We start from the raw sequence: 110,089 nt of genomic DNA on the forward strand, positions 1-110,089 counted from the left end.
CGCACGCTACGTGCGTGTGAAGCCCGGGGGGCGCATGCTCGTCGGGCCAGTGGCTCCACGCCGCGGGGGCGGGAAGCGCCGGACCGGCGCCTACACCGCCAATCTTCTGCGCCACCATTACGGCGCTCGGGTGGAGGTGGTCAAGGCAGACGGCGCCGTGAACGTCCCACCGATGCGGGCGTGGCTCTACACGCTGAGCAAACGGTATCCGCTGGCATAAGTCGCGGGGCGGCTCGCGGAACGGATGGGGTCGCACGCCGAGACGTGTGGCGGCTGGGTCTACGTCACGTTCATCGCCGCGCCAACACGACCGCCCACGCTGAGTGCCAAGCAGGAGACCGCTCGGCTGGCATGGGTGCCTCTGGGGGACGTGAAGACGTTGGACCTGCACCCGGCGTTCGCTCACGCATGGCCCGCCTTGTGCGAGCGAACAGTTCACGTGGACTGTTGGCGTGGAGACAATGTCGGCGGCTGCCCCTAGCGTCCTCTGAAGCAGGAAACGCACACCTAGGAGGAGAGCATCCGTGCAGCAATCATTCGCGAACTACAGCTTCAGTGATGAGAGCTTGAGACACAAGGCTATGTCTGCCCTTATTGCGTCGGGGTACCAGGCCGAATGGGACCCGGGGTACCGAACCTCTCGTCTGAAGGTCGTGGTGCGGGACGGCTCGAGGGACGCGGCCGACGTCGCACGGATCATCAGCAGGATCGACCCGGCTGCAAAGCTGAAGCCGCCTTCTGTTTCCAGCAGGTACCTGGTCGGCTACAGGGACGGTCGTCCCTGATGAGGGCCGGCTTGCCTTCGGGCGTCCAGCGGTCGGGCGGGTGCCGCTCACTCCCATCTCTCCTAGGAATGGGAGAAGTGGACAAACAGTAGGTTTGAACCTATGAGCGACGACAGTTCAAGCGGAGACTCTCCGCAGTACACCCCTGGATGCCCCTAGCTGCGCTGACACGTGTTAGGGCCAACCGCCTCCTCGCGCGCTCGCCAAAGACACCCGCTGGGAGGCGTCCAGGGGTGTGAACGGCGGCGCCGCCAATCCCACACTGAACCGTCGATACGCTCCCGTACTAACCAAGACGGGGTATTCGGCGCAGGAGGTTCTCCGCCAAGAGGTGTCCGCCGGATAGTTTCGGGCGCATGAGCGAATCTCCTTGGTACACAGCCGGAACCGTCATCGAAAGCCAGGTCTACGTCGTGCCTCCGGCCCCGGTGCTGGCGACCCTTCTTGAGTTCACCACGGCAGCACCCGATTTGCTCGTCGCAATGGTGGACTGGGCAGAAGGCGAAACCACGTGGAAGCTGATCGCCAGCGCACCACTCGGCCTTGTGGAAGTCGTGGGATACAAGACGGTTGATGAGTGGCGTGGCGACAGCAAGCAGGACGACCAGGACGGCGAGTCGGTCTCGGCCTTCGTTCAGCCTTGGCGATCGTTGCAGGGAATCAAGTTCTCGCACACGAACTCCACACGTGACTACGAGCATGGGACTATCACGGTTCAAGGGGTCTGGGAGCTCCAATTCGACAACGGCCGAGTCGTTACGCTCGATACGTCGAAGTTGAAGAACGCTCGTTCTCGTGTGGAGATGGATGGCATTCTGAGGATTGCTCGCGACGTTCTAGTGGGCGACTAGTCGGGCATGCAAAGCACCCCCACCGATTCGCCCGGTGGGGGTGCTTTTCTGCATTCCAGGGCTCAGACCAAGCGGAGTTGGGGTCGCCCGCCGCTCCGCCTCGTCGGCTCAGCGCAACCGGAGAGGTTGAGACGACCTGCTGAGAACACAGAACCGCCCCGGTCGATGTGACCGGGGCGTTTCTTGTCGTTTCGGGGCGTCAGCGGTACGTCTCGGCCGCTTCGAGGAGGGCTCGACCGACCCGCCGAGCCTCTGCCTGCGTCAACTCCCAGCCGTCTGCCCCCTTCTCCCCAAGCCTCACCAGGGCAACCGGCCGTCCCGCGGATACGTACTCCTCGGGCTGGACAACCAGGGTGAGTGGAAGCTCGACAACCCTGCCTGCGAGCGGAAGCAGCGCCTTGCTGGTGCAAGTCACCTCCGTCGCCTGGCCCTCGTGGTACCCAACCGCGAACGCGCGGTCTTCCGCGTGAGTGCTTTCGACTTCGTGGGCGCTGACGCACCACGCGGGGCAGTTAGCCACGGCGCTCATGCCGGCACCTCCGCGTTGATGCGGTCCATCGTGTCCGCGGCCGCCAGTAGCAGGCGTGCGAGCGCGCGTGCCTCCTCTGCCGAACTCACGGCCAGTTCGCGGCTGTCCACGACCTCGGGCTGATTCAACTCGATCCCCAGTCGTTCGAGCGTCTCGCCCTTCCCGGTCCAGTACCCGAACCCGGTTACGTCGGCGACCCAGTCGCCCTCGCGGGCGGCGATCGTGCCGTGGATTCGAGCGTCTGAGTCTTGGGGGCCTACGAGTTCGTATCCATGTCCCGACTCTTCGTCACACCAAGACGGGCAGGGCACGGCAACAGGCACGGCGCTCATGCCTTGGTGCCGTTCTTCTCGAGCCACTCGGCGGCAGCGAAGGCGTCGGCGGCGAGGGTATGCAACTCGGCGGCGATCATGTCGGTGCTGTCGTCGACCCCTCCGCGCAGAGTGGCTGTGATGGGCTCGCCCTCGGATTGCCAGTACTCGAACATGCCCTCCACGGGTCCGGAGCGGTGCAGCGGAGGCGTGTTGGTTGCGTGCTCTTCTGGTGTGGCTACGCACCAAGTCGGGCACGGGACGGTCGGGACGGTGCTCGTTGCGTTCATGGGGAACTCCTCTGCTGGGACCATCGGTGGCGTGGGCCGGGCGATTGCTATGCTGCTTGTCAATCGTCAAGGCGTGTCATCAGAGTGACCCATGCACTTGACGATCGTCAAGGGATTTGGAGAAATCAATGCCAGAAAATCTGGTTGGGGTGGCAGAGGTCGCGGACATGCTCGCCGTGAGTCGGCAACGAGTGCACCAGCTCGCCGCCGCAGAGGGGTTCCCGGAACCCGTTGCCGTGCTCAAGGCTGGGAAGATCTGGGAGCGAGCCGACGTGGAGGGATGGGCGCGGTCCCAGGGGCGCCTACGGTCCGCAGCCAGTCCGCAATAGACTCACCAAGCACCACGAACCACCATCGACCCCCAGGGCATATCCGCAGGTCACCTGCCATCTTCCATCAGTTACCACCAGTTGTAGTTATGGTGGGACTAGTGGGAGACCAAGAAGGCCTGAGGCCTCCACGCCGGACGGGGTGGCTGCGCCCTGCGCAGCTCACCCCGTCCGGCGTCTCGCCTCGGGCCCGGCCCGGGAGCACCCCTGCACCTCTCCGCTACACCCCTCTGCACCACCCACCAGCGCAGCTGCTCCTGGCTGCCCCTCGCAGGACGGAAGTGACGACCTTGGACGACCGCTCCCCCGCCGCCACCTCGACAGGACAGGTGCGGCTGAGCGTCCCCGCCGACAGGGCGTTCGTGTACGTCCTGCGCACCACCGCGGCGAGCATGGCCGCCCGGCTCGACTTCACCGTCGACGACATCGAGGACCTGCGCATCGCCGTGGGCGAGGCCGCCGCACTCCTGGTCGCCACGGCGACCCCCGGCTCCGACCTCGAGTGCACCTTCACCGTCGCCCCGGGCGAGGTCCGGGCCACTCTCTCCACGCCGAGCGAAGCCCCCGTGGCCGTCGTGACCGACTCGTTCGCCTGGCAGGTGCTCACCACGCTGACGACCTCCTGCACCAGCACGCACGAGGACGGGGTCGCCGCCGTGACCCTCCAGGTCAACTCCCTGCTCGACGCTCCTGACCTGCAGGGGACCGAGGTCTGACATGACTCCGACCGCCCAGGGCACAGCACCCGGGGAAGAGGCCGAGACCCACTTCGAAGCTCTCCGGCGACGCAGCCACGAACTCTTCGACGTCTTCGTCGCAGCCGAGCCGGACTCCGGCGAGGCACGCTCCACCCGCGACGAGCTGGTCGCCCTCCACCTTCCCCTCGTCGAGCACTGCGCTCGTCGTTTCCGCAACCGCGGGGAGCCGTTGGAGGACCTCGTCCAGGTAGGAACGATCGGCCTGATCAAGTCGATCGACCGCTTCGACGTCGAACGCGGGGTCGAGTTCACGACGTACGCCACCCCGACGATCATCGGCGAGATCAAGCGCCACTTCCGCGACAAGGGATGGGCCATCCGGGTCCCCCGACGTCTGCAGGAGCTGCGCATGCAGATCTCCACGGCCACCGGGGAGCTCTCGCAGAAGCTGGGGCGCTCCCCCACACCGCGCGAGATCGCCGAGGCGCTCGGCGTCACGCTCGACGAGGTCGTCGAGGGCATGGCGTCCTCCAACGCCTACTCCACCCTGTCGCTGGACGCCGGGGACGACGACGACGACCGCGCCCCCTCACTGGCCGACTCGCTCGGCTCGGTGGACGCCAACATCGAGCACGTCGAGATCCGCGAGTCGCTCAAGCCGCTCCTCGACCAGCTCGAACCACGCGAGAAGAAGATCCTGCTGCTCCGCTTCTTCAAGAACATGACCCAGTCGCAGATCGCGGCCGAGGTCGGCATCTCCCAGATGCACGTCTCGCGGTTGCTCACCCGCACCCTCGAGCAGCTGCGTCAGTCGCTCGAGACGGACTGACTCAGGCGGACACCTGACCCCAGGTCGGCAGCGTGGGCGCCGGCCCGGTGGGCTTTCGGCGCCCACCCACGTCGTACGTGGGCGTCAGCGGTCGAGTGCCTTGAGGCTGGCGGGATGGAAGATCCCGACCAGGACGACGAGTGCCGTGACGGCCGCAGCCGCTGCCAGGCCGGGGCTGGCGTCCCGGTTGCTCCACGCCGTGCCGAGGTGGATCAGCTGGGCCATCACCACGATGCTGCGCGCCCAGGTCTCACGCAACCACAGGGCGCGGGCACAGAAGGCCAGGAGGACGCCGTAGGCGACGAAGAACGCCGCCGTGCTGAGTCCCATCGCCAACCGCTTGGAGTCCAGCGCGACCAACTCGGCAATCCCCAGGCCGATGAAGACCACGGCCTCCAGCGCGACGGCGGCAGCGGCCATCGCCAACGCCCACGGAACGCGGCCGGGCGAGTCGGGACCGAGCGTCCCGGCGGGCTCGGAACCGGGGGTAGGCACAGAAGTCGGGGTCACGTCAGCCACTTTAGTTGTGACGGATGTGACGCCCCAAAGGGGTTGTGCAAAACCCCATCTGTTGGAAGATTGGGATGCGCCTGACCGCGGACTCCTCGGAAGTCCCTCTGCGCATTGCCCCACCTCTCTGCCACAGGGTCCACAGACCCTCATGCAGTCACACACTCCCCCCACCCAGGAAGAGGACTCCTCCCCCATGGATTGGCGCCACCGTTCAGCGTGCCTCGACGAAGACCCTGAACTCTTCTTCCCGATCGGCAACACCGGACCTGCGATCCTGCAGATCGAAGAGGCCAAGCAGGTCTGTCGTCGCTGCGACGTCCGCGAGCTCTGCCTGCAGTGGGCCCTCGAGGCCGGCCAGGACCACGGAGTGTGGGGCGGCCTCAGCGAGGACGAGCGCCGCGCGCTCAAGCGCCGCAACGCCCGAGCCCGGGTCCGCACCGCCTGACCCCGTCCCGCGCTGGACTGGGGGGAGATCAGTCGAGCGGGACGTCGATGGCGACGCGGGTCCCCCGCCCAGTGGGGGCGGCGCCCATGGTGATGCTTCCGCCGAGCTCCGACTCGACGAGGGTGCGCACGATCGACAGGCCGAGGTTGGTCGAACCGACCAGGTCGAAGCCCTCGGGCAGACCGGCGCCGTCGTCGATCACCTCGACCTCGAGCCGTCCCCGACGTTGGTGGACACGCAGCACGATGAGGCCGGGCTCCAGGGAAGGTGACCCCTCCTGGGGCTGGTCCTCGAGCGTGGGATAGCCGTGCTCGACCGCGTTCTGGAGCACCTCGGTCACCACCATGGCCAACGCGGTGGCGACCTCCGACGAGAGGTCGCCGAAGGAGCCTTCGCGACGGATCTCCACCCGGTGACCGGTCGCGCTGACGTCGCTGACCATGCGGCCCAGGCGATCGGCGATCTCGTCGAACTCCACGTGCTCGGCGACCGCTTGGCTCAGCGTCTCGTGCACGATCGCGATGGAGCCGACACGGCGTACGGCCTCCTCCAGCGCCCACTTGGCCTCCGGGACGTCGATGCGGCGTGCCTGGAGGCGTAGCAGGGCAGCCACGGTCTGGAGGTTGTTCTTCACCCGGTGGTGGATCTCCCGGATGGTGGCGTCCTTCGTCATGAGCTCGCGCTCGCGACGTCGCAGGTCGGTGACGTCGCGCAGCAGGATGAGTGCGCCGATCCGCTCGCCCTTCGGCAGCAACGGGATGGAGCGGACGATCACCGACGCCTCGTCGGTCGTCACCTCGGCCGCCCGGGGCGCTCGTCCGCCGAGGACCGCGCTCAGCGTCTCCTCGTCAGGACGTCGGCGCGGCGGGACGAGCTCGCGGGTGAGGTCCCCCAGCACGAGGCCGGTGAGGTCGCCCCGGTGGCCGAGCCGGCGGTAGACCGACAAGGCGTTGGGGCTGGCGTACGTCACGCGTCCCGCGGCGTCGACGCGCATGAAGCCGTCGCCCACCCGGGGAGCGTCGGCCTCCTCGCTGCGCTGTCCCTCCGGGGGGAAGTGGCCCTGGGAGATCATCTGCGCGAGGTCGGAGGCGGTCTGGACGTAGGCGAGCTCGAGGCGGCTCGGGGTCCGGATGCCGAGCAGGTTGGTGTTGCGCATGATCAGCGCGATCACCCGGTCGCCTCGGCGCACGGGGATCACCTCGACCCGCACCGGGACGTCGTCGCTCCACTCGGGGTCACCCTCCCTGACGAGGCGCTTCTGCTCCCACGACACGTCGAGCATCCGCCGGCGCCCGGCCGGGACGAAGGTGCCCACCACGTCGTCGACCAGGGCGGTCGGCCCCGTGGTCGGTCGCATCTGGCCGCCGGCCCAGAAGCCGCGTCCGTCCGCGTCCCGCAGCCACAGCACCAGGTCGGCGAAGGAGAGGTCGGCGATGATCTGCCAGTCGGCCATCAGCCGCGTCAGCCAGTCGACGTCCGCGTCGTCGAGGTCGGTGTGGGCACGCACCAGTTCAGTCAGGGAGGGCACGAGGGCCACCCTAGGACGTCCTGCAGCCTCTCCTGCCGGGGGCCGTCGTGGTCGGGCCGCGACCCGTGTCGTTGCGATCACGGAGTGGTCGTACCCTCCCCATCACGGGTGTTCGGCTGGCAGGATGAACGTCATGGGAGTTGGCTACTGGCGCGGGGTGGTGCGCGACGGTGCGCACGTGCCCCACGACCGCAGCTTGGGCGACCTCACCGCCGAGCTCACCACCATGCTCGGATCACCCGACCCGGAGATTCGTGACGGCCTCGCACTGCAGGTGATGACCGTGTGGATCGGACGTGGCGTCTACGACGACCTCCTGGTGGGGCTCGGCGACGGCATGGTCGCCGGCCTGCGCGTGGGGATCGGCGAGACCGGCACCCCCACCGTCTTCCGACGCAGCTGGTCGGCCCGCGTCATCGCCCACGTCCTGCGCCGTGACAACGACGAGCACCTGCTCCGGCGACGACGTGCTTGCGGTGGGGCGACCTGCTCACCACGTGGCTGCTGCGCGAGCAGGACCTCCGCGGCTGGATCCCCGAGCAGGGCACCGCGCGCGCCGTGGCCCACGGCGCCGACGCGCTCGCCGCGCTGGCCGGGTCGCGCCACCTGGGGGCGATGGAGCTCACGGTGCTCCTCGACGTCATCGGCGACCGCTTGGTGCGCCCCACCCCCCTCGACCACGGCGAGACCGACCACCTGGCCGCCGCCACGATGCAGGTCCTGATGCGCGAGCGCGTCCCGTTCGACGTCCTCGAGCGCTGGGTCGCCCGGGTGGGCGCTGCGGCCGACCCCGACGACGTACCTCCGTCGGCCGATCCGTGGCTGCGCACCCGCAACGCCCAGGAGTTCCTGAGGGCCCTTCAACTGCAGCTGCTGCTCGGGCCGCACCGCCCGGCCACCCGCGCCGACCTCCTCCTGGCCCTCCACGACGCCCTGCGCACCAGCAACGGACAGCACCTCCCCAGAATGGTGACCGGCAAGTAACCTGCGTCACATGACCGACGAGACGACCACCGGCCACGCCGGCGAGCTGGCGGTGACCGCGGCCCGGGCCCATGGCGTGACCACGATGTTCACCCTCTCGGGTGCCCACGTCTTTCCCATGTACGACGGCGCGGTGAAGGCCGATCCGCCGATGCGCCTGGTCGACGTCCGGCACGAGCAGACCGCTGCCTTCGCCGCCGAAGCCACGGGCAAGCTGACGCGCGTCCCGGGGCTGGCCGTGCTCACCGCCGGCCCCGGCGTCACCAACGGCATCAGCGCGATCGCGCAGGCACAGTTCAACGGCTCGCCCATGGTGGTCGTCGGTGGCCGCGCGCCGCAGAACCGGTGGGGCACCGGCAGCCTCCAGGAGCTGGACCAGCCGCCCCTGGTCGCACCGGTCGCGAAGGACGCGCGCACGCTCCCCCTCGCGGCCGACGTCCTGGACGGCGTCGACACAGCCTTCCGCACCGCCGGCAGCTCACACCGCGGACCGGTCTTCGTCGACGTGCCCATGGACGAGTTCTTCACCAGCGCCAGCGGCCCCACCCCGACGGGCGAGCGGGTCACCCCGATCGAGCCGGACCAGGACGCCCTCGCCAAGATCGCCTCGCTGCTGGCCGGCGCCCGCCGCCCTGTCCTGGTGCTCGGCACCGACGTGTGGGCCGACCACGCCGAGGAGGCCGCGCTGCGCCTCACCGAGTCACTCGGCATCCCGACCCTGACCAACGGCATGGGCCGCGGCGTCCTGCCCGGGGGGCATCCCCTCCTCGTGACGAAGGCCCGCGGTCAGGCCCTCGGCACGGCAGACCTGGTCGTCGTCGTCGGCACGCCGCTGGACTTCCGACTCGGCTACGGCGCCTTCGGTGGCAAGGACGGCGCGCCGCCCGCCGAGGTCGTGCACGTGGCCGACTCCCCGGGTCAGGTCTCCGGGCACGCCACGCTGGCCGGGTCGGTCGCGGGCGACCTGACGCTGGCCCTGGACGGCATCGCCGACGAGTTCGAACGTGGCGGACGGCGTCCGGACTGGTCCGCGTGGACGCAGAGCCTGCAGGACACTGTCGCGGCGGCCACGGCGCGCGACCACACCCTGCTGACCGCCGAGGCCGACCCCATCCACCCGGCGCGCATTTACGGCGAGCTCGTCCCCCGGCTGGCTGACGACGCCGTGGTGGTGGGAGACGGCGGCGACTTCGTCAGCTTTGCCGGCAAGTTCGTGGAGCCGAAGCGGCCCGGTGGCTGGCTCGACCCCGGCCCGTACGGCTGCCTGGGCGCCGGCCTGGGTGCTGCGATCGCCGCGCGCATCGCCCGCCCCTCGGCCCAGGTCACCCTCCTGCTGGGCGACGGCGCCGCCGGCTTCTCCCTGATGGACGTGGACACGCTCGTGCGCCACGACCTCCCCGTCGTCATGGTGATGGGCAACAACTCCGCCTGGGGCCTGGAGAAGGGCCCGATGCAGATGCTGTACGGCTACGACGTCGCCGCCGACCTCGCCCCCCGTACCCGTTACGACGACGTGGTGAAGGCGCTCGGAGGCGCCGGCGAGACCGTGAGCGACCCCCAGCAGATCGGCCCCGCCCTCGACCGCGCGTACGCCTCGGGGGTGCCCTACCTGGTCAACGTCATCACCGACGTCGACGCCGCCTACCCCCGCGCCACGTTCGGCATCTGACCCGGCCACCGGCCGCCAGCACAGGAGAAGAGATGGACGCCCCCACCACCCACACCCGACGCTTCACCGTTGCGGAGGAAGACACGGCCGTGGCCGTGGGCAGCGGCACCCTGCGCGTCCTGGGCAGCCCCACGCTCATCGCGTGGCTGGAGATGGTGACCTGCGAGGCGGTGGCGCCGTCGCTGCCCGAGGGAGGCACCAGCGTCGGCACCCGGATCGACGTGCAGCACCTCGCCCCCAGCGCCGTGGGGCAGGTGGTCGAGGTGCAGGTCTCGACGGCGTACGTCGACGGGCGCCTGCACCGGTTCGCCGTGGGCGCGCGCAACGTGGGCCCCCAGGGTCCCGCCAAGGTGGTGGCCTCCGGCGAGATCACTCGCGTGGTGGTCGACGCCGAGAGGTTCATGGCCAGACTGGGCTGACGGCGCTGGCCGGGCTGGCCAAGGGACGGGGCCAAATGACGAGGACCCCCGGCGCCGTGAGGCTCGGGGGTCCTGGTGCTTGGTACGCGCTCAGGCGTTGGGGCGCTTGCCGTGGTTCGCGCCCTTCTTCTTACGAGCGCGGCGCTTGCGACCGGTCTTGCCCATGGTGTTCCTCCTGGATGTCAGTGAGGGTCATCTTCTCAAACTCCGGGGCGCAGAGGCGAATCGCCCTCCCCCGACGACACCCGGTGCGGCTCGTAGGAGGCCTCAGACCTCGGTGATGCGGACCTGCACCTCGCGCAGCTGGACGAGCACGCGCTCACGCAGACCCTCGGGTGCGGACTCGCTGCACGAGCGCGCGACGACCGTCTTCACCGTGCGCTGCAGGTCGTACTTCCGCAGGCAGGGACCACACTCGTCGAGGTGGCGCTTCACGGCGTCGCAGTCGGCACCGTCGAGCTCGTTGTCCAGGAAGTAGACGATGCGCTCGAGGTAGTCCGCACAGTCGTCTGAATGGTCGTGACTCATTTGTCCCCGCCCTTCGTGCTGGCGCCCCTGGGGAGCAGGTCGTTCTCGTGGACGTAGTCACTCAGCAGGTCACGCAGCTGGCGACGGCCACGGTGCAGTCGAGACATCACGGTGCCGATCGGCGTCTCCATGATCTCGGCGATCTCCTTGTAGGCGAAGCCCTCCACGTCGGCCAGGTAGACCGCCAGCCGGAACTCCTCCGGCAACTTCTGCAGCGCTGCCTTGACCTCGGAGTCGGGCAGGCGCTCGAGCGCCTCGGTCTCGGCCGACTTGAGGCCGGAGGAGGTGTGGGACTCCGCACGTGCGAGCTGCCAGTCCTCGACGTCCTCGGCCATCGACTGCTGCGGCTGCCGCTGCTTCTTCCGGTACACGTTGATGAACGTGTTGGTCAGGATGCGGTAGAGCCACGCCTTGAGGTTGGTGCCGGGCTTGAACTGGTGGAAGGAGGCGAAGGCCTTCGCGTACGTCTCCTGGACCAGGTCCTCAGCGTCGGCGGGGTTGCGGGTCATCCGCATCGCGGCCGAGTAGAGCTGGTCGAGGTACTGCATCGCGTCGCGCTCGAAGCGCTCGACGCGCTGCGCGTCAGTTTCGGCGGTGAGGGAGTCAGTCATCGAGTCCCACACTACCGTCGTGTCGTCGGTCGTCAGGGTTGCCAGCACGCCGGGCACAACACGACCTCACGCCGTTTGATTCCCCAGCGCGTCACCGGCTGCTTCACGCACCACCCACTCGAGGGTGGCCTGTACGACGATGGCGAGCGCCTCGTCCTGCTCGACGGGCGCGCGCTTGGGCACCTTGAGCGAGTGGTCGGCGTACGGGACGACGCAGAGGTCGATGTCGTCGGGGAACTCCGACGGCGCCCCCATCGTGTCGCGCTCCCCCTGCACGACCAGCGTGGTGATCTCGCTGCCGTGCAGCTCCCCGAGTCGGGACTTCTCGGGCCTGCCGGGCGGGTGGAGCGGGAAGGAGAGAGCGAGGCATCCGCTCGCCCCGATCCGGAGTGCGGTGCGCGCGGCCGAGCGAGCACCGGCCGAACGGCCCCCCACGATGAGTGGCAGTCCCTGCGGGACGTGCCCTGCCGCGGCCACGAAGGCCTCGTCCAGCGTCGAAGGGGCCGTGGCGATCTTGCGCCCGGACCGGCGCCAGGGCTGCTCGAACAGCGCCACGGTCACGCCCTGAAGGGGAAGTGCCTCGGCCAGGGCAACGAGGTCATGGGCCTCGATCCCGCCGCCGGCGCCATGACTCAGCAGGAGGACGGCGACCGGGTCATCGGCGTGGTGCACCACCAGGCGCCCCTCACCGACGGGCGTCGTGACCAGCTGTTCCTCGATCTTCATGCGCTTCCCCTCACCTCGGACCAACCTCGTCGACGTCGAACAGGGCCCCATCCTCGCCCGACCCTGCGTCGCCCGCGTCAGTGAGGGGCAGCGGCTCGACCAGCTCCGGCCCGTTGTTGCGGTGGTTGCCCACCGCGCGGGAGACCGGGTAGGCCTCGAGAAGGCCGGGAGCGGCCGGAACCAGGAGCCCTTGGACCGGCTCCACCTCGGTCAGCAACGGGTCGAGCCAGTCGTCCCAGCGCTCGCGCTCGACCATGAGGGGCATGCGGTCGTGGATGTGTCCGAGGTCGTCGGCCGCGTCAGTCGTCAGCACGGTGCACGTCCAGCGGAACCGGTCGGGGTCGTCGTCGGGCCGGTCAGGGTCACGCCAGATCTCGAAGAGGCCGGCCATGGCCAGGACGCCGCCGTCACGAGGGCGGATGAAGTAGGGCTGCTTGACCGGCTTGCCGCTCTTCGTCACCTGCGACGTCTCGTACCACTCGTAGTAGCCGTCGGCCGGCAGGAGGCAGCGTCGCTGGCGGAACGCCTTGCGGAAGGCCGGTTTCTCGGCGGCGGTCTCCATCCGGGCGTTGATCATGCGGCTGGCGATCGAGGGGTCCTTCGCCCACGACGGCACCAGGCCCCAGGTCAGCGTGCGCAGCTGGCGCTGCGGCGCGACCTCGTCACCGTCGGCACCGGTGCCGGTGCCGGTTCGGGGAGGGCGCTCCAGGACCGCGTACACCTCCTTGGTGGGGGCGACGTTGTAGTCGGCCTCCAAGGGCGCGGGCACCCGGTTGTCGACGACCTCGAACTCCTCGACGAGGTCCTCCGGGCGCCGACTCGACGCGTAGCGACCACACATGCACCCACCCTAGTGGTCGCGACGGTGCTGGCGACGGACCTCAGGAACGCGCCAGCTCGTCGAGCAGCAGGCCACTCGCGAGGTCACTCGCGGGGAGGCCCTCGATCCACACCCGGGCGTCGTACCCACTGGTGTCGACGCCCTCCACGAAGCGGCGCAGCAGTCGCGCCCTGACGCCCAACCGTGCGTCGCGCTCGGCCAGGACGGCGACGCGGTTGGCGCTGACCCGGCCGATCACCTCCTGCCCCGCGAAGACGGTGCGGACGGCCTCGCCCAGCGTCGCCATCCGCATCGCGCGGCCGATGGGGTCGCCGCTGCTCTCCCCGCCGTGCCGGTCCTGGGGAAGGTCGACGACCACCAGGGCATGGCTGTCACGCGGGTGCGGGGCGCCCTGGCGGTGGCCCCGGTAGAGCAGGGCCAGGCTGCTGCGCATGTGCGCCACGCTGGACAGCCCTGTCATCGGGTCCTCGCAGCTGATGTGGCTGACCACCGAGAGGGTGGCCTCGCTCCAGGCGCCGACCAACGTCGCGACGGCGTCGTAGGGCGGGTCGTCGCGCAGGACCGCCTGCCACGCCTGGCGCAACCCGGCGAGCGCTTCGTCCACCGAGGCGCCGTCCAGGGCGGCCTCCCGGCCCACCGCCTCGCAGGCAGCGAGCGGGCAGCGAGCCTCCGCGATCGCCTCTCCGACCGCCTCGAACCCCACGGGGAGCCCCATGGTCCCCCCGCGGGCCGAGGTCGGTGATTCACGTCCGTGCGAGGGAGCCGTGGCGCTCTGGCGCCCCCATGCGGCGAAGATCCCCATGACTCCCTCCCCTCTGACTCGAACGGCTTGCCGAAGAGACGTTCAGCACGGCGCCGCATGACGCCAAATGAGAAGTTTTCCTCGGACGAGCGCGTCGGCGCCGGGAAATCGCTACGCTGAGCGAGTCCCATCGTCCTCGGATGCGAGTGCCGTGACCTCAGCGCTGCCCTTGATCGACGAGCCCGGAGACGCCGAACTCATCTCGGCGGTCCGCGGCGGAGATCTTGATGCCTACGGACTGCTGTACGCACGACACGTCGAGGCGGCCCGGCGGCTGGCTCGTCAGCTGGCGCAACGCGCCGATGCCGAGGACCTGGTGGCCGAGGCGTTCGCGAAGGTGCTCGGCGTGCTCCAACGTGGCGGTGGCCCCGACGTCGCCTTCCGTGCCTACCTGCTGACTGCCCTGCGCAGCCTGCGGGTCGACAAGGCCCGCGCCTCCTCGAAGGTGCAGCCGACCGACGACCTAGAGCCCTTCGACCCCGGCGTGCCCTTCCGCGACACCGCCGTCGAGGGGTTCGAGAGCGCCGCCGCAGCGCGCGCGTTCGCATCGCTGCCCGAGCGCTGGCAGCTGGTGCTGTGGCACACGGAGGTCGAGGGGCAGAAGCCCGCAGACGTCGCTCCGTTGCTCGGCATGACGCCCAACTCCGTCTCAGCCCTCGCCTACCGGGCCCGGGAAGGCCTGCGACAGGCGTTCCTCAACGAGCACGCCAACGAGATCGAGGGCGACACCTGTCGCTGGGTGCACCAGACCATGGGCGCCTACATCCGCAACGGCACGTCGCGGCGCGACTCGGCCAAGGTGGAGTCGCACCTCGACGAGTGCCGCGGATGCATGGCGATCTACCTCGAGCTGACCGAGGTCAACAACAACCTGGCGGGCATCCTCGCGCCGTTGCTGCTGGGCGGGCTCGCCACGGCGTACGTCGGCTCGGCCGCCGCGGGTGGCGCCGGCGCGGCGAGCTCCTTCTCCAGCGCGGCCGGTCGCGTCCGCGACGCGGTCATGGGAAACACCGTCGCCACCGTGGCCGCCGGAGCCGCTGGGCTGGCCCTCGCCGGCGCGGCGGCTGCCGCCGTGATCATGGCGATGAATCCCACGGAGCCACCCCTCGTCGCGTCCGACCCACATAGCGCTGCCTCCGTCCTGCCCACGCCACTGCCCGGGATGCCGGAGGGGCGCGGCGGGCCGAACGGCGAGGTGCCGCTGGGAGCGGGCGGCCTGCCGTTCGGCGTGCCCTTCCCGCCCGGGGACGTCCCCGCGCCCGGAGACCAACCGCCCGGCGCGGGTGGCGTCCCCACCGACGCGCCGAATCCCGACGGCGACCCCCCGAACGACGGCCCCGGCGGGCCTGACGGCCCCGGTGGGCCTGACGGCCCCGGTGGGCCTGACGGACCCGACGGGCCCGTCCCGCCGCCGGACGAGCCCGCGCCGACTGACGGACCGTCCCAGACTGACGGGCCGGCCCCCACCACTGGCCCTTCGCCCAGCCCTTCCGACCCTGCTCCGACGCCGGGCCCGGGCACCTCACCCACGCCCGAGCCCAGCCCGACGTCCGAGCCGTCGTCACCGACGCCGACGCCTGGCCCCAGCCCCACGCCCCAGCCGAGCCCGTCGCCGGAACCCAGCCCTTCGCCGTCGCCGGAGCCCTCACCGTCTCCGTCGCCGTCCCCTTCTCCGGACCCCTCACCGTCGCCTTCTCCGGAGCCCAGCCCCACGCCGACGCCTTCCCCCAGCCCTCAGCCCAGTCCCAGCCCCACGCCGGAGCCCAGCCCGACGCCCGAGCCCAGCCCCACGCCCACGCCGACGCCGACGCCGACGCCCGAGCCAACCCCGACGCCCACGCCGACGCCTGAGCCCAGCCCGACCCCTTCACCGGACCCGTCCCCGAGCCCATCGCCAGAGCCCTCCCCGAGCCCGTCGCCTGAGCCGTCGCCCACCCCGACGCCCGAGCCCACGCCGGACCCCACCCCGACGCCCGAGCCCACGCCGGACCCCACCCCGACGCCCGAGCCCACGCCGGACCCCACCCCGACACCCGAGCCCACGCCGGACCCCACCCCGACGCCGACGCCGACGCCTGACCCCAGCCCGACACCCACGCCGACGCCCAGCCCCACCCCCGAGCCCCAGCCGGACGTGAAGCTCTCGGCGACCTCCAGCCGCGGGTTCCTCAACCACGAGGTCACCGCGACGGTCTCGGGCCTGCCCAAGGGAGCCACCGCGACGTTCACCGTGCGGGACCACGGCCTCCACCTCTACTCGACGAGCACGCCGGGTTGCTCGTCCTTCCTCGGTGGCCCGGTGCGCTGCACCCTGACCGGGACCGGAACCGACCAGGTCATCACCTTCTCGGTGGTCCGACTGGCCGGCTCCCCCGTGCTCACCCTGACCGTGGCGAGCGACGACGTCGAGGACGTCGATCTCTCCAACAACAGCCTCGACCTGCACCTGCACCGAGACTCACGCGATGACTAGGCTGGTCCGGTGAGCCTGCTCCCCGAGACCCTCGATCCCTGGCCCGCGCCGCATGCCTCGTCGCCGGTCGACCTCGTCGTCGACCTCCCCGGCAGCAAGTCACTCACCAACCGCGCCCTGATCCTGGCAGCGCTGGCCGACGGGCCCTCGGTGGTCCGCAAGGCCCTGCGTTCGCGCGACACCCTGCTCATGGCCGCAGCCTTGCGAAGCCTCGGCGCCCACGTCGACACCGAGGGTCCCGACTGGCACGTCACGCCCGCCGCCTTCAGCGGCCAGGCGAAGGACGGGGAGCGTGCCGTCGACTGCGGGTTGGCCGGCACGGTCATGCGGTTCGTGCCGCCCGTCGCGGCGCTGGCCCCGGGTTCCACGTCCTTCGACGGCGACCCGCACATGCGCAACCGCCCCGTCGGCGAGATGCTGACGGCGCTGCGAGCGCTCGGCGTACGCGTCGAGGACGGTGACCGGGGCGGGCTGCCGTTCGAGGTCCACGGCACCGGTCGGGTCCGGGGCGGCCGGGTCGTCCTGGATGCCTCCGCGTCGAGCCAGTTCGTCTCCGCGCTGCTGCTGGTCGGGGCCAGGTTCGACGAAGGGGTCGAGGTCGTCCACCAGGGCGCTCCCGTCCCCTCACTCCCCCACATCGACATGACGGTCCAGCTCCTGCGCCAGCACGGCGTCCAGGTCGACGACTCGGTCCCCGACCGGTGGGCGGTCGCCCCCGGCCCGATCCGTGCCCGCGACCACCTCGTGGAGCCCGACCTCTCCAACGCTGCTCCGTTCCTCGCCCTGGCTGCGGTCTCGCAGGGACGCGTCGTGGTGCGCGACTGGCCCCGCGCCACCACCCAGGCGGGGGCGGCCATGGCGCAGATCCTCGAACGGATGGGCTGCGAGGTCGGGTTCGTCGAGGAGGGCCTGGCGGTCACGGGTCCCGCGCGGTTGCGTGGCATCGACGAGGACCTGCACGACGTGGGTGAGCTGACGCCGGCCGTCGCCGCCCTGTGCGCCCTCGCGGAGACTCCTTCCCGGTTGACGGGGATCGCGCACATCCGCGGACACGAGACCGACCGCCTGACCGCTCTCGCCACCGAGATCAACGGTCTCGGCGGCCGGGTCACCGAGCTCCCCGACGGGATCGAGATCCACCCCTCCCCCCTCCGCCCCGGCATCTTCCACACCTACGCCGACCACCGCATGGCCCACGCCGGCGTGATCCTGGCGGCAGCGGTCGAGGGCGTCGAGGTGGAGGACATCGCGACCACGTCGAAGACGTTCCCCGACTTCGCCTCCGTCTGGTCCGGCCTCTGGGCCGCTCGGGTCTGAGGGCGGGTCCACGAGACGATGAGCCACCGCTACGACGAGACCGACCACGAGAGCTACGAGCGACCCCGTCGGCGTACGCGCCCGCGCACCAAGGACCGTCCGAGCTACGACGACGCGGTGGACGCCAGGGTCATCACCGTCGACCGCGGTCGCTTCACCCTGGACGTCGACGGCCATCGGGTGATGGCGATGAAGTCACGCCCGATCGGCCGCAAGGGGGTCGTGGTCGGCGACCGCGTGCGCGTCGTCGGAGACGTGTCGGGCCGCGACGGCAGCCTCGCCCGCATCGTCGAGGTGACCGAGCGCACGACCGTGCTGCGCCGCACCGCCGACGACGACGACCCGGTCGAGCGCGTGATCGTCTCCAACGCCGACCAGCTGGTCGTCGTGACCGCACTCGCCGACCCGGAGCCCCGCCCCCGACTCATCGACCGCGCGCTCGTCGCGGCGTACGACGCCGGCATGGCGCCGCTGCTCTGCCTGACGAAGGCGGACCTGGCCGATCCCGAGCCGTTGCTGCGGACCTACCGCTCCCTCGGCGTGCCGTGGGTGGTCACGCAGCGTGGCGACGACCTGTCGGAGGTCCGTGCTGCCCTGCAGGGGCACACCAGCGTGCTCGTGGGTCACAGCGGCGTGGGCAAGTCGACCTTGGTCAACGCCCTGGTGCCCGACGCCCACCGCGAGGTCGGACACGTCAACGCGGTCACCGGACGAGGGCGCCACACCTCCACCTCGGCCTACCTCCTCGCGCTGCCCGACCACGCCGGGTGGATCATCGACACCCCCGGCATCCGCTCGTTCGGCCTGGCCCACGTGCAGCCCGAGCGACTCATCGAGGCCTTTCCCGACCTCGACGAGATGACCGAGGAGTGCCCCCGAGGGTGCACCCACGGGGAGGGCGAGCCGGAGTGCGAGCTCGACGAGGCGCTCGCCGCCGGCACCGCCGACCCGGACCGCGTCGAGTCCTTCCGCCGCCTCCTCGCCGCGCGCGAGGGCGGGCAGGAGTACTGAGAGCCAGCCGCAGCATCTAGCCTTGCCCCATGTCGATCTCCGGCTCCGGCTCCTCTGACTACACCGACGACCTGCGACTCGCCCACGTGCTGGCCGACGACGCGGACTCCCTGACGACGTCGCGCTTCAAGGCGATCGACCTCCACGTCATGAGCAAGCCCGACCTGACGCCCGTCACCGACGCCGACCGCGACGTGGAGGAGGGCATCCGCCGCACGCTGTCGAAGACCCGCTCCCGCGACGCGATCCTCGGCGAGGAGCAGGGCTCGACCGGCCACAGCCAACGCCAGTGGATCATCGACCCCATCGACGGCACCAAGAACTTCGTGCGGGGCGTCCCGGTCTGGGCCACCCTGATCGCGCTGGTGGTCGACGGCGAGGTCGTCGTCGGCGTCGTCTCGGCCCCCCAGCTGCAGCGTCGGTGGTGGGCCTCGAAGGGCGGCGGCGCCTGGACCGGCAAGAACCTGCTCAAGGGCCAGCGGATCGAGGTCTCCGACGTACGTCGCCTCGAGGACGCCTCCTTCTCCTACAGCTCGCTGTCGGGCTGGGAGGAGCGCGAGCAGCTCGACGCCTTCATCCAGCTCTCCCGTCGGGTGTGGCGCACCCGCGCCTACGGCGACTTCTGGTCCTACATGCTGCTGGCCGAGGGCGCCGTCGACATCGCCGCCGAGCCGGAGCTCGAGCTCTACGACATGGCCGCGCTGGACATCATCGTGCGCGAGGCAGGTGGCCGCTTCACCTCCCTCGCCGGCGACGACGGCCCCTGGGGAGGCAACGCGGTGGCCACCAACGGCCACCTGCACGACGCGGCGCTGGCCTTCCTGGGCAGCTCCGAGCACGACGGCAGTGACCCCGACCAGCAGTCCCGTGGGGCCGGCTCGGTGACTGAGCTCCGTCGACGCCCCACCTCCTGACCCGAGGCGGCACGCACGCTCACGGCCACACCGGCCACCACCGGATCGTTGCCACCCCTGTTCAGGACCGCCGCGGGGCACTACGGTGACCGCAAAGGTTCCTGGACAGGAGGAGAGCCATGAGAGTCAACGACGTGCTCAAGGGCAAGCAGATCCAGGAGATCGTGACGATCACGCCCGACGCCACGGTCGCCGACCTGGTCGCGCTGATGGCGCAGCACAACGTCGGTGCCGTCATCGTGAGCAGCGACGGCGCGGCCCTGGACGGGATCGTCAGTGAGCGCGACGTCGTCCGCCACCTGGGCGACGACAGCGGCATCCTGGATCGGACCGTCTCCACGATCATGACCGCCGAGGTCCACACGTGCGAGGGCACCGACGACGTCACCGAGCTCATGCAGCTGATGACCGACCGGCGCATCCGGCACGTCCCGGCGCTCACCGACGGCGCACTGACCGGCGTGGTCAGCATCGGTGACGTGGTGAAGAGCCGCATCGGGGAGCTGGAGTTCGAGCGCGACCAGCTCAGCCAGTACGTCCACACGTCCTGAAGGCCCACCCGCAAGCCACGACGCACGAGGCCCTCGCGCCGCGCGGGAGGGCCCCGTGGTCGATCAGGGTCAGGCGTGGATCTGCGACTCGTCCACCTGCGGCAGGGTGGCCAGCGACGCCTCGAGCTCGGCGTCCGAGAGCAGTGAGTCGCCGCTCAGGTTGCCCTTGAGGTAGGAGTCGAAGGCGCCCAGCTCGAGCAACCCGTAGCCGGACAGGCCGACGACGATCACCGGCTCGGTGCCCGCCTCGTCGGCGGCCAGCGCCTCCCGGCGGGCCTGGGCCAGCGCGTGCGACGACTCCGGTGCGGCGACGATGCCCTGCGTACGTGCGAACTCGACCGCGGCGGCGAAGCACTCGTCCTGGTCGAGGGCGACCGCTTCGACGAGCCCTTCGTGCACCACGTGGCTGACCAGCGGAGCCATGCCGTGGTAGCGCAGGCCGCCGGCGTGGATCGGGGACGGCACGAAGTCGTGGCCCAGGGTGTACATCTTCATCAGGGGCGTCAGGCCGGCCGTGTCACCGAAGTCGTAGGCGTAGGTCCCCCGCGTCATCGTCGGGCAGGACGACGGCTCGACCGCCACCAGGCGCGCAGTCTTGCCCTCGGTCAGGTTGCCCCGCAGGAAGGGGAAGACCAGCCCCGCCAGGTTGGAGCCGCCGCCGGCGCAGCCGATCACGACGTCGGCGCCGGACTCGCCGGCCTTCTCCAGCTGCAGGACAGCCTCCTGCCCGATCACGGTCTGGTGCAGCAGCACGTGGTTGAGCACCGAGCCCAGCGCGTACTTCGCCGACTCGTCCTGGGCTGCCAGCTCGACGGCTTCGGAGATCGCGATGCCCAGCGAGCCGGGGTGGCCCTCCTCGAAGGCCCGGCCCGACTCCGTCATCTGCGACGGCGAACGGTGGACGGTGCCCCCGAAGACCTCGATCAGGGTGCGTCGCTGCGGCTTGGTGTCGAAGGAGTGGCCGACCTGCCACACCTCGCAGGTCATGTCGTAGAGCGAGCAGGCGTACGCGAGCGCGGTGCCCCACTGCCCCGCGCCGGTCTCCGTGGTGAGCCGGTCGATGCCGTTGAGCTTGTTGTAGTAGGCCTGCGGCACGGCGGTGTTGACCTTGTGCGAGCCGGCCGGCGAACCGCCCTCGTACTTGACGTAGATGCGTGCCTTCGTGCCGAGCTTCTCCTCCCACTTGCGGGCTCGGATGAGCGGCGCGGGACGGTACTGGGCGTAGACCTCCTGCACCGCCTCGGGGATCTCGACGTAGCGCTCGGTGGTCACCTCCTGGGCGATCAGCTCCGGGGGGAAGAGCGCAGCCAGGTCGTCCGGACCCACGGGCTGGTGGGTGCCCGGGTGCAGCGGCGGCGGAGGGGGCGTCGGAAGGTCGGCGACGACGTTGTACCAAGAGGTCGGGCGCTCGTCGTCGGAGAGGGTGAAGGTCATGGGCAACGTCATCGGACATCTCCTGCGGTCGTGAGGGCCGGGCACGGCCCCGGCGCAGCCTACGTGGGGGCCGGCGGCGCCGTGGCCGCTGCTTAGGATGAACGTGGCGAGCACACGAGTGCCCGCACCCGCACCAACGAGAGGCAGCCATGGAGAAGCCCGAAGTCGACCCGCACATGGGTGACGCCCCCGCAGACCTGGAGATCACCGACCTCATCGAGGGCGACGGCGACGAGGCCACCTCCGGCAGCACCGTCTCCGTCCACTACGTCGGCGTGGCCCACTCCACCGGCGAGGAGTTCGACGCCAGCTACAACCGCGGCACCCCGCTCCAGTTCCGCCTCGGCATCGGCCAGGTCATCCAGGGCTGGGACACCGGCGTGCAGGGCATGAAGGTCGGCGGTCGTCGTCGCCTCGTGATCCCGCCGCACCTGGGCTACGGCCAGCGTGGCGCACCGGGCGCGATCGCCCCGAACGAGACCCTGATCTTCGTGGTGGACCTGCTCGCCGTGAAGTGAGGCGTACGTGAGCCGCCGTGCCCCACGTGGGGTGCGGCGGCTCTGTCGTCTCCGGAGGCGCCCGGCGATCACCAGGGCAGGTTGTCGACGACCTCACCGTGCACGACGCGAGCGGCCTGGCCGCCGAGCGTCACGACGTCGCCGTCGTGCAGCTGGCGACCTCGACGGGTCTCCACCTCGCCGTTGACGGCCACGGCGCCCTGCGCCACGAGCTCCTTCGCCTCTCCCCCGTGCTCGACCAGGCTCGCGAGCTTGAGGAACTGGCCGAGCCTGATGGACTCGTCGCGGATGCCCACGTCCATGGGCTCGGCTCCGGAGTCGGGGGGTGTCGTCATGGCACCAGTCTCCCACCGGGTGCCGGCGGCGCGGCTCAGTGGCCGAGCGCTTGGCTGACGGCGTGGATCAGCAGGCCGACCACTCCCCCGACGACCGTGCCGTTGATCCGGATGAACTGCAGGTCGCGGCCGACGTGCAGCTCGATCTTCTCCGCCGCCTCACGGCCGTCCCACCGCTCGATGGTGTGGGTGATCACCGCCGTCACCTCGGCGCCGTACCGCGCCACCACGAAGACCGCGGCGTCGGCCGCCATCCGGTCGAGGCGCCCGCGCAGCCCCGCGTCCGACCTCAGCAGGGTGCCGAAGTCGAGCAGCTCCACCACCGCCCGCTCCCGCAGGGCGCCGGAGGGATCACGCAACGACGTCAGGGTGGCGCGACGCAACGCGTTCCACAGGGAGACGACCGTGGAGGTGACCTGCGGGTGCTCGAGCAGTCGGTTCTTGAGGCCCTCGGCACGCGCCTGGGTGGCCGGGTCGTCCAGAAGGTCCCTGGCGAGCTGCTCCAGCATCGAGTCCAGCGCCTCGCGGGCATGGTGGCGCGGGTCGTCGCGGATGTCCTCGAGCCACTTCAGCGCCTCGGTGTGCAGCTTGGCGGTGACCACCTCGTTGAGACGCGGCGGCGTCCACCACGGCGCGCGCTCCAGCAGCACCTGGGTGAAGGTCTCGGGGTTCTCCACCAGCCACCGGTGCAGCTCGACGATCCCGAGGTCAACGAGGCCGTGGTGCACCCGGTCGTGGACGACCTCGGTCAGCAGGCTGCCGGCCAGCGGCGCGATCGGTTCGTCGCGGAACCGCGGGATCAGGGCCTGGGTGACGAAGTCGACGACGTGGTCGTCGCGCACCTTGCCCAACCCGATCGCCGCGACCTCGGACGCCTCGTCGACCACGCGCCGGGCGTGCTCCTCCTCCGCGAGCCACTCGCCGATGCGCAGCGAGATCGTGGAGGCCTCGACACGGTCGCGGATGACCTCCTCCTGCAGGAAGTTCTCCCCCACGAACTCCTCCAGCCCGCGCCCCAGGTCGTCCTTGCGCTTCGGCACCAGTGCCGTGTGCGGGATCGGCAGGCCGAGCGGGTGACGGAAGAGCGCAGTGACCGCGAACCAGTCCGCGATCGCGCCGACCATGGAGGCCTCGGCGCCGGCGTTCACGTAGCCCCACACCCCGTCGCGGCCCAACGTGGCGACGTAGACGATGGCGGCCAGGACGAGCAGGCCGACGGCGAGCGTACGCATGGTGCGCAGGCCGCGGCGTCGAGCGGCGTCGGCCTCCGGTTCCGGGGTCACGATGGAGATCGGCTTCCCCGACGAAGGCGTGGTGGTGTCAGTCATCGCCTCCATCCTGCCCTGCTCGTGAAAGGATGACGCCCATGCCACGCACCGTCCTCACGTTCGGCACCTTCGACGTCTTCCACGTCGGTCACCTGCGGATCCTCGAGCGAGCCGCCTCGCTGGGTGACCGCCTCGTGGTGGGGGTCTCCGCCGACGAGCTCAACCTGCGCAAGAAGGGGCGTACGCCGGTCTTCAGCGAGGCCGAACGCCTGGCGATCGTCAACGCCCTCAAGGTCGTCGACGACGTCTTCGTGGAGGAGAGCCTCGAGCAGAAGCGCGACTACATCCTCGAGCACCAGGCCGACGTGCTCGTGATGGGCGACGACTGGGCCGGCAAGTTCGACGAGTTCAACGACATCTGCGAGGTCGTCTACCTCGCCCGCACCCCCGCGATCTCCACGACCGCGATCATCGAACACATCGCCGAGCTGTGACGCCGGGCCCGCGGCCGGCCAGCGGCCCCGGGCGGGGACGCCCGGTCGTCGCGCGCAAGCACCCGGTCGCACTGGTCATCGGCCTGGTGGCCGCGCTCCTCGCTGCCCTCGTCGTTGCTCCGCTCGGCCCCCTCGGCGCGACTTCCGCGCTGGCCGACGCGGCGACCGACGCCCCCCGCGACGCAGCCGACGCTTCGACCGCACTCACCACGGCACGTGAGCAGGTCGCCGGCGTGGCTGCGGATCCCGACCCGGGTGCCCCCGGGACCGACCTGACCCTGACGCTGCGCGACCTCTGGCTCGCGCGCGGCGACCTCGACCGCGCCGGGCGCGCGGCCGCCTCCCGCCTCCTCTCCCGACCGACGGCCGCGACCGCTCCCGGCCAGTGGCGCTACCCCACGGGAACCACCCCGGAGCGCGTCTGCGGAGCCGACGTCTGCGTCACCCGGGTGACCACGTCACGGCACGCCGCCACCGACGCGTGGACGGCCCGCACTCTGGCGCTCGTCGAGACCACGTGGCGGCGCGTGGTGGACGACCTGGGCTACCGCGCCCCGGCCAGCGGCAGCGAGGCGGCTGCCGACGGCGAGGAGAGCACCGACGGTCGGCTCGACGTCTACCTCGCCGACCTGTCCCCGCAGGGCTACTACGGCTTCTGCGCGCCGGAGGACCTGGTGGCCGGGGAGCACGCCCGCGCCACGTCGTACTGCGTCCTGGACAACGACATGCTGGGTCTCGGCGGGCGCCCGAACGACGCCCTGGCTGCGACGGTGGCCCACGAGTTCTTCCACGCGGTGCAGTTCAACTACGACCTCTCCGAGGACACGTGGTTCATGGAGGCCTCCGCCACCTGGATGGAGGAGGTCGTCTTCGACGGCGTCAACGACAACCGGCAGTTCCTCGCCAAGGGACAGCTCGGCTCCCCCACCACGCCGCTCGACGCCGAGTCGGGGCACTACGGCAACTGGATCTTCGTGCAGTTCCTCGCCCAGCGGTTCGGTGCCCCCGCGGTCCGCCGCGTCTGGGAACGCCTCGACGCCTCCCGCGGCGCCCCTGACGAGTGGTCGCTGAAGGGCGTGCGGTCGGTGCTCGCCAGCCGCGGGGCGGCCTGGCCAGCGTTCTACTCCGACTTCACCCGCGCCAACCTCCGACCAGGACGCCACTACCGCGAGGGTGGGGCCTACCGCAGCGCGCCGGTGACCGACCGCCTCCGCCTCGGTCGGGCCCAGCGGACCGCCTCGCGCGCAGCGAGGCTGCCACACCTGTCCTCACGCACCACGCAGGTCACGGTCGGAGCACTGCCGCGTGGGCGTCGTACGTTGCGCCTCGAGGTACGGGCCACCCGCGCGACGTACGCCCGGGTCTCGGTGCTCGTGCACCGGGCCGACGGGTCGGTACGCCTGCGGCGCCTCAAGCTGGACGGTGCGGGGCGGGCCAGGGCGCGGTTCCCCGCCTCCTCCACGAAGGTGCGGCGCCTGGTCGTGCTCACCACCCACACGGCCGCCGACCACCGCCGCTGCGGCCGAAACTCCGGCTGGGCGTGCGGTGGCGACCCCGTGGGCGAGCTCGCCGTGCGCGTCACGGCACGTCTCGTGCGCTGACGCAGCCAGGACGTCTCGCCCCGCAGCTCACTGCTGCAGCAGGTCGACGACCTCGCGTCGCAGCACCTTGCCCATCTGGTTGGTGGGCAGCGTCTCCACCACCACGATGCGGCGCGGCACCTTGTAGCGCGTGAGCTCGGCCCGGGCGAACGAGCGGACGTCCTCGGGATCCACGGTCTCGCCCTCGGCGGCGACCACCGCGGCGACGACCTCCTCCAAGTCCTCAATGGTGCGTACGCCCACGACGGCGGCGTCGGCCACGCTCGGGTGGCGACGCAGCACGGCCTCCACCTCGGAGGGGTAGACGTTGAACCCCCCGGTGATGACGACCTCCTTGATACGGTCGACCACCGTGATGAAGCCGTCGGGCGCCATCGTGACGATGTCACCGGTGCGGAACCAACCGTCGTGGAAGGCGGCGGCGGTCTCCTCGGGAAGGCCGCGGTAGCCGTCGAAGACCTGGGGACCCTTGACCAGGAGCTCACCGCGCTCGCCGAGCTCCACCTCGCGGTCGAGGTTCTCGGGGTCGACGATGCGCACCTGCGTGTCGGGGAACGGAACCCCGATCGAACCCGGCCGCCGGCCCTTCGACATCGGGTTGCCGACGATCACCGGCGAGGTCTCGGTGAGCCCGTACCCCTCGACGAGGAGCCCACCGGTGGCGGCCTCCCACCGGTCGACCAGCGGGGCGTGGAGCGGCATCGCCCCGGAGAGGGCCCACTTGATGCCGCGGATGGAGACGCCGCTGCGCTCGGCCTCGTCGACGATCCGCTGGTAGAGCGGCGGGACGGCCGGCACGAAGGACGGCACGTCGCGCTTGATCGCCTCCATCACCAGCGGGATCTCCGGCTTCGGCAGCAGCACCAGCTTGGCCGCCACCGAGAGGCCGAGCAGGACGCTGACGGTGATGCCGTAGGCGTGGAAGAGCGGCAGCGCGACCAGGACCGACTCCTGGCCCGGCACCATGCCCGAGACCCACTTCTGCCCCTGGAGGACGTTGGCCACCAGGTTGCGGTGACGCAGCGGCACGCCCTTGGGAGCGCCGGTGGTGCCGGAGGTGTAGAGCGTCAGCGCCACGTCGTCGGCGACCGGGCGGGGATGGTCGTCGGGCAGGGGCTCGTGGGCCAGCAGCTCGCGCCACGGCGTCGTCCCGGGCGCAGGCGCGTGGAGCTGGTCGCGGGCGGCGCGAGCCTTGGCGATCGGGAGCTTGAGAGCGAGGCGCTTGGTCAGTGGCAGCTCACTCGTGAGGTCGACGGCGACGACGTGCTCCAGCGCGCAGTCGTCCTTCAGCGAGCCGACGACGCCAGCGACCTTGTCCCACACGACGGCGACGCGGGCGCCGTGGTCGAGGAAGGGCCCTCGCAGCTCGGAGGCGGTGTAGAGCGGGTTGTGCTCGACGACGGTCGCGCCCAGCCGCAGCACGGCCAGGAACGCGATCACGTTCTGCGGGCAGTTGGGCATCACCAGCGCCACGTTGTCGCCCGCCCGGACCCCGAGGTCACGCAGACCCGAGGCCGCGCGGAGGACCGCGTCGTGCGTCGCGGCGTACGAGGTGATGCGTCCCATGAAGTCGAGCGCGGGGCGGTCGCCGTACGCCTCAGCCGCTGACTCGAAGAGGTCCAGCACCGTGGTGTCGCCGTACTCCAGCGTCAACGGCACGCCGGGGGCGTAGGACTGGGCCCACAGGGGGGACTCGGCACTCATCGATACCTTCCTGGCGCCGGCGACTCGGGGGGCCGCGCCAGAGCAAACCTACAACTGCGCCCCGATGGCTAGCATGGGGCCATGACCACCGGGAAGCGCATCGCACTGGCCCTCGGCGGCGGTGGCGCGCGTGGCTACGCCCACATCGGGGTCGTGCGGGTGCTGGAGGAGCGTGGCTACGAGGTGGTCGGCATCGCCGGCACCTCGATGGGCTCGCTCGTCGGCGCCCTGCACGCCAAGGGGGTGCTGGGCGAGTACGAACACTGGGTCAGCCGTCTCACCCAGCGCGACGTGATCCGGCTGCTCGACCCCACCCTGCGCTCCCCCGGCGCGATCAAGGGCGACCGGGTCATGGCCCGGGTCAGCGAGCTCCTGGCGGGGGCACGCGTCGAGGACCTGCCCATGCCCTTCACCGCTGTCGCCACCGACCTGCTGGGGCGCAAGGAAGTCTGGTTCCAGGAAGGGCCGGTCGACATGGCCGTACGCGCCTCGATCGCGCTTCCGAGCTTCTTCACGCCGGTCATGCTCAACGGGCGGCTGCTGGCCGACGGCGGCCTGATGAACCCGGTGCCGATCGCACCGCTCTCCGGCCTCGACGTCGACCTCGTCGTGGCGGTCAACGTCAACGGCACGCCGGTCGGTGCGGAGCGGGTGCGTGAGTCCGCCGATCCCCGGACCGAGAGCGAGTGGCAGGAGCGTCTGCGACGCACCGCCTCCCAGGTCTTCGACAGCGAGACCGGACGCCGCATCACCTCGTGGCTGGCGGCCCGGCGGGCCGAGACGACGCACCCCGAGATCGAGGGCGACGACGCGACGGGCCTGCCCGCCCACGAGGAGGCCGGGGGCAGCTTCGAGGGGTTGCCCGCCGACCTGGGGATGCTGAGCGTGATGGAGCTGTCGCTCGACGCCCTGCAGAGCGTCGTCACCCGTTACCGACTCGCCAGCTATCCGCCGGACGTGATGATCACGATGCCCAAGGACATCTGCAAGACCCTCGACTTCCACCGTGCGGCCGAGATGGTGGAGGTGGGCCGGACGTACGCCGAGCGTGCGTTGGAGGCTCACGCCCAGCTCAGGGACGTACAGCCCGACCAGTACTAGACCGACCAGTACCGGGCTCGGGCGTTGGTCCCCGGGCGCTCCGGACGCCCGGCTAGGCCCTGTGGACCGGCGAAGGCAGTCTCAGGACGGCCCGCAGCCCGTTCGGCTCGTTGTCGTGCAGCTCCAGACCGCCACCGTGGGCCTCGGCCACGCTGCGTGCCACGGCGAGCCCCAACCCCCTCCCGGGACGAGCGGTCAGTCCCTCGACGCCTCGTTCGAAGGGCATCACGAGGCGCTCACGCTCAGCGCGGGAGATGCCGGCGCCCCGGTCCTCCACGGTGACCTCGATCCCCGCGTTCGTCTGTCTGGCCGTGAGGTGCACCGGCGCGCCGGGCGGACCGTGCTGGAGCGCGTTGACCAGCAGGGCGTTGAGCGAGCGCGCGAGAAGGCGCTCGTCGACCATGGCCATGAGGGTGGGCGGTGCCGTGACGACCACGCCGTGGCACGGCCGCTTCGCGGTGGCGTCGTCCACGCACCGCTTCAGGAGCGGGACCAGGTCGTGCTCCGCGGGATGGACGTGGCCCACCTCCTCGAGGTCGACGAGGGCGGAGACCGACCTCACGAGGTCACTCAACCGTTCGCCCGCCTCCAGGACCCGGTCGAGCGAGGTCGCCGCCCACCCCGGGAGCTGGGGAACCAGGTCCTCCAGCATCTCGGCGTGGCCGAGCAACGCCGTCAGCGGCGTGCGCAGCTCGTGGTTGACCGTCTCCACCAGCCGGTCGCGCAGTGCGTTCTGGCGCTCCACCTGCGCACGCTGCGCCGTGATGTCGTCGAAGAGGACGAACCCGCCCTGCACGGCCCCGTCCTCACCGAGCAACGGAGCACCGCGCGCCCGCAGGACGACGTGGCTGCCGTCGAGCAGCTCGACGGCCATCACCTGGTCCTGGAAGGTCTCCCCCAGTCGGGCACGGTTGAGCGGCTCCTCGTCGCTGCGCAGCAGGCGGGAACCGTCCTCGGTGTAGACCCGGAAGTAGCGCGGAATGTCCTCGACCGGCACCGGTGAGAAGCGGTTCTGGATCAGCTCCTGCAGCCCCGGGCTCATCAGCCGCACCCGGCCCTGCGTGTCCCCCACGGCGATGGCCAGGGACGTACCGCGAAGCAGGGCCTCGAGCAGGACCCCCCTCAGGGGGTCCCGGGGCGTAGGCGTCTCCGGGGCGTCCGGCACACGACCTCCCTACCACGCATCGAGGATGCGTTCACTCGGCGACGCAGGCGCGCGGGTGGCGCCCGCGCCTCACTTCTCCTGCAGCGACCGGTGGTTGCGGATGACCTGCTCGATGATCAGGCCGAGGATCTTCTCCGCGAACTGCGGGTCGAGCCCGGAGCTCTCCGCCAGGCCGCGCAGGCGCTTGATCTGGTACTCCTCACGCGCCGGGTCAGCCGGCGGCATCGCGGCCGAGGCCTTGAGCTCACCGACCCGCTGGGTGCACTTGAAGCGCTCCGCGAGGAGGTGGACCAGTGCTGCGTCCAGGTTGTCGATGCTCGCGCGCAGGCGACCCAGTTCGGCGAGGGCTTTCTCGTCGGTCATGGGGCAATGCAAACAGGGGTCCGGTGACGGTTCGGCACCGGGGCCACGTCGCGGACGCCCGGGCGCGACGCCCTGACCCGGGGGTCAGGGCGTCGCCGCCTCGCGGGACCGTGCGGTCAGCGCGGGACGAGGGCCCAGAGGTCGAGGTCGAGCAGGACGTCGGGGGCGTACTTGCCGTCCTCGCCCCGCAGGGTCATCGACTCGTCCCGACCGCGGGTCGCGACCAGGCGCAGACGCAGCGCGCCGACGCCCGGCGCGGACGTCTCGGCCTTGTCGAGGACCTCGGACCAGGCGTACACGGTGTCACCGGCAAAGGCGGGGGACGCGTGGGCGCCGGCGTTGATGGCGGCGATCAGCTGGGCGTTGGCCAGACCGTTGAAGGAGAGCGCACGGGCCATCGAGATGATGTGGCCCCCGTAGATGAGGCGCTTGCCGTCAGGGCGTGCCTCGGTGTTGAAGTGCACCTTGGCCGTGTTCTGCCACAACCGGGTGGCCATCATGTGCTCGGCGTCGGTGAGCGTCACGCCGTCGACGTGGTCGATCTTCTCGCCCACCTCGTAGTCGTCGAAGCGGTGGGGCTCGCCGGCCGCGGTGAAGTCGTAGTCGCGGAAGTCCAGCCCTTCCGGGACAACCAGGTCGGCGACGTCGACGACCTGGGCCAGCTCCGGCACCACCGTCTCGGGAGCCGGGGCGGAGGCGTCGCGCTTGTGGACCATGACCCAGCGGACCCACTCGACAGCGACCTCGTCCCGCTGGTTGGTCGCGGTGGAGCGCACGTGGACGACGCCCGTCCTGCCGTTGGAGTTCTGCTTGAGGCCGATCACCTCGGACTTCGTGGTCAGGGTGTCACCGGCGACCACGGGCTCGAGGAAACGGCACTCCGCGTAGCCCAGGTTGGCCACCGCGTTGAGCGAGATGTCCGGCACCGTCTTGCCGAAGCCGATGTGGAAGGCGATCAGCTCCTCCACGGGGGCGCCGCGCAGCCCGACGGACGCTGCGAACTCGGCGGACGACGGGAGCGCGAACCGGGTCGGGTAGAGGGCGCCGTAGAGCGCGCGGTCCCCCTCGGTGACGGTCCGCGGAGTCGCGTGCTCGATCACCTGACCGACGGTGAAGTCCTCGAAGAAGTTGCCTGCATTGGTCTTGGCCATGGCCGACATTGTGCCGAAGCGCCCCGGCCCGCCATGCGGGTGTGCCTGACGTCCCACTCCGCGGGCAGCTCGCCGACGCCGGGAGCCGTGGCCGCGCTGCGTATGCTGGCGCGCATGAGTTGGGTCCTGTCGACGCCTGCAGCATCGCTCGTCCTCGAGGTCCTGGAACCGACCGTCGACGGGGCCGTCATCGCGCTGCCCTACCGGATCGTCCACCGTGAGACCGACGAGTCGGTCGAGTTCACCGAACGCGTCACCCTCCCGGGTGACTCCACGGTGACGCCCTCCGTCCGGCTGCTCCGCCTGCTGGCCCTCGCCGCGGCGCCGAGCTACTACAAGACCTGCATCCCCGCCACCGTGCGCGTGCCGAGCGGGCTGACCCAGGTCGAGCGCGACTTCCTGGTCGAGGTGGTGGCCCACGGCCTGGGCGAGTTCGCCTACCGCAACCAGGTGCCGCAGGCCCTGCGGCCAGGCGTCGAGGCCCCGCCACTCCCCGAGCCCGAGCCGCACGCGTCCGTCGCCCACGACCCGGTCCGTCCGCTCGTCGCCGTCGGTGGCGGCAAGGACTCCATCGTCACCATCGAGTCGCTGCGGGGCATGGGCGTCACCCCGACCCTCTTCTCGGTCAACTCGTACGCCCCGATCGAGGCGACCGCCCGGACGGCCGAGCTTCCTTTGGTGGTGGCCCGCCGCGCGCTGGACCCGCTGCTCTTCGAGCTCAACGCTGCTGGCGCGCTCAACGGCCACGTGCCCGTCACGGCCGTCAACTCGGTGATCGGGCTGCTGACGGCCGAGCGGCTCGGACTGGACGCCGTGGTCTTCTCCAACGAGGCGTCGTCGTCCTTCGGCAACATCACGTGGGAGGGCATCGAGGTCAACCACCAGTGGTCGAAGGGCATCGACTTCGAGCGCCTCCTCGCCCACGCCTCGGCCGGTGCCGGCGTGCGCTACTTCTCGTTCCTGCGCCCGCTGACCGAGCTCGCGATCATGCGCCGCTTCGGTGCCCTCACCGGCTACCACTCGGTCTTCACCAGCTGCAACCGCGCCTTCCACCTCGACGAGTCCCGGCGTCGGCTGTGGTGCGGCGAGTGCCCGAAGTGCCACTTCGTCTTCCTGTGCCTCTCGCCCTTCATGGGCCGCGAGGCGCTCCAGGGCATCTTCGGGGGACGTGACCTCTTCGCCGACCCGGACCAGCGCGAAGGCTTCCTGGAGCTGCTCAACGCCGACGGTCGGATGAAGCCGTTCGAGTGCGTGGGCGAGCCTGACGAGTGCCGCGCAGCGTTGACCCTGGTCAGCCGGCACCCCGAGTGGGAGGGCCACCCGTTCTTCACCGACCCGGCCGTCGCTGCCTGCCTCGTCGACGAGGCAGGCGTCGAGTCGGCCTTCGGCTTCAGCGACGACCACCTGCTGCCCGCCTCCTACGAGAAGGCAGCACGTGAGGTTCTCTGACCTCTCAGGGCGTCGCGTCGTCGTCTGGGGCTTCGGACGCGAGGGCGCCTCCGTCACCGAGCACCTGCGCGACCTCGGGGTCGACGTCGGCGTCGCCGAGCCCGACCGGGTCCAGGGTCCGCACCCCGACCTGGCCTACGGCGAGGAGGGGCGTACGCGTCTGCTCGCCGCCGACGTGGTGGTGAAGTCGCCCGGCGTCCCCGTCGTGCACCCCCTCCACCGTGAGCTGGTCGCGGCAGGCACCCCGGTCACCAGCCTCACCGACCTCTGGCTCAACGACAACGCCGAGCGCGTGGTCGCGGTGACCGGCACCAAGGGCAAGTCGACCACCGCCAGCCTCCTGCACCACCTCCTCGCTGCGGCCGGACTGCGCTCCTCGCTGCGCGGCAACATCGGCACCAGCGTGCTGGCCGAGACCGACCCGCCCGCCGAGGTCGTGGTCATGGAGCTCTCCAGCTACCAGGCCCAGTCGCTGACCCGCTCGCCGCGCGTCGTCGCGGTGACCTCGCTCTTCCCTGAGCACCTCACCTGGCACGGATCCCTCGAGGCGTACTTCCACGACAAGCTCAACGCGGTGGCTCACGGGCCCGAGGTCGTGGTGGTGCCGGCGGAGGCTCCCGAGGTCGTACGCCGCGTGCGCGAGCGCGTCTCGCCCGGCACCGAGGTGCTGCTCACCGACGCCGATGGCGTCCACGTCGACGAGGCCGGCGACGTGGTGTGGCCCGACGGCACCCGGGTGGCCGCCCCCGACCTCCCGCTGCCGGGTCGTCACCACGCCGCCAACATCGCGGTGGCCCTGCGGCTCGCCGGTCTCTTCGACATCGCACCCACCACCCTCGCGGCCGCGTTGCGCACCTTCGCCCCGCTGCCGCACCGCATGGAGCCGGTGCCGTCCGGCGACGAGCGGCGCTGGATCGACGACAGCCTGGCCACCGCCCCGGAGGCCGTCGTGGCCTCGCTCGCATCGTTGCCGGGCGAGCGGATCTCCGTCGTCGTCGGCGGTGAGGACCGCGGCCTGGACTTCTCACCGCTGCTCTCGCACCTGCGCTCCCACCCCGAGCTGGTGGTGCTGCTGGTGGGGCCGGCCGGAGCCCGGATCTCTGCGGAGGCCCCGGACCTGGGCGCCCACCTCTTCGACTCCTTCGGCGAGGCGGTGACCTGGGCCGGCTCGGCGGCCAACCCGGCCCGCGTCGTGCTGCTCTCCCCCGGGGCCCCGAGCTACGACGAGTTCGCCGACTACACCGAGCGCTCCGCCGCGTTCCGCGCTGCGGCGCTGGCCGCGGACGGACGCTGAGCCTCCGACCGTGAACGCCGCGACCCCGTCTCCCGGGGCGGCACGCACCTGGGTCGACGGGGTCGAGGTGACGTGCGACGCGGACGCCTGGGACCGTCGGGTGGCGAGTTTCCTCGGCTTCGGTTTCCGGCTGGTGCTGCCGGGTGGACCGGTGCGTCCCCGGGCCGCCGCGCACGCACGGGCGCAGGTCACCCGGCTCGCCGCGCTGCTCGACGCCGAGGTCGACGAGCAGCCGTGGCCGACCCTGCTCGAGGAGGAGCGGGAGTCGTCAGGCGCTGTGGAGGTCGTGGGCGGGTGGGAGCACCGGTTCCGACAGCCTCCCGGGGCTTGCAGCACCCGCGTCACCGAGCTGAGTGGGCCGACGGGCGCGGCACGGCTGCCGGGCGTTCGGACTGCTCGCGGTGTCGAGCTGCCGTGGTCGGTCAACGAGCACTCGCCCACGGTGGGGCTGCCGATGGTCTCCTCCCACGGCGCCGCGCGCGCCCGCCGCACGCTGGCCGACGGAGAGGTGGGCCTGTGGCGCAACACCGCAGGCCAGCTGGTCGACACCACCGCCGGGACGCCCCTGGTGCTGACCGCGGCAGGGTGGACGACCCCCGGGAAGCGCTCCGGTGCCGTGTGGCACCACGTCGCTGACCGCGTACGCCTCGGGCTGGGCGCCCAGGACCGTCACCCGACGCCGGACGAGGTGCTGGCGGTGGTGTGCGTCGACCCCGTGGGCTCGACCACGAGGCTCCTCGACCCCGGTCAGCGCGCCGATGACCGGGCAGCCGACGACCCGGCAGCCGACGACCAGGCAGCCGACGCCGTCGCCGAGCTCTCGGCGCAGGTGTCGAAGGTGCTCCGGGGCTGACCCGCGTCAGTCTCGGGCCAGGCGGCCCGCCACCACGGCCGCCAGGGCGGTCGTCAGCGGCACGGCGGCGACCAGCCCGATCGTGGCGACGGCGCTGCGCACGATCTCCTGCGCCAGCACCTGGTCGCTCACGACGTCACCGAGCGAGGGGTTGCTGGCCACGATCAGCACGAGCAACGGGAGCGTCGAGCCCGCGTAGGCGAGGATGATGGTGTTGATCACCGAGGCGATGTGGGCGCGGCCGACCCGCGCGGCTGCACGGTAGAGGTGGCCGACCCCGTAGTCAGGGTTCGCCCGCGCCAGCTCGGCCACGGTCGCGGACTGGGTCACGGTGACGTCGTCGAGGACGCCCAGCGAGCCGATCACGATGCCGGCCAGGAGCAGTCCACGCATGTCCACCCCGAGGTCCATCCCGACCGTGGTGGAGATGTCGTCGGTGACGCCGCTCAGGTGCAGTCCCCAGACGGCCAACCACGCCAGGACGCCGGTCAGGGCCAGGCTGGCGATCGTGCCGAGCATCGCGACGGTGGTGACCAGGCTGAAGCCGTGGGTCAGGTACATCACGCTCAGCACGATGAACGCCGATCCCACCAGCGCCATCACGACCGGCGACTCACCGCCCAGGATCCCCGGGACGACGAAGTGGAGCAGCACGAAGAAGGTCAGGGCGAGGCCGGCCAGGGAGGTCACTCCACGCCACCGGCCGAAGGCGACCACGGCGAGCACGAACGCTGCGGCGAGCACCCACATCTGCGAACCGCGTCGGTGGTCGACGACGTCGAAGGTCTGACCGTCCGGAGTCGCCATGTGGAGCATCAGCACGTCGTCACCGACGTCGAGACGTGGGGCCCCGGGTCCGTTGGGGAGCGAGACCTCGACCTCCTCCCCGACCTCGGCGGGCGGCTCGCCCTCCGTCTCGGTGGCCTCGGCGACGTCGGTGACCTTGACCGTCGCCGTGCCGCACCCGTTGACCTCGTCGGCCACCTCCTCGGCGCAGGTCTCCTTGTCGATGGAGACCACCTCGCCACCGAGCTGGCCGGCGCCCGGCGTCTGGTCCTCCCGCTGCACCTCTCCCGGCCACAACAGCACCATGGCGACCACGGTGAGGAGGGCGAACGGCACCAGGACCATCAACGCCCAACGCCGCATCCTGACGCTCTCGGGATGCGCCTCGTGCGCGTGGCTTCCGCCCACTTCCCCACTCCTCCTCGATGATCTCTGCACGTTCCGGTCGGGGGCCGAACCCACCTTCAGGATCTCAGAAGCCCGGAAGCGCCTTGACCGCGCCTGCCTTCGCCACGGATCCTCCGTTCGTGTCGATGATCCGATCTGCCGGGCTGCACGGCTTCCGCGCCACCGTGCAGGAGCTGGGCGGTGACGCCGACGACATCGCCCGGCGCTCCGGCATGTCGGTCACCGCCCTCGACTCCACCAACGAGCTGGTCTCCGACGTGGCTGTGGCGACCGCGCTCGAGACGGCAGCCGACGAGCTGGGCTGCCCCGACTTCGGCCTGCGCATGGCCAGGCGCCAGGACCTCTCCCTCCTGGGGCCACTGGGCCTGGCGGTCAAGCACTCGGAGTCCCTGGCCACGGCGCTGGACTACGTCAGCGACTTCCTCTTCGTGCACGCCGAAGGATTGCGCCTGCAGGCGGTGCCGGACCCGTTGGGCTCCCCCGGCGTGGCCGGTGTGCAGTTCGACGCAGGGCCCGACCGGACCCCGAGCCCCCAGAGCACCGGGCTGGTCCTCGGGTTCGCACACCGCGCCGCGGTGGAGCTGGTGGGCGGTCCCTACGGGTTGCGCAGCGTCGAGCTCCCCCACGTACCCTCACCCGGCGAGGCGGAGGCCTACCGGCGCCACTTCCGTGGCCCGGTGCGCGGCGGGCGCCCAGCGGCCGTCGTACGGATCACCGGCAACCTGGCCAGCCTCCTGCTGCGCGAGCACGACGAGGAGCTGCACCGGTTGGCGATCGCCATGCTCGCGCGTCACCGACGCAACCCGGCCGACGACGTCGTCCACGTCGTACGCACCGCGCTCTCGCACGCGATGGGCAAGACGCCCCTCACGCTCACCGCGGTGGCCAGGCAGGTGAGCGTGCACCCCCGCACGTTGCAACGTCTGCTGGAGGCCCACGGGACGTCGTTCGGCGAGGTGCTCGACGACCTGCGCCGCCACACGGCTCGGCAGCTGCTCACCGGCACCGACCTGCCGATCGCCCAGGTCGCCCAGCGGATCGGCTACGCGGAGGCCGCCACCTTCTCGCGACGGGCGCGAGCATGGTGGGGCGCCACGGCCGCAGCTGTGCGGCAAAGCGCCCACTTGTCGTCATCCGACAAGACGTTGTCGTGATCTGACAACCAGCCGTCCGGGCTTTCCGCCACCGTTGTCGCCAAGGGAGACAGCCGTGTCGTCGGTGCGCTCGCGCGCGCCGGCTCACGGGAGATCAGTGTGAGGGAGCCTGGAATGATCCGATCAACCCGCGTCGCTGCCGCTGTCGGCGTCGTGCTGCTCAGCCTGCTGAGCCCCACCACCCCCGCCTCCGCCGCAGAGGGTGACTTCTACACGCCGCCGGCAGAGCTGCCGGCGGCCAACGGCGCACTCGTCAAGGCCGAGCCCATGAAGCTCGGCATCTCGTTCCCGCTGGGCGGCCGGGAGACCCGCCTGCCCGGGACGGCCACGCGGATCATGTACCGCACCACCACCGAGGGTGGCACCGCTGCCGCCGTCTCCGGCGTCTACATCGAGCCCTCCAAGCGGTGGTCCGGCACCGGCGACCGTCCCTTGGTGTCGTTCTCCGTCGGCACCCAGGGCGTCGCCGACGCCTGCGCTCCGTCGAAGACCCTCGAGAGGTTCGTCAACGTCGAGAACGACAAGTTCATGGTCGGCTACGAGGTGCCCTCCATCTACGGCTTCCTCAACGACGGCGTGGCCGTCGTGGTCACCGACTACGTCGGCCTGGGCACCCCCGGCGTGCACACGTACATGAACCGCATCGACCAGGGCAACGCCGTGCTCGACGCCGCCCGGGCCGCTCTGGCCCTGCCCGGCACGTCACTGACGAAGCGCTCCGGCATCGGCCTGTACGGCTACTCCCAGGGTGGCGGCGCCGCCGGGGCAGCTGCAGAGCTGGCCCCCACCTACGCCCCCGAGCTCAACCTCAAGGGCGCCTACGTGGGAGGCCCGCCGGCCAACCTCTTCGAGGTCATGAAGTCGGTCGACGGCTCGCTGCTCACCGGGGCCATCCCGTGGTCGATCAACGCGCTGCACGCCTACCGCCCCGAGCTCACGCCCTACCTCGACAAGCTCGTCAACGCCGAGGGCCGGGCGGCGATCGAGAAGTCGAAGGAGCAGTGCGTGGCCGACGCGATCCTCGCCTTCGGGCTCCAGAAGACGTCGCGCTGGACCCGCAGCGGCAACCTCGCCGCGGCCGACGTGGCGAAGGAGCCCACGCTGCTCAAGGCCGTCGACGACCAGCGGATCGGCCGCCTCAAGCCGACCATCCCGGTGCAGGTCCTGACCGGCACCAAGGACGACATCGTCGCCCACGGACAGGCCAAGCAGCTCGCCCTCGACTGGTGCGCCAAGGGGGCCAACGTCACCTACCGACCGGTGATCCAGCTCGCCAGCAGCGGAGGGCTCATGCTCACCCACCTCGGCCCGCTGCTGACCCAGCAGGGATCGGCCCGCGACTGGGTGGTCGACCGCCTCAACGGCCGACCGGCGTCGTCGAACTGCAGCACGGCGCGTCTGTTGCCGTGACTCCCTGACCTCCGCCACTGCCCCACCCCCGACCCCCCGAGAAGAGCGAACGGCCGGCCCGGCCTCACCCCCGGGCCGGCCCTTCGTGCGCCTGCTGGGGCAGGTGCAGGGGCAGCGCGAGGCAGCAGGCTCAGGCGACCTCGCCGTCGGTCCTCACGGCGAGGTCGTGACGGGTGTCGGCCATGGCCATCAGGAAGACGTCGAGCATCCCGGCCAGGTGCACCTCGGCGAAGGGCATCGCGGGCACCATCAGGCTCTGCCACACCGAGCGGCTGTGCAGCGTCCACTTCACCCACGGGTGGTCACGGTTGAGCAGCCCGAGCTCGACCGCTGCGCCCCGGCGTGACCGTACGCCGTGGACCACGCGGGTGAAGACCTGCACGGCGGGCTGGTCGGACAGCACCCGGACGAACACGGGCTGCCCCTGGTGGAGCACCACGAAGTCGCCGTCGTCCTCCAACGTCACCCGGTCGAACTTGAGGCGCAGCACGCCGCCGACGAGCGCCAGCAGGTCGTCACGACTCGCTGGCTCGTGCACCTCCCCCTCGGGGAACGACTCCGTCGTACGACCTCGCTGGTCGACCGTGTCGATGGGCACCGCTGCGCTCTGGCAGAGCCCCAGGTCGTCGGCGATCCGGGCCGCGGGCCCCCAGGACCGGTAGGTGAGCAGCTCCGGGTGGACGACCCCGAACTGGGTGCGCAGCGCCTCCACGACCCCGGCAGCGACCTCGGGCGCCCGGGACACCGGGTCCTCGCGGAACCAGTTCTTCTCGTGCCCGTCGGCCCCCGCCCACCCGGCCTGCCGCGTCCGGGCGCTGGAGGCCTCGTCGAGCCTGAAGGGGGACCCGAGGTGGGCGTTGCCCGCCACCTCCGTGTGGAGCGCCTCTCCCCCGTCGCAGGCGGAGAACTGGGCGTACGGCGCGGTGCCCGGCTCGTCGTCGTCGAAACCGGGCACCTCGAGGATGAGCAGGTCGGCCTCGTCGGGGTCGACCATCCGGGCCAGGTGGCGCGAGAGAGCACGCTCGAACTCGCTCCACCGGGCGTCGAGCGCGTCCCAGTCACATCCCGTCGGGCCCTCACCGCGCGTTGCCTCGCTCATCGCACTCTCCCTTCGACGCCTGTTTCCGACACTAGACCGGTCAGCACGCCGTGTGCGGGAGACGCGAGCGAGGGCGCGTCAGCGAGGCGTCAGTGCTCCTCGAGCAGGCGCCCGTAGCCGGTGATCCGGTCGGCGATGCCGTTGGTGCGGAAGGCGTGCCAGGCGGTCGCGATGTTGATCGCGATGACCGGCTTGCCGATCTCCTTCTCCAGGGCAGCAGCGGTGGCGGCGCACTCGAGGTTCGTGCCGCACTGGATCAGTGCGTCGACGTCGTCGCCGTCGACCGAGAGGAAGGCCTCGCGCAGCTTCTCGGGCGACTCGGTGGCGATCGAGGTGGCCGACTCCGAGCAGAGGCCGGTGATCCCCGCGACCTCGAAGCCCAGCTCGGTGAAGTAGGCGACGACCTGCTCGTCGCCCACCGGCTGGTAGGGGGTCACGATGCCGATCCGCTTCGCGCCGAACGCCTTCAGCGCCTCACCCGCGGCGGTGGCGCCCGTGGTCACCTCGCGGCCGGTCAGGTCACGCACCCGCTGCTCGAACTCGGCGTTGCCGGCGACACCGCCCCAGAAGGTCTCCGCGCTCATGCCCATGACGATGTAGTCGGGGTTGCACGTCATCACGATCTCGAGCGCCGACGGCATCGCCTCGTTGAGGCCCTCACGGAAGAGGCCGAACGCCTCGGCCGAGTCCAGGGCAGGGGCGTTGATCATGATCCGGCCCGTGTGCCAGGAGCAGTCCTGGGGGCGCAGGTCGTGGAGCTCACGCTCGACAGAGGTGTTGGTGGAGGGCAGGACGAGGGCGAACTTGGTGCCCTTCTTCTCCTGCGGGGTGATGACGGCTCCGGTACCGACGGGCATGGGATGTCTCCTTCTCGAGGTGCTGACGGGTCAGGGCTGAGGCTGAGGGGGGCGGGTGAGGCTGGGTGGGGAGTGTCAGGCGTCGTCGGCTGCGAGACGCGCGGCGCGCTCGAGCTGCTCGTCCTGCCCGAGCACGGTGGTGAAGGCCTTCCAGTCCTGCTGCCCCTTGCCGGACGTGCCGGTGGAGAGCAGGCGACGGTAGGTCTCGGCGATGCCCTCGGCCGCGGCGAGGACCGCCGAGACCGGGTGGATCAGCAGGCCGACACCGGCCTCGTGGGCGATCTCGATCGGCGGCAGGTCAGAGCTGTCGCCGGCCTCCGAGAGGTTGACCATCAGCGGGCGTCCCTGGACGACCGCCCGCAGGGCGGTGAGCTCCTCGCGGGAGGTGACGCCCTCGGCGAAGACCAGGTCGGCGCCGGCACGGGCGTACGCCGCGGCGCGCTCCAGGACGGCGTCGAAGCCGTCGACGCCCTTCGCGTCGGTGCGGGCGATGATCAGGGCGGAGGTGCGCTCGGCGACGGCGATGCGGATCTTGGCCACCATCTCCTCGGTCTCGACCAGCTCCTTGCCACCCAGGTGCCCGCAGCGCTTCGGCGCCAGCTGGTCCTCGAACTGGACCGCGGCGGCACCGACCTGCTCGAGGCGGCGCACGGCCTCCCCGGTCTGGAGCACCCCGCCGTAGCCGGTGTCGCCGTCGACGATCACCGGCAGCGTGGTGGCGGAGGTGATCCGACGGACCGCCTCAGCCATCTCGGCCAGGCCGAGGTAGCCCAGGTCGGGCTGACCCATCACCGCGGCGGAGACCGCAGAGCCCGGCACGTAGACGGCCTTGAAGCCGGAGCTCTCGACCAGCTTCGCGGAGACGCCGTCGTAGGCCCCGGCCGCGGTGACCGGACCCAGGCTGAGCAGCCGTGAGAGCTCCTGACCGCCGGAGCGGTTCGGCGCCTTGACGGCGTGGAGCTCGCGCTTGAGGCGACCGAGCGTGATGCGCAGGGAGGTGAACATCGCCGCGGTGCGCTGGTGCTCGCGCTTCTCGAAGAGGTCGCGGTCCAGGGCGGAGAGCTCGTCAGCCTGTTCCGCGCGGGCGGCGTCGTCGTCCTGGCGCATGCTGTCGTAGTTCTTCTGCGCGCGCGCCTGGACGTGGTTGATGGCAGCGTCGCGGCGCAGCTCCGAGTAGAGCTGGGCGGCGTGCGTCGCGTCGACGCCGTCGGCCAGCACGGCGTGGATGCACTCGACGGCCGTCCACGCGTCGTGGATGCCGGAGTTCATGCCCATGCCACCGAGCGGGTTGTTGCAGTGGGCCGCGTCGCCGGCGAGGAGCACCTGGCCCGAGGCGTACGTCGACGCGGAGCGCATGTTCACCGCGTACACGTTGCGGTGCACGATGTCGTACGGCGTCTCCTTGGGGTTGAGGCGCTGCATGCGCGCCTCCATGTTGTCGGGGCTCATCACCTCCTCGTCGGTCTCCGCGTCGGTCACCGGGAAGAGGGCACGCCAGTGGTTCGGCGTGCGGAGCAGGACGCCCCACTCCTTCGGGTCGTAGATGTAGGAGACGTAGGCGAGGTCGGGGAAGTCGTCACGGAACTCGTGCGTGGTGGAGATGACCAGGAAGCGCTCGTCGTAGGTGGTGCCCTCGAAAGCGATGCCCAGCGACTTGCGGACCGGGGAGGAGGCGCCGTCGCAGGCGATCATCCAGCGCGCCAGGACCGGCTCGTCGCGGTGACCGCCCTCGAGGTGGATGCGCACGTGGCGGTCGCCGCGCTCGACCCGCACCACCGGCGAGCTGAACCGCAGGGTCACGTTGGGCATCTGCTCGAGCTTGCGCAGGATGATCTGGGTGAGGTTGTTCTGCTCGCTCTGGAGGCGGTAGGGGTACTTCGTCTCCCCCTCGAGCAGGGTCATGTCCATCTGGGACAGCACGGCCCCACTGCGCTCGCGGTACTGGTAGATCGGCGCCTTGAGGCCGACCGCGTGGAGCTCGTCCACGACGCCCAGCTGCTCCAGCAGCTCGAGCGAGGAGGGGTGGAAGGTGGAGGCTCGCGCCTCCTCCGACAGCTCGGGCAACGCCTCGAAGACGATGACGTCATGGCCCAGCAGGGCCAGCCGCAGGGCAGCCACCATGCCCACGGGACCCATGCCCGAGATGGCGACGGTGTGCATCGTCTCGAACGGCGGGTTGTCCCTCTGCGCCAGGAGCGTGGGGATGTCGGTCTCGGTCATGCAGTCTTCCTCCATCGAGGCTTTTCCTATAATATGGAAACCGCGCTTCCACATAACGGTTTAAGGCTAAGTGAGCAGTGCGAGCGCCGCAAGCGAAACGCCCCCTTTCGAGACCGCCCGCCCGAGATCGACCCGTCCGAGATCCACCGAGGAGTCCCATGCCAACCTCCGACCACACGCCGCGCGTCAGCGGCGCCAGCAGCAGCCGCAAGCTGCTCCACACCTTGCTCTGCTTCACCGAGCAGCGACCGACCTGGACCGTCGCAGACCTGGCGAACGAGCTGGGCCTGGCGACCACCTCGGCCTACCGTTACGTGGGCCTGCTGCGCGAGGTCGGCCTGCTCGACAGCGCCCCGGGCACGGGCAACACCTACCGTGTCACCGACCTCGTCCTGGGGCTCGCGCGGGCGTGCGAGGCCGCCCAACCACCGCTGGCCGAGGTGGCGCTGCCCGTGATGACCCGCCTGCGCGACGAGATCGGCGAGACCGTCCTGGTCGCGCGCCGCGGTGGCACCTCGGCCTACTGCGTCGAACGCGTGGAGTCCATGCACCCCGTGCGCCTCCAGTTCGACCCCGGCCAGGCCATGGACCTGCACGCGGGCTCGCTGTCGCGAGTGCTGCTCTCGGCCGTGCCGCGTGCCGAGCGGCGGCGCTACGTCGAGGGCGTACGACCTGGCTTGCCCCCCGAGCGCCTCGCCCTGCTCAGCGACGAGGCACTCGACGCGACGCTGGACGCCGGGTGGACCCAGAGCTTCGAGGAGATCGACGAGGGCATCTGGGGGTGCGCGGCCGCGATCCGGCTCGGCGACGGCGTGGTGGCGGCGATCGGCACTGCGGCCCCGGTCTTCCGCACCGACGACGCGCGGCGCGACGAGATCATCGCCTTGATTCGCGCCGCCGCGGACGAGATCGCCGCCGCCCTGGGGTGAACCCGCCCGGGCTCCGGCCGGACGCAGACCGTATATTGCGGCGCGATCGCGACGCGTCAGGAGCTCGGCATGACAGGCAGGACGACGGCGACGGCGGCCCGCCCTGCCGACGTGCTGATGCTCTTCCTCGACGACGCCGACTCGTTGGGCATCTCAGAGATCGCCCGGCGGCTCCAGGTCTCCAAGGCGGTCGTGCACCGCATCGTCACCACGTTCGTCGAACGCGGCCTCCTGACTCCCTGCCCCCTGGGTCAGGGCTACTCCCTCGGAGCGGCGGCCGTGGCCCTGGGCGCGCGGGCCAGCCGTTCCTCCGCCCTGCGCGCGGCCGCCCGCCCAGAGCTCAGCCGCCTGCAGGCGACCACCGGCGAGAGCGCCGTGCTCTCGGCGGTCGCCGGTGACCAGTACGTGGTCATCGCCCAGGAGGAGAGCGCCAACGAGGTGCGACGCACCGTCGAGGTGGGTCGCCGCTTCCCGTTGCACACGGGCAGCACCGGCCGCTGCATCCTCGCCTTCCAGCCCGAGGACCGCTCCGCCCGCCTGCTCGACGAGGTCGCACCTGACGACGACTGCCTGCGGGCCGAGATCGACGGCGTACGCGTGCGTGGATGGACGCAGTCGCCCGCCCACCCGATCCACGGGACCGTCTCGGTCGCCGCCCCGGTGCTGGACGGCGACGGGACCGCCGTCGGCGCGCTGTCGGTCTGCGGACCGGCACAGCGCATGGGGGAGGCCGTACGCCCCGAGCACGCCCGCGCGGTGGTCACGGCTGCCCACCGCGCCTCACAGCTGTTGGGGTGGCGCGGCGGGCTTCCCGCCGCCCTGTCGGGCTGACCCGGCTGGCCTGACCCCGGGTGTCCGCGCCGGTTGCACCGCCCGGCGAGGCGGCCCGGCCGACTCAGGACGCCTCGCTGAAGACCTCGACGTCGAAGGTCACTCCGCGACGCCGCAGCTCGTCGAGGTCGCGGGACAGGTCCGGAGCCTGTTCGGGCGCGCTGACGCCCTCGGGCACGGGCTCACGCGACGGGTCGAGCAGCCGGCAGACCTGCGTCGCCGCACTCGCCCCCACCAGGTGGGCACGCCCGAGGGGGTCATGCACCCGGACCCGCACCGCGGAGCGCTCGGCCAGGCGGGTCACCCATATCTCGTGAGGGGCGGGGGGCTCGGCGCGAGCCGGCTCCAGGACGGCACGCCGCCACGAGGCGGGCAGGAAACGCCACGCCCCCGAGCCCACCAGCACCGCCAGCCACAGGTCGGTCGATCGGCGGGCGAAGGCCACGCGCAGGGCGACCGATCCGGCATGCCCACCCTCGACCAGAGTCTCCTGCTCCGGGCTCGCGATGCGGCGGGCACGACGCATGCCCGCCGTGAAGGGCACCGGCTTGGGCTCCCCCAGCCCGCGTACGAGCCGACGCTGGCCGCGGTCGTAGACGGCGAAGCTGCGGTGCAGGCCAACGAAGCGGTCCCACCAGGAGTCGGGCGCTCGGTCACCGGCGTCGAGCAGCACGTCGATGTCCACGTGCTCCTGCTCGCGGCTCCCCCCGTCGTCGGGCAGGGCCAGGCCGACCGCCGCCATGGCCGCGACGTCACCGGCCCAGCCGTCGGCCGCCACCAGGCGGGCGCCGGGTCGTGCTTCCAGCAGGTCGCGCGCGCGGTCGAGGGAGGCGATGGAGCGATGGACGTCCACGACCGGGACCCCACGCTCCGCGCAGGCCCGCAGGACCTGGTCGCCGGGGTCGGCCTCGGTCACCACCACGACCGCGGGCGAGCGCTCCTCCAGCACGGCGGCGAAGGCGTCGCTGGCGACGGCGACCGCACTGGAGACCGCGACCGCGCCTGCGCCGTCCGTCCGCCTCTCGTCAAGGGCAGCCAGCGTGGCCTCGGCCCAGGGCCCAGCGCCGACCACCAGGACGCGCGGCGCCTCGGCGGGGCTCATCCGTGCCTCTCGACGAGCAGGGTCCACTCCAGGGCGATGACGGGATCGGCGTGACGCACCTCGTCGTGGGTGGGTTGGGTCGCCAGGCGCCAGGCCGCGGCCGACGCCGCGGCGCGCCATTCCCCGAAGGGGTCCCGTGCCTCGGCGCCGTCCTCGGTCCTCAGCACGGCGTACAGGCCGTCACCGCCGGCTGCGTGGTCGGTCATGGCGCTCTCCTTCCGGGCTCCTGGGACGAGCCACCGGGAATCCTGCCAGCCATCGGGCGTACGCGCCCCAGAGCCCCGTCGGCGGCGGATCAGCGCAGCGGGTCGTCCGGGCGGAAGGTCTCCCCCCGCACCTGGGGCGCCTCCTGGGCGAGCGACTGGACCTCGGAGCGCAGCGCACCCATCTCCATGTCGAGGGCCGCCGCGATCCGGGCCACCTCGGTCAGGGTGAGGTTGAGGTGCGGCGGCACCTGGCCTGCGTACTTGTAGTAGATCTGGTGCTCGACGCTGGCCCAGAAGTCCATCGCGATGGTGCGGATCTGCACCTCCACGGGCACCTCCACCGTGCGGTCGGAGAGGAAGACCGGCACCGAGACCACCAGGTGCAGGCTCTGGTAGCCGTTCTCCTTCGGCTCCGCGATGTAGTCCTTGCGGGCCAGCACCGTCAGGTCGCGCTGCCGGGTCAGCATGTCGGCGATCAGGTAGGTGTCCTCGACGAAGGCGGTGGTGACCCGGATGCCGGCGATGTCACGGATCTCCTCGCGGATGGACGCCAGGTCGCTCGGGACGTTCATCCGGGCCACCTTCTCGGCCAGGCTCTCGAGCGACTTCAGCCGCGACTTCACGTGCTCGATGGGGCTGTAGTCGTTGGCGAGCTCGAACTCCTCGCGCAAGATGTTCGTCTTCGTCTCGACCTCGTCGAGGGCGAACTTGTACTCCATCATGAAGGTCGCCAGGTGTGCGCGGACGTCGCGCAGGACGTCGCGCGGGTCCTCGCCGGGCGCGACCCCAGCCAGCGACCGCAGTGGCTCGACCGCGTCGGCCTTGACGGCCGCCTCAGCCTTCAGCACAGCCGTGGGGTCCACCACCTCCGGGGCACCCGCTGCGGACTTCTCGGGCTGCGCTTCGTACGAGCTCACCCCTCTATAGATACCCCACTCGGGCATGACCACGCTCACGCCGCGCTGCGCCCACCTCGCGGACCGGCGACAGGCGCGGACGCGGACCCACCCGGACGCCCCCGAGATGGACCAGACCACCTGGCCTTTTCCGGGACGTTTTTCGCCAACCCACTCCCGTGCGTCGTCTCGATCCTGCACACTTTTCCTGACCCCGCTGGCGACCCGAGACGCCGGCGGGGTCATTCAATTTCCTGGCGGCTGCCCTTCCGAGCTCCCCAGCGAGGCTCCCCAGCGACGGCTCGGCGAGGGCCCAGTGAGGCACGGCGACGGCTCGTCGCGCAGCTCTCCGCGAGGGACACTGCACCCGTCGGCGCCGCAGTTTTCTGCGGTACTGACTGTTGGCAGAGTCTCTCGGTAAGGTTAGCCTTACCTCATGACCACGACCTTGGCCGGACACGACCTGGTGCTCGGCTACCCCCGCACCACCGTCGTCCACGGAGTCTCGGTCGACATCCGCCCCGGCGTCGTCACCGCCCTCGTCGGCCCCAACGGGTCGGGCAAGTCGACGGTGCTCCGCTCGTTGGCTCGCCTCCACCCCGTCACCTCGGGGTCGGTCGAGCTCGACGGTGTCGACAGCGCTCCCCTCAACGCACGCGCGTTCGCCCGCCGCGTCACCCTCCTCTCCCAGTCACGGCCCCACCCGTCGGGCGTGACGGTGCAGGACGTGGTCACCTTCGGGCGTCACCCGCACCGTCACCGCTTCTCCGCGCTGTCGGCGGACGACCACCGCGCCATCGACGACGCGATGACGTTGACGGGCGTGACCGCGATGGCAGACCGCCCCGTCGACCAGCTCTCCGGGGGCGAGCTGCAGCGCGTCTGGCTGGCCAGCTGCCTGGCGCAGGACACGGGCGTGATCCTTCTCGACGAACCCACCAACCACCTCGACCTGCGCTACCAGGTGGAGACGCTGGACCTGGTCCGCGACCTGGCCGACCACCACGGGACCGCCGTCGGCGTCGTCCTGCACGACCTCAACCAGACCGCCGCCGTGGCGGACCGGGTCGTCCTGCTGCACCACGGGCGCGTGATCGCTGCTGGCGACCCTGCCGACGTGCTCACGTCCGACCACCTCTCCGAGGTGTACGGACTCCTGATCGACACGACCGTCGACCCCGAGACCGGGCGCCTGCGGATCGACCCTCGCAGCAGGCACCTCCGGCGCTGAGCCGGCGCCAACGACACAGCTGGCGCTGAGCCGGCACCCACGACACACAGAAGGAAGACATGCTCAAGCACACCATCGCCGCCGCCCTGGCGGGCGTCACGGCCCTCGCCCTGACCGCCTGTGGCCAGACCACCGACGACTCCAGCGCCAAGGACGAGGCCCCCCGGGCCTCCGCCGAGTGCGACGGCGTGAAGACCTCCACCGACCCGGTGAGCATGACCGACGCCTACGGCCGCACGATCGAGCTCGACAAGCCCGCCGAGCGGGTCGCCGTCCTGGAGTGGCAGCAGACCGAGGACCTGCTCACCCTGTGCGTCGCGCCGGTCGCGGTCGCCGACGCCAAGGGCTTCAGCACCTGGGTCACCTCCGAGGAGCTGCCCGCCGAGACCAAGGACGTCGGCACCCGCGGCGAGCCGAACCTCGAGGCCCTCTTCGCGACCGACCCCGACCTCATCGTGGTCGAGGCCTACACGGCGAAGGACGACATCCTCAAGCAGCTGGCCAAGTACGACGTGCCCGTGCTCGCCACGAAGGGAGCCGACGCGAAGGACCCGATCGCCCAGATGAAGTCGACCTTCGAGCTCATCGCCGAGGCCACCGGTCGCGAAGAGCATGCCGAGGACGTCCTCGACGACTTCGACTCCGCGCTGGAGGAGGCCAAGGAGACGATCGCCGACAGCGACGCCGCCGGCACCGAGTTCGTCTACTTCGACGGCTACGTCGACGGAGCCAACGTGGCCATCCGCCCCTACGGGCAGGGCTCCCTGGTCGGTGAGCTCGGCGAGGAGCTCGGGCTGAAGAACGTCTGGACCGGCCAGGTCGACCCGGCCTACGGGCTCGGCCAGACCGACATCGAAGGCATGACCAAGGTCGGCGACGCGACGTTCTTCTACACCGGCACCAGCGACCCCGCCAACCCCGACTCCGACGTCGACGCCGAGCTGGCGCAGAGCAAGGTCTGGACGTCGATCCCCGCCGTCTCCGAGGACCGGACGTACGCCTTCCCCGGCGGCATCTGGACCTTCGGCGGCCCGCGCTCGGCCACCCAGATGGTCGACGCGTACGTGTCGTTCCTGACCAAGTGATCGACGAACGGCACGAGTGACCCCCTGATGATCGAGGCGCCCCCGGCACCGCCGTCGTCCTCCGCTCCCGCGGAGGTCCGTGGCGACGCCCGACGTCCCCGCGCCGGGGCTGCCGCGATCGTCCTCGCCGGGCTGCTCGTCGCCCTCGTCCTGGCCGGGGCCTGGCACCTCACCCAGGGGACGTCGGCCGTCGGCGTACGCGACCTGGTCGACCTCGTGCTCGGTCGCGCGCCCTCGCACGACTCCACCGCCACCACGCGGGAGATCCTCACCGGCTCCCGGCTCCCACGCCTGGCCGCCGGCATCGCCGTCGGCTTCGCCCTGGGCGTCGGCGGGGCGCTCCTCCAGTCCCTCGCGCGCAACGCCATGGCCTCGCCCGACACGCTCGCGGTCACGGGTGGTGCCTACTTCGCGGTCACCCTGGTGGCGGCCCTTGGCCTCTCGGTGCCGCTGTGGGCCTCGGGGTTGACGGCCTTCGCGGGCGGCGTGGTCGCCGCGGGCGTCGTGCTCGCGCTGGCGGGCGGCGCCGGTACGTCCACCACCCGGCTCATCCTCGCCGGCTCGGCCGTCGCCCTCGCGCTCCAGGCCGGCACCTCGACGCTGTTGATCCTCTTCCAGGAGGAGACCACGAGCCTCTTCGCCTGGGGCAGCGGCTCGCTCAGCCAGCTGGGCCTGCGCGCCTTCACCCAGGCCGCCCCCGTCGTGCTGGTCGCAACCCTGGCGGGCCTCCTCCTGGCCCGCCGTCTGGACCTGCTGGCGATGGGCGACGACTCCGCCGCCGTCCTCGGCGTCCCGGTCCGCTCCACCCGTGCGATCGGCACCGTCCTCGCGGTGCTCCTGGTCGCCTCGTCGGTGACGCTGGCCGGACCCATCGGCTTCGTCGGGCTCTGCGCCCCGGTGATCGCCCGGTTGTTGGGCAAGGTCGTGCCGGCGATGCTGCGTCACGCCGTGCTCCTGCCCGCCGCCGGCCTCCTCGGCGCGTTGATCGTGATCGTCGCCGACGTCGCCGTCCGGGCCGCGGTCGGCGCGGACGCGGCGATGTCGGTGCCCACCGGCGTCACGACGACCATCTTCGGCGCCGTCGTGATGGTGCTCCTGGCACGCGGCAGCCGCGACGCCGGTCCGAGCCGCCAGCCTCCCGCGGCAGCCGTCGCCGCCCGGGGACGGACGCGGTTCGTCGTGGTCCTGCTGGTCGTGGCGACCATGACCGCCGGCGTCGTGGTCCTGGGCCTGCTGGCCGGGCACCAGTGGCTCTACCTCGGTGACGTCAGCGCCTGGTTGCGCGGCGAGGGGCTCCCCCTCGTCCGGTTCGCGCTGGACGAGCGGGCCCCCCGGGTCGCGGCGGCACTGCTCGCAGGTGGCGCCCTGGCCCTCGCCGGCGCGATCGTCCAGGCCACCTGCCGCAACCCGCTGGCCGAGCCGGGGATCCTCGGCATCACCGGCGGGGCAGGCCTGGGCGCCGTGGTCGTGGTGACCGGCCTGGGCAGCGGATTCAGCAGCGGAACCAGCGCGGGAGCCTCCGCCACCACGATGCTGATGGCGGCGACGGTCGGCTCACTCGTCGCCTTTTCCCTCGTCTACGGACTGGCCTGGCGGGGCGGCCTCGACGCCGACCGCCTCGTGCTCATCGGCATCGGCGTCTGGTACGCGACGATGTCGCTCAGCACCTTCCTGCTGGTGCGCTCGAACCCGTGGGACACCCCGCGCATCTACACCTGGCTGTCGGGGTCGACGTACGGGCGGAGCTGGGAACAGGTGGTCCCCGTCGCGATCGCCCTCGCGGTGGCGCTGCCCCTCACCTTCGTGGTCCGCCGTGAGCTCGACCTGCTCGCCCTCGACGAGGACACCCCGCGCCTCGTGGGCGTCTCCCTGGAGAAGGTCCGCCTACTCGTCCTGGCGACCGCCGCGGTGCTCACCGCCATGGCGGTCTCGGCGGTCGGCGTGGTGGGCTTCGTCGGCCTGGTGGCACCACACATCGCCCGGGCCCTGGTGGGCGGGCGCAGCGCACGCGTCGTGCCAGTCGCCGTCCTGGTGGGCGCCCTGCTCCTCGTGGTCGCCGACACCATCGGTCGTACGGTGATCAGCCCGGCGCAGGTGCCGGCAGGACTGGTCGTCGCGCTGATCGGCGCGCCGTACTTCGTCTACCTCCTGGCACGTTCGCGCGCCTGAGCGGTCGCCTACCCCGGGCCCTCCCCGGTGACGACCTGCTGGGCCAGGTAGCCCTGGACCCCGATCCGCGCGATCGCGTCGAGCTGGCTCTCGAACCAGTCGGCGTGCTTCTCCTCGTCGCGCACCATCTCCTCGAAGACCGCAGCCGTCCCGTGGTCGCCGAAGTCGTGGCACTCGCGGGCCGCGGCGTTGAACTGCGCGACGGCTGCCCGCTCGCTCTCCGCGGCGAGGGTGAGCATCTCCTCGGCGGTCTCCCCCACCACGATCGCGCCGAGGCGTTGCAGGTTGGGGTGCCCGTCGAAGAGCAGGATCCGGTTGATCAGGTCGTCGGCGTCGCGCATCTCGTCGATGGAGAGGTCGTAGAAGACCTTGCCCAGCCTGCCCAGACCCCAGTTCTCGAGCATGCGCGCATGCAGGAAGTACGTGTTGGTGACGGTGAGCTCGAACGTCAACGCGTCGTTGAGGAGCTCGACCACTCGCGGGTTGACGGGTTGCACGGCCCACCTCCGAGATCGGTACTGACCCAGATCTCGACTCTGGCACATGCCCCACGGGGTGAGGACAGGCTTAGTTCGCAGGAGCCGTCAGCTCGCTGCACCGTCCGCAGCGAGGTGAGCGCACTCCTGGGCGTGGTGGCGGGCGACGACGTTCTTCACCGAGAAGATGCAGGAGCCACAGTCCTGGGCCGCCCCGGTGGAGCGGCAGGCCGCTGCGACCGTACGCGCCCCGTCGGCGAGTGCAGCATCGATGTCCCGGTCGCTGACGACGCGGCACTGGCAGACGATCACGCGTCGCTCCTCGAATTAGGTTGCCCTAACTAAGGCTAACCTCACTTGGAGGCGCACTCAAACCCGGCCACAAACGTCGCGCCCTGCCGAGAGGGAGGCGCTGCCCAGAAAATGACCTCAGGCCCGGATCCAGAGGATCCGGGCCTGAGTCGTGGTAGCGGGGACAGGATTTGAACCTGCGACCTCTGGGTTATGAGCCCAGCGAGCTACCGAACTGCTCCACCCCGCGTCGCTGAGAAGAACCGTACCCGAACCGCCCAACGGTGGTCACATCGGGGCGGCCAGACGGCGGGCCCACCCCGCCGACGACCCGCGCCTAGGCTGGGGACATGGCCGACACGCTCCCGCCCTGCCCGCACTGCTCCAGCGAGTACACGTACGAGATGGGCGAGCTGCTCGTCTGCCCCGAGTGCGCGCACGAGTGGTCCCCCGCCGAGCAGGCCGAGGCGGAGGCCGCCGCGGTCGTCCGGGACGCCGTCGGCAACGAGCTCGCCGACGGTGACACCGTCACCATCGCCAAGGACCTCAAGGTCAAGGGAGCCGCCGGCACCATCAAGGTCGGCACCAAGGTGCGCGGCATCCGCATCGCCCAAGGCGTGGGCGACCACGACCTCGAGGGCAAGGTCGACGGGTTCGGCCCGCTCCAGCTCAAGTCGAGCGTCGTCAAGAAGGTCTGATCAGGCGCTGGTCAGCCGGGTGACCATCAGGTAGTCCTTGCGCGGCCCGCTGACCCGCCAGGTCACCTGCCAACGACGGCCCGCTCCCCCGGCGGGCTCGCCGAGTCCGGTGGCCTCGACCAGGCCGGCGTACGTGTCCTCACCGCACAGGTGCACGACCTCGGCACCCGGCGACCAGGGGTGGAAGTCGCGCCCGTCGTCGAACGTGACCAGCCACCCGTCCTCGCGCTCGACGACGAAGAGCGTCCGGAAGACCTCCAGCTGCGCGCTGCCGCGTCGCATGACACCGGCCTCGGCCCATCGGACCCGGCCGCCCTGTTCCTCGCTGAGCGTCAGCGTGCCGCTCACCTCGATGACCTCGTCGGCCAGCCGGTCGGTGATGACGCGTTCGAACACCCAGGGGCCCAGCAGCGTACGCGGGTCGCGGAGGGCGTCCACGAGGGTCATCGCGCGCTCCGGGCCGCCAACGCCACGAGGTCGCGCGCCGGACCCTCCGGTGGCTGCGGGCCCCCGAGCCACACGGCGTGCAGCACCCTGGTCAGGTCGAGCCCGGAGACCTTGACGGCGACGAGACGCCGGCTGGCGAGGTCGTCGCGGACCGCGTGACGCCCCAGGGCGGCCGGTCCGGCGCCGGCGGCGACCGCAGAGCGTACGGCTGTGGTGCTGGAGAGCTCGAGGGCCGGCGGCACCATCCGGTGGCGGGCCAGGGCGCGCTCCAGGACCGTGCGGGTGCCCGAGCCCTGCTCGCGCACCACGAGCGGGGTGGCGGCCAGCTGCTCGGCACTCACGGACCGGCGCCCGAGCTTGGCCCACGGGTGGCCGGGTCCGACCACGACCACCAGCTCGTCGACCCCCACCTTGCGGTGGTGCAACCCCTTGGGGGCTTCAGGCCCCTCGACGAAGCCGAGGTCGACGGTTCCGGACTGCACCAGCTTGACGACGTTGGCGGAGTTGGTCGCCGTCATGGTGATCTCGGACGCCTCGCGTCCACCGCGCACCTGCTCGGCGCGCAGCGCCACCATCCACCCCGGCAGCAGGTGCTCGGCGATGGTCAGGCTGGCCGCCACCGCCAGGTGACCGCGCCGGTCCACCTTGAGGGAGGCGATGCCGGTGTCGAGCTCCTCAGCAGCCTCGACCACGCGCGCGGCCCACTGCGAGACCAGCTCGCCGATCTGCGTCAGCTCCGAGCCCCGCTTGCTGCGGACCAGCAGCGGCTCGCCGACGAGGCTCTCCATCGTCTGGATCCGCGAGCTCGCCGCCTGCTGGCTGATGCCCAGCTGGATGGCCGCCGCTCCCAGGCTCCTCGTCCGTCCGACGACCAGCAGGAGCTCGAGCGCACGCAGGTCGGGAACGTGGGGTGACAGCACTCTCACAACATTATCTTGTGAGGACCCAAGCGAACCCTCGTTGCGACAGGTTGGACCGATCACGCACGCTTGTCCCATGACTCTTCGTGTTGCCGTCGTGGGCGCTGGCCCCGCCGGGATCTATGCCGCCGACATCCTCACCAAGTCCGAGGTCGACGTCTCCGTCGACCTCTTCGAGCGCCTGCCGGCGCCGTTCGGCCTGGTGCGCTACGGCGTCGCCCCCGACCACCCCCGCATCAAGGAGATCATCAAGGCTCTCCAGCGCGTCCTCGCCAAGCCCGAGGTCCGCTTCATCGGCAACGTCGACTACGGCACCGACATCAAGCTCGAGGAGCTCCGCGAGTTCTACGACGCCGTCATCTTCTCGACCGGCGCCATGGCCGACCGCGACCTCCGCATCCCGGGCGAGGACCTGAAGCGCTCCTACGGTGCGGCCGACTTCGTCTCCTGGTACGACTCGCACCCCGACGTCCCCCAGACCTGGGACTTCGGCAACGGCACCCACGCCGCCGTGATCGGCGTCGGCAACGTCGCCCTCGACGTGGCCCGCGTGCTCGCCAAGACCGCCGACGAGATGCTGGTCACCGACATCCCCGAGCAGGTGTACGCCGGGTTGAAGTCGAAGAAGATCACCGACGTCCACGTCTTCGCCCGCCGCGGTCCGGCGTACGCGAAGTTCTCGCCGATGGAGCTGCGCGAGCTCAACCACTCCCCCAACGTCGAGGTCATCGTCCACCCCGAGGGCTTCGAGGTCGACGACCACTCGATGGAGCACATCGCCAAGCACAAGACCCACAAGCTCGTGCTCGACATCCTGGCCAACTGGGTCGGCCGCGACATCGAGGGCAAGCCGCACCGCATCCACCTCCACTTCATGGAGGCGCCCACCGAGATCCTCGGTGAGGACGGCGAGGTCGTCGGCCTGCGCACCGAGCGCACCGAGCTCGTCGGCGACGGCTCCGTACGGGGCACCGGCGAGTTCACCGACTGGCCCGTCCAGTCGGTCTACCGCGCCGTCGGCTACGCCTCCTCCCCGCTGCTGGGCCTGCCCTTCGACGAGCGCGACCTCGTCATCCCCAACGAGGGCGGCCGCGTGCTCGGCCTCGACGGCGACCACGTGCCGAACACGTTCGTCACCGGATGGGTGAAGCGTGGACCGGTCGGCCTCATCGGCCACACCAAGTCCGACGCCGCCGAGACCGTGGGCCACGTCCTCGAGACCACCTCGGAGACCGCCCCGTCGCGCGAGGCCGCTGACGTCGACGCCTTCCTGCGTGACCGCGGGATCGACTTCGTCACCATCGAGCACTGGGAGCAGATCGACGCGACCGAGATCGCCCTGGGTGAGGCCCAGGACCGCCTGCGGGTCAAGCTGCCGACCCGTGAGGACATGCTCGGCGCCCGCGAGTCCTGACCGCTCCCCCCAGCACCTCACGCAGCACCGAACGCAGCACAGGGCCCCGTCCACGGACGGGGCCCTGTGTCGTTCCCTGACCCTGTGCCGCCACCGGCGGGGCGTTCCTCCCAGGACGGGGTGACCTTCGACCCTGACGAAGCGACCTGAGGTCATGGAGGCTGGAGGTTCGACGGCCCGAAAGCGCGGGCCATGGAGGAAGGTGAAGGACATGACCCCTGTGGTGAGGCGACGGACAAGCCCTCTGGCTGACCTGAGGTCGTGGTTGGAGTCCGACTTCAGCGCTGGCTTCCCCGGGCCCGTGAACCTGCCCCTCGTACGGATCGAGGACTTCGTCGACGAGGGCACCTACGTGCTGCGTGCCGAGCTGCCGGGCATCGATCCCGACAAGGACGTCGAGATCACCGTCGACGACGGCGTCCTCACGATCCAGGGCGAACGCAGCGAGGAGAGCAAGGACCGCGACCACAGTGAGTTCCGCTACGGCTCCTTCTCCCGCAGCGTGACGCTGCCCAAGGACAGCAGGGTCGACGAGATCACGGCCGAGTACCGAGGGGGCGTGCTCGAGCTCCGCGTCCCGATGGACCAGACGACCTCGGAACCGAAGAAGATCCAGGTCACGCGTCCCGAGGGCTGACCAGCACCCGGTGGAGCCGGGCACGCGCCGAGGCGGCCGTCGGCTGGATGCCGACGGCCGCCTCGAACGACGTGGCTGATTGCGTCAGATGTCGAGCGGGCGCAGCACCAGGAAGATGCCGTGCGCGATCTGCTTGTTGCCCTTGTTGATGTCGAGCTTGCCGGGCACCAGCAGCGGGTCGAAGTCGTTGCGGTCCTGGTCGCGCAGCTGCACGATGCCGAACCGCTTGGAGATGACGTCGACGGTGAACTTTCCGCCCTGCGCGGTGGTGAGGGCGGCGTTGTCGGACCTCAGCGCGGTGGCGGAGTCAATGGTTGCGCCGGGCACCACGTGGTAGAGGAGGACCTGCTCGATGGTGTCGACACCGACGGCGTCGACCAGCGACTGGAAGGTCGCCTTCTCGGACCACCGGTACTTGCCCGTGAGGTCCTTGGCCAGCAGCTTGAAGGAGAAGTCGTTGGGTAGGAAGGCCGTCAGCGCGACGTTGCCGTCGGTGAGCACGGAGACCGCACTGTCGGGCTTGGCCTTGAGGACTGCCAGAACGGCCTCGGTGAGGATGTCGTAGTCCGAGGAGTTGCGGTCGAACTGGTTGCCGTCGGCCGTCAGCACGGCCGCGAGGCTCTTGGTGCCGGTCGGCTCGGCAGCCGTCGCCGAGCTCGGAGCGAGCACGCCGGCGCTGAGCAGGGCCGTGCTGGCCAGGGTGGCTGCGATGGTGCGGATCTTCATTGTTCCTCCCGAAAGGGACAGGGGCGCGGGGTGCGGCCCTCGAAGGTGGTTCGCCGCTGGCTCCGTCCCCGGATTGGTCCCAGCCCTCAGATCCCCAACCAGGGGTACGGCCCCTCGCTGGACCCCACTCTCTGGGCACCCACCCATTTCGGGTGCCTGACTACTCTCAAACGGATGCAGACGTTCCTTCCGTACGCCGACTTCGAGGCCTCGGCTCGCGCCCTGGATCCCAAGCGGCTGGGCAAGCAACGGGTCGAGACGATCCAGATCGTCCGCGCGCTCACCCGCCCGGGCTACGGCTGGGCCCACCACCCGGCGGTGCTGATGTGGACGGGCTTCGAGGAGGCGCTGGGGCGTTACGGGTTCGTCTGCTGCGACGTGTGGACCGAGCAGGGCTTCGGCGACACCTGCGCCGCCACCCTCGCTGGCGACCTCGCGGCGGCCGGGGTCGACCGCGTACGCACCCAGAGCGAGCTGGCCAGCGCCGGGGCGCTGCCGCCGTGGCTGGGCGACGAGGAGGTCCACCGCAGCCACCGTTCCTCGCTGCTGCGCAAGGATCCCGACCACTACGGCGAGCACTTCACCGACGTGCCCGACGACCTGCCGTACGTGTGGCCCGTGCGCTCCGAGAAGGCGCTGGAGGCCGAACGCCGCCGCGCGGAGAACGCGGTACGCCGTGCCGAGCGCGCCGCCGAGCGCCAGGTGCTCGACGCCGAGCGGGAGCACCGGCGACGCAGCCGTGCCGCCCGGCGCGCGTGGGAGACGCGGCGACGCAACACCCAGGGCTGATCCGCTCCACCGCCGTACGCCGGAGCCCCGGCCGCCGCGGGTGGCGGCGACCGGGGCTCCGGATCAGCGTCAGAGTCAAGCAGTCTGCGTCCTCGCAGTCACGCTCAGGACAGGGCGCGGTGCAGGTCGAAGCGGTCCAGCTCCATGACCTTGGTCCAGGCCGCGACGAAGTCCTCGACGAACCGCTCGCGGGCGTCGTCACTGGCGTAGGCCTCCGCCAGCGCACGCAGCTCGGAGTGGTGGCCGAAGACCAGGTCGACCAGCGTGGCGGTGCGCACGACCTCTCCGCTCTCACGGTCGCGACCCTCGTAGACGCCGTCGGTGTCGGTCGGCGCCCACTCGATGCCCATGTCGAGCAGGGTCGAGAAGAAGTCGTTGCTGAGCACCCCGACCCGGTCGGTGAAGACGCCGTGCTGGCTGTCGCCGTGGTTGGCGCCCAGCACCCGCATACCGCCCAGGAGGACGGTCATCTCCGGGGGCGTGAGGTCGAGCATGTAGGCCTTCTCGACCATCAGCACGTCGGCCGGCACCCGGTCGCCCTCGCGGACGTAGCTGCGGAACGCATCGGCGCGCGGCTCCATCACCTCGAAGGACTCGACGTCGGTCTGCTCCTGGCTGGCGTCGGTACGTCCCGGGTGGAACGGCACGCTCGCCTCGACGCCGGCGTCGCGCGTCGCCTTCTCGATCGCCGCGTTGCCCGCCAGCACGATGAGGTCGGCCAACGAGATGGCCTTGCCCTGCGCGGAGAAGTCGTCGCGGATGCCCTCGAGCACGTCGATCACGCGGGTGATCTCTGCTGGGTCGTTGACCTCCCAGCTGCGCTGGGGCTCCAGGCGGATGCGGGCGCCGTTGGCACCGCCCCGGAAGTCGGACTTGCGGAAGGTCGAGGCAGCGGCCCACGCCGTGCGTACGAGCTCGGGGACGCTGAGGCCCGACTCGAGCACCTTGCCCTTGAGGGCCTCCACGTCAGTGCCGCTGACGAGCTCGTGGTCCACCTCCGGCACGGGGTCCTGCCACAGCTGCGGCTCGGGCACCCACGGACCGAGGTAGCGGTTGGCCGGTCCCATGTCGCGGTGCAGCAGCTTGTACCAAGCCTTGGCGAAGGCCTCGGCGAACTCGTCGGCGTTCTCGAGGAAGCGACGCGAGATCTTCTCGTACTCCGGGTCGAAGCGCAGCGCGAGGTCGGAGGTCAGCATCCGGGGCTCGCGGTGACGCGAGGGGTCGTGGGCCATCGGGACGAGGTCGGAGCCGGCACCGTTCTTCGGACGCCACTGCTTCGCGCCCGCGGGCGACTCGAAGAGCTCCCAGTCATAGCTGAAGAGGATGTGGAAGAACTCGTTGTCCCACCGGGTCGGGTGGTAGGTCCACGTGACCTCGAGGCCCGAGGTGATGGTGTCGTCACCCTTGCCCGTGCCGAAGGAGTTCTTCCAGCCCAGGCCCTGCTGCTCGACCGGGGCCGCCTCGGGCTCGGCGCCCACGTTGTCGGCTGGGCCGGCACCGTGGGTCTTGCCGAAGGTGTGGCCACCGGCGATGAGCGCGACGGTCTCCTCGTCGTTCATGCCCATGCGCTTGAAGGTGTCGCGGATGTCGCGTGCCGAGGCGCGCGGGTCGGGGTTGCCGTTGGGGCCCTCGGGGTTGACGTAGATGAGGCCCATCTGGACTGCGCCGAGCGGCTCCGCGAGCTGACGCTCGCCGCTGTAGCGCTCGTCGCCCAGCCACGAGTCCTCAGGGCCCCAGAAGATCTCCTCGGCCTCCCACGCGTCGTCGCGCCCGAAGCCGAAGCCGAAGGTCTGGAAGCCCATGTCCTCCAGGGCCACGTTGCCGGCGAAGACGATGAGGTCGGCCCACGAGACCTTCTGCCCGTACTTCTTCTTCACGGGCCACAGGAGGCGGCGCGCCTTGTCGAGGCTGACGTTGTCCGGCCAGCTGTTGAGCGGGGCGAAGCGCTGCTGGCCGGTGCCGCCACCGCCTCGGCCGTCGTAGATGCGGTAGGTGCCGGCCGAGTGCCAGCTCATCCGGATGAAGAGTCCGCCGTAGTGACCGAAGTCGGCAGGCCACCAGTCCTTCGAGTCACGCATGACGTCGACGATGTCGGCCTTGAGCTGCTCGACGTCGACCTTCGCGAACTCCTCGGCGTAGTCGAACTCCGGCCTCAACGGCTTGGAGGCCGGCTGGTTGGTCCGGAGCACCGACAGGTCGACCTGGTTGGGCCACCAGTCGCGGTTGCCCCGCGGACGGGCCACCTTCGGCTGCGGCGACGGGATCGCCGGGTTCTCGCTCTCGCTGCCCCCCTCGCCGCGTGCGGAGTCGTGCATGACGGGGCATCCGGCCTCGGCCTTCTGCTGCGTGCCCTGCGGGTCGGTGGGGGTGTCGTTCCGGTTCTCGGTCATGGTTCCTTCCGGATCTACTTCTCGATGGCTGGACGGTTCAGGAGGCGCGGGGTTCGCTGCTCGCCGCGTGGGCCGGGGTGCGCGACGCGCAGGACGGGCAGGTGCCCCACCACACGACCTCGGCCTCGTCGACGGAGAAGCCGTGGTCGTCGGAGGCCACGAGGCAGGGGGCCTCGCCGACCGCGCAGTCGACGTCCTCGATCGCCCCGCAGGTGCGGCACACCACGTGGTGGTGGTTGTCGCCGGTGCGGGCCTCGTAGCGCGCGGTGGCGCCAGCGGGCTGGATGCGGCGCAGCAGGCCCGCCTCGGTCAGGGCCCTCAGCACGTCGTACACGGCCTGGTGGGACACGGTGCCCAGCTCGGTGCGCACCCGCTGGATCACGGCATCGGTGTCGAGGTGGGGCTCCGCGTCCACGGCCGCGAGCACCGCCAGGCGCGGGCGGGTGACCCGCAGCGACGCAGCGCGCAGCAGGGAGCCGTAGTCCGAGGTGCCCTCGACCGGGGCGCCGCTGGTCTCACCCATGTCTCCAACCTCTCGCCTTTCCTTGAACGAGTCAAGGCTTGGTGCTGACGGCCGTCGAGCGCCGTCCCCCATTCGGGGGATCTCGGGGTTCGGAGCGCCGGTTCACCCAATCGCGAGCGCGCCGATCCGTTGACCCAGGCGTCCGGTTCCCTACGGTCGGGACCGGCACCGGCTGTCCGGTCGGTCCCTACCCATCTCGGAAGGCAAGAACGCATGCACATGCTCAAGAAGGCTGCCCTCGGCGCCAGCGCGACCCTCATGACCGTCGGCGGCTCGCTCATTGCGCTGCCCACGGCTCACGCCGCTGTCGCCCCGGTGAACTCGATCACCGCCACCCGCACCGCGGCCGGCACCTGCACGGTCAAGTGGACCGACGGCCGCACCAACGTCTTCTTCGTGATCAAGGAGACCGACCTCGCCACCGGAGCGGTGCGCGACGCGGTGTACGACGGCAGCGTCCGCAAGACCTCGTTCACGTTCCGCAACGGCACCCACCGCTTCCGCTACGCGATCCGTGTGAGCCAGGGTGGCGTGGAGAGCGCCGCGAAGAGCGACATCTGCGAGAAGGCCTGACCCAGGCAGACGCGTACGCCCGGCCGGAGTCTCCCGGCCGGGCGTACGTGCGTCCGGGCCACAGAGCCGGAAATGCGAAGAATCCGAACCCCGAAGGGTTCGGATTCTTCATGTGGTAGCGGGGACAGGATTTGAACCTGCGACCTCTGGGTTATGAGCCCAGCGAGCTACCGAACTGCTCCACCCCGCGTCGATGAACCACACGTTACCGGACGGGGCCAAGCAGTACCTAATCGGGCTGGATCACTTGTCCTCGGAGAGCTCGACGGCCTCGTTGATCAGTTCCTTGGCCTTCTCGATGGCCTCGGCCCACGCGACGGTGTCACCCGCGCGCTGGGCCTTGTCGGCCGCCGCGAACTGCTCCTCGGCGTCCGCCAGCAACGCCTTGATGCGCTGGTTGACGGTGCCCGTGGTGGGCGACTGCTCGCCCTTGCCGCCGCCGGAACCCTTGCCGCCGGACCCACCCGTGCTGGGTGCGGAGTCGTCGACCCCGAGCACGTCCGCGATCGCACCGCGCAACGTCGGGGCCACGCCCACGTTGCCGCCGTACGAGACCAGGACGAAGCTCAGGATCGGATAGCTCGACTCCGAGGCGTCACGTGCGGCGTAGAGGGGCTGCACGTACATCAACCCGTCGCCCACCGGGAGCGTCAGCAGGTTGCCGTAACGGGGGTTGATGCCACCTTGGTCGAACGAGAACAGCTCGTCGCGGACGTCCTCGTCGGAGGCGATCTCGTTGGCCACCTGGACCGGACCGTTGGTCCGTTCGTCGGAGAGCTCCAGGACCTTGATCTTGCCGTAGTCGGGACTCGTCGCATCCGAGTTCACCGAGACGAAGGCGGCGAGGTTGTTCTTCTCGCGCGGCACGTAGACCGACGTCAGGGACCAGATCTGCTCCGCGTTGGGGTCCTCGTCACCCTGGGGGTTGGCGAAGAGCCGGTAAGGCGGCTGCTGGCTGTTCTTGACGTTCGGGTCGTTCGGGACCTCCCAGCGGTCGTTGCCGGCGTACCAGTCCTTGGGGTCGGTGACGTGGTAGCGGGCGAACTGGTAGCGCTGGGCCTTGAACATGTCCTCGGGGTAGCGCAGGTGGGAGACCAGCGCCTCGGGGATCTCGTCCTTGTCGAGCACGGTGTCGGGGAAGACGTTGCGCCAGACCTTGAGGATCGGGTCGGCCTCGTCCCAGGCGTACAGCTTGACCGTGCCGTCGTAGGCGTCGACCGTGGCCTTGACCGCGTTGCGGACGTAGTTGATCTCGTCCGTGGGCAGCGTCTGGAAGCCGAGGTCGTCCTGGAGGGAGTCGTCGATCATGTCCTCGAACGACTCCTTCTGCGACAACGGGTACTTGTCGGTGACCGTGTAGCCGTCGAGCACCCACTGGATGCGTCCGTCGACGACGACCGGGTAGGGGTCGGAGTCGACCGTCAGCCACGGCGCCACCTTCTCGACCATCCGGCGCGGGTTGCGCTCGTAGAGGATCTTGGAGTCCTCGTGGATGCGGCCCGAGAGCAGGAAGTTCGGCTCGCCGTACTTCACCGCGTACAGGAGTCGGTTGAAGGGGCTGCCGACCGGCACGCCGCCCTTGCCGTCGTAGGTGGAGGTCGGGCTGGACCCCTCCTCGCCGCGCGGCAGGTCGAGCTCGACGTCCTTGCCGTCCTCCTTGGCCTTGCCGACCACGGAGTAGACGGGGCTGGTCTCGCCGAAGTAGACCCGCTGCTCGAACGGCTCGTCGGACAGGGAGCTGAGCGCCTTCTGCGTCTCCTCCTGGCCCTCGGCCCACTGGATGGCGTCGGCCTGGCTCCCGTTGTCCCCGGGTCGCTGGTTGGCGTAGGCCGCGATCATGCCGGAGCCGTGGGTGTAGACGGTGTGCAGGTTGGCCCAGTTGCGGTCGGACTCGGCGAGGCCCGCCTGGTCGAGCTCACGCACACCCAGGACGAGGGCACGCTCCTCGCCGTCGAGGGTGTAGCGGTCGACGTCCAGCACGTCGGCGACGGTGTAGTAGGCACGCACCTGCTGCTGCTGCTCGAAGGTGGGGCTGACCAGCTTGGGGTCGACCAGCGGCACCGACGAGGTGCCGGTCTCGAGCTGCGTCAGCGCCGAGCCGAGGTCGGGGGCGCTGTTGTAGCGGGTGACCTCGACGTCGTCGAGGTTGTACGCCGCTCGCGTCGCCTCGATGTTCTTCTCGATGTAGGCCGACTCCTTGTCGGGCTGGTTGGGCGCGACCTGGAAGCGCTGCACGATGCCCGGCCAGAGCATGCCGAGCAGGATCGCGGAGAGCGCCAGGAGGGCGATGCCCACCGACGGCAGCATCCACGTACGACGCCACACGTTGAGGAAGAAGAGGACGGCACAGATGATGGCGATGCCGACGAGGATGTTCTTCGCCGGAAGGACGGCGTTGTCGTCGGTGAAGTTCATGCCGGTGATCAACGACCCGGAGGTGTTGAGCAGGTCGTAGCGGTCGAGCCAGTAGTCGGCGGCCTTCGCGAGCACCGCGAGCCCGAGCAGCACCGAGACCTGGATCTGCGCGGCGGGGCTGAACTTGTCACGCGGGGCCTGCAGCCGGATCCCGCCGTAGAGGTAGTGCACGAGCACGGAGGCGAGCAGTCCCACGATGGCTGCGGCGAGCAGGAAGTCGACGACGTAGTGCAGCCAGCCCAGCTCGAAGACGTAGAAGCTGACGTCCCGATCGAAGTAGGGGTCCGCGGTGCCGAACGTCTCGCTGTGACGCCACGTCGTGAACTCGCGCCACTTGCCCGAGGCCGAGGCTCCGGCGAAGAGGCCGATGAGCACGGCGGCGCCCGCCAGCACCCATCCCTTGACCGGGTTGATCGCCTCGCGGTAGCGCTCGAGGTTCTCCTGCTCCAGCGAGCTCGGCCGGAAGAACGGCCGGAACCGGTAGGCGAGGTGCATGTTGAGCGCCACGGTGAGGGCCATCAGCAGTCCGAAGACCGTGAAGAGGCCGACCCGGGTCAGCACCAGGGTCGTGAAGACGCCCGAGAAGTCGACGGACCTGAACCACAGGCGCTCGGTCCAGAAGGCCGAGAAGGCGGTCAGGAGCAGGAAGCCGACCAGCAGCACCACAGCCGTGATGACCAGCGCACGGGAACGCCGCTGCGGCGGACCGGGCGTCGGAGCCGGAGCTGCCGCGGGGGGACCGAAGAGACTCATGCCTGCACCTCGTCGGCGTCACGCAGGGTGGCGAGCACCAGCTCGACCAGGCCGGGGACCAGGTCCGTGCCGTCGACCACCGACTCCTCGTTGTCGTGCGCCTTGAGGCGCAGGGCGCAGTAGGTCGAGCCGGCGCGCGTCGCGCCGGCGACCATCCGGACCTCCTGGCGCAGCGGGTGCTCACGAGCGAAGGCAGCAGCCTCCTCTGCGTCCTCGGGGATCTCCGGGTCCACCTCGGGCGGGAGCACCAGACGCTCGATGACCACGCAGCAGCCGTCGACGGCGGGCGGCCACACGATGGCCTCCAGCGCCTGCTCGATCGGGTTCTCGCTGGAGTACTGCTCCTGCTCGATCGCGGTCAGCGAACCGGGGACGGCGGTGTCGGCCAGTCCCATCGCCGCCGCCATCCGGGGCTCAGCCTCCAGGAAGCGCATGGTGTCGACCAAGGCGTAGAGGCGGGCCGGTTGGTCCCACCCCTCGCGTCCGACGTGCGCCTCCACCTCGAGCACCGCCGAGGCGAGTGCGGGGTCGGGCAGCGTGGATTCCATCGGCTCCTCGGTCACTTCTGCTTCCTCTCACAACTGGGCAGATCAGCATCTGGGTCGTCGACCCACGTCTCGATCGACGTCAATGCGTCGTTGAACTTGTCGGCGCGCACGAGGCGCATGTCGTCGGGGCTGGCACCGAGCGCCTCCTCACAGTTGGCGGCCGGGACCATGAAGAGCTCCGCGCCCTGGTCGCGCGCGGAGGCGATCTTCTGGGCGACTCCCCCGATCGGACCGACCGAGCCGTCAGCAGCCATGGTGCCCGTGCCGGCGATGATGTCTCCCCCGGTCAGTGAGCCGGGGGTGAGGGTGTCGTAGACGCCGAGGGAGAACATCAGCCCCGCGCTCGAGCCTCCGATGTCGGGGTCGACGTTGAGCTGCACCTCGAACGGGAACTCGAAGCCCTGGGCGGGCGTGATGCCGATGCGCAGGTCGCCGTCCACCTTGCGCGGCGTGACCTTGACGGTCTTCTCGACGCCTCCGCGGCGGATACGGAAGGTCAGCGCCTCGCCCTCCTTGGCGGAGTCGACGGCGCTCACGACGTCCTGCGGTGTCGAGATGCGCTTGCCGTTGATCGCCAGGATCACGTCTCCACGCTGGAGCACCCCGTCGGCGGGCATCCCCTCGCTGACCAGGAGCACCTCCACGGCCGAGGGCACGTCGTAGCCGAGGCGTCGCAGCGCCACCGCGATGGCGACGTCCTGGGAGGAGGCCATCTGCACCGCACCCTCGAACTCGACCTCCTCGCGCGACTGGTCGGGCGAGTAGACCGCCTCGTACGGCACGACGGCCTTGTCGGGGTCGAACCAGGCCGACATCACCTCGAAGAGGTTGATCCGCGTGTTGGGTCGCGTCACGTAGACGGTGGTCAGCAGCAGCTCGCCGGAGTCGCGGTAGACCTTGTCGCCGGAGACCTCGATGACCTCCTTGCCGTCCTCCTTGCCGAGCACGTCGACGGTGAGGCCGGGCGAGTAGGTGACGTAGGGAAGGGGCACGAACACAGCAACCAACCACAGCCCCACCACGAGGGGCAGTGCCAAGATGCCCGCAAGGGTCCGCTGACTCATGGCGCCAAGCCTCTCAGACGGCGGCAACTAGCCGGCGCTGCGGGGCCGAGGGCGCTCCGGGGCGCGTCCAGGGCGCTCCGGGGGCCCTGCTTCACGCGGTGGCCGCACCGCGATCCCGGTGCTGCGGTCGCGGAGCCGGACCGGGGGCGTACGCGGGACCTCGCGCTCGCGTTCCAGCGCCTTGGCCAGACGCGCGACGGCGACCTCACGGTCGACCTCGCCGCGGCCCTCACGCCCCAGCCACCCGACCCACGCCATGGCCAGCATCGTGACCACCAGGCTCGGCGCCAGCCACCACAGGATCTCCACGCGACCACGGTAGGCGGCCGGCCCTGCGCGAAGGCGGTCCCACGCCGGGCGGGCGCGATCCCGGGGCGGAGCACGCCGCGCCGGGCTCGGATCAGGGAGTGCCGACCCACTCGTCGGAGCCGTCGTCGAAGCGCTGGTGCTTCCACACCGGCACCTCGGCCTTGAGGGTGTCGATGAGGGCCCGTGAGGCACGGAAGGACTCGTCCCGATGGGCCGAGGTGGTCGCCACCACGACCGCGACGTCGCCGATCCGCAGGGTCCCGACCCGGTGCACGGCTGCGACGCCGAGCACGTCGAAGTCGGCGGCGACGCGGTCGGCGACCTGCTGGAGGCGCTCGAGCGCGCTGGGGTGCGCGGAGTAGTCCAGCCCCTCGACCCCGCGTCCGCCGTCGTGGTCGCGCACCTGGCCCACGAAGAGGGTCAGCGCGCCGGCGGCGTCGTGGCCCAGGGCCGCCACCACCTCGCCCACGTCGAGGGGGCTGTCGCGCAGGGCCACCAGGCGTACGACCTCGGGAGTGCTCACCGCCGTGAGTCTAGGCGGGAGCGACAGGACCCGTGCGACCGTCCGGCCAGTAGGCTCGGGGCATGAGTGAGATCCCCGGCGGCCCCGGTTCCGGCGACGACGACAGCGGCCAGAACCCGTTCAAGGGCACCCCCTTCGAGCAGATGTTCTCGGCCCTCGGGGGCGCGATGGGGGGCGGCGGCGCCCAGATGCCCGACCTCAACGCGATCATGGCCCAGTTCCAGCGGATGATGGCGCCTCACGACGGCGCCCTCAACTGGGACCTGGCCATCGACACCGCGCGCAAGACCGTCGCCCAGGGCGCGGACCCCTCCCCCAGCCAGCGTCAGAAGGACGCCGCGTCCGACGCGCTGCGGCTGGCCGACCTCTGGCTCGACCCGACCACCGACTTCCCCTCCGGCGTGGTCAGCGCGACCGCGTGGAGCCGGGCGGAGTGGATCGTGGAGACCACCGAGGTGTGGAAGAAGCTCGTGGAGCCGATGGCCGGCTCGGCCGGTGACGCACTCGCCCAGGCCCTCCCCGAGGAGATGCGGGCGATGGCCGGCCCCCTGCTCGGCATGCTGCGCCAGGCCTCCGGGGTGATGCTGGCCAACCAGGTCGGCTCGGCCCTCGGCGGCCTCGCGGGCGAGGTCTGGAGCTCCACCGACGTCGGCCTCCCTCTGGCTGCCCCGGGGCGTGCCGCGATCGTGCCCGCCAACGTCAGTGCCTTCGCCGATGGTCTCGACGTCAGCGAGGAGGACGTGCTGCTGTACGTCGCGCTGCGCGAGGCCGCCCACCACCGGCTCTTCGCCCACGTGCCGTGGCTCTCGGCGCACCTGCTCGGCGCGGTCTCCGACTACGCCGCCGGCATCGAGATCGACACCAGCAGCATCGAGGAGCAGATGCGCGACCTCGACATGAACGACCTCGCCTCGATGCAGCAGGCCCTCGAGGGGGGTCTCTTCGACCTGAAGCCCTCCCCCGCGCAGCGCGCCGCCCTCGAGCGCCTCGAGGTGACCCTCGCCCTGGTGGAGGGGTGGGTCGACGAGGTCGTCGGCCAGGCGGTCGGCGAGCGGATGCCCTCGGCCGGCAAGCTCCAGGAGGCCGTACGCCGTCGCCGCGCCGCCGGTGGCCCTGCCGAGCAGACCTTCGCCAACCTCGTCGGCCTCGAGCTGCGTCCCCGTCGCCTGCGCGACGCCTCGACGCTGTGGGGCTCGCTGCGCACCCGGCAGGGCACCGAGGCCCGGGACGGGGTGTGGATGCATCCCGACCTCCTCCCCTCGGCTGCCGACCTCGACGACCCGCTGGGCTTCCGCGAGGGCGCCGAGGCCACCTCACTGAGCGACGAGGAGTTCGAGGCGGGTCTGCGCGACCTGCTCGGCGGCCCGGACGCCGACGGGACGGACACGGACGACGGGACGGACACGGAGGACGGGACCGACGCCGGCCCGGGCACGGGCACGGACCGGTCGTGACCGGAGCACTGCACGCGGACGCCCTGGCCCGACTGGTGGAGTGGGACCCCGTGGCCGGACGACAGTCACGGTTGCGCGACCGCTTCGTCGACCACCTGACCTCGCAGCCCGACGGCATGTCCCGCTCGTGCTTCCCCGACCACGTCACCGCGGGCGTGCTGGTCCTCTCCTCCGACCTCGACCACGTCCTCCTCAACCTCCACCGCAAGGCACAACGGTGGTTCGCCTTCGGAGGCCACTGCGAGCCCGGCGACGCCAGCCTGGCCGACGCCGCCCTGCGTGAAGGGCTCGAGGAGTCGGGTCTGGAGACCCTCCGGCTCGACCCGGTCCCCGTGCACCTCGACGAGCACGAGGTCGACTTCTGCGACCCGCGCGGGACGGTGCGTCACCTGGACGTACGGTTCACCGCCCTGGCGCCCGACGGCGCGCTGCACCGGGTGAGCGAGGAGTCGCTCGACGTGCGGTGGTGGCCCGTCTCGGCCCTTCCGGACGACCTGGAGGACGAGATGCACGAGCTGGTCGCGACCGCGCGCGGACGCTGGGCGACCCGCCCCGAACCCACCACCGGCCCCGAACTCACCACCCGGCAGGGACTCACCCACCAGGGCTGAGCCGACCGACTCAGTCGACGTACTCGCTGCCCGGCGGGTCGACGTCGGCCGCGTCGGACCACCCGAGCAGGTAGCCCCGTGCCCGTTCGGTCCGGGGGTAGCGGTTGACCCATCCCCAGAACTCGTCGTCGTGGCCCGGCACGAGCAGGTGCGCCAGCTCGTGCACGAGGACGTAGTCGATCACCCAGGTCGGCATGCCCTGGAGTCGCGACGAGAGCCGGATCGACCGGTCACCGGGAGTGCACGAGCCCCAGCGGGCACGCTGGTTGTCGACCCACCGCACCGAGGCAGCGGCGGCCAGGCCGCCGAAGATCTCGTCGTTGAGCTGCCCGGCGCGCACCAGCAGCTGCTCGTCGGAAGGACGCTTGCGCGCCTCGGAGCGCTCGAGACGGCGCACCATCTCCGCGATCCACTTCTGCTCCTCGCGCTTGCTCATCCATGCCGGCATGAGCACGACGACCTTGTCGCCCTCGCGATAGGCGGACACGGTGCGGCGCCGACGCGCACTGCGCCTGACCTCGACCGTCCCGTCCGCCTCCATGGCGACTCAGGCTACGGGTTCGCCCAGGCCAACAAGCGCTCTTCGGGCCAGGTGTTGACTATTCGATCGCTCTCGATGCCCGCCGCCTCCGCGCGGGCGCAGCCGTGGGCGAGCAGGTCGAGCTGTCCCGGAGCGTGGGCGTCGGAGTCGATCGAGAAGAGGCAACCGATGTCGCGCGCCAGCTCGATCAGGTCAGTGGGAGGGTCCCGGCGCTCGGGTCGGGAGTTGATCTCGACGGCCACGTCGTTGGCGGCGCACGCCTCGAAGACGGCCCGTGCGTCGAACTGGCTCGGGCCGCGGGTGCCACGGCTCCCGGTGACCAGACGACCGGTGCAGTGGCCGAGCACGTTCATCCGGGGGTGGGCCGTGGCGGCCACCATCCTGCGCGTCATCGCCGCGGGCTCCATGCCCAGCTTGGAGTGGACGCTGGCGACACGGACGTCCAGGCGGGCTAGCATCTCGTCGCTCTGGTCGAGCGAGCCGTCGTCGAGGATGTCGACCTCGATCCCCTTCAGGAGGGTGAAGCCGCTGCCCGTGAGGTGGCTGTTCACTGCGTCCACGACCTCCAGCTGGCGAGCCAGGCGCTCGGCGGAGAGGCCGCGAGCCACCTTGAGCCGGGGCGAGTGGTCGGTCAGCACGAGGTACTCGAGGCCCAGCTCGATCGCCGTGAAGGCCATTTCCTCGATCGGCGAGCCGCCGTCGGACCAGTCCGAGTGGGAGTGCAGGTCGCCCCGCAGGGCAGCACGGACGGCCTCGCCGCCGGTGACGCCGCGGTCCCCGTGCTCGCGCTCTGCCCGGGCCAGACGCTGCGGCACCACCCCGGCGAGCGCCTCGGTGATGACCGAGGCCGTGCTCGAGCCGATCCCGGGCAACGAGGTGAGTGTCCCGGCGTCGGCGTGAGCGCGCAGCTCCTCGTCCGCAAGGGGAAGGATCGTGGCGACGGCGGCGCGGTAGGCCTTGACCTTGTAGGTGTCCTCGCGGGCCCGTTCCAGGAGGAACGCGATGCGCCTCAGGGCCGCGACCGGGCCCTCGTCGTACGCCGTGTCAACCACCAGTGCTCCTCCACAGGTCCGCTACAGGAGTCGTCGCAGGTCAGGGCGTCGCGCCCGTGACGTGCCGGGCGTGTCCTGCACACGCCGCTCCCCAGTTCGTACGCCGTTCTCCACCGTAGTGCCCCCGCGATCAACAGGGTTGTCCCCAGTGTTTTCCACAGGTTGTGGGTTCTATTCACGCTCAGTGGTTGACCGAGCCCCGATCCCCCTCATACCGTGTGCGCAGATGAGGCCCCCGGCCATCATCCACGGGCGTTCGCAAGGGGAAGGCTGGCGGCCGTGGACGGCAGGGGGCCTCTTCATGTCCAGCCGGCCTCTGGGCCGTTCTCCTGCTCGCTCTTCAGCGGGCTCCTCAGCGCCCCTCGAAGCGCGGCGCCCGCTTCTCCCGGGCCGCACGAATCCCTTCCTGCAGGTCGTCGGTGGCCAAGGTGATCGGCTGGGCCATCGCCTCCCACTGCACCGCGCGCTCCAGCGAGGCGGGGCCGCCGTCGCGCAGCGCCAGGTTCGTGAGCCTGGTGGCGATCGGAGCGTGGCCAGCGATCTCGGCGGCCGTGGCCAGCACGTCGGTCAGGAAGGTCTCGCGCGGGAGCACCCGTGAGACCAGCCCCAGGCCCACGGCCTCGTCGCCCTGCACGAGGCGTCCGGTGAGGAACAGGTCGCGGGCCGCGGCGGCCCCGACCACGTCGGTGAGCAGGAAAGTCCCCGCCATCCCGGGGTGCAGGCCCAGACGGGTGAACGGCACCCCCATCTTGGCTCCCTGGGCGGCGAAGCGGAGGTCGCAGGCCAGCGCCATGCACAGGCCCGCCCCGATGGCAGGCCCGTTGACGGCCGCGATGGTCGGCACCTCGAGGCGGCGGATCGAGAGCCAGGCACGGTAGAACGGCAGCATGCGCTCCCGCAGCGCGTCGACGCTCGCGTCGGGCTCGCTGGCCAGCCAGTCGAGCTGGCCGCCCGAGGTGAAGGCACTGCCCTCTCCGGTCACGACCACGACCCGCAGCGACCGGTCGGCGGCAAGGTGGTCGACCGCTCGCACCCACGAGTCGGTCATCTCGTCGGACATCGCGTTGCGCTGCTCGGGGTTGTCCAGCGTGAGGAGGGCGACGCCCTCGCTGGGACGTTCGAGACGCAGATGGGTCAGTTCTGGGGTCACGTCAGTCATGCACGGCAGCGTACGCACGCCTGAGGCCATCCGCGGCGCGCCGGTGTGCCGTGCTTGCGTGAGCGTGAGCGTGTCGTAGTGTTTCCAAGGTCCAAGGGCATCAGCCCGGACTCCGGCGGGCTTCCCCCGAATCCCCGTCGCGACGACCGAGAACCACAACAAGCAAGGAGGCCGTCATGGCGGAGACCTGGAGCGGCGAGTTCTACTGCGTCAAGTGCAAGGAGAAGCGCGAGGCGTCGGGCGAGGTCAAGGTCAACGAGAAGGGCACCCGGATGGCGAAGGCCGTCTGCCCGACCTGTGGGACCAACCTCAACCGCATCCTCGGCAAGGCGTGACACACGCCCCCTAGCGGTTTCGGACGGCGTCGCCCCTGTGGGGCGGCGCCGTCCTGCATTTCAGCCCTGCGCTGTCAGCCCTGTGGAGGACCACCTCTGGCGGCCCCGGCGCGCTGCCAAGGTGGAGCCATGGCGTCCCCCACTCCCCTCCTCCGACTGCGACGTGGCGTCCCGGTGCTCCCGCGTGGCGACGGACTCGTCCTCGTCGGCACCGACCCGGAGCACCACGTCGTCCTGCCCGACACAGCTTCGGTGGCGCGGCTGCTGGCGCAGCTGCGCCTCGGCCTCCCCTCCGCGACCTCGCGCCAGACTCCCGACGATCCGACCGCCACCGTCCTGGCTGCACTGCGCCGGGCGGGGCTCGTGGTCGAGGTCGACGAGCAGGCGCTCCTCAGCGACGCGCGCGCCGCCACCCGGGTGTCCGTGCAGGCGCCCGACCCGTGGCTGCCCGCCGTCCAGGAGTGCGTGCGGCTCGCCGGTCTGGCGCTGGCCACAGGTCAGGGTGACGTGACGTGGGTGGTCTCCGCCGGCCCGCCCGACTGGGAGGTGCACGACGCCTTGCTGGCAGGCGAGGACCCCCGTGCTCTTCACCGCCGTGCACCCCTCGCGCATCTGCCTGGGGCCGTTCGTGCTGCCCGGCACCACCGCGTGCCTGCGGTGCCTGGCGGCGCAGAGTGGTGGCGTACGACCGCCACGCAGCGCGAGCAGTGAGCCCGCGGGGTTGCCCGAGGACCTCTCCCCCCTCCTGCTGCGTCAGGCCCTGCTGCAGGCCGTCACCGACCTGACGGCCTGGGCCGAGGGGCGCCAGCCCGTCGCCTGGTCGGCGACGACCTGGCTGGACGGGACGTCCGCACCCGTACGGCGGGTCTGGCCGCCCCACCCGCACTGCGGGTGCCGGTGGGACCAGTCCATGACGGGTTGAGCCCCAGGGTGAGCCCGTGCCGGGCAGTGGGAGTCACCACCAGTCGCTGTCGAGCTTGCCCTCCATGGAGCGGAGGTGCTTCCGCGTGCAGGCGACGCAGTGGCGCACCGTACGTCCTCGCTCCACCGACGTGGTCCACGCCATCGCTTCCTCCTCGGAGGAGGCGACGGCGCCACAGAGGTCACAGGTCGGCATGGCACCACGGTAGGCGGATAGCTCCGGACGCGCCTCGAGCCGGACCCGTCGGGGCCCGGCTCGAGGGTGCACCAGCGATCAGCGAGTGCGGTCAACCTGCTCGTCCGCGAGCAGGGTCACAGTGCCCGTGCGATGGCGAGACGCGCCCGGAGTGCAGCCTTCTCGGCCTGCCGGCTCAGGCGACGGGCGCGGCCCATCTGGTGGCCGCGTCTCAACTCCTGCGCCTCTCCCAGGCGCGCGGACATCCGTGCGCGTGCGAGCTCTTCAGACATCATGTCCATGTCAGTGCTTCCGTTCTGTTCACGTGTGGTCGTCCCGGTCGGGACGGGGGAATTCATGGGCTCAGGCCGCCGCGTCGGCGTCCGGGTTCTTGCGAGGACGTCCCCGCGGGCGCTTGCGGGGGATCACCGTTCCTTGGAGGAACAGCTCTCCACCCCAGACACCCCATGGCTCACGCCGCTCGAGCGCTCCTTCGAGACACTGACGGCGTACCGGGCACGTCTGGCACAGGCTCTTCGCCTGCTCCACCTCGTGGGGAGACTCGGCGAACCACAGCTCCGAGTCGTGGGTGAGGCAGGGCGAGGTCCCCGCGTCGGAGTCGGGGAGGACGGCCGGTGCCTGGAATGACGGTTTCGACTCGAGAATGGTGGCGGTCACTCGTGGTCACCTCCTTCACTGCTGATCTGATCGCTGGTGATGGTCTGGGCGGGAAATGCGAAAGGCCGCGGATTCCCTGATGGGATTCCGCGGCCCGGAGGTGCCGTCCTGTGTCTCTCAACAGGGCGGTGGACTCCAGGCAACGGGTCCCGGGTGGGCAGCAATGGCTGCCGGCTTGGCCGTGGGGGCGACGGCAAGGGCCGACGTCGTCACGACAACGGCGTGGGCACCCGTGAGGGCGGCCACGGCCACGGAGCCAGCACGACGGTTGGCGCGCTCGGCACGGAGACGGACTCCACCACCGAAGCCGTCGACGGCGCGCCACGCCGGAGCGATGGCGGCACCCGGCACGAGGGCGCGCTGGCACGGCTGCTGGGCCGCGTTCATCGGGTTGAAGTTCTTCACGGGTTCCACCTCCTCAGGTGCGTAGGGCGCCGACGGTGTCAGGGTCGAGTGCGCGCTGGACGAAAGTACGAGGACGAACTTAGTGCGGGGTTCGCTGAGGGCGCAAACCATTTATTGAGTGTCTTCTTCGGAATCTCGAAAAGGCCGCGAAGAAGGTCTTTGCGTCAACTATCGGCGAGTAGCGAGAGCAGTTCCTCGCCGTACTGGTCCACCTTCTTCGGACCCACTCCGGAGATCTTCAGGAGTGCGGCGTCCGACTGCGGCTTGTGCTCGGCGATGAGCTGCAACGTCGTGTCACTGAAGACCACGTACGGCGGCACCTCGTCGTCCGCGGCCCGGGCCTTGCGCCAGGCTCGCAGCTCCTCGAAGAGCTCCTCGTCGTAGGTGGCGGGGCAGAGCTCGCACCGCAGGAGCTTCTTCTCGGCCGGCGTGGTCAACGGACGGTTGCAGATCCGGCAGTGCCGCCCCTTGGCCGGGCCCTTGCGGCGAGGCGTGCGGGTGCCTGCACCTGCTGACTCGTCCCCCTCCCCCACGACGGAGTCGAGGAACCGTGAGCGGTGACGGTTGCCCTTGCCGCCGGGGTTGCGGGAGTAGGCCCAGCTCAGGGAGAGGTGCTCGCGGGCACGGGTCAGGCCCACGTAGAAGAGCCTCCGCTCCTCCTCCACCTCGGCCGGCGTCTTCGCGTAGATGATCGGCATGGTGCCTTCGACGAGGCCGACGAGGAAGACCGCATCCCACTCCAGGCCCTTGGCCGTGTGCAGCGTGGCGAGCGTGACGCCCTCGGCGACCGGGGCGTGCTGCTCGGCGGCGCGCCGGTCCAGCTCGTCGACGAAGGCCCCGAGGTCGTGCCCGGACTCGGCCGCGAACGCGACCGCCTGGTCGACGAGGGCCTGCCACGACTCCCACTGGTCACGCGTCTGGCCCCGCGAGGTCGGCGGAGTGCCCGTCCACCCGAGGCCCGACAGGGTCGCTCGCACGGTGTCGAGCATGCTGCCGTCGGCCTCGCCCGAGCGCGCTGCCCCGCGCAGCAGGGTGACGGCCTTGCGGACCTCCGGACGCTCGAAGAACCGGGCGGCGCCGCGTACGACGTAGGGGACGCCCTTGTCGGCGAAGGCGTCCTCGAAGTTCTCGGTCTGGGCGTTGATGCGGGTGAGCACCGCGATCTCACGGGCGGGAAGGCCGCCGGCGATCAGCTGGGCGATCCGCGCGGCGACGGCGGCGGCCTCGGCGACCTCGTCGCTGTGACCGGTCGCGGCGATCGGCGGGCCGGCAGGGCGCTGGGCCCGCAGTTCGACCCCCTGGCTCACGGTGCCCGCGAGGGCGGCGTTCGCTGCCTCGACGATCTGCGGGGTCGAACGGTAGTTGCGCACCAGTTCGACCGACGTCGCCTGGGGGTAGCGCTCGGTGAACGTGCGGAGGTAGGAGGCGTCCGCGCCGGCGAAGGAGTAGATGGTCTGGGCCGGGTCGCCGACGACGCAGATCTCGTCGCGACCGCCGAGCCACAGGTCCAGCAGCGCCGACTGGAGGGGCGAGACGTCCTGGAACTCGTCGACCACGAACCACTTGTACTGCCGGCGGACCTGGGCGGAGACCCTCTCGTCGTCGGCCAGCATGCCGGCGGTCCACAGCAGCACATCCTCCATGTCCATGCGGCCGACGTTGCGCTTGACCTCCTCGTAGGCCTCGTAGACGTGACCCACCGTCGTCGGGTCGACGTCGCCGACCTGGCGTCCGCGCCGGATCGCGGCCACCGCGTAGCCGTCGGGAGAGACGTTGGAGACCTTGGCCCACTCGATCTCGGAGGCGATGTCACGCAGGAGGGCCTTGTCGGGGGCGAGTCGCTGCCGCCGAGCGGCCGTGGCGAGCATCCCGAGCTTCGACGCCGTGAGCTCGGGCAGCTCGCGTCCGTGGACACGGGGCCAGAAGTACCGCAGCTGGCGCAGGGCGGCCGAGTGGAACGTACGCGCCTGCACCCCGCCGGCGCCGAGGGTGCGCAACCGCGAGCGCATCTCGCCCGCCGCACGGGTGGTGAAGGTGACGGCCAGGACCTCGCTCGGCGCGTAGACACCGCTCGCCACGCCGTGGGCGATCCGGTGCGTGATCGCCCGGGTCTTGCCACTGCCCGCCCCGGCGAGCACCCGCACGGGACCGCGCAGGGCCTCGGCCACCCGTCGTTGTTCGGGGTCGAGGGCGACCAACAGGTCGTCGGGGGTCACTGGTGTCACTGCTCCTGCGGGTCTCGTGCTGACGGGTCGAGCCTAGACGTCACCGGGGACAGTCACGCGGGGGCATGTGGAGGAGCACCATGACCGCACCATGACCCTGGGGCTCTGAGGTTTCCTGGGTCAGGGGCCCCGTCAGGGCCGCGTGGCGTCAGGGAATCGGGGACACGCCCGTACTGTTCCACCAGACGGAGCGGGGCAGCCGATCGTGGGCCTCGCTCGCCAGCCCGTCCCTGCAGAGGAGTTCACGTGAGCACCGAGGCCAAGTTCACCATGTACAGCACCCCGTGGTGCGGCTACTGCCACCGCCTGAAGAGCCAGCTCGACCGCGAGGGCATCGAGTTCGACATGGTCGACATCGAGCAGGTCCCCGAGGCGGCGAAGCTCGTCGAGGAGGCCAACGGCGGCAACCAGACGGTCCCGACGCTCGTCTACTCCGACGGCACGGCCCAGACGAACCCGAGCCTGGCGCAGGTCAAGCAGAAGCTGGCTTCGCTCGTCTGAGCCCGACGCTGGTGAGCCACGCGACCGCCATCACCACGGCGGCCGTGACGGCTCCTGCCAGGCCGCCGATCACGGCGACGTCGCACTCGTCGGCCTCAGACGGACCGGAGCATTCTGCCTGCTCGTACCAGACCATGCCGAGCCAGAAGCCTAGGGTCACGAGGGCGAGGGTCGCCACCACCCACGCCAGTCCGCGCGCGGCCGGGGTGAGCTGGCGGCGGTCTCCGCTGCGTACGACGAACCGCTCGGTGAGCAGCGCCCACATCAGCAGCACCAGGCCGGTCGTGAGCCACACGTACTCGAAGTCACCGGAGACATAGACGAACCGGAAGCTCACCAGGGAGTAGCCGACGGCCATCACCAGGAGGGCTGCGGCGACGACCAGGGCCACGCCTCGGCGCGCCAGCGGCGACGGCCACGCGAGCGCCACGGCGGCGGTGAGCAACGCGAGCGCCACCCACGCGTACGTGTTCGTCGTCGGCTGCACCATCTCGCCGTCGAGGTGGACGAAGCCTCCCCACCCCAGGGCAACGAGAGCGGCGACGGCCAGCGTCACCGCCAGTCCCGTGCGTCGTCGCTCGTCCATCCGGGGCTCCCTCGTTCGACCCACGCCCTGCGCGCGGTGAGCACCGTACTGGCGATCAGCGGCTCACCGGGGGCGAATGTCCCCGCCCGGCAGCGGCCCGCCGTAGAAGTCGGTCAGCAACGACGCCGAGATGGAGACGCTGCGCGGCACCGTGACGCTGCCGTCCTCGAGCCCGGCCCGCAGGTCGGCGCGGGTGAACCATCGGGCGTCCTCGATCTCCGCCCCGTCGACGTGGATCTCCCGTGAGGTCGCGCGCCCGGTGAAGGCCACCATCAGGCTCGCCGGCAGTGGCCACGGCTGGGACCCGAAGTAGGTCACGTCGCCGACGCGTACGCCCGTCTCCTCGTAGGTCTCGCGGCGCACCGCGTCCTCGAGCGTCTCTCCCGGCTCGCAGAAGCCTGCGAGCGAGGACCACTGCGTCGAGGGCCAGCTCGCCTGCCGGCCGAGCAGCACGGCCTCGTCGTCACCACCTGGCTCGCCTGTGGTGATCGTCATGATGACCGCCGGGTCGGTGCGCGGGAACTGGGAGCGTCCACACCGGGCGCACCGCAGCTCGTGACCGGCGGCCCGCGGCAGCAGGTCTCCCCCGCACCGAGGGCAGAAGCGGTGGGAACGGCGCCACTCGGCGAGGCCGACGGCGTGGAAGAGCCACGGCGCCTCCTCCGAGGCCTCCTCGTCCCCCACGGCCAGCAGCCCGAAGAGACCGCGCAGGCCGATCCAGTCGTCGGTGCCCCCGGCGACGTCGGCACGGTCGGCCAGCACGGCGAAGCGCGTACGCCCGTCCCGCTGGCCCAGCAGGATGCGTTCGCCGTGCGGGGCCAGGGCCTGCGCCTGGGCCGACGAGAGCCACGGCACGCTCCCCCCGGAAGCGTCGACCCGTCCGCCCGAGACCACCAGGACCCGCGTCGACGCGTCGGCCCACCGCGCGTCGAGCCAGGCCGCATCGGTGCGGTGCAGCGCCTCACGGTTGTGGGCCCGCACGGAGAGGGCGAGGTGAGGAAGGGACGAGTGGTTGTCACGGCTCACAGTCCGAGGCTACCCACGCCCTCCGTCCCCTGCGAAGGGCCAGAGGCGGCGGTAGGTTCATCCGTCATGAGCACGCACATCGGAGCCTCGCCCGGCCAGGTCGCCCCCACCGTCCTCTTTCCCGGTGACCCGTTGCGTGCCAAGTGGATCGCCGAGACGTTCCTCGACGACGCCACGTGCTACTCCGAGGTCCGGGGGATGTACGGCTACACCGGCACGTGGAACGGCACGCCCGTCTCGGTCCAGGGCTCCGGCATGGGACAGCCGTCGATGGCGATCTACGCCAACGAGCTCTTCAAGGACTACGACGTCGCCTCGATCATCCGGGTCGGCTCCTGCGGCGCGCTCACCGAGAAGGTCGCGATCCGCGACGTCGTGATCGCGTCGGGAGCGTGCACCGACTCGGCGAAGAACACGCACCGCTTCGGTGGCTACGACTACGCACCGGTCGCCGACTTCGGGCTGCTGCGGGCCGCGTACGACGCCGCGAGCGAGATGCCCGAGGTCACCACCCACGTCGGGCTGATCTTCTCCAGCGACTCGTTCTACTCGCCGCGTCCCGAGCTGATGAAGGCCCAGGTCGACCACGGCGTGCTCGCGGTGGAGATGGAGGCGAGCGCTCTCTACACGCTCGCGGCGCAGTACGGCCGGCGCGCCCTGGCGATCTGCACGGTCTCCGACCACATCGTGACCGGCGAGGAGACCACGTCGCAGGAGCGGGAGCAGACCTTCGCAGCGATGATCGAGATCGCGCTGCGAGCCGCCCTGACTGCTGCCTGAGCTCAGCCCACCGGGCGCAGGTAGCGTGCGGCTCGTGACTCGTCGAGGCAGCACCCACTCCGCAGGCCTGCGGGTCGCCGCTGTCACGACGGCGCTGGCGTGGGCGGCACTGGCCTGCTTCGCCGTCGCCGCGGCCGTGCCGGCGGACGGCACGATGCGCTCCCCCGCCGCGTGGGCCTGGGTCGTCGGGACCGTGGTGGTGGGCCTGCAGGGGGCGGCGCTGCTCCGTCGCACCTCAGCCCCACGCAGCGTGCTGCTGGCAACCTCCGCCGGCATGGTCATCTTCGCCGCGGTCGGCCTGGGTGACCAGCTGACCGCGGCCCAGCTCGCGGTGCTGGTGGCTACCTACTCCTTCGGCCTGACGGAACCCTTCGGTCGGGCCTGGCCCGTGCTCGGACTGGCCGTGCTCCTCATCGGCGCGGGCTCGGCGCTCAGCGCCCACGACGCTGGCGAGACCGTCGGGGTCGCGGTGGGCCTGGGGCTCGGCCAGGGCGTGGGGACCGTGGCCATGCCATGGCTCGTGGCCGTCGTGGTGGCCGCCCGTCGGGAGATCGCGCAGGCCCGAGCCGGTCGCAGCGCTGCGCTCGCCCGGGAGCAGGACGCCCTGCTGCAGGCCGCGATCGCCCGCGAACGGGCCGCGATGGCCCGAGAGCTGCACGACATCGCCGCGCACCACCTCTCCGGCATCGCGGTGATGACCGCTGCCATCGGCACCCAGATCGACGCCGACCCCGCCGCGGCCAAGGCCGGCGTCGCGCAGGTGCGCCAGCAGAGCCGCGCCGTGCTGCGGGACCTGCGCAGCCTCGTCGGCCTGCTGCGTGACGACACGGAGACGGGGGCGGCGACGACAGCGCAGGTACGCCCGGAGTCCCTCGCCGGCCTCCCCGCGCTCGTCGAGGAGGTACGGGCGCCGGGGCGCGACGTCGTCCTCACCGTGCTCGATCACCCAGGGCCGCCGCCCGCCGGGGTGGGCCCGTTGGCCCAGCTCGCGGCGTACCGGATGGTCCAGGAGTCCCTCGCCAACGCCGCCCGGCACGCTCCAGGCGCGGCCACCGAGGTGACCCTCGACCAGCGAGGCAGGGACACCGTCACGGTGACCGTGCGCAACGCCGCGCCGCCCACCGCCGCCATGCCGGAGACGACGTCGCGCGCCGGCTTCGGGATCGTCGGCATGCGCGAGCGGGCCGAGCTCACCGGTGCCACCCTGGAGTGCGGCCCGACCCCTGAGGGTGGGTGGCAGGTACGGCTGGAGATGCCACGGGAGCAGGGCGTCGACCTGGGCGTCGACTCGGGCGTCGACCTGGCTTCCGACCCGGGCAAGGAGCACGCATGATCAGGGTCGTCGTGGCCGACGACCAGGCGCTCGTCCGCGCCGGCCTGACCACTCTCATCAACGCCGAGCCCGACCTCCAGGTGGTCGCGGTCGCCAGCGACGGACGCGAGGCGGTGGAGGCTGCCCGACGGCTGCGGCCCGACGTCGTCTGCATGGACGTCCGGATGCCCGGCCAGGACGGCATCAGCGCCACCCGCGAGCTGTGCGGTGCCGGCGTCGCCGACCCCGTGCCCGTCCTGGTGCTCACCACCTTCGACGTCGACGAGCACCTCTTCGGAGCCCTGGAGGCGGGCGCCTCGGGCTTCCTGCTCAAGGACGCCGAGCCGGACGTGCTCGTCGCCGCCGTGCGTACGGTCGCGCGTGGCAACGGCACCCTCGACGACAGCCTCACCAAACGCGTGCTGCGGGAGGTGGTGACGCGACGCCAGATCGTGCCGGTGACGGCCGGGCGGGCCACCGAGCTGCTGACCGCCCGCGAGCTCGACATCCTGCTCCTGCTCGCCCAGGGGCTCTCCAACGACGAGATCGCCGCCGAGCTCGTCCTCGAGACCTCGACGGTGAAGTCGCACCTCGCCCGGATGATGCCCAAGCTCGGGGTGCGCTCCCGCCTCCAGGCGGCGGTGTGGGCCTACCAGAACAAGGTCGTCGCGGTCCCCGACTGAGGGCGCCCACGACCACTCGCGGCACCGGTTGCATCGAAGGATGCAACTCGGCGATCTCCCTCCTGAGCGGCTCGTGGCCGGGGCAGGCGATCCGTAGCGTCGTGGTTGTCCTGACCTGCCTCCCGAGGAGCCCCGATGTCCGCCCCCGCGACCCACCGCACCCCGCCTCCGCCCCCCTCCCAGCCGACGCCCACCCGCTCGGGTGCGGCGCTCACCCTGCTCGACGTCCGCAAGGAGTACGCCGGCCCGGCGGCGCCCGTCCACGCCCTGCGCGGCGTCTCGCTCTCCTTGGCTCCCGGCTCGTTCACCGCCGTGATGGGCCCGTCCGGATCGGGCAAGTCGACGCTGCTGCACTGCGCTGCCGGGCTCGACGTCCCGACCAGCGGGCAGGTGCACGTGGGTGGACACGACATCAGCCGACTCACCCCCGACCGTCTCGCCCGCTTCCGGCGTGACCACGTCGGCTTCGTCTTCCAGGCCTACAACCTCGTGCCGCACCTCAGCGTCGCCGACAACGTGGCCCTCCCGGTGATCCTCGCCGGGCGCGAGCCCGACCTGGCGTGGATGGCGCACCTCCTCGGCTCCGTGGGTCTCTCCGGCATGGAGGGGCGTCGCCCGGGCGACCTCTCGGGCGGTCAGGCGCAACGTGTGGCGATCGCCCGCGCGCTCTTCTCCCGCCCCACCCTCGTCTTCGCCGACGAACCGACCGGTGCCCTCGACGTACGCACGGGGACAGAGGTCCTGGGAGTCCTGCGCGACACCGCCGCGCAGCTCGGGCAGACCTTGGTCGTGGTGACCCACGACGCGACGGTGGCGGCCGCTGCCGAGCAGGTGCTGCTGCTGGCCGACGGCCAGGTCGTCGACCGCATCGACGCGCCCACCGCGCAGCTCGTCGCGGACCGGATGCTGGGACTCGAGCGATGAGCACGCTCGGACGCATCACTCGCTCCGGTGCACTCGCCCACGCCCCCAGCCTCGTGGCGCCCTTCGTGGTGGTTGCCCTGGCCGCTGCGCTGGTCTCGGTGACCGGTGTGCTGGTGGAGTCGGGCCTGCGCTCGGACGACGGGGGCATGGTGGTGGCCGTCGCGTCGTCGTTCGCCGGCACGGCACTGGTCCTGGTGATCTTCGTGGTGACGGCGACCGTCCAGCTCGCCCTGCGCCAGCGTCACCGCGACCTCGCGCTGATGCGCGCCGTCGGGGCCACGGCCGCCCAGATGCGCGCTTTGGTGGCCCGCGAGGTGACGCTCGTGACGGTCACCGCAGCCCCGCTGGGCGCGCTCGCTGGGCTGTACGCTGCCCCGCTGCTCACCCCGTCACTGGTCGCGGCGGGCGTGGCTGACCCCGGGTTGACGCTTCACTTCTCCCCTGCTCCTGTGGTGGCAGCGGTCCTGGTCCTGCTCCCGGTCACGCTGCTGGCGGCGCGCCTCGCGACGCGTGCCACGCTCCGTCAGGCACCGACGACTGCGGTCGCGCAGAGCCTGGTGGAACCCCTCGACATCGGCCGCACCCGGAAGCTCTCGGCCGCGGTGGTCGCCGGGCTCGGACTGGTGACCGCGTTCAGCCCGGTGGTCGTCCCGGGAACGTTGGGTGCCGCCACCTCCGCGGTCTCGGCCTTCCTGCTCATCGGCGCCGTCGCGCTCGCCGGGCCGGCCCTGGTGGCCTGGGTGCTCGAGCGGACCGGGACCGCCCACGGCACACCGGCCGTGCGACTGGCCCTGGCCAACACCCGCGGCTTCTCGCGTCGTCTCACCACCGTCGTCGTGCCGCTCGCACTGGCGCTGGGGGTCGGCACGGTCCAGGCCTCGACCGACGACGCCTTGGCGAAGGCCGCGGGTGCGCAGCTGCGCGCGGGCCTGGCAGCCGACCTGGTGGTCACCGGCGCGGACGTGGGAGACCAGGTCGCGGAGCTCTCCTCCCTGGCCGGAGTCGACGACGTGGTGGCGCTCTCCCGCGTGCCGGCGAAGGTGCGTACCGACGACGAGAGCCAGTGGCTCGGTGCGCTCGGGTGGGAGCCCGTCGCGATGCTCGCCCTGCCCCCCGAGGGGACGCGCGGGATGCTCGACCCGAGCGTGGTGGAGGGCGACCTGGCCGCGCTGGCCGAGCCCGGCACGATCGCGATCAGCCGGGACGCCCAGTTCGACACCGGCAAGGGCATCGGCGAGGAGATCGCGGTTGACTGGGGCACCGGCACGCCGGTCGGGGCGAAGGTCGTCGCCATCCACGAGCGCGGTCTGGGGTTCGGCGACTACCTGGTGGCCCAGGACAGCGCCGCCGCACACGGCGTCGACGTACGCCCCGACACACTCCTGCTCGGCACCGACGACGCCACAGCGGTGCGTGACCACCTCGCGGGCCCGGGTTTCGCTGGTCTGGATCTGGTCGTGCAGGACGAGGCCGGCCACGTGCAGCAGATGACCATCGCTGCCGAGGGCGCCACCCGACTCTCATCGGTGCTGCTGCTGGCGCTGCTGCTCTTCGTGGGCGTCGCTGCTGCCAATGCGCTCGTCCTCAGCACTGCCGGACGGGCCGGCGAGCTCCTCCTGCTGCGCCGCACCGGTGCCACCCGCCGACAGCTCCTCGCGATGGCCGGGGTGGAGTCCCTGGTGACGGGAGGGGTCGCCTGGCTGGTGGGCACGGCCACGGTCGTGCCGGCCGCCGTGGGCGTCACCAGCGGCCTGCTCGGGTGGGCGGCGCCGGCCGTGGCGTGGACGACGTACGGCTGGTTGAGCCTCACGGTCCTGCTCATTCCGCTGCTCACCGTGGTCCCGGTGGTGGCGCGAGGGCTGCTGGCGCACCGCGTGCCGGTGCTCGGCGCGGCCGGCCGCTTGTCCTGACGGGCGGGGCGGCGCAGGCTGTGTGCATGACCGACCACCAGCACGACCACGGGGACCACGGGGACCACAGCGCGGGCGACGGCGACTCCCCCGACTACTTCGAGGCGCCCGGGTGGGAGGAGCGTTACTCCGGCGAGGAGAAGATCTGGAGCGGTGAGCCGAACCCCACCCTGGTCGCGGAGGTCACCTCCCTGACCCCGGGCACCGCGCTCGACGTGGGCTGCGGCGAGGGCGGCGACGTCATCTGGCTGGCCCAGCACGGCTGGCAGGTCACGGGAGCGGACTTCTCCGCCAACGGCCTGGCCCGTGCCGCCCGCCATGCCGAGGAGGCCGGCGTCGCCGACCGGACCGACTGGTGGCAGGTCGACGCGCGGGAGTTCGACTCCGGCGGGCGTCAGTGGGACCTGGTCACCACGCACTTCCTGCACCCGCCGGAGGGCGGCATGGTCGAGGTCGTACGCCGTCTCGTCGACGCGGTCGCCCCGGGCGGGCACCTGCTGGTGGTCGGGCACGCCCCGTCGGAGAGCTTCAGCCAGCTGAGCGGGCCCCAGCACCTGGCGATGTTCGTGGCGGCCGACCTGCTGCCCGTCCTGCCGGACCACTTCGAGGTGTTCGTCGTCGACCAGCGGCCCCGGACCGTGGTCCGCGACGGGGTGACGATGGAGATCGAGGACTCGACGCTGCTGGCCCGTCGCGTCGGCATGTGAGGCAGGCTCAGTCCACCTGCGGCGGGGGCGTCTTGCCGGCCTCGGCGTAGGAGCGTACGACCGAAGCACTCAGCGGGAAGTCGATGCTCAGCTCCCGGAAGACCAGCGCCGACGCCGTGGCCGCAGCCTCGCGCGCCGCCGCGACCACTGCCTCGGCCCGGTGCGCCGGGGCGTGGATGACGACCTCGTCGTGCAGGAAGAAGACGAGGTGCGGCCGTGCCTGCAACGGACCCTCGGCGCCGAGGTGCCAGAGCCGGTTGCGCAGGTCGGCGATCCAGCACAGCGCCCACTCGGCGCCGGTGCCCTGGACGACGAAGTTGCGGGTGAAGCGGCCGTACGCCCGGCGTCGGCTCGCTTCACGCTCGGGATCGGCCTCCTCGACGGAGCCCCACGCCTCGTCGACGCTGGGCGAGCCGCGGCCGAGGAGCGTACGCACGGTGCCCCCTCGCTCGCCCTCGTGGGCCGCGCGCTCGAGCAGGGCGAACGCCTGGGGGTAGCGCCGGGTCAGCTCGGCGACCATCCGGCCGCTCTCGCCGCTGGTGGCGCCGTACATGGCTCCCAGCAACCCCAGCTTGGCGTCGTTGCGGGTCGCCACGGCGCCGTCGTCGACCATGCCCTGGTAGAGGTCGGCACCCCGCGCGGCGTGGGCGAGTGCCCGGTCACCACTCATGCCGGCCAGCACCCGCGGCTCCAGCTGGGAGACGTCGGTGACCACGAGGACCCAGCCCTCGTCCGCGATCGCCGCCGGGCGGACGATCGCCGGGAAGGAGAGTGCGCCACCCCCGTTCGACGACCAGCGCCCGGTCACCGAGCCCGCCGGCTGGTAGGTGGGGCGGAACCTGCCTCCCTGCGTCCACTCGTCGCTCCACGTCCACCCGTTGGTCTGGAAGAGGTGGGCGCGCTGCCGGAACTGCAGCAACGGCTCGATCGCGGGGTGGCGCAGCGCCCGCAGGGTGTGGGCGCGGGTGTCGGGGACCTCGAGGCCGGCGCGGCGCAGCGCGGTCAGCAGCTCGGTGTTGGAGTCCGGGTTGAGCGTCGGGGTGGAGAGGGCGGCACGCACCTGGTCGGCCAGCTCCTCCAGCTTCTGCGGGCGCGCGCCGTGGCGGGGGCGTGGGCCGAGGAGCTCGGCGAGCAGGGCCTCGTGCACGTCGCGGCGCCACGGCATCCCGGCGTACGTCAGCTCAGCGGCCACCAGTGCGCCGGCGGACTCGGCGGCGACCAGGAGGCCCAGCCGCGCCGCCTCCAGCGACTCCGCCACGGTCCGCACCTGACGGGCGTCCTCCAGGTCGGCACGCAGGTGCTCGGAGAGGTCGTCGGCGGCGAAGAGGCCGACCTCCGAGGCCACGCTCGGGCCGAGCCGGTCCCAGCGCTCGGACTGCTCCCCCGCCAGCAGGCGCTGGTCAGCCGCCGGGGCGCGGCGCAGCAGGTGGTGGACGAGCCGGAGGTCGTGGCACCGCGCCACCCGGACGCCGGCCGCCAGGAGGTCGGGGTACCACCGTGCGGTGTCGTCCCACACCCAGCGCGGCGCCTGCTCCCGCTCACGCGCGTTGACGTACGCCGGCAGGTCACCCAGGCCGAGCTCGAGGCGGCTGTCGCCGTCGGTGACGAGCACGCGTCCGCCGGGAAGGCGTGAGAGCTGGACGCGGGGCACACGCACGATCCTCCCATCCCGCGAGACGCAGGTCGCAGCAACGCTGCAGACAAACGGCCACGGGTCTGTCCCCCGGGCGGCGATACTGCCCCCATGAAGAGCAAGCGCGCCATCGGCGAACTGCGGTGGAACGGCAAGGTGTGGCGGCGCTGGAACGGCCGCCGCTGGGCGAAGGCGCTCTACTCCCGCGACCCGCGTCGGCTCCTGCTCGCGACCCCGCTGGACCAGGACTCCCCCGTCGATGCAGCAGCGCGGGTGAACCTCCTCGCCCAAGCGGTCGAGATGGCGGTGGCAGACGGTGGCCGGGTCGCGTACGTCGGTCCGACGGGCACCGTGATCGGTCGACGCCAGTCGGTCTCCCACGTGATGCACGGCCTCCTCACCCTCCTGACCGGCGGGTTCTGGGGCGTCGTCTGGATCGCCATGTGCCTGGCCCGCACCGAGGAACGCTTCCGGCTGGAGGCGGACGACTGGGGTCACGTCTGGGCCTTCCCCGGCCGTTCCTTCCGCTGAACGCGCCGGCGGCTCAGGGGCGGCGGGGGTTCTTGCGCCAGATGGCCGCGTTGAGCACGGTGGCGAAGCTGGTCCAGGCGGCGTAGGGCGCCATGAGGGCACCAGCGCGCGTGGAAACCTTCCCGACGCTGCGCGTCAGGTCGATGCTGCTGGCTGCGAGCGCACCCGCGACGAGGATCGACGGCGCGACCTTCTTGGCGCCGAAGAACGACCAGCACCACCCGGCGTTGAGCGCCATGTTGACGAAGAACTTGCGGCGGAACGCAGCCGCCTCCTCCTCGCTCATCTCCTTCTGCGCGATGCCCGAGGCGAGGGCGCTCTGGGCGTAGAGCACCGTCCAGGCGATCGGGAAGACAACCGGCGGCGGCTGGATGGCAGGCTTCTTCAGCGTCCGGTACCACAGGCTGTTGGTCCCGGAGGCGGTGGCGACCGACCCCAGGACCGCTGCTCCGAGCGGCAGACCGACACTGCTGACAATCTCGCGAGGCTCCATGGAGCGACCCTACGAGGACGGAGCAAGGTCCTCGGCGTCGTCCGGACGGAGCATCGCCGCGAGCTCCTCGCGACCGGGCAGGTCGTCGAAGCGCACGGTGCGGCCGCTGCGTACGTAGTGGAACGCCGCAGACACCTGGTCGACGGGCACACCCTTCAGCTCGGCCCAGGCCACCCGGTAGAGCGCCAGCTGCGTGGGGTCGGCGGTCTCGTGGCGGTTGGTCTTCCAGTCGACGACGAGGAAGCGCGTCGGGTCGCCCGGCTCGGTGTAGACGGCGTCGATGCGACCCCGGACGACCGTGCCGTCCAACACGAGAGAGAAGGGCGCCTCCACGGCGTGGGGTGCACGGTCGGCGAAGTCGCCGGACTCGAACGCCTTCTGCAACGCCTCGAGGTCGGCGTCGTCGTCGATGTCGGCGTCGAAGCGGCCCGGCAGGTCGTCCGGCTCGAGCAGGCCCTGCTGCCCGAACCGGGCCTCGACCCACGCGTGGAACCGGGTGCCGAACCGCGCCGCTGGTGCGGGCGGGCGAGGCATGGGGCGCAGCAGGTCCAGCGCGAACGACTCGGGGTCCTCCCGCAGCCGCATCAGGGCCGTAGCGGAGAGCGACGACGGCACCGAGACCTCCACGGTCGTACGCCGCTTGGACCGCTCCTCGAGCAGGAGCCGCTCGATCTCGGCGTCCCACCGCTCCACGACTGCGGTGCCGGTCTCGCCCTCGGGCGACAGTACCTCGGCGAGGGCGGCGCGGTCGTCCGCGCGGGTCGGGTCGGCCTGACGCACCCGTCGCGCCGCCTCCTCACGCCGGATCCGTTGCTCACTGCGGTCGCGTGAGGGCCACTCGACCCGCTGGATCTCCTCCGAGGCGGGGTGCGGCTCCTCCTCGGCGGGCGCGTACCAGGGAGACAGGTCAGCACCCCACCGCTGCTCCATCTCGCGGACGGTCCTCAGGTAGGGCGAGGGCTTGAGGGGCTTCTGTCGCGAGCCCCAGACATGGCTGCTGACGACGAACTCGTGGCGGGCACGGGTGAAGGCGACGTATCCCAGCCGCAACTCCTCCATCTCGTGGTGAGCCTTGGCCTCCTCCTTCAGCGCAGCCAGCCCTTCGGCGGAGCGCTCCTCGAGCTGTGGCACGGAGGCCGCGTCGCCGCGCAGCCGCGACGGCAGCTCGTGGCACACGGTGGTCCACTGCGAGCGAGCGTTCTTGCTGGGGAAGCGCTCCTCGGCCACCCCGATCATGAAGACGACGTCGTACTCCAGCCCCTTGGAGCGGTGCACGGTCAGCAGCTTGACCGAGTCCGACTCGCTCGGCGGCGCCAGGTCGAGGCCGCCGCCTGCGTCGTCCTCGACAGCCAGCCAAGCGTTGAGGGCGGGCAGGGTGACCGTGCCGTCGACGGCCTGGAACTCCGCGACCGCCTTGACGAAGAGGTCGAGGTTCTCGCGGCGCGCCGCAGCAGCGGGAGAGGTGGAGGAAGCCAGCTCGATGTCGAGGCCGGTGACGTCGATGATCCTGCGCAGCAGGTCGAGCAGCGGCTCACCGACGTAGCTGCGCAGGTGCTCCAGCTCGCTGGCCAGCAGGGCGAACCTCTCCTTGGCCTCGGGCGAGTAGGGCAGGTCACCGGGCGACTCGAGCGCCTCGTTGAGGGAGGCCAGCTCGGTCGGGTCGGCACCGGCGACCGAGTCGGAGAGCTGCTCGGCCAGCGAGCGGACGTCACCGTCGATCCACTGCCCCTTGGCCAGCTCCATCGACCGCTTGCCCAGCAACGCCAGGTCGCGGACCCCGATCTCCCACCGGGGACCGGCCAGCAGGGTGAGCAGGGAGGCGTTGTCGGTGACGTCCTCCAGCAGGCTGAGCGTGGCGACGACCTGGGCCACCTCGGGCAGCCGGATCAGTCCACCGAGCCCCACGATCTCGACGGGGATGCCGGCGGCGCTCAGGGCGTCGTAGGCGTCGGCACCCTCCTTGTTGGTGCGGACCAGCACCCCGATCTCGCGCCAGGACGACTGGGCCTTCTCGTCCAACGCCCGGGCGTCGTCGAACCGCTTCTCGACGCGGGCGCGACGGGCGTCGTCGCGAGCCGCGGCCCGGATCCGGTCGTGCGCGGCTCGCACCTCGTGGGTCAACCAGTCCAGCTCGTCGGCGGTGGTGCGGTGCACGACCGAGCGCACCACGCCCTCCTCGGCGTCGGGCTTCCACTCCAACGGCTCGACCAGGCCGGCCTGCTCCTCGAGCAGCGGGGCGGCCAGGACGTTGGCGACGTCGAGGATGCGGCGGTCGGAACGGCGGTTGACGGTCAGCGAGAACCGGTCCGACGCCGTGCCGTCTGCCTGGGGGAACTGCTCACGGAAGTTCGCGATGTTGGCCACCGAGGCCCCGCGCCAGCCGTAGATGGCCTGGTTGGGGTCGCCCACGGCCGTCACCGCGTGACCGCGTCCCGAGGCCGCGTCCGGGCCGCTGAAGAGGCGGGCCAGCAGCAGCGCCTGGGCCACCGACGTGTCCTGGTACTCGTCGAGCAGCACGACCTTGTACTTCTCGCGCTCCTGGGCCGCGACCTCGGGGAACTCGTCCGCGATCCGGCAGGCGCCGGCGATCTGGTCGGAGAAGTCCATGAGCCGGTAGCGGGCCTTCGCCTCGCGGTAGGTCTCGACGAGGTCGAGGAGCTCGCGGCGCTGGTCCATCTTCTCCAGGACCTTGCGCACCTCGGTCTGCTTCGTCTTGGTGCGCTTCTGCAGCTCGAGGTCGGCGAGCTCGACGGCGAAGAGCGGACGCTCGTTGGTCTGGAAGGCGCGGACCTGCGCGGGCGTGACCAGGTGCTCGCTCATCGCCCCGTCCAGCGCGAGCAGCCAGTTGATCACCGTGGGCGGATGGTCGGAGAGGTGCTGGACCTCCCGCCGGTGCTCGGCGATGACGCGCTGGGCGAGCTGGAAGCGCGCCGCGTCACCCATGATGCGGATGTCGGACTCATGGCCGATGCGGAGACCGTGCTCACTCAGCAGGCCGGCCGCATAGGCGTTGTAGGTCGAGACGGTCGGCTCCAGCAGCTCTGCCGGGCCCCCGTCCTCCGGCACGGCTCCGCGGTCGAGGCCGGCCTTCGCCAGCGCCGCCCGGATGCGGTGCGACAGCTCGGCCGTCGCCTTGGTGGTGAAGGTCAGCCCGAGCACCTCGTGAGGCGCCACGTAGCCGTTGGCCACCAGGTAGATGACGCGGGCGGACATCAGCTCGGTCTTGCCCGACCCGGCCCCGGCGATGACCACACCCGGGCCGGGCGGGGCACTGATCGCCTCCCACTGCTGGTCGGAGACGGTGAAGGGCGCGCCGGTGACCGCGCGCAGGTCGGCGGGTGTGGCGATCCGGAGGTGCGCCGGCTGCTGGGTGCTCATCGGCTGGGTGCTCAACTGATCACTCCGGGCTTCGTCGTGGCAGGGCAGAGCGCGGTGAAGGCGCAGAAGTCGCAGTGCTTGCCGGGGATCGCCACGAACTCCTCGTCGCGGATCACCGCTGCCGTGGCGGCCAGCTGGCGTTCGGCCAGCACCCACCCCTCGTCGTCACGGTCCTGGCGCGCCTGCGCCTGCACCTTGGGGACGTCCTTGTTCGAGGCCCGCAGCTGCCAGAGCTCAGCGCCCCCGGAGAGGGAGCCGGGAGCCAGCACGTCGTCGAAGCCGCCCTGCTCGACCGCGTACTGGTAGATCCCGAGCTGGGGGTTCTCGGCCAGCGACTTGTCGGTCGGGGGGTACTTCCCCGTCTTGAGGTCGACGACCACCACGCGTCCTTGCGCGTCGATCTCGAGCCGGTCGGCGAAGCCGCGCAGGTGGACCTGTGACCCGTCGGGCAGCGTCGAGGTGAACGAGAACGGCACCTCGGTGCCGACGATCCGGCGGGTGCTGGACCGGTGGTGGTTGAGGAAGCGCTCCAGGGCGTTGCGCGCCTCGGCGCGCTCCTTCGCCCGGGACCAGGGCGTGCGGAAGGGAAGTCGGTCCCACACGCCGTCGACCAGCTCCATCAGGTCGTCGAGCGCGACGTCAGTCATCTCGGGCTGCGTGACGTGCTCGGCGATCTTGTGGACCACGTTGCCGAAGGCCGCCCCCTGGCCGGAGAAGGTGGCGCCCCCTGCCTCGTGCTCGAGGAACCACTTCGCCGGACAGTCGGCGATCGCCTGGACGGTGGAGGCCGACACCTTCACCGGCGCCTCGACGTCGCGCACCGGGGCCTGGCTCGCGGTGGTGCCGTTGGTGCCCCACCAGTGACGGGGATCGGCGGACCGCACGAGTGGTCGACCATCGGCCTCCTCGCTGGCCAGGGCGGCCAGTCGCCGGGCGGCGGCCTCACGGAGCACCTCGGGCACCTCCGGATCGGCGACGGTGCGGCGCAGGTGGGCCACCACACCCGCCAGGGTCAGCGGCCTCGCAGGACGGCCCTGTTGGTGTCGCACGACGATCTCGGTGGCCCCGTCCGCCACTTCCTGCGGGGTGGGACAGAGCTCCTCGAGGAAGCGGGAGGCCACCTCGCCGTCCTCGTGGGTCGACTGCACGGCAGTCACGACGAGGCGTTCCTTGGCGCGGGTGCAGGCGACGTAGAAGAGGCGGCGTTCCTCCGCCAGCATGGCGGCTCGCGACGCCTCCTCGACCAGCGCCAGGTCACCGTAGCGAGTCGCCCCGAGGCGGTCGGCACCCAGCAGCGTGGCCCGCCTGCGCAGGTCGGGCCAGTTGCCCTCCTGGACGTGGGCGACCACCACCAGGCGCCACTCCAGTCCCTTGGACCGGTGCGCGGTCACCAGACGTACGGCATCACCGCGGACGCCCTTGTCGACGAGTGAGTCGGCAGGGATCTGCTGCGCCTTGACCTCTTCGAGGAAGTTGCGGGCCGACGTACGTCCGCGCTGCTGCTCGGTGCGCGAGGCCGTGTCGAACAGGGCACAGACGGCGTCCAGGTCGCGGTGGGCGCGCCGGGCGGTCGCTCCGCCCCGCAGGACGGCTCCGCGCAGTCGTACGCCCCACTCCGTCCCGGACCAGACCTGCCAGAGCAACGACTCGACGTCGGCACCGGACAGCATCGCCTCCCGGGCGCCGGTCAGCAGACCCAGCAGCCTCCGCGCCTTCTCCGCCCCGGGGCCCTCGATCCCCTCGAGGCTCTCCGGCGCCACGAGCGCCCGCGCCAGCAGCTCTCGCGAGCTGACCGCGGCACGGCGCTCCTCCACAGCCGCCGCCACCTCACGCTGGCGCAGCGTCCTGGCCAGCGAACGGAGCTCGGTGACACCCAGCCCGGCCAGCGGGGAGAGCAACAGCGCCTCGGCGGTCTCGGGCGTGGGCGTCCAGGTGTCGTCCTCCACGGCACGCACCACCGTCTCCAACGCGGTGAGCAGCTGCTCGGCGGCCGGCTCCTGGCCGAGCGGGATCTCGTCAGCCGCCACCTCGACCGGCACCCCCGCCGCGCTCAGCAGGCGTCGCATCACCGGAAGGGTGCTGCGACCCGAGCGCACCAGGACCGCCATGTCGGACCAGGCGACCCCGTCGTCGAGGTGGGCACGGCGCAGCAGGTCGGCGATGCGCTCCGCCTCGGCCCGCTCGCTGTCGTGGGTGAAGACCTCCACCCGGCCCGTGGGCGCGTCGGGCAGCGTACGCGGACGGGCGAACCGCTCCCGGGCCTCGGGCGGGAGGCTTCCGGTCAGCGTCAAGTTGCGGGCCACGCGGGTGGCAGCCTCCATCACGGCAGGCCCGAAGCGGCGGGTGGTGTCGAGCACCACGACGGGCGCCCGGTCACCGGCACGGGTGCGGAACTGGTCGGGGAAGTCGAGGATCCCGCGCACCTCGGCCCCCCGGAAGCCGTAGATCGACTGGTGCGGGTCACCCACCGCGACGAGGTCAGCACCGTCGCCGGCCAGCGCCCGGAGCAGCTCGACCTGGCCGGGGTCGGTGTCCTGGTACTCGTCGACGAAGACGTGGCGGAACTCGCGCCGCAGGTCGACGGCGTGGGCGCGGGCCTCGATCACGGCGCGCCGGACCAGGTCGGCGTAGTCGGTGGAGCCGTGGTCGTCGAGGCTGTCGAGGTAGTGCTCGAGGAAGAGGCCCGCGGCGAGGAGCTCCGGCGAGGACGGGTTCTCCCGCCCGAGACGGATCAGCTCCTCGTGGTCGGCGCCCTTCTCCCGTGCGCGGCCCAGCACTGCTGCCACCTCTCGGGCGAAGCCTCGGGTGTGCACGGCCTCCCCCAGGCTCGTGGGCCAGGCCAGCTGCGCCCGATGCATCTCGAGCAGCTCGTGCATCATCACGTCGGCCTGCGGCGCGGTCAGCAACCGCAGCGGTGCGGTGTAGAGCTCGGCGGGGGTGAAACGGCGCACCAGGCCGTAGGCGAACGAGTGGAAGGTCATCGAGAGCGGGCTCGCGACGGTGCGCCCCAGGCGCGAGGTCACCCGGTCGCGCAGCTGGTCGGCGGCCTTGCGGGAGAAGGTCAGCGCCAGCACCGAGGCCGGGTCGGCCCCCCGCACGTCGATCCGGTCGACGATGGCCTCCACCAGCGTCGTCGTCTTGCCCGTGCCGGGACCCGCGAGCACCAGGAGCGGACCACCGGCGTGGTCGACCACCGACCGCTGCGCCGGGTCCAGCACGGGGACCGGCGCCACGGTGGCGGGAGGCCTGACGAGGCGCACCTGGGGACTCATGCGAACCACCCCATCACACGCTGCCGACAGTTTCGGGGATCAGGCGTCGACCGGGCGCTCGTTGTAGGCACCGGCCTCCTCCTGGCCGCTCAGCGAACGGATCTCACGCATGATGGTGTCGGTCACCTCGCGCCGCAGGCGGCCCGCCGGAGCCGTTCCCGCCAGGCCGGTGAAGTCGAGCGGCTCGCCGAAGGCGACCCGCACCTTGGCCAGCCGCGGCAGGCGTGCCCCCACCGGTTGGATCTGCTCGGTGCCACGCAGCCCGACGGGCACCACGGGGACGCCAGCGGTCAGCGCCAGGTGCGCCACCCCGGTGCGTCCGCGGTAGAGCCGTCCGTCGCGGCTTCGGGTGCCCTCCGGGTAGATGCCGAACGCCTCTCCGCGACCCAGCACCTCCAGGGCGGTGTCGAGGCTGTTCAGGGCTGCCCTGGTGTCGTCCCGGTCGACCGGCAGCATGCCGAGGCTCTCGAACCAGACCCGGCTGAGCGTGCCCTTGACGCCCGGCCCGTCGAAGTAGTCCGACTTGGCCAGGAAGACCACCTTGCGGGGCACCAGCACCGGGATCACGACGGAGTCGACGAAGCTCAGGTGGTTGCTCGCCAGGATGACGGGGCCGGTCAGCGGCACGTGCTCGAGGCCGACGACCTCGGGACGCCACACCGAGCGGGCCAGGGGCGGGACGACCCGGTGCAACACCTCGTACAACATGGGGTCATTGTTCCCTGAGGTCGACGGCAACCGCTGCCCGGTCCAGGTCGACGCGTCCGTCGGGCCGCAGCGGGGTGCCCTCCTCCAGCCACGCCGCCCGCGCGCGGTCGGCCAGGTGGGGAGGCAGCGACCCGTCCGCGCGGACGAGCCGCCACCAGCAGACGGCAGCTCCCTCGCGCCGCATCACCGAGGCGACCACCCGGGGTCCCCCACGGCCCAGGACCGCGCCGACGGCGTCGGCCACGGCGCCGTAGGTCGTGACCCGACCGCGCGGCACCCGTTCGACGCACCGCAGCACGAGCTCGGCGTAGCCCTCGAAGCCTGCGTACGCCTCGGGGTCCACTGCGCCGACTCAGCAGGGGCTCAGTAGGCGGGCTGGCTGGGGTCGATCTGGTTCACCCAGGCACCGACGCCACCACCGACGTGGATCGCGTCGGAGTAGCCGGCACCCTTGACGATGGCCAGGCACTCGGCCGACCGGACGCCCGTCTTGCAGTAGAGGACGACCTGCTTCGACTCGGGCAGCTGCTCGAGGGCCTGTCCGTTGAGGAACTCGCCCCGCGGGATCAGCACGGAGCCGGGGATCTCGTTGATCTCCCGTTCGTTGGGGTCGCGCACGTCGATCAGGACGAAGTCGCGCTCACCGGACTCCCGCTCCTCCAGCATGGTCCTGAGCTGGTGGACCGAGACGGTCGAGTCGGCGGCGGCCTCGGCGGCCTCGGCGGAGATCGCGCCGCAGAAGGTGTCGTAGTCGATGAGGTCGGTGACCGTGGGGTTCTCGCCGCACAGCGCGCAGTTCGGGTCCTTGCGGACCTTCAGCTTGCGGTACTCCATCTCCAGCGCGTCGTAGATCATCAGCTTGCCGATCAGCGGCTCGCCCGCGCCGGTGAGGAGCTTGATCGCCTCGGTGGCCTGGATGGAGCCGACGGAGGCGCAGAGCACACCCAGCACCCCACCCTCGGCACAGGAGGGGACCATGCCCGGCGGCGGCGGCTCGGGGTAGAGGCAGCGGTAGCACGGAGCGTCCTCGACCAGGGTCGGTGCGAACACCGAGGCCTGGCCGTCGAAGCGGTAGATGGAGCCCCACACGTACGGGATGCCCATGAAGTACGCCGCGTCGTTGACCATGTAGCGGGTGGCGAAGTTGTCGGTGCCGTCGACGATCAGGTCGTAGCCGGAGAAGACGTCTCGCACGTTGTCGTTGTCGAGCCGCGTGTTGTGCACGACGACCTCGACGAGCGGGTTGATCTCCGCGATCGACTCCTGCGCAGAGACGGCCTTGGGGCGACCGATGTCGGACTGGCCGTGGATGACCTGGCGCTGCAGGTTCGACTCGTCGACCTCGTCGAACTCGACGATGCCGATGGTGCCCACGCCGGCCGCGGCCAGGTAGAGCAGCGCTGGCGAGCCGAGTCCGCCGGCGCCGATGACCAGCACCTTCGCGTTCTTGAGCCGCTTCTGCCCGGTCATGCCGACGTCCGGGATGATCAGGTGGCGGCTGTAGCGACGTACCTCGTCGACGGTCAGCTCACCTGCTGGCTCGACGAGCGGCGGGACGGTCACGGGGACTCCTCGGTGATCGGGGGGCTGGCGCAGCAGGGCGACCTGCTCACGCGGCCGGCCGGGGGCAGGCCGCCAAGGAGCAACGCCCGACGCGCTGCTCATTGTTCCCCCGCTCCCGCGCCACTCGCCTCCCGGGGGCCCTGCGCGGTCCCGGGCAGGGCTCCGGCGGGATCCCGGACGCTCCAGGGGTCAGGCGGAGACGCACACGGGGGTTCCGGACCAGTAACATCGGCCCCTACGACCTGAGGAGGACGACCTGTGAGCGTTGGACGGTACGACGTGGAGCCCCGCGCCAAGGGCGCTCGCATGCCCCGGCGCGAGCGCCGCGCGCAACTGCTCTCCTCCGCGCTGGAGGTCTTCGTGGCCCACGGCTACCACTCGGCCGCGATGGACGACATCGCCGACCGCGCGGGGGTCTCCAAGCCGGTCCTCTACCAGCACTTCCCGGGCAAGCTCGAGCTCTACATGGCCCTGCTGGACGAGTCGAGCGACGCGGTCACCGACGCCATCCGCGAGGCGCTCGCCGAGACCGAGGACAACAAGCAGCGCGTGGCCGCCGCCATCGCCGCCTTCTACGACTACGTGGCCAACGACTCGGGAGCCTTCCGGCTCGTCTTCGAGTCCGACCTCACCAACGAGCCTGCCGTGCGCGAGCGAGTCGACCGGGTGACTGACGACTGCGCCACCGCGATCGCCGAGGTCATCCAGCAGGACACCGGCCTGCCGCGGGAGGCCAGCCTCCTGCTCGCCGTGTCGTTGGTCGGAATGGCACAGGTCAGCGCCCGGTTCTGGCTCTCGGGTGCCGGTGCAGACGGGACGATCTCGCAGGCCGACGCTGCCGCCCTGGTCGCCGGGCTCGCCTGGCGCGGCATCCGGGGCTACCCCAAGGAGTCCTGAGGCGCCAGCCCGGCCAGGCTCCGCCCACCCAGTCCCACCCAGTCCCACCCAGGCCGGCCCCGCCGGCACCTGTACGGAAGGAGCCTCCTGTGGAGGTCAAGATCGGCATCCAGAACGCAGCCCGTGAGCTCGTGGTCGACGTCAGCGGGACCCAGGAGGAGATCACCGCGAAGGTGACCGAGGCCGTCCAGGGCGGCACCCTCACCCTCAGCGACGTGCGGGGACGCCTCGTCCTCGTGCCCGGGGAGAAGATCGCGTACGTCGAGCTCGGCCACGCCAGCCCCGGCACCGTCGGCTTCCGCTGAGCACACTTCTGCTGAGCGACACGCCCGGCCACTGAACGGCGTCCCCGGGACGCACGACCGGCCTCCACCCGCACGGGTGGAGGCCGGTCTGGCGTTCCGAGGCGTTTCGGCGCGAGTCAACCCAGCGCCGTCGGCTGGCTCACGGGTCGAGCCCGAGCTCGCCCATCCGTTCGGAGTGACGCTCGGTGAGACGGGTGAACATCCGTCCGATCGCGGCCAGGTCGAGCCCCGGCCGGTCCACTCCCCCGGCGAGCAGGGCCGTCATCGCGTCACGCTCGGCGGCGATGCGCTGGGCCTGGATCAGGGCCTCCCCCATCAGGCGGCGGGCCCACAGCGCGAGCCGACCCCCCAGTCGGTGGTCTGCCTCGATGCCGGCACGCACCTTCTCGACGATGAAGGCCGAGCGCTGGGAGTCCTCGAGGGCCTCGGTGATCAGGGCGCGGGTGTCCGGGTCGAGGTAGGCAGCGATCTCGCGGTAGAAGTCGCGGGCGAGACCGTCACCGACGTACGCCTTCACGAGTCCCTCGTACCAGTCCGCAGGGGCGGTGTGGGCGTGGAAGTCGTCGAGCGCCTGACGGAAGGGCTCCATCGCGCCATAGGGATCGGCGCCGAGCTCGGTGATGCGGTCCTCGAGCTGGGCGAGGTGGGAGAACTCCGAGGCCGCCATCGACGACAGGGCCACCTTGTCGGCCAGCCCGGGAGCCAGCTTGGCGTCGTCGGCGAGGCGCTCGAAGGCGGCCAGCTCGCCGTAGGCGATCGCTCCCAGCAGGTCGACGACCGCCTCGACGTACTCGGGATCTGCGAAGGCGCCCTTCGACGCTCCTGGCTGAGATTCAGTCATGCTCCGACCCTACCGATAGAATGACCGTGATCCGTGCGCGCCCGAGCGCGCAGGACACGGGTCTCAGGACGGGCCGGTCGACGACCGCCCGAGCATGTGCGCGGCAGATCGCCAGCGAGGGGACACGAGTTCCCACGCCCGTGGAGTCGGCCGCAAGTGCTAGAACTTCGACGAAAGCGAACAACGCGTGACCACCTTCCGTGACCTCGGGGTGCACCCCGAGATCTGCGACTCACTCGAGCGCGCAGGCATCACCACCCCCTTCGCCATCCAGGAGATGACGCTCTCGGTCGCCCTCATGGGCACCGACCTCATCGGCCAGGCGCGTACCGGCACCGGCAAGACGCTCGCCTTCGGCATCCCGGTGCTGCAGCGCAGCATCTCGCCCAAGGACGCCGACTACTCCGAGATCCCCCAGGGCAAGCCGCAGGCGCTCATCGTGGCGCCCACCCGTGAGCTCGCCCTCCAGGTCTCCTCCGACCTCGAGGTCGCGAGCCGCGACCGCGGCCTGCGCGTCCTGACCATCTACGGCGGCGTCGGGTACGACATCCAGACCGACGCGCTGGAGTCCGGCGTGGACGTGGTCGTCGGCACCCCGGGTCGCCTGATCGACCTGGCCAACCGCAAGGTCCTCGACCTCTCCCACGTGCACGCGCTGGTCCTCGACGAGGCCGACGAGATGCTGGACCTGGGGTTCCTGCCCGACGTGGAGCGCCTGCTCTCGCTCACGCCGGAGACCCGTCAGACCATGCTCTTCTCCGCCACCATGCCGGCGGCGATCGTCGCCCTCGCGCGCACCCACATGCGCCACCCGATGAACATCCGGGCGGAGTCCTCGTACGAGAACGCCACCGTGCCGGCCACGGCCCAGTTCGTCTACCAGGCGCACGACCTCGACAAGCCCGAGATGATCGGCCGCATCCTGCAGTCCGAGACCATCGAGAAGATGGTCGTCTTCACCCGCACCAAGCGCCAGGCGCAGCGGGTTGCCGACGACCTGGTCGAGCGCGGCTTCAAGGCTGCCCCGCTGCACGGCGACATGGCCCAGGTCGCGCGCGAGAAGGCGCTGACCAGGTTCCGCGAGGACAAGCTGCAGGTCCTGGTCGCCACCGACGTCGCCGCCCGCGGCATCGACGTGCGCGGCGTCTCCCACGTCATCAACTACAGCTGCCCCGAGGACGAGAAGACCTACATCCACCGGATCGGCCGCACCGGTCGCGCTGGCGCGTCGGGCATCGCGATCACCTTCGTCGACTGGGCGGACACCGCTCGCTGGAAGATGATCAACAAGGCCCTCGACCTGCCGTTCGAGGAGCCGGTCGAGACCTACTCGTCCTCCGAGCACCTCTACCGCGAGCAGGGCATCGCGCCGGGCACCAAGGGCCGCGTCGTCGACCCCGCCCCGCGCGAGCCGAAGGCCACGTCCAAGGACGAGCGGCCCCGCGAGCGCGCTCCCCGCAACCGCGACCGTACGCGTACGCGCACGCGCAGCGGCTCCGCCGTCGAGGGTGGCGGCAGCGAGTCGGCTCCGAAGGAGACCAGCCAGGCCGCCGAGTCCGGCGAGGGTGACGCCCAGCCGCGTCGCCGCCGCCGTCGCCGCTCCGGCGGTTCCGGATCCGGTTCGGCGCAGGGCGCTCCCGCCGACGCCTGAGCCTGAGCACCAGACGACCACGGCCCCCGTCCCTCCCGACGGGGGCTGTGTCGTCTGCGGGGCGTGTCTTCCGCGGGCGAGCCCGGCGTCACGCGTCGCGCGCGGCGCGCACCACCAGCCAGTCCGCGACGTCGCGGTAGGCCCTCGCGCCCTTGCTGCTGCGCGCGGTGGCCAGGATGGAACGGCCGGCAGCGGGCGCCTCGGCGAACTTGATCGTCTTGGGGATCGTCGGAGAGACGACGTCGAGGTCGTAGGTCTCCGCGATCGTCTCGAGCACGGCTCGTGCGTGGCTCGTACGTCCGTCGTACATCGTCGGCAGCACGCCCCACACCGCCAGCAGCGGGTTGGTGTGCTCGCGTACGTCGTGGACGGTGTCGAGCAGCTGACCCACGCCGCGGTGCGCCAACGTCTCGCACTGGAGCGGCACCACGAGCCCGTCCGCCGCGGTCAACGCGGCCACCGTGAGCACCCCCAGCGTCGGCGGGCAGTCGAGGATCACCCAGTCGTAGGTGATCCCCTCGTCGGCAAGCGCTTCGAGGATGGTGGCGACGAGGCGTTCACGCCCGCTCACGGCGGCGAACTCCGTCTCGATCCGCGCGAGCTCGATCGCGGCGGGAAGCAGGTCCGGGCCGTCCTCGGTCCCGACGAGGACCTCGCTCGCGCTGCGGTGCCCGACCATCACGTCGTGCACCGAGGCGGTCAGGTCCTCGGGGTCGATGCCGAGCGAGAAGGTCAGGCAGGCCTGCGGGTCGAGGTCGACCAGGAGCACGGAGTGGCCCAGGTCGGCCAGGGCAGCCCCCAAGGTCGCCACGGACGTGGTCTTCGCCACGCCCCCCTTCTGGTTGGCTAGGGCAAGTGTCGTCGTCATCACTGTCCATCATGCCGGGCGACGCCCACTCCGACCCCGCACGACTCGAAAGGTGACCATGGGAATCTCCACCGCACTCGTGACCGGCCCCACGGCTGGCATCGGCCGCTCCTTCGCCCACCAGCTCGCCGGCCGTGGCCACGACCTCGTCCTGGTCGCCCGCGACGCCGAGCGGCTGGAGGCGGAGGCGGCCAACCTGCGCCGTCGTCACGGGGTCGAGGTGGAGGTGCTCGTCGCCGACCTCGCCGACCGCGCGCAGCTCGCCACCGTCGAGTCGCGACTGGCCGATCCGGACCGCCCGGTGGACCTGCTGGTCAACAACGCGGGCTTCGGCCTGAAGGGCCGCTTCCTCGACAACGACGTCGAGGACGAGCAGGCGATGCTTGACGTCCTCGTGGTCGCGGTGATGCGACTGAGCCACGCGGCACTCTCGGCCATGAGCCAGCGCGGCCGCGGGGGCGTCATCAACGTCTCCAGCGTGGCCGCGTTCCTGCCGCGCGGCACCTACTCCGCGGCGAAGTCGTGGGTGAACTCGTTCGGCGAGTGGGCCGCGCAGGAGTACCGCGCCGACGGGATCACGGTGACGACGCTCTGCCCCGGCTTCACGCGTACGGAGTTCCACGAGCGCATGGAGGTCGGTCGCGACTCCGCCCCCGCCTTCCTGTGGCTCGACGCCGACGAGCTGGTGCGTCAGGCGCTGAAGGACCACGACGCAGGCAAGGTGCTCTCCGTCCCGGGCGCGCAGTACAAGGTCGTCGCCGGGGTCACCCGCGTGGTGCCGACCCGTCTGCTGCAGAAGTTCCAGTCGCTCGGGCGACGCTGAGGATCGTCGGCTCGTCGGGGTGGCAGGCCCCGCGGCCGGCTGCGCGGGCTGCTTCGGCGGCCCGCGTGAGGAGTCGCTCGTACTCCTCGACCGCGGTGGTGTGGCAGCCCAACGCGTGGCCGACCTTGCCGCGGCCGTGGTGGTCGCTCCCGCCGGTCACGACGAGGTCGAGGTCACGCGCCACGGCGCGCAGCTCGCGTCGCTGCTCCGGCGAGTGGTCCTCGTGGTCGACCTCCACACCGGCCAGTCCGACCGCGCGCAGCTCGGCGAAGCCAGCCGCGTCGAGCGCACCTGCAGCGCCACGGCCCCAGGGGTGGGCCACCACGCTGACCCCGCCGGCGTCGGCGACCACGCCCAGCGCGTCGACGAGGTCGGCGCCCGTACGCGGCACGAACGCCGGGCGTCCCGACTGCAGGTAGGTGAGCATCGCCTCGGTACGGCTCTCGACGACGCCCGCGGCGACCAGGGCGTCCGCGACGTGCGGTCGTCCGGGGGCCGCGGTGTCCGGGGCGGCGGCCAGGACGTCGTCGAGGCTCAGGTCGATGCCGAGGTCACGGAGCTTGGCGAGGATGCGTGGGACCCGCTCCCGTCGGGCGCGCAGCACGGCGTCGAGCCGGTCGACGAGTGCCGGGTGGGTGGGGTCGGGCAGGTAGACCAGCAGGTGCACGCTGCGACCGCGCCAGAAGGTGCTGACCTCCATCCCGGGGACCAGGACGAGACCCACCTCATGCGCCGCGCGCTGGGCCTCCGCCCATCCGCGGGAGGTGTCGTGGTCGGTGAGCGCCAGCACGTCCAGACCACCGCGTGCCGCGGCGTGCACGACCTGCGTCGGGCTCTGCGTCCCGTCGCTCACGGTGCTGTGGCTGTGCAGGTCGATGCGCACGACCACAGGCTAACGGGGGCCGGCCACCGTCTCCGGCAGCCGACGCCCGTGCAGCGGGGTCAGGCTCCCCCGCCGCCAGCCTTGCGCCGGTGCATCGGGATGGCGACGTTGCGCTCGGAGACCTCCGAGCCGTGCGCCTTCTCCTTGGTCGGGCCGTCGGCGTGGACACCCTGCTCCTGCCCGTTCTTGCGAGCGAGCGCTTCGCGCATCTGCGCCTTGAGATCTTCGTTCGTCATGCTGGACTCCTGTCCCTGAGGTCCCGTCCACCATGTCACGCCCTGCCACCGAAGTCAGCAGGGTTTCTCGACTCAGGACGCGCCCTGGCGCTCCCGCAGTGAGACCAGTGCCCGGACCAGACCCTCCATCCCCGCGGTCGCTGCTGCCAGCTGCTCCTCGGCCGACACGGCGCCCGGGGCCACACCCGGGGTCGAGACCGGGCGGAGCTCCTGGAGGTCACCGACCACCGCCACCCCGAGCTTCTCGATGTTGGCGATCATCCGCTCGGCGGACGGTCCCACCCACGCCGGCACGTCGAAGCCGATCGCAGGTTCGTCGCCACGGCGTCCTCCCAGCGTCTTCTTGGCGAGCCGGTGCTTCACGACCGGGGCGTACTGCCCGAAGCTGAGGTCGGAGAGGCTGGCGTTGAGGCGACGCACCACCTCCACGGAGGCTGCACCGAGCGACTCGTTGGAGCGCGGCGGCTGTTCCACGACCGTGGGGTCGACCGACAGGGTCGTGGAGAAGCGGTTCCACAGCTCCTCGCCCGGAACGCCGGGTCCGGGCACCGTGACCACCGTGACGGCGTCGACCCCGAGCACGTCCGACCAGCGACGGGCGATCGCGCCGATGCTCTGCTCACGCCAGAAGCGGGAACCCTCGTCCTCGCGCTTGCGGACCTTCTCGACGTAGTCCTCCAACGAGGTGGTGCCGCCGTTCTTCACGAACTCCTGCCACATCGCCGGGATGTTGCGACCCAGGTCCCGGGCGGTGACGACGGCCTCCACGCGCACGTCCCCGAACGAGTCACGGACCTTCTCGATCTTGGGCAGGCCGACAGGGCCGAAGAACTCCATGGAGATGACCGAGGTGCCGTCGTGCGCCAGCACCTCGTCGACCAGCGACTGCCAGGCACCGGTGCCCGGACTGCCCCGCATGACCCGGCGGCGTTCGAGGACCTCCGCGACGCCGACGACCTGGTCGCCCCAACGCTCACCGGGCACCACGACGCCGTGCTCGGCCAGACGGGCCTTGTTGTCCATCAGGAGGGTCTGGAGGTAGCTGGTGCCCGACTTCATGGCACCCACGTGCAGGACGATCCTCTTGCCCACTGCTGCTCCTCGTTCACCGTTGCTGCCCGGACCCCCGACGGCATTCTCGCGCGTACGTGGGAAAGCAGCACGGCAGGCGTCTCGGCGGGGACGTTCGACTAGCCTACGAAAGTGATCTTCAGCGTCAGCACCGTCCTCGACTCGGTGGCCGTGGTGGCCGACTTCGTCGACACGAACCTCTCCATGGGCGTGGACCACATGTTCGTCTTCCTCGACGATCCCGGTGCCCCCGGCCAGGCCGAGGTCGCCGCCTTCCTCGGGGCCCACCCGCACGCCACCCCGGTCGCCTGCGACGAGGCGTGGTGGGGCGGCGAACGGCCCGACTCGCTCAACCTGCGTCAGACCCTCAACGCCAACGTCGCCGCGTGGCTGGTGCGCGAGCAGCAGGACTCCTGGCTCTTCCACTTCGACGTCGACGAGGTCCTCGCGATCGACCTCGACGTCCTGGCTGCCGTGCCGGAGGAGTTCGACGCCGTCCACCTGACCACGCTCGAGGCGGTGAGCGTCTACGACCTGGATCGTCGCGAGACCCGGTTCAAGACCCTCCCCTCCGACGAGCAGCTGGAGATGCTGCACGCCGAGGGGATCATCGCGAAGCCTGCCGTGCGCCAGTACTTCCGCGGCCACGTCCGGGGCAAGTCCGGCATCCGGCCCGGTTCGGGCGCGACCCTCGCGGTCCACTTCGCCGTGGACGCCCGGGGCAAGGTCCCGGCGTACGAGCACCCCACCCTGCGCGTGCTGCACCACCACACCCAGTCCGGGCCGTCCCTGGCTGCCAAGGCCGTCCGCATGGCGGCCGCCGGCAACGTCGTCTACCGCCCCGGCAAGGCGCAGGTGATGGATCGGCTCGCCGCCGTCGCGGCCAGCGACCTGCGGGAGCACGAGAAGGAGGCCGAGTACCGTCGCCTCTTCGACGAGCACGTCGCCGACCCGGTCGACCGGCTCGAGGAGCTGGGGCTCCTGGTGCACGTCGACGCCTCCCGGGGCACCCACGAGCCGGTCCCGCTGCCGGCCGAGGCTGCGGAGCTGGTGCGCACCCGTCTCGCGTCGCTGCGCGGTGAGTCCAAGCTGCGGTTCCGGTTCGCCGACGGCGACGAGGCAGCGTACGAGGCGAACAGCAGGCCCAGCCGTCGCCAGGCCGGACGAGGCGTCGAGGCGCCCGCCGAGGCGCCGGCGGACGACCAGCGCACGGGCCGCGCCAAGCGGGCGCTGGGCGCCCTGCGGGAGCGCCTGCGCGGCTGACGGGCTCCCCCCTCACGCGAGAGGGCCCCACTCGTACGCGTACGAGTGGGGCCCTGCTTCGCGTCCGGGGATCAGCCCTTGAGCGCGTAGTCCTTGAGCATGTTGCGACCGATGATCATCTTCTGGATGTCGGAGGTGCCCTCACCGATCAGCATGAACTTGACCTCGCGCATGAGGCGCTCGATCTCGTACTCCTTCGAGTAGCCGTAGCCGCCGTGGATGCGGAAGGAGTCCTCGACGACCTCGTTGGCGTACTCCGAGGCGACCATCTTGGCCATGCCGGCCTCGACGTCCATGCGCTGTCCGGTGTCCTTGAGGCGCGCGGCGCGGACCATCATCTGGTGCGAGGTCTCGACCTTCGTCGCCATCTCGGCCAGGCGGAAGAGGATGGCCTGGTGCTGGGCGATCGGCTTGCCGAACGTCTCGCGCTGCTGGGCGTAGGCGACACCGAGCTCGAAGCCGCGGATCGCCAGGCCGCAGGCGCGGGCGGCGACGTTGACGCGGCCGACCTCGACGCCGTCCATCATCTGGAAGAAGCCCTTGCCCGGCTCGCCGCCGAGGATCTGCTCGGCCGCGATCTGGTGGCCTTCGAACACCATCTCGGTGGTGTCGATGCCCTTGTAGCCCATCTTGTCGATCTTGCCCGGGACGGTGACGCCCTGGGCGGTCTCGCCGAAGCCCGGGGTCTTCTCGACCAGGAAGGTCGTCATGTTCTTGTAGACCGAGTCGGCGCCCTCGTCGGTCTTCGTGAGGACGGCCACGAGGGTGGAGGAGCCACCGTTGGTCAGCCACATCTTCGAGCCGGTGATGGAGTAGGTGCCGTCGTCGTTCCTGGTGGCCTTGGTGGAGATGGCCGAGACGTCGGAGCCGAGGCCCGGCTCGGACATCGAGAACGCGCCACGGACCTCGCCGGTGGCCATGCGGGGCAGGTACTTGCGCTTCTGCTCCTCGGTGCCGTGCTTCATCAGCATGTAGGCCACGATGAAGTGGGTGTTGATCACGCCGGAGACGCTCATCCAGCCGCGGGCGATCTCCTCGACGCAGAGCGCGTAGGTGAGGAGCGACTCGCCCAGGCCGTCGTACTCCTCGGGGATCATCAGGCCGAAGATGCCCAGCTCCTTGAGGCCCTCGACGATCTCCGTCGGGTACTCGTCGGCGTGCTCCAGCTCCTGGGCCACCGGGATGATCTTCTCGTCGACGAACTGCTTCACGGCCTTCAGGATTTCCTGCTGGTCCTCAGTGAGTCCGTCGGTCTGGGCGAGGCGGGGCATCTGGGCGTCCCTTTCATGAGCCACGGCACGGAGCCGCGGAGTGTCGTCAGTACGGCGCGAAGGCCGGGCGGTCCAGCGCCGGGGCCGCCCAGGGGAGGCCCGAATCCGGCGCAACGTGCCGTGGCAAGTATCCCTCACCTCGGCAATGACCCATCTCACACGACCGGCCCGAGGACACCCCGCGCGGGGTGCCCACGGGGGCCGGGGTCACTCCCGGGTCACTGGTCGCGCCACTCCTCGGAGTCCGTCCCGAGCCCGTCGCTGAGGGAGTAGCGAGGGGCCACGAGGCCGCGGGCGCCGCGGGCGTTGACGACCGTCCAGTTGAAGCCGTGCGTGTGGTTGCGCCACAGGTCGCCCCAGTTGTCGGCGTACTGCCGGTAGAGCGCGGGGCTGAAGATCCGCAGGATCAGCTCGTCGCCGTACTGGCCGCCGTTCTGGAAGTTGCTGGATCCGGTGACGACCATCTTCCGGTTGCGCACGCCGTCGTAGTGGCCGTTGACCATCATGATCTTGGCGTGGCTGTAGAGGTCGATCTCCTTGTCGCCGTCGGTGTCGAAGCCGGTGCTGCGGAAGGGCACACGACCGCGCTTGGTCGGACGGGCGAAGATGTCGCGCACCTTCTTGCCGGCGAAGCCGACGTGGATCTTGACGTCACAGCCGCGGTGGTGGAGGTCCCAGAGCTTGTTGGCGATCATCGCACCACGGTCACCGTCCCAGGCGTGCATGTTGACGCGGACGATCGTGCGGCCGGAGTTGGTCTTGGCGCCGGTGCACTTCACGGGCGCGAGCAGCTTGACGATCGGGTCGCGGGCACGGGTCCAGCGCGTCTTGCGCGTCGCCTTCTTGCGGGCGAACGGCATGACCTCGAGCTGGAACCGCTTGCCGATGGCGTACTTGCGGTAGGAGTTCTTGAGCACCCGGTCCGCGCGCATCTCGTCGAAGACCTCGTTGAGCACGCTGTGGAACCGCTTGTTGTCGTTGACCGTGAGCAGGTCGTTGAACTGGTTCAGCGAGCCGTTGAGCTTCATGTTGAGCGAGCCCAGCATCACGACGTGCTTCGCCCCGCCGGTGCGGGTGAAGAGGATGAACTTGCTGTGCTGCACGTCGCCGTCACCACGGCAGGCCGACTTGCACTGGTAGTGGAACTGGCGACGCTGGACGACCTTCTTGTGCTTCTTGCCCTTCTTGTCGGTCCAGGTGCGCGTGACGGTGCGGTTGCCCAGGGCCTTGCGCAGCTTGCGCTGCGCCGGGGGGAACTCGTGGTTGTTGACGATCACCTGCACGAAGACGCCGCGCTTCTTCGCGGCGATGAGGGCGTCGGCCACCTGGTGACGGTCGAAGGAGAACATCGCCATCTTGATGGTCGACCCCGGCTTCGCCCGGTTGATCGCGGCGATGACCTGGTTCTCCAGACGCAGCTGGCGCTCGCCGCCGACGCGCGGGGTGTTGAACTTGGCACCCGCGTCAGGCTTCCACGGCTTCTTCGCGGCGGGCACGGTCGACCCGGCAGGCGCCGCCTGAGCAGGCGCACCGAGCATGGCGCCGACGAGCGCCACCGGCAGGAGGATCGCGGCGACGCGCGCACACACGTTCCTCGTGCGGGCGCGGTCACGACGTACGAGCTGGCTGAACATGGCTACGACGATACCGAGGAATCGTCGTCAAGCAGATTTCGGCGACAGGACCATCCGGTGGCGCCCGGCGTGTCCGTCCTCGGCCCCACGCGCCTCAGGAGTTCCGCAGACGGTCCCATCTGCCGCGTACGCGAGAGAGCAGCGAGCCGTCGGCGACGGCAAGTGCGGGGGCGACCGCAGGGGTGGCATTGCGGGCGACCGTCCGGTCGCGGACGTCGTGGAGCATGGTGCCCACCAGCTCGGCGAGCGCGTCCGCCACCTCGAGCGGGGTGACCGACCCGACCGTGCGGTCCCCCGACGGAGAGGTGGGCCCGGCGAGCCTGGCGGGGTCGCCCACCACGTCGATGCCACGTTCGGTGACCAGCTGGTGGGCCCGCAGGCTCCGCTCGCGGCACTCCTCGAAGAGGTCGTCGTCGAGCAGCAGGCGGCCGCCCCCGGACTGGCGGGCGAGGTGGTCCTCCCCGAGGTAGCCACGCAGCCACTCTCCGCGCTCGAGGGCGGTGTCGAAGCCGGTGCGGTGGGCGTTGACCTTGCGCAACGCCTCGACCTGGACGACGCCCAGGGACTGGTTGAGCGGACGCTGCGGCATCACGCACCGACCCTGGAGACCGATCGTGCGGGCGAACTGGTGCCAGTGCTGGTCCGGTCCCTCGGACCGGTCGGGCACGGGCAGCACGTGGATGCGCTCGGCGTCGACCACCGGGAGCCAACGCCGCAGCACCTGCTCCAGGTCCCAGACCCACCAGCCGAAGTGGCCCCCCTGCTGGTCCCGCTCGGCGGTGCTGCGCAGACCGCGGACCGCACCGTTCTTGACCGACTCCTGCCACCCGGCGGCCAGCATGCCGGCAGCGTCGCGGGCGGTGACGACCAGGTGGATCTCGGCCGGAGCCAGCCGGTCGGCGGCTCGCTGCGCCTGCTCGGTCGTGGCGGCACTGAAGAACTCGTGGCTCAGCAGGACCGTGCCGGAGGCCGCCTCGGTCTGCGCCGCCAGCCGCTCCCACGCCCCCGTGGCGCGTGCGTCACGTCGGGCCAGGCTCGGGTCGTCCTGCATGTCGAGGGCGGCCCACAGGTGCTCACGGTGTCCACGGCCCGGCATGGTGATGCCCTCGGCAGCCAAGGCGTCGGTGTTGGCCCACAGGATCTGCTGGAGATAGGTGGTGCCGGTCTTGGGCAGGCCCACGTGCCAGTACACCCGCTCAGCCATCGGTCCTCCCTCATCTCGCCCGGGCCACGTCGTGTCGGGGCCCCAGGACGCGGTTGAGGCTACCGAACGGACTCCTCGACTCCCCCACCCTGCTCCGAGAATCCCGGTATCCTCGCCGGGTGACGGGACGCCAGCAGGCCGGGGCTGGCTCGGCGCGCCATCGCGCGACCGAGCCCTCTGCGCGCCGCGACCCCGCACGGCGTACCCACGTGTGGGGCGTCCGACTCGTCGTCGTCGGGTTGGTCGCCGGACTGGCGACGGTGCTGGCCACGGCGGTGCTGCCGCTGATCACCTCGCCGGAGGGGCGCGAGGCCTCCGTCTCGGCCGGCGTCGTGACCCGGCGTACGGACAACACCCAGGTCGACGTGAACACCCCGGCCGACCTGCGCGAGGCCACCCCCACGCCGACCCGGGCCCTCGGCCCTCCCGGCCTCAAGGTGCTGGACCGCAGGTTCCGCGAGCAGAACATGGTGCGCGTCGACAAGAAGGCCCTCCAGCCCTTCGACTTCCGCGTCGCCTCCTTCAACGTGCTGGGCGCCAGCCACACCCAGGGCAAGGGCGCCCGCAAGGGGTACGCCGGCTTCGCGTCCCGCACCCCGGGCGCTGTGGCGCTGATCGAGGCGCACCGCGCGAGCGTCGTGGGCCTCCAGGAGTTCCAGCACCCCCAGGCCCGTCAGCTCGCCGCCCTGCGCGGCAGCTCGTGGGGCGTCTACCCCGGGCTCCAGCTCGGTGAGGCCCTGTCGCAGAACTCCATCGCCTGGCGCACCGACACCTGGACCCTGGTCGAGGGCAGGACCATCGGGATCCCCTACTTCGGGGGACGGCCGGTGCAGATGCCGTACGTCCTGCTGCGGCACCGCGACTCCGGACGTGGGGTCTGGTTCGGCAACTTCCACAACCCCGCTGACATCGGTGGCAACCACGCCGGATGGCGTGCTGCCGCCGTCCGGATCGAGGCCGACCTCGCCAACCGGTTGGAGGCTGACGGCACGCCCGTCGTGATGACCGGCGACTTC

General features: G+C 71.2%; 113 protein-coding genes and 2 tRNA genes (2 of these 115 running past the window's edge). 52 read left to right on the top strand and 63 right to left on the bottom strand.

Annotated elements, in window-relative coordinates; all coding sequences use genetic code 11:
* From FCL41_RS11580 to FCL41_RS11590, 3 genes are all read left to right on the top strand, one after another.
* A protein-coding gene (locus tag FCL41_RS11580) for a hypothetical protein (RefSeq protein ID WP_137067057.1) crosses the window boundary here: on the top strand, positions 1–220 show its final stretch. The gene continues 527 nt to the left of window position 1, outside the view; the window shows 220 of its 747 coding nt (coding positions 528–747); its start codon lies beyond the left edge, outside the window; it ends in the stop codon at positions 218–220.
* Positions 221–524: 304 nt separating this feature from the next.
* Positions 525–785, top strand: a complete 261-nt coding sequence (locus FCL41_RS11585; protein ID WP_137067058.1) for a hypothetical protein — start codon at positions 525–527, stop codon at positions 783–785.
* A gap of 356 nt (positions 786–1,141) precedes the next feature.
* The gene (locus tag FCL41_RS11590) at positions 1,142–1,636 is read left to right on the top strand and encodes a hypothetical protein (protein WP_137067059.1); all 495 of its coding nucleotides are present in this window, start codon (positions 1,142–1,144) and stop codon (positions 1,634–1,636) included.
* A 199-nt stretch (positions 1,637–1,835) separates the two neighbouring features.
* Here the strand turns inward: FCL41_RS11590 and FCL41_RS11595 are convergent, their stop codons facing one another.
* Genes FCL41_RS11595 through FCL41_RS11605 form a run of 3 tightly spaced genes read right to left on the bottom strand, consistent with a single transcriptional unit; the run spans position 1,836 to position 2,766 of the window.
* A complete protein-coding gene (locus FCL41_RS11595; protein WP_137067060.1) occupies positions 1,836–2,165 on the bottom strand; it encodes a DUF6907 domain-containing protein in 330 nt (109 codons plus the stop codon).
* Entirely contained in the window at positions 2,162–2,497 is a 336-nt protein-coding gene (locus tag FCL41_RS11600; protein WP_137067061.1) for a hypothetical protein, read from the bottom strand. The genes FCL41_RS11595 and FCL41_RS11600 overlap by 4 nt, the downstream gene beginning before the upstream one ends.
* Positions 2,494–2,766, bottom strand: a complete 273-nt coding sequence (locus tag FCL41_RS11605; RefSeq protein WP_137067062.1) for a hypothetical protein — start codon at positions 2,764–2,766, stop codon at positions 2,494–2,496. The genes FCL41_RS11600 and FCL41_RS11605 overlap by 4 nt, the downstream gene beginning before the upstream one ends.
* A gap of 610 nt (positions 2,767–3,376) precedes the next feature.
* On the opposite strand from FCL41_RS11605, the gene FCL41_RS11615 reads away from it, so the two are divergent.
* Together FCL41_RS11615 and FCL41_RS11620 are read left to right on the top strand one after the other, a co-directional pair.
* A complete protein-coding gene (locus FCL41_RS11615) occupies positions 3,377–3,811 on the top strand; it encodes an ATP-binding protein (protein WP_137067064.1) in 435 nt (144 codons plus the stop codon).
* A gap of 1 nt (position 3,812) precedes the next feature.
* Positions 3,813–4,622, top strand: coding sequence for an RNA polymerase sigma factor SigF (locus FCL41_RS11620; RefSeq protein WP_137067065.1), 810 nt, complete (start codon positions 3,813–3,815; stop codon positions 4,620–4,622).
* A gap of 84 nt (positions 4,623–4,706) precedes the next feature.
* On the opposite strand, the gene FCL41_RS11625 is transcribed toward FCL41_RS11620, so the two are convergent.
* Positions 4,707–5,132, bottom strand: a complete 426-nt coding sequence (locus FCL41_RS11625) for a hypothetical protein (RefSeq protein WP_137067066.1) — start codon at positions 5,130–5,132, stop codon at positions 4,707–4,709.
* 196 nt (positions 5,133–5,328) lie between these two features.
* On the opposite strand from FCL41_RS11625, the gene FCL41_RS11630 reads away from it, so the two are divergent.
* Positions 5,329–5,580 carry a WhiB family transcriptional regulator gene (locus FCL41_RS11630; protein WP_068113543.1) on the top strand — a complete coding sequence of 84 codons (252 nt, stop codon included), beginning with the start codon at positions 5,329–5,331 and terminating at the stop codon, positions 5,578–5,580.
* Between the two features lie 28 nt (positions 5,581–5,608).
* Here the strand turns inward: FCL41_RS11630 and FCL41_RS11635 are convergent, their stop codons facing one another.
* A complete protein-coding gene (locus FCL41_RS11635; protein WP_137067067.1) occupies positions 5,609–7,108 on the bottom strand; it encodes a sensor histidine kinase in 1,500 nt (499 codons plus the stop codon).
* Between the two features lie 471 nt (positions 7,109–7,579).
* Between FCL41_RS11635 and FCL41_RS17500 the strand changes: the two genes are divergently transcribed.
* From FCL41_RS17500 to FCL41_RS11650, 3 genes are read left to right on the top strand one after another with little or no spacing between them, the layout of a single operon-like run.
* Complete coding sequence (locus FCL41_RS17500) at positions 7,580–8,092, top strand: DUF2785 domain-containing protein (RefSeq protein ID WP_239021627.1); 513 nt, start codon at positions 7,580–7,582, stop codon at positions 8,090–8,092.
* 10 nt (positions 8,093–8,102) lie between these two features.
* Positions 8,103–9,761, top strand: a complete 1,659-nt coding sequence (locus tag FCL41_RS11645; protein WP_137067069.1) for an acetolactate synthase — start codon at positions 8,103–8,105, stop codon at positions 9,759–9,761.
* 32 nt (positions 9,762–9,793) lie between these two features.
* On the top strand, positions 9,794–10,180 hold the full coding sequence (locus FCL41_RS11650; RefSeq protein WP_137067070.1) for a thioesterase family protein: 387 nt from the start codon (positions 9,794–9,796) through the stop codon (positions 10,178–10,180).
* 90 nt (positions 10,181–10,270) lie between these two features.
* On the opposite strand, the gene FCL41_RS17825 is transcribed toward FCL41_RS11650, so the two are convergent.
* From FCL41_RS17825 to FCL41_RS11675, 6 genes are all read right to left on the bottom strand, one after another.
* On the bottom strand, positions 10,271–10,345 hold the full coding sequence (locus tag FCL41_RS17825; protein ID WP_369759046.1) for a 50S ribosomal protein bL37: 75 nt from the start codon (positions 10,343–10,345) through the stop codon (positions 10,271–10,273).
* A gap of 102 nt (positions 10,346–10,447) precedes the next feature.
* On the bottom strand, positions 10,448–10,708 hold the full coding sequence (gene rsrA / locus FCL41_RS11655) for a mycothiol system anti-sigma-R factor (RefSeq protein ID WP_137067071.1): 261 nt from the start codon (positions 10,706–10,708) through the stop codon (positions 10,448–10,450).
* The gene (locus FCL41_RS11660) at positions 10,705–11,319 is read right to left on the bottom strand and encodes a sigma-70 family RNA polymerase sigma factor (protein WP_137067072.1); all 615 of its coding nucleotides are present in this window, start codon (positions 11,317–11,319) and stop codon (positions 10,705–10,707) included. The genes rsrA and FCL41_RS11660 overlap by 4 nt, the downstream gene beginning before the upstream one ends.
* Positions 11,320–11,385: 66 nt before the next feature.
* A complete protein-coding gene (locus tag FCL41_RS11665) occupies positions 11,386–12,045 on the bottom strand; it encodes an alpha/beta hydrolase family protein (protein ID WP_137067073.1) in 660 nt (219 codons plus the stop codon).
* Between the two features lie 10 nt (positions 12,046–12,055).
* Complete coding sequence (locus FCL41_RS11670; RefSeq protein ID WP_137067074.1) at positions 12,056–12,886, bottom strand: SOS response-associated peptidase; 831 nt, start codon at positions 12,884–12,886, stop codon at positions 12,056–12,058.
* A 40-nt stretch (positions 12,887–12,926) separates the two neighbouring features.
* Positions 12,927–13,601, bottom strand: coding sequence for a hypothetical protein (locus FCL41_RS11675; protein WP_137067075.1), 675 nt, complete (start codon positions 13,599–13,601; stop codon positions 12,927–12,929).
* 238 nt (positions 13,602–13,839) lie between these two features.
* On the opposite strand from FCL41_RS11675, the gene FCL41_RS11680 reads away from it, so the two are divergent.
* The 5 genes from FCL41_RS11680 to FCL41_RS11700 all read left to right on the top strand — a co-directional run bounded on the left by FCL41_RS11680 (position 13,840) and on the right by FCL41_RS11700 (position 19,954).
* Positions 13,840–16,161 (top strand): sigma-70 family RNA polymerase sigma factor, encoded by a 2,322-nt coding sequence (locus tag FCL41_RS11680; protein ID WP_170970337.1) that lies wholly within the window; start codon positions 13,840–13,842, stop codon positions 16,159–16,161.
* 9 nt (positions 16,162–16,170) lie between these two features.
* Positions 16,171–17,478 (top strand): 3-phosphoshikimate 1-carboxyvinyltransferase, encoded by a 1,308-nt coding sequence (aroA, locus tag FCL41_RS11685; RefSeq protein WP_137067077.1) that lies wholly within the window; start codon positions 16,171–16,173, stop codon positions 17,476–17,478.
* Positions 17,479–17,496: 18 nt separating this feature from the next.
* Positions 17,497–18,489, top strand: a complete 993-nt coding sequence (gene rsgA, locus FCL41_RS11690) for a ribosome small subunit-dependent GTPase A (RefSeq protein WP_137067078.1) — start codon at positions 17,497–17,499, stop codon at positions 18,487–18,489.
* Between the two features lie 29 nt (positions 18,490–18,518).
* A complete protein-coding gene (gene hisN / locus FCL41_RS11695) occupies positions 18,519–19,403 on the top strand; it encodes a histidinol-phosphatase (protein WP_137067079.1) in 885 nt (294 codons plus the stop codon).
* A gap of 119 nt (positions 19,404–19,522) precedes the next feature.
* Positions 19,523–19,954 carry a CBS domain-containing protein gene (locus tag FCL41_RS11700; protein ID WP_137067080.1) on the top strand — a complete coding sequence of 144 codons (432 nt, stop codon included), beginning with the start codon at positions 19,523–19,525 and terminating at the stop codon, positions 19,952–19,954.
* 69 nt (positions 19,955–20,023) lie between these two features.
* Here the strand turns inward: FCL41_RS11700 and FCL41_RS11705 are convergent, their stop codons facing one another.
* Positions 20,024–21,400: a TrpB-like pyridoxal phosphate-dependent enzyme gene (locus tag FCL41_RS11705; RefSeq protein WP_137067081.1), complete on the bottom strand. Its 1,377-nt coding sequence runs from the start codon at positions 21,398–21,400 to the stop codon at positions 20,024–20,026.
* A gap of 137 nt (positions 21,401–21,537) precedes the next feature.
* Between FCL41_RS11705 and FCL41_RS11710 the strand changes: the two genes are divergently transcribed.
* Positions 21,538–21,906 carry an FKBP-type peptidyl-prolyl cis-trans isomerase gene (locus tag FCL41_RS11710; protein WP_137067082.1) on the top strand — a complete coding sequence of 123 codons (369 nt, stop codon included), beginning with the start codon at positions 21,538–21,540 and terminating at the stop codon, positions 21,904–21,906.
* Positions 21,907–21,974: 68 nt separating this feature from the next.
* Here FCL41_RS11710 and FCL41_RS11715 read toward each other — a convergent pair whose 3' ends face one another.
* Positions 21,975–22,208, bottom strand: a complete 234-nt coding sequence (locus FCL41_RS11715; protein WP_212723207.1) for an RNA-binding S4 domain-containing protein — start codon at positions 22,206–22,208, stop codon at positions 21,975–21,977.
* A gap of 68 nt (positions 22,209–22,276) precedes the next feature.
* On the bottom strand, positions 22,277–23,569 hold the full coding sequence (locus FCL41_RS11720; protein ID WP_137067084.1) for a DUF445 domain-containing protein: 1,293 nt from the start codon (positions 23,567–23,569) through the stop codon (positions 22,277–22,279).
* 38 nt (positions 23,570–23,607) lie between these two features.
* On the opposite strand from FCL41_RS11720, the gene FCL41_RS11725 reads away from it, so the two are divergent.
* Positions 23,608–24,003, top strand: a complete 396-nt coding sequence (locus FCL41_RS11725; protein ID WP_170970338.1) for an FAD synthase family protein — start codon at positions 23,608–23,610, stop codon at positions 24,001–24,003.
* Positions 24,000–25,604: an MXAN_6640 family putative metalloprotease gene (locus FCL41_RS11730; protein WP_137067086.1), complete on the top strand. Its 1,605-nt coding sequence runs from the start codon at positions 24,000–24,002 to the stop codon at positions 25,602–25,604. Before FCL41_RS11725 ends, FCL41_RS11730 begins: the two co-directional genes overlap by 4 nt.
* A gap of 27 nt (positions 25,605–25,631) precedes the next feature.
* Here the strand turns inward: FCL41_RS11730 and FCL41_RS11735 are convergent, their stop codons facing one another.
* Positions 25,632–27,308, bottom strand: a complete 1,677-nt coding sequence (locus tag FCL41_RS11735; protein ID WP_137067087.1) for a long-chain-fatty-acid--CoA ligase — start codon at positions 27,306–27,308, stop codon at positions 25,632–25,634.
* Between the two features lie 81 nt (positions 27,309–27,389).
* Here FCL41_RS11735 and FCL41_RS11740 point away from each other — a divergent pair, with 81 nt between their 5' ends.
* Positions 27,390–28,409, top strand: a complete 1,020-nt coding sequence (locus FCL41_RS11740; RefSeq protein ID WP_137067088.1) for a patatin-like phospholipase family protein — start codon at positions 27,390–27,392, stop codon at positions 28,407–28,409.
* A 52-nt stretch (positions 28,410–28,461) separates the two neighbouring features.
* Here FCL41_RS11740 and FCL41_RS11745 read toward each other — a convergent pair whose 3' ends face one another.
* The 3 genes from FCL41_RS11745 to FCL41_RS11755 all read right to left on the bottom strand — a co-directional run bounded on the left by FCL41_RS11745 (position 28,462) and on the right by FCL41_RS11755 (position 31,088).
* Positions 28,462–29,574 carry a sensor histidine kinase gene (locus FCL41_RS11745; RefSeq protein WP_170970339.1) on the bottom strand — a complete coding sequence of 371 codons (1,113 nt, stop codon included), beginning with the start codon at positions 29,572–29,574 and terminating at the stop codon, positions 28,462–28,464.
* A gap of 69 nt (positions 29,575–29,643) precedes the next feature.
* Entirely contained in the window at positions 29,644–29,937 is a 294-nt protein-coding gene (locus tag FCL41_RS11750) for a chorismate mutase (RefSeq protein ID WP_137067090.1), read from the bottom strand.
* Between the two features lie 116 nt (positions 29,938–30,053).
* Entirely contained in the window at positions 30,054–31,088 is a 1,035-nt protein-coding gene (locus FCL41_RS11755; protein ID WP_137067091.1) for a MaoC family dehydratase, read from the bottom strand.
* A 114-nt stretch (positions 31,089–31,202) separates the two neighbouring features.
* On the opposite strand from FCL41_RS11755, the gene FCL41_RS11760 reads away from it, so the two are divergent.
* Genes FCL41_RS11760 through FCL41_RS11770 form a run of 3 tightly spaced genes read left to right on the top strand, consistent with a single transcriptional unit; the run spans position 31,203 to position 34,684 of the window.
* On the top strand, positions 31,203–32,537 hold the full coding sequence (locus FCL41_RS11760) for a MurL-like N-terminal domain-containing (protein WP_137067092.1): 1,335 nt from the start codon (positions 31,203–31,205) through the stop codon (positions 32,535–32,537).
* A complete protein-coding gene (gene murD / locus FCL41_RS11765) occupies positions 32,524–33,831 on the top strand; it encodes a UDP-N-acetylmuramoyl-L-alanine--D-glutamate ligase (protein WP_170970340.1) in 1,308 nt (435 codons plus the stop codon). Before FCL41_RS11760 ends, murD begins: the two co-directional genes overlap by 14 nt.
* A 10-nt stretch (positions 33,832–33,841) precedes the next feature.
* Entirely contained in the window at positions 33,842–34,684 is an 843-nt protein-coding gene (locus tag FCL41_RS11770; RefSeq protein WP_137067094.1) for a hypothetical protein, read from the top strand.
* A 6-nt stretch (positions 34,685–34,690) separates the two neighbouring features.
* Here FCL41_RS11770 and FCL41_RS11775 read toward each other — a convergent pair whose 3' ends face one another.
* Positions 34,691–35,878, bottom strand: a complete 1,188-nt coding sequence (locus FCL41_RS11775; protein ID WP_212723196.1) for a YibE/F family protein — start codon at positions 35,876–35,878, stop codon at positions 34,691–34,693.
* A 125-nt stretch (positions 35,879–36,003) separates the two neighbouring features.
* Between FCL41_RS11775 and FCL41_RS11780 the strand changes: the two genes are divergently transcribed.
* Together FCL41_RS11780 and FCL41_RS11785 are read left to right on the top strand one after the other, a co-directional pair.
* On the top strand, positions 36,004–37,032 hold the full coding sequence (locus FCL41_RS11780) for an AraC family transcriptional regulator (RefSeq protein WP_239021875.1): 1,029 nt from the start codon (positions 36,004–36,006) through the stop codon (positions 37,030–37,032).
* Between the two features lie 114 nt (positions 37,033–37,146).
* On the top strand, positions 37,147–38,442 hold the full coding sequence (locus tag FCL41_RS11785) for a lipase family protein (protein ID WP_137067096.1): 1,296 nt from the start codon (positions 37,147–37,149) through the stop codon (positions 38,440–38,442).
* 130 nt (positions 38,443–38,572) lie between these two features.
* On the opposite strand, the gene FCL41_RS11790 is transcribed toward FCL41_RS11785, so the two are convergent.
* The 3 genes from FCL41_RS11790 to FCL41_RS11800 all read right to left on the bottom strand — a co-directional run bounded on the left by FCL41_RS11790 (position 38,573) and on the right by FCL41_RS11800 (position 42,618).
* Positions 38,573–39,541: a TY-Chap domain-containing protein gene (locus tag FCL41_RS11790; protein ID WP_137067097.1), complete on the bottom strand. Its 969-nt coding sequence runs from the start codon at positions 39,539–39,541 to the stop codon at positions 38,573–38,575.
* An 89-nt stretch (positions 39,542–39,630) separates the two neighbouring features.
* Positions 39,631–40,398, bottom strand: coding sequence for a maleate cis-trans isomerase family protein (locus FCL41_RS11795; protein WP_137067098.1), 768 nt, complete (start codon positions 40,396–40,398; stop codon positions 39,631–39,633).
* A 75-nt stretch (positions 40,399–40,473) separates the two neighbouring features.
* Complete coding sequence (locus tag FCL41_RS11800) at positions 40,474–42,618, bottom strand: FAD-dependent monooxygenase (RefSeq protein ID WP_170970341.1); 2,145 nt, start codon at positions 42,616–42,618, stop codon at positions 40,474–40,476.
* A 158-nt stretch (positions 42,619–42,776) separates the two neighbouring features.
* Between FCL41_RS11800 and FCL41_RS11805 the strand changes: the two genes are divergently transcribed.
* Positions 42,777–43,547 carry an IclR family transcriptional regulator gene (locus FCL41_RS11805; protein ID WP_137067100.1) on the top strand — a complete coding sequence of 257 codons (771 nt, stop codon included), beginning with the start codon at positions 42,777–42,779 and terminating at the stop codon, positions 43,545–43,547.
* Between the two features lie 69 nt (positions 43,548–43,616).
* A complete protein-coding gene (locus FCL41_RS11810) occupies positions 43,617–44,378 on the top strand; it encodes an IclR family transcriptional regulator (protein WP_137067101.1) in 762 nt (253 codons plus the stop codon).
* Positions 44,379–44,442: 64 nt separating this feature from the next.
* Here FCL41_RS11810 and FCL41_RS11815 read toward each other — a convergent pair whose 3' ends face one another.
* From FCL41_RS11815 to FCL41_RS17645, 3 genes are all read right to left on the bottom strand, one after another.
* Positions 44,443–45,480: a hypothetical protein gene (locus tag FCL41_RS11815; RefSeq protein WP_137067102.1), complete on the bottom strand. Its 1,038-nt coding sequence runs from the start codon at positions 45,478–45,480 to the stop codon at positions 44,443–44,445.
* The gene (locus tag FCL41_RS11820; protein ID WP_137067103.1) at positions 45,477–45,686 is read right to left on the bottom strand and encodes a hypothetical protein; all 210 of its coding nucleotides are present in this window, start codon (positions 45,684–45,686) and stop codon (positions 45,477–45,479) included. Before FCL41_RS11820 ends, FCL41_RS11815 begins: the two co-directional genes overlap by 4 nt.
* A gap of 89 nt (positions 45,687–45,775) precedes the next feature.
* Positions 45,776–46,630 carry a GTP pyrophosphokinase gene (locus tag FCL41_RS17645; protein WP_137067104.1) on the bottom strand — a complete coding sequence of 285 codons (855 nt, stop codon included), beginning with the start codon at positions 46,628–46,630 and terminating at the stop codon, positions 45,776–45,778.
* A 388-nt stretch (positions 46,631–47,018) separates the two neighbouring features.
* Between FCL41_RS17645 and FCL41_RS11830 the strand changes: the two genes are divergently transcribed.
* From FCL41_RS11830 to FCL41_RS11840, 3 genes are read left to right on the top strand one after another with little or no spacing between them, the layout of a single operon-like run.
* Positions 47,019–47,813 carry an ABC transporter ATP-binding protein gene (locus FCL41_RS11830; RefSeq protein ID WP_137067105.1) on the top strand — a complete coding sequence of 265 codons (795 nt, stop codon included), beginning with the start codon at positions 47,019–47,021 and terminating at the stop codon, positions 47,811–47,813.
* A gap of 59 nt (positions 47,814–47,872) precedes the next feature.
* Positions 47,873–48,898: an ABC transporter substrate-binding protein gene (locus FCL41_RS11835; protein ID WP_137067106.1), complete on the top strand. Its 1,026-nt coding sequence runs from the start codon at positions 47,873–47,875 to the stop codon at positions 48,896–48,898.
* A 27-nt stretch (positions 48,899–48,925) separates the two neighbouring features.
* On the top strand, positions 48,926–51,067 hold the full coding sequence (locus tag FCL41_RS11840; RefSeq protein WP_137067107.1) for an iron ABC transporter permease: 2,142 nt from the start codon (positions 48,926–48,928) through the stop codon (positions 51,065–51,067).
* Between the two features lie 8 nt (positions 51,068–51,075).
* Here the strand turns inward: FCL41_RS11840 and bfr are convergent, their stop codons facing one another.
* The 3 genes from bfr to FCL41_RS11855 all read right to left on the bottom strand — a co-directional run bounded on the left by bfr (position 51,076) and on the right by FCL41_RS11855 (position 52,084).
* Positions 51,076–51,564 carry a bacterioferritin gene (gene bfr / locus FCL41_RS11845; RefSeq protein ID WP_137067108.1) on the bottom strand — a complete coding sequence of 163 codons (489 nt, stop codon included), beginning with the start codon at positions 51,562–51,564 and terminating at the stop codon, positions 51,076–51,078.
* Positions 51,565–51,651: 87 nt separating this feature from the next.
* A complete protein-coding gene (locus FCL41_RS11850; protein WP_137067109.1) occupies positions 51,652–51,855 on the bottom strand; it encodes a (2Fe-2S)-binding protein in 204 nt (67 codons plus the stop codon).
* 152 nt (positions 51,856–52,007) lie between these two features.
* A tRNA-Met gene (locus FCL41_RS11855) sits at positions 52,008–52,084 on the bottom strand.
* Between the two features lie 100 nt (positions 52,085–52,184).
* On the opposite strand from FCL41_RS11855, the gene FCL41_RS11860 reads away from it, so the two are divergent.
* Positions 52,185–52,532 carry a zinc ribbon domain-containing protein YjdM gene (locus FCL41_RS11860; protein ID WP_137067110.1) on the top strand — a complete coding sequence of 116 codons (348 nt, stop codon included), beginning with the start codon at positions 52,185–52,187 and terminating at the stop codon, positions 52,530–52,532.
* Here FCL41_RS11860 and FCL41_RS11865 read toward each other — a convergent pair whose 3' ends face one another.
* Positions 52,533–52,979 carry a DUF6314 family protein gene (locus tag FCL41_RS11865; protein ID WP_137067111.1) on the bottom strand — a complete coding sequence of 149 codons (447 nt, stop codon included), beginning with the start codon at positions 52,977–52,979 and terminating at the stop codon, positions 52,533–52,535.
* Positions 52,976–53,899, bottom strand: a complete 924-nt coding sequence (locus tag FCL41_RS11870) for a LysR family transcriptional regulator (protein ID WP_212723197.1) — start codon at positions 53,897–53,899, stop codon at positions 52,976–52,978. The genes FCL41_RS11865 and FCL41_RS11870 overlap by 4 nt, the downstream gene beginning before the upstream one ends.
* Before the next feature lie 76 nt (positions 53,900–53,975).
* Here FCL41_RS11870 and FCL41_RS11875 point away from each other — a divergent pair, with 76 nt between their 5' ends.
* Positions 53,976–55,313: an FAD-dependent oxidoreductase gene (locus FCL41_RS11875; protein ID WP_137067113.1), complete on the top strand. Its 1,338-nt coding sequence runs from the start codon at positions 53,976–53,978 to the stop codon at positions 55,311–55,313.
* 211 nt (positions 55,314–55,524) lie between these two features.
* On the top strand, positions 55,525–55,950 hold the full coding sequence (locus tag FCL41_RS11880; RefSeq protein ID WP_137067114.1) for an Hsp20 family protein: 426 nt from the start codon (positions 55,525–55,527) through the stop codon (positions 55,948–55,950).
* Positions 55,951–56,034: 84 nt separating this feature from the next.
* Here FCL41_RS11880 and FCL41_RS11885 read toward each other — a convergent pair whose 3' ends face one another.
* Positions 56,035–56,676: a fasciclin domain-containing protein gene (locus tag FCL41_RS11885; RefSeq protein ID WP_137067115.1), complete on the bottom strand. Its 642-nt coding sequence runs from the start codon at positions 56,674–56,676 to the stop codon at positions 56,035–56,037.
* Positions 56,677–56,850: 174 nt separating this feature from the next.
* Between FCL41_RS11885 and FCL41_RS11890 the strand changes: the two genes are divergently transcribed.
* The gene (locus FCL41_RS11890) at positions 56,851–57,465 is read left to right on the top strand and encodes an MSMEG_6728 family protein (protein ID WP_170970343.1); all 615 of its coding nucleotides are present in this window, start codon (positions 56,851–56,853) and stop codon (positions 57,463–57,465) included.
* Between the two features lie 104 nt (positions 57,466–57,569).
* On the opposite strand, the gene katG is transcribed toward FCL41_RS11890, so the two are convergent.
* Complete coding sequence (gene katG / locus FCL41_RS11895; RefSeq protein WP_137067116.1) at positions 57,570–59,855, bottom strand: catalase/peroxidase HPI; 2,286 nt, start codon at positions 59,853–59,855, stop codon at positions 57,570–57,572.
* Between the two features lie 37 nt (positions 59,856–59,892).
* Positions 59,893–60,378: a Fur family transcriptional regulator gene (locus tag FCL41_RS11900; RefSeq protein ID WP_137067117.1), complete on the bottom strand. Its 486-nt coding sequence runs from the start codon at positions 60,376–60,378 to the stop codon at positions 59,893–59,895.
* Positions 60,379–60,591: 213 nt separating this feature from the next.
* Between FCL41_RS11900 and FCL41_RS11905 the strand changes: the two genes are divergently transcribed.
* Positions 60,592–60,951: a hypothetical protein gene (locus FCL41_RS11905; RefSeq protein ID WP_137067118.1), complete on the top strand. Its 360-nt coding sequence runs from the start codon at positions 60,592–60,594 to the stop codon at positions 60,949–60,951.
* A 113-nt stretch (positions 60,952–61,064) separates the two neighbouring features.
* On the opposite strand, the gene FCL41_RS11910 is transcribed toward FCL41_RS11905, so the two are convergent.
* The 6 genes from FCL41_RS11910 to FCL41_RS11935 form a co-directional block, all read right to left on the bottom strand.
* Positions 61,065–61,141: transfer RNA gene (locus FCL41_RS11910), tRNA-Met, on the bottom strand.
* Positions 61,142–61,194: 53 nt separating this feature from the next.
* Positions 61,195–64,119 (bottom strand): UPF0182 family membrane protein, encoded by a 2,925-nt coding sequence (locus FCL41_RS11915; RefSeq protein WP_137067119.1) that lies wholly within the window; start codon positions 64,117–64,119, stop codon positions 61,195–61,197.
* Complete coding sequence (locus FCL41_RS11920; RefSeq protein ID WP_239021628.1) at positions 64,116–64,682, bottom strand: PPA1309 family protein; 567 nt, start codon at positions 64,680–64,682, stop codon at positions 64,116–64,118. Before FCL41_RS11920 ends, FCL41_RS11915 begins: the two co-directional genes overlap by 4 nt.
* Positions 64,679–65,731 (bottom strand): YlbL family protein, encoded by a 1,053-nt coding sequence (locus FCL41_RS11925; RefSeq protein WP_137067120.1) that lies wholly within the window; start codon positions 65,729–65,731, stop codon positions 64,679–64,681. Before FCL41_RS11925 ends, FCL41_RS11920 begins: the two co-directional genes overlap by 4 nt.
* 27 nt (positions 65,732–65,758) lie before the next feature.
* Positions 65,759–66,040, bottom strand: a complete 282-nt coding sequence (locus FCL41_RS11930; protein ID WP_239021629.1) for a hypothetical protein — start codon at positions 66,038–66,040, stop codon at positions 65,759–65,761.
* Positions 66,041–66,131: 91 nt separating this feature from the next.
* On the bottom strand, positions 66,132–66,563 hold the full coding sequence (locus FCL41_RS11935) for a molybdenum cofactor biosynthesis protein MoaE (protein ID WP_137067121.1): 432 nt from the start codon (positions 66,561–66,563) through the stop codon (positions 66,132–66,134).
* Positions 66,564–66,625: 62 nt separating this feature from the next.
* Here FCL41_RS11935 and FCL41_RS11940 point away from each other — a divergent pair, with 62 nt between their 5' ends.
* Both FCL41_RS11940 and FCL41_RS11945 read left to right on the top strand, forming a co-directional pair.
* A complete protein-coding gene (locus tag FCL41_RS11940; RefSeq protein ID WP_137067122.1) occupies positions 66,626–68,017 on the top strand; it encodes a zinc-dependent metalloprotease in 1,392 nt (463 codons plus the stop codon).
* Complete coding sequence (locus FCL41_RS11945; RefSeq protein ID WP_239021630.1) at positions 68,014–68,628, top strand: NUDIX hydrolase; 615 nt, start codon at positions 68,014–68,016, stop codon at positions 68,626–68,628. Before FCL41_RS11940 ends, FCL41_RS11945 begins: the two co-directional genes overlap by 4 nt.
* Before the next feature lie 10 nt (positions 68,629–68,638).
* Here the strand turns inward: FCL41_RS11945 and FCL41_RS11950 are convergent, their stop codons facing one another.
* The 3 genes from FCL41_RS11950 to FCL41_RS11960 form a co-directional block, all read right to left on the bottom strand.
* Positions 68,639–69,169 (bottom strand): M48 family metallopeptidase, encoded by a 531-nt coding sequence (locus tag FCL41_RS11950; RefSeq protein WP_137067123.1) that lies wholly within the window; start codon positions 69,167–69,169, stop codon positions 68,639–68,641.
* A gap of 11 nt (positions 69,170–69,180) precedes the next feature.
* Entirely contained in the window at positions 69,181–70,221 is a 1,041-nt protein-coding gene (locus FCL41_RS11955) for a PHP domain-containing protein (RefSeq protein WP_137067124.1), read from the bottom strand.
* Positions 70,222–70,573: 352 nt separating this feature from the next.
* Entirely contained in the window at positions 70,574–71,380 is an 807-nt protein-coding gene (locus FCL41_RS11960) for an enoyl-CoA hydratase/isomerase family protein (protein WP_170970344.1), read from the bottom strand.
* 176 nt (positions 71,381–71,556) lie between these two features.
* Between FCL41_RS11960 and FCL41_RS17115 the strand changes: the two genes are divergently transcribed.
* The 3 genes from FCL41_RS17115 to FCL41_RS11970 all read left to right on the top strand — a co-directional run bounded on the left by FCL41_RS17115 (position 71,557) and on the right by FCL41_RS11970 (position 72,637).
* Entirely contained in the window at positions 71,557–71,715 is a 159-nt protein-coding gene (locus FCL41_RS17115) for a DUF5679 domain-containing protein (protein ID WP_170213509.1), read from the top strand.
* Between the two features lie 129 nt (positions 71,716–71,844).
* Complete coding sequence (locus FCL41_RS11965) at positions 71,845–72,426, top strand: hypothetical protein (protein ID WP_138868064.1); 582 nt, start codon at positions 71,845–71,847, stop codon at positions 72,424–72,426.
* Between the two features lie 10 nt (positions 72,427–72,436).
* A complete protein-coding gene (locus tag FCL41_RS11970; RefSeq protein WP_138868065.1) occupies positions 72,437–72,637 on the top strand; it encodes a hypothetical protein in 201 nt (66 codons plus the stop codon).
* Between the two features lie 33 nt (positions 72,638–72,670).
* Here FCL41_RS11970 and FCL41_RS17120 read toward each other — a convergent pair whose 3' ends face one another.
* The 4 genes from FCL41_RS17120 to FCL41_RS11985 all read right to left on the bottom strand — a co-directional run bounded on the left by FCL41_RS17120 (position 72,671) and on the right by FCL41_RS11985 (position 76,110).
* On the bottom strand, positions 72,671–72,832 hold the full coding sequence (locus tag FCL41_RS17120; protein WP_170970345.1) for a hypothetical protein: 162 nt from the start codon (positions 72,830–72,832) through the stop codon (positions 72,671–72,673).
* Positions 72,833–73,174: 342 nt separating this feature from the next.
* Entirely contained in the window at positions 73,175–73,489 is a 315-nt protein-coding gene (locus FCL41_RS11975) for a WhiB family transcriptional regulator (RefSeq protein WP_137067127.1), read from the bottom strand.
* Positions 73,490–73,606: 117 nt separating this feature from the next.
* Positions 73,607–73,894 carry a hypothetical protein gene (locus tag FCL41_RS11980; protein ID WP_137067128.1) on the bottom strand — a complete coding sequence of 96 codons (288 nt, stop codon included), beginning with the start codon at positions 73,892–73,894 and terminating at the stop codon, positions 73,607–73,609.
* Positions 73,895–74,058: 164 nt separating this feature from the next.
* Positions 74,059–76,110, bottom strand: a complete 2,052-nt coding sequence (locus FCL41_RS11985; RefSeq protein ID WP_137067129.1) for an ATP-dependent DNA helicase UvrD2 — start codon at positions 76,108–76,110, stop codon at positions 74,059–74,061.
* Between the two features lie 279 nt (positions 76,111–76,389).
* Between FCL41_RS11985 and FCL41_RS11990 the strand changes: the two genes are divergently transcribed.
* Positions 76,390–76,620, top strand: a complete 231-nt coding sequence (locus tag FCL41_RS11990; protein ID WP_137067263.1) for a mycoredoxin — start codon at positions 76,390–76,392, stop codon at positions 76,618–76,620.
* Here FCL41_RS11990 and FCL41_RS11995 read toward each other — a convergent pair.
* Positions 76,592–77,206, bottom strand: a complete 615-nt coding sequence (locus FCL41_RS11995) for a hypothetical protein (RefSeq protein ID WP_137067130.1) — start codon at positions 77,204–77,206, stop codon at positions 76,592–76,594. The two genes, FCL41_RS11990 and FCL41_RS11995, sit on opposite strands and share 29 nt — an antisense overlap.
* 63 nt (positions 77,207–77,269) lie before the next feature.
* A complete protein-coding gene (gene nudC / locus FCL41_RS12000) occupies positions 77,270–78,232 on the bottom strand; it encodes an NAD(+) diphosphatase (RefSeq protein ID WP_170970346.1) in 963 nt (320 codons plus the stop codon).
* Positions 78,233–78,298: 66 nt separating this feature from the next.
* Between nudC and deoD the strand changes: the two genes are divergently transcribed.
* The 6 genes from deoD (at position 78,299) to FCL41_RS12030 (ending at position 84,548) form a co-directional block, all read left to right on the top strand.
* On the top strand, positions 78,299–79,012 hold the full coding sequence (deoD, locus tag FCL41_RS12005; RefSeq protein WP_137067131.1) for a purine-nucleoside phosphorylase: 714 nt from the start codon (positions 78,299–78,301) through the stop codon (positions 79,010–79,012).
* A gap of 34 nt (positions 79,013–79,046) precedes the next feature.
* Positions 79,047–80,345, top strand: coding sequence for a sensor histidine kinase (locus tag FCL41_RS12010; RefSeq protein ID WP_137067132.1), 1,299 nt, complete (start codon positions 79,047–79,049; stop codon positions 80,343–80,345).
* Positions 80,342–81,007, top strand: a complete 666-nt coding sequence (locus FCL41_RS12015; protein ID WP_137067133.1) for a response regulator — start codon at positions 80,342–80,344, stop codon at positions 81,005–81,007. The genes FCL41_RS12010 and FCL41_RS12015 overlap by 4 nt, the downstream gene beginning before the upstream one ends.
* Before the next feature lie 135 nt (positions 81,008–81,142).
* Positions 81,143–81,931 carry an ABC transporter ATP-binding protein gene (locus tag FCL41_RS12020; protein ID WP_137067134.1) on the top strand — a complete coding sequence of 263 codons (789 nt, stop codon included), beginning with the start codon at positions 81,143–81,145 and terminating at the stop codon, positions 81,929–81,931.
* Complete coding sequence (locus tag FCL41_RS12025) at positions 81,928–83,841, top strand: FtsX-like permease family protein (protein ID WP_137067135.1); 1,914 nt, start codon at positions 81,928–81,930, stop codon at positions 83,839–83,841. Before FCL41_RS12020 ends, FCL41_RS12025 begins: the two co-directional genes overlap by 4 nt.
* 26 nt (positions 83,842–83,867) lie before the next feature.
* Positions 83,868–84,548: a class I SAM-dependent methyltransferase gene (locus tag FCL41_RS12030; protein WP_137067136.1), complete on the top strand. Its 681-nt coding sequence runs from the start codon at positions 83,868–83,870 to the stop codon at positions 84,546–84,548.
* Between the two features lie 7 nt (positions 84,549–84,555).
* Here the strand turns inward: FCL41_RS12030 and FCL41_RS12035 are convergent, their stop codons facing one another.
* The gene (locus FCL41_RS12035) at positions 84,556–86,199 is read right to left on the bottom strand and encodes a bifunctional 3'-5' exonuclease/DNA polymerase (protein WP_212723198.1); all 1,644 of its coding nucleotides are present in this window, start codon (positions 86,197–86,199) and stop codon (positions 84,556–84,558) included.
* A 93-nt stretch (positions 86,200–86,292) separates the two neighbouring features.
* On the opposite strand from FCL41_RS12035, the gene FCL41_RS17125 reads away from it, so the two are divergent.
* A complete protein-coding gene (locus FCL41_RS17125) occupies positions 86,293–86,712 on the top strand; it encodes a hypothetical protein (protein WP_170970322.1) in 420 nt (139 codons plus the stop codon).
* 13 nt (positions 86,713–86,725) lie between these two features.
* Here the strand turns inward: FCL41_RS17125 and FCL41_RS12045 are convergent, their stop codons facing one another.
* The 6 genes from FCL41_RS12045 to moeZ are packed head-to-tail and all read right to left on the bottom strand — an operon-like array spanning position 86,726 to position 96,126.
* Entirely contained in the window at positions 86,726–87,205 is a 480-nt protein-coding gene (locus tag FCL41_RS12045) for a TspO/MBR family protein (protein WP_137067138.1), read from the bottom strand.
* 9 nt (positions 87,206–87,214) lie between these two features.
* Complete coding sequence (locus FCL41_RS12050; protein ID WP_137067139.1) at positions 87,215–90,583, bottom strand: ATP-dependent DNA helicase; 3,369 nt, start codon at positions 90,581–90,583, stop codon at positions 87,215–87,217.
* A gap of 11 nt (positions 90,584–90,594) precedes the next feature.
* On the bottom strand, positions 90,595–93,855 hold the full coding sequence (locus tag FCL41_RS12055) for an ATP-dependent helicase (protein ID WP_137067140.1): 3,261 nt from the start codon (positions 93,853–93,855) through the stop codon (positions 90,595–90,597).
* 39 nt (positions 93,856–93,894) lie between these two features.
* Complete coding sequence (locus FCL41_RS12060; protein WP_137067141.1) at positions 93,895–94,563, bottom strand: lysophospholipid acyltransferase family protein; 669 nt, start codon at positions 94,561–94,563, stop codon at positions 93,895–93,897.
* A 4-nt stretch (positions 94,564–94,567) separates the two neighbouring features.
* Positions 94,568–94,906, bottom strand: coding sequence for an MGMT family protein (locus FCL41_RS12065; protein ID WP_137067142.1), 339 nt, complete (start codon positions 94,904–94,906; stop codon positions 94,568–94,570).
* A gap of 20 nt (positions 94,907–94,926) precedes the next feature.
* Positions 94,927–96,126, bottom strand: coding sequence for an adenylyltransferase/sulfurtransferase MoeZ (moeZ, locus tag FCL41_RS12070; RefSeq protein WP_212723199.1), 1,200 nt, complete (start codon positions 96,124–96,126; stop codon positions 94,927–94,929).
* Positions 96,127–96,432: 306 nt separating this feature from the next.
* On the opposite strand from moeZ, the gene FCL41_RS12075 reads away from it, so the two are divergent.
* Positions 96,433–97,023: a TetR/AcrR family transcriptional regulator gene (locus FCL41_RS12075; protein WP_137067266.1), complete on the top strand. Its 591-nt coding sequence runs from the start codon at positions 96,433–96,435 to the stop codon at positions 97,021–97,023.
* An 89-nt stretch (positions 97,024–97,112) separates the two neighbouring features.
* Positions 97,113–97,328, top strand: coding sequence for a DUF3107 domain-containing protein (locus FCL41_RS12080; RefSeq protein WP_137067144.1), 216 nt, complete (start codon positions 97,113–97,115; stop codon positions 97,326–97,328).
* 139 nt (positions 97,329–97,467) lie between these two features.
* On the opposite strand, the gene FCL41_RS12085 is transcribed toward FCL41_RS12080, so the two are convergent.
* Positions 97,468–98,169: a ferritin-like fold-containing protein gene (locus FCL41_RS12085; protein ID WP_137067145.1), complete on the bottom strand. Its 702-nt coding sequence runs from the start codon at positions 98,167–98,169 to the stop codon at positions 97,468–97,470.
* 187 nt (positions 98,170–98,356) lie between these two features.
* On the opposite strand from FCL41_RS12085, the gene FCL41_RS12090 reads away from it, so the two are divergent.
* Complete coding sequence (locus FCL41_RS12090; RefSeq protein ID WP_239021631.1) at positions 98,357–99,820, top strand: DEAD/DEAH box helicase; 1,464 nt, start codon at positions 98,357–98,359, stop codon at positions 99,818–99,820.
* An 88-nt stretch (positions 99,821–99,908) separates the two neighbouring features.
* Here FCL41_RS12090 and FCL41_RS12095 read toward each other — a convergent pair whose 3' ends face one another.
* A complete protein-coding gene (locus FCL41_RS12095) occupies positions 99,909–100,688 on the bottom strand; it encodes a ParA family protein (RefSeq protein WP_137067146.1) in 780 nt (259 codons plus the stop codon).
* A 58-nt stretch (positions 100,689–100,746) separates the two neighbouring features.
* Between FCL41_RS12095 and FCL41_RS12100 the strand changes: the two genes are divergently transcribed.
* Complete coding sequence (locus FCL41_RS12100; protein ID WP_170970347.1) at positions 100,747–101,511, top strand: SDR family NAD(P)-dependent oxidoreductase; 765 nt, start codon at positions 100,747–100,749, stop codon at positions 101,509–101,511.
* Here the strand turns inward: FCL41_RS12100 and FCL41_RS12105 are convergent.
* The 3 genes from FCL41_RS12105 to FCL41_RS12110 form a co-directional block, all read right to left on the bottom strand.
* A complete protein-coding gene (locus tag FCL41_RS12105) occupies positions 101,453–102,394 on the bottom strand; it encodes a PHP domain-containing protein (RefSeq protein WP_137067147.1) in 942 nt (313 codons plus the stop codon). The genes FCL41_RS12100 and FCL41_RS12105 overlap by 59 nt on opposite strands.
* 59 nt (positions 102,395–102,453) lie before the next feature.
* A complete protein-coding gene (locus FCL41_RS17130; protein WP_170970348.1) occupies positions 102,454–102,630 on the bottom strand; it encodes a DUF5302 domain-containing protein in 177 nt (58 codons plus the stop codon).
* A 72-nt stretch (positions 102,631–102,702) separates the two neighbouring features.
* Positions 102,703–103,722 carry a hypothetical protein gene (locus FCL41_RS12110; protein WP_137067148.1) on the bottom strand — a complete coding sequence of 340 codons (1,020 nt, stop codon included), beginning with the start codon at positions 103,720–103,722 and terminating at the stop codon, positions 102,703–102,705.
* A gap of 111 nt (positions 103,723–103,833) precedes the next feature.
* Here FCL41_RS12110 and FCL41_RS12115 point away from each other — a divergent pair, with 111 nt between their 5' ends.
* Positions 103,834–104,964, top strand: a complete 1,131-nt coding sequence (locus FCL41_RS12115) for a glycosyltransferase family 2 protein (RefSeq protein WP_137067149.1) — start codon at positions 103,834–103,836, stop codon at positions 104,962–104,964.
* A gap of 71 nt (positions 104,965–105,035) precedes the next feature.
* Here FCL41_RS12115 and FCL41_RS12120 read toward each other — a convergent pair whose 3' ends face one another.
* From FCL41_RS12120 to FCL41_RS12130, 3 genes are all read right to left on the bottom strand, one after another.
* Positions 105,036–106,235, bottom strand: a complete 1,200-nt coding sequence (locus FCL41_RS12120; RefSeq protein ID WP_137067150.1) for an acyl-CoA dehydrogenase family protein — start codon at positions 106,233–106,235, stop codon at positions 105,036–105,038.
* Positions 106,236–106,453: 218 nt separating this feature from the next.
* A complete protein-coding gene (locus FCL41_RS12125; protein ID WP_137067151.1) occupies positions 106,454–107,869 on the bottom strand; it encodes a phospholipase D-like domain-containing protein in 1,416 nt (471 codons plus the stop codon).
* Between the two features lie 94 nt (positions 107,870–107,963).
* Complete coding sequence (locus FCL41_RS12130; protein ID WP_137067152.1) at positions 107,964–109,073, bottom strand: hypothetical protein; 1,110 nt, start codon at positions 109,071–109,073, stop codon at positions 107,964–107,966.
* A 119-nt stretch (positions 109,074–109,192) separates the two neighbouring features.
* On the opposite strand from FCL41_RS12130, the gene FCL41_RS12135 reads away from it, so the two are divergent.
* Positions 109,193–110,089, top strand: the 5' portion of a protein-coding gene (locus tag FCL41_RS12135; protein WP_137067153.1) for an endonuclease/exonuclease/phosphatase family protein. 300 nt of this gene lie beyond the right edge of the window; the window shows 897 of its 1,197 coding nt (coding positions 1–897); its start codon is at positions 109,193–109,195; its stop codon lies beyond the right edge, outside the window.

Source organism: Nocardioides jishulii (assembly GCF_006007965.1).
Lineage (GTDB): Bacteria > Actinomycetota > Actinomycetes > Propionibacteriales > Nocardioidaceae > Nocardioides > Nocardioides jishulii.

Bases quoted from the DNA above. Each gene is read 5' to 3' on its own strand.
- FCL41_RS11590 (WP_137067059.1), top strand. From the start codon at position 1,142: ATGAGCGAATCTCCTTGGTACACAGCCGGAACCGTCATCGAAAGCCAG.
- FCL41_RS11595 (WP_137067060.1), bottom strand. From the start codon at position 2,165: ATGAGCGCCGTGGCTAACTGCCCCGCGTGGTGCGTCAGCGCCCACGAA.
- FCL41_RS11600 (WP_137067061.1), bottom strand. From the start codon at position 2,497: ATGAGCGCCGTGCCTGTTGCCGTGCCCTGCCCGTCTTGGTGTGACGAA.
- FCL41_RS11605 (WP_137067062.1), bottom strand. From the start codon at position 2,766: ATGAACGCAACGAGCACCGTCCCGACCGTCCCGTGCCCGACTTGGTGC.
- FCL41_RS11620 (WP_137067065.1), top strand. From the start codon at position 3,813: ATGACTCCGACCGCCCAGGGCACAGCACCCGGGGAAGAGGCCGAGACC.
- FCL41_RS11630 (WP_068113543.1), top strand. From the start codon at position 5,329: ATGGATTGGCGCCACCGTTCAGCGTGCCTCGACGAAGACCCTGAACTC.
- FCL41_RS11645 (WP_137067069.1), top strand. From the start codon at position 8,103: ATGACCGACGAGACGACCACCGGCCACGCCGGCGAGCTGGCGGTGACC.
- FCL41_RS11650 (WP_137067070.1), top strand. From the start codon at position 9,794: ATGGACGCCCCCACCACCCACACCCGACGCTTCACCGTTGCGGAGGAA.
- rsrA (WP_137067071.1), bottom strand. From the start codon at position 10,708: ATGAGTCACGACCATTCAGACGACTGTGCGGACTACCTCGAGCGCATC.
- FCL41_RS11660 (WP_137067072.1), bottom strand. From the start codon at position 11,319: ATGACTGACTCCCTCACCGCCGAAACTGACGCGCAGCGCGTCGAGCGC.
- FCL41_RS11665 (WP_137067073.1), bottom strand. From the start codon at position 12,045: ATGAAGATCGAGGAACAGCTGGTCACGACGCCCGTCGGTGAGGGGCGC.
- FCL41_RS11670 (WP_137067074.1), bottom strand. From the start codon at position 12,886: ATGTGTGGTCGCTACGCGTCGAGTCGGCGCCCGGAGGACCTCGTCGAG.
- FCL41_RS11675 (WP_137067075.1), bottom strand. From the start codon at position 13,601: ATGGGGCTCCCCGTGGGGTTCGAGGCGGTCGGAGAGGCGATCGCGGAG.
- rsgA (WP_137067078.1), top strand. From the start codon at position 17,497: ATGAGCCACCGCTACGACGAGACCGACCACGAGAGCTACGAGCGACCC.
- hisN (WP_137067079.1), top strand. From the start codon at position 18,519: ATGTCGATCTCCGGCTCCGGCTCCTCTGACTACACCGACGACCTGCGA.
- FCL41_RS11700 (WP_137067080.1), top strand. From the start codon at position 19,523: ATGAGAGTCAACGACGTGCTCAAGGGCAAGCAGATCCAGGAGATCGTG.
- FCL41_RS11705 (WP_137067081.1), bottom strand. From the start codon at position 21,400: ATGACGTTGCCCATGACCTTCACCCTCTCCGACGACGAGCGCCCGACC.
- FCL41_RS11710 (WP_137067082.1), top strand. From the start codon at position 21,538: ATGGAGAAGCCCGAAGTCGACCCGCACATGGGTGACGCCCCCGCAGAC.
- FCL41_RS11715 (WP_212723207.1), bottom strand. From the start codon at position 22,208: ATGGACGTGGGCATCCGCGACGAGTCCATCAGGCTCGGCCAGTTCCTC.
- FCL41_RS11720 (WP_137067084.1), bottom strand. From the start codon at position 23,569: ATGACTGACACCACCACGCCTTCGTCGGGGAAGCCGATCTCCATCGTG.
- FCL41_RS11725 (WP_170970338.1), top strand. From the start codon at position 23,608: ATGCCACGCACCGTCCTCACGTTCGGCACCTTCGACGTCTTCCACGTC.
- FCL41_RS11735 (WP_137067087.1), bottom strand. From the start codon at position 27,308: ATGAGTGCCGAGTCCCCCCTGTGGGCCCAGTCCTACGCCCCCGGCGTG.
- FCL41_RS11740 (WP_137067088.1), top strand. From the start codon at position 27,390: ATGACCACCGGGAAGCGCATCGCACTGGCCCTCGGCGGCGGTGGCGCG.
- FCL41_RS11750 (WP_137067090.1), bottom strand. From the start codon at position 29,937: ATGACCGACGAGAAAGCCCTCGCCGAACTGGGTCGCCTGCGCGCGAGC.
- FCL41_RS11755 (WP_137067091.1), bottom strand. From the start codon at position 31,088: ATGGCCAAGACCAATGCAGGCAACTTCTTCGAGGACTTCACCGTCGGT.
- FCL41_RS11760 (WP_137067092.1), top strand. From the start codon at position 31,203: ATGAGTTGGGTCCTGTCGACGCCTGCAGCATCGCTCGTCCTCGAGGTC.
- FCL41_RS11780 (WP_239021875.1), top strand. From the start codon at position 36,004: ATGATCCGATCTGCCGGGCTGCACGGCTTCCGCGCCACCGTGCAGGAG.
- FCL41_RS11785 (WP_137067096.1), top strand. From the start codon at position 37,147: ATGATCCGATCAACCCGCGTCGCTGCCGCTGTCGGCGTCGTGCTGCTC.
- FCL41_RS11790 (WP_137067097.1), bottom strand. From the start codon at position 39,541: ATGAGCGAGGCAACGCGCGGTGAGGGCCCGACGGGATGTGACTGGGAC.
- FCL41_RS11795 (WP_137067098.1), bottom strand. From the start codon at position 40,398: ATGCCCGTCGGTACCGGAGCCGTCATCACCCCGCAGGAGAAGAAGGGC.
- FCL41_RS11800 (WP_170970341.1), bottom strand. From the start codon at position 42,618: ATGACCGAGACCGACATCCCCACGCTCCTGGCGCAGAGGGACAACCCG.
- FCL41_RS11805 (WP_137067100.1), top strand. From the start codon at position 42,777: ATGCCAACCTCCGACCACACGCCGCGCGTCAGCGGCGCCAGCAGCAGC.
- FCL41_RS11810 (WP_137067101.1), top strand. From the start codon at position 43,617: ATGACAGGCAGGACGACGGCGACGGCGGCCCGCCCTGCCGACGTGCTG.
- FCL41_RS11815 (WP_137067102.1), bottom strand. From the start codon at position 45,480: ATGAGCCCCGCCGAGGCGCCGCGCGTCCTGGTGGTCGGCGCTGGGCCC.
- FCL41_RS11820 (WP_137067103.1), bottom strand. From the start codon at position 45,686: ATGACCGACCACGCAGCCGGCGGTGACGGCCTGTACGCCGTGCTGAGG.
- FCL41_RS17645 (WP_137067104.1), bottom strand. From the start codon at position 46,630: ATGCCCGAGTGGGGTATCTATAGAGGGGTGAGCTCGTACGAAGCGCAG.
- FCL41_RS11830 (WP_137067105.1), top strand. From the start codon at position 47,019: ATGACCACGACCTTGGCCGGACACGACCTGGTGCTCGGCTACCCCCGC.
- FCL41_RS11835 (WP_137067106.1), top strand. From the start codon at position 47,873: ATGCTCAAGCACACCATCGCCGCCGCCCTGGCGGGCGTCACGGCCCTC.
- FCL41_RS11840 (WP_137067107.1), top strand. From the start codon at position 48,926: ATGATCGAGGCGCCCCCGGCACCGCCGTCGTCCTCCGCTCCCGCGGAG.
- FCL41_RS11860 (WP_137067110.1), top strand. From the start codon at position 52,185: ATGGCCGACACGCTCCCGCCCTGCCCGCACTGCTCCAGCGAGTACACG.
- FCL41_RS11865 (WP_137067111.1), bottom strand. From the start codon at position 52,979: ATGACCCTCGTGGACGCCCTCCGCGACCCGCGTACGCTGCTGGGCCCC.
- FCL41_RS11875 (WP_137067113.1), top strand. From the start codon at position 53,976: ATGACTCTTCGTGTTGCCGTCGTGGGCGCTGGCCCCGCCGGGATCTAT.
- FCL41_RS11880 (WP_137067114.1), top strand. From the start codon at position 55,525: ATGACCCCTGTGGTGAGGCGACGGACAAGCCCTCTGGCTGACCTGAGG.
- FCL41_RS11885 (WP_137067115.1), bottom strand. From the start codon at position 56,676: ATGAAGATCCGCACCATCGCAGCCACCCTGGCCAGCACGGCCCTGCTC.
- FCL41_RS11890 (WP_170970343.1), top strand. From the start codon at position 56,851: ATGCAGACGTTCCTTCCGTACGCCGACTTCGAGGCCTCGGCTCGCGCC.
- katG (WP_137067116.1), bottom strand. From the start codon at position 59,855: ATGACCGAGAACCGGAACGACACCCCCACCGACCCGCAGGGCACGCAG.
- FCL41_RS11900 (WP_137067117.1), bottom strand. From the start codon at position 60,378: ATGGGTGAGACCAGCGGCGCCCCGGTCGAGGGCACCTCGGACTACGGC.
- FCL41_RS11905 (WP_137067118.1), top strand. From the start codon at position 60,592: ATGCACATGCTCAAGAAGGCTGCCCTCGGCGCCAGCGCGACCCTCATG.
- FCL41_RS11915 (WP_137067119.1), bottom strand. From the start codon at position 64,119: ATGAGTCTCTTCGGTCCCCCCGCGGCAGCTCCGGCTCCGACGCCCGGT.
- FCL41_RS11925 (WP_137067120.1), bottom strand. From the start codon at position 65,731: ATGAGTCAGCGGACCCTTGCGGGCATCTTGGCACTGCCCCTCGTGGTG.
- FCL41_RS11940 (WP_137067122.1), top strand. From the start codon at position 66,626: ATGAGTGAGATCCCCGGCGGCCCCGGTTCCGGCGACGACGACAGCGGC.
- FCL41_RS11950 (WP_137067123.1), bottom strand. From the start codon at position 69,169: ATGGAGGCGGACGGGACGGTCGAGGTCAGGCGCAGTGCGCGTCGGCGC.
- FCL41_RS11960 (WP_170970344.1), bottom strand. From the start codon at position 71,380: ATGACTGACGTGACCCCAGAACTGACCCATCTGCGTCTCGAACGTCCC.
- FCL41_RS17115 (WP_170213509.1), top strand. From the start codon at position 71,557: ATGGCGGAGACCTGGAGCGGCGAGTTCTACTGCGTCAAGTGCAAGGAG.
- FCL41_RS11965 (WP_138868064.1), top strand. From the start codon at position 71,845: ATGGCGTCCCCCACTCCCCTCCTCCGACTGCGACGTGGCGTCCCGGTG.
- FCL41_RS17120 (WP_170970345.1), bottom strand. From the start codon at position 72,832: ATGCCGACCTGTGACCTCTGTGGCGCCGTCGCCTCCTCCGAGGAGGAA.
- FCL41_RS11990 (WP_137067263.1), top strand. From the start codon at position 76,390: ATGTACAGCACCCCGTGGTGCGGCTACTGCCACCGCCTGAAGAGCCAG.
- FCL41_RS11995 (WP_137067130.1), bottom strand. From the start codon at position 77,206: ATGGACGAGCGACGACGCACGGGACTGGCGGTGACGCTGGCCGTCGCC.
- deoD (WP_137067131.1), top strand. From the start codon at position 78,299: ATGAGCACGCACATCGGAGCCTCGCCCGGCCAGGTCGCCCCCACCGTC.
- FCL41_RS12015 (WP_137067133.1), top strand. From the start codon at position 80,342: ATGATCAGGGTCGTCGTGGCCGACGACCAGGCGCTCGTCCGCGCCGGC.
- FCL41_RS12020 (WP_137067134.1), top strand. From the start codon at position 81,143: ATGTCCGCCCCCGCGACCCACCGCACCCCGCCTCCGCCCCCCTCCCAG.
- FCL41_RS12025 (WP_137067135.1), top strand. From the start codon at position 81,928: ATGAGCACGCTCGGACGCATCACTCGCTCCGGTGCACTCGCCCACGCC.
- FCL41_RS12030 (WP_137067136.1), top strand. From the start codon at position 83,868: ATGACCGACCACCAGCACGACCACGGGGACCACGGGGACCACAGCGCG.
- FCL41_RS17125 (WP_170970322.1), top strand. From the start codon at position 86,293: ATGAAGAGCAAGCGCGCCATCGGCGAACTGCGGTGGAACGGCAAGGTG.
- FCL41_RS12045 (WP_137067138.1), bottom strand. From the start codon at position 87,205: ATGGAGCCTCGCGAGATTGTCAGCAGTGTCGGTCTGCCGCTCGGAGCA.
- FCL41_RS12050 (WP_137067139.1), bottom strand. From the start codon at position 90,583: ATGAGCACCCAGCAGCCGGCGCACCTCCGGATCGCCACACCCGCCGAC.
- FCL41_RS12055 (WP_137067140.1), bottom strand. From the start codon at position 93,855: ATGAGTCCCCAGGTGCGCCTCGTCAGGCCTCCCGCCACCGTGGCGCCG.
- FCL41_RS12060 (WP_137067141.1), bottom strand. From the start codon at position 94,563: ATGTTGTACGAGGTGTTGCACCGGGTCGTCCCGCCCCTGGCCCGCTCG.
- FCL41_RS12075 (WP_137067266.1), top strand. From the start codon at position 96,433: ATGCCCCGGCGCGAGCGCCGCGCGCAACTGCTCTCCTCCGCGCTGGAG.
- FCL41_RS12085 (WP_137067145.1), bottom strand. From the start codon at position 98,169: ATGACTGAATCTCAGCCAGGAGCGTCGAAGGGCGCCTTCGCAGATCCC.
- FCL41_RS12095 (WP_137067146.1), bottom strand. From the start codon at position 100,688: ATGACGACGACACTTGCCCTAGCCAACCAGAAGGGGGGCGTGGCGAAG.
- FCL41_RS12100 (WP_170970347.1), top strand. From the start codon at position 100,747: ATGGGAATCTCCACCGCACTCGTGACCGGCCCCACGGCTGGCATCGGC.
- FCL41_RS17130 (WP_170970348.1), bottom strand. From the start codon at position 102,630: ATGACGAACGAAGATCTCAAGGCGCAGATGCGCGAAGCGCTCGCTCGC.
- FCL41_RS12120 (WP_137067150.1), bottom strand. From the start codon at position 106,235: ATGCCCCGCCTCGCCCAGACCGACGGACTCACTGAGGACCAGCAGGAA.
- FCL41_RS12125 (WP_137067151.1), bottom strand. From the start codon at position 107,869: ATGTTCAGCCAGCTCGTACGTCGTGACCGCGCCCGCACGAGGAACGTG.
- FCL41_RS12130 (WP_137067152.1), bottom strand. From the start codon at position 109,073: ATGGCTGAGCGGGTGTACTGGCACGTGGGCCTGCCCAAGACCGGCACC.